The 91,853-nt window shown below is 69.7% G+C and carries 77 protein-coding genes and 1 pseudogene; 40 read left to right on the top strand and 38 right to left on the bottom strand.

Annotation, left to right across the window (positions count from 1 at the left end):
- Positions 1 to 530: 530 nt before the first annotated feature.
- The 3 genes from EUC46_RS05090 to EUC46_RS05100 form a co-directional block, all read right to left on the bottom strand.
- Positions 531 to 1,826 carry an SPFH domain-containing protein gene (locus tag EUC46_RS05090; protein ID WP_128773178.1) on the bottom strand — a complete coding sequence of 432 codons (1,296 nt, stop codon included), beginning with the start codon at positions 1,824 to 1,826 and terminating at the stop codon, positions 531 to 533.
- Between the two features lie 78 nt (positions 1,827 to 1,904).
- A complete protein-coding gene (locus EUC46_RS05095) occupies positions 1,905 to 2,342 on the bottom strand; it encodes an NfeD family protein (protein ID WP_128773114.1) in 438 nt (145 codons plus the stop codon).
- A gap of 60 nt (positions 2,343 to 2,402) precedes the next feature.
- Entirely contained in the window at positions 2,403 to 3,212 is an 810-nt protein-coding gene (locus tag EUC46_RS05100; protein WP_128773115.1) for an ABC transporter ATP-binding protein, read from the bottom strand.
- Between the two features lie 160 nt (positions 3,213 to 3,372).
- Between EUC46_RS05100 and EUC46_RS05105 the strand changes: the two genes are divergently transcribed.
- Positions 3,373 to 4,092 carry a hypothetical protein gene (locus EUC46_RS05105; RefSeq protein ID WP_128773179.1) on the top strand — a complete coding sequence of 240 codons (720 nt, stop codon included), beginning with the start codon at positions 3,373 to 3,375 and terminating at the stop codon, positions 4,090 to 4,092.
- 181 nt (positions 4,093 to 4,273) lie between these two features.
- Here the strand turns inward: EUC46_RS05105 and glgA are convergent, their stop codons facing one another.
- On the bottom strand, positions 4,274 to 5,491 hold the full coding sequence (gene glgA, locus EUC46_RS05110) for a glycogen synthase (protein ID WP_128773116.1): 1,218 nt from the start codon (positions 5,489 to 5,491) through the stop codon (positions 4,274 to 4,276).
- Here glgA and EUC46_RS13275 point away from each other — a divergent pair.
- Both EUC46_RS13275 and glgC read left to right on the top strand, forming a co-directional pair.
- Positions 5,490 to 5,624 (top strand): hypothetical protein, encoded by a 135-nt coding sequence (locus EUC46_RS13275; protein WP_277750476.1) that lies wholly within the window; start codon positions 5,490 to 5,492, stop codon positions 5,622 to 5,624. The genes glgA and EUC46_RS13275 overlap by 2 nt on opposite strands.
- Before the next feature lie 115 nt (positions 5,625 to 5,739).
- Entirely contained in the window at positions 5,740 to 6,984 is a 1,245-nt protein-coding gene (gene glgC / locus EUC46_RS05115; RefSeq protein WP_128773117.1) for a glucose-1-phosphate adenylyltransferase, read from the top strand.
- A 44-nt stretch (positions 6,985 to 7,028) separates the two neighbouring features.
- On the opposite strand, the gene EUC46_RS13280 is transcribed toward glgC, so the two are convergent.
- Positions 7,029 to 7,154, bottom strand: coding sequence for a hypothetical protein (locus EUC46_RS13280; RefSeq protein ID WP_277750477.1), 126 nt, complete (start codon positions 7,152 to 7,154; stop codon positions 7,029 to 7,031).
- Here EUC46_RS13280 and serB point away from each other — a divergent pair.
- Positions 7,153 to 7,842 carry a phosphoserine phosphatase SerB gene (serB, locus tag EUC46_RS05120; protein ID WP_128773118.1) on the top strand — a complete coding sequence of 230 codons (690 nt, stop codon included), beginning with the start codon at positions 7,153 to 7,155 and terminating at the stop codon, positions 7,840 to 7,842. The genes EUC46_RS13280 and serB overlap by 2 nt on opposite strands.
- Positions 7,843 to 7,887: 45 nt before the next feature.
- Here serB and EUC46_RS05125 read toward each other — a convergent pair whose 3' ends face one another.
- Entirely contained in the window at positions 7,888 to 8,403 is a 516-nt protein-coding gene (locus EUC46_RS05125) for a SixA phosphatase family protein (RefSeq protein WP_128773119.1), read from the bottom strand.
- Between the two features lie 55 nt (positions 8,404 to 8,458).
- Positions 8,459 to 9,400, bottom strand: a complete 942-nt coding sequence (locus tag EUC46_RS05130) for an SDR family oxidoreductase (RefSeq protein ID WP_241655411.1) — start codon at positions 9,398 to 9,400, stop codon at positions 8,459 to 8,461.
- Positions 9,401 to 9,612: 212 nt separating this feature from the next.
- Between EUC46_RS05130 and dusB the strand changes: the two genes are divergently transcribed.
- On the top strand, positions 9,613 to 10,932 hold the full coding sequence (gene dusB / locus EUC46_RS05135) for a tRNA dihydrouridine synthase DusB (protein ID WP_421701342.1): 1,320 nt from the start codon (positions 9,613 to 9,615) through the stop codon (positions 10,930 to 10,932).
- 175 nt (positions 10,933 to 11,107) lie between these two features.
- Here the strand turns inward: dusB and EUC46_RS05140 are convergent, their stop codons facing one another.
- Together EUC46_RS05140 and EUC46_RS05145 are read right to left on the bottom strand one after the other, a co-directional pair.
- On the bottom strand, positions 11,108 to 12,337 hold the full coding sequence (locus EUC46_RS05140) for a YibE/F family protein (RefSeq protein WP_241655418.1): 1,230 nt from the start codon (positions 12,335 to 12,337) through the stop codon (positions 11,108 to 11,110).
- 290 nt (positions 12,338 to 12,627) lie between these two features.
- Positions 12,628 to 14,019, bottom strand: a complete 1,392-nt coding sequence (locus EUC46_RS05145; RefSeq protein ID WP_128773121.1) for a glycine--tRNA ligase — start codon at positions 14,017 to 14,019, stop codon at positions 12,628 to 12,630.
- 110 nt (positions 14,020 to 14,129) lie between these two features.
- On the opposite strand from EUC46_RS05145, the gene EUC46_RS05150 reads away from it, so the two are divergent.
- The 6 genes from EUC46_RS05150 (at position 14,130) to EUC46_RS05175 (ending at position 19,675) form a co-directional block, all read left to right on the top strand.
- The gene (locus EUC46_RS05150; protein WP_128773182.1) at positions 14,130 to 15,161 is read left to right on the top strand and encodes a metal ABC transporter substrate-binding protein; all 1,032 of its coding nucleotides are present in this window, start codon (positions 14,130 to 14,132) and stop codon (positions 15,159 to 15,161) included.
- Between the two features lie 24 nt (positions 15,162 to 15,185).
- Positions 15,186 to 16,085 (top strand): metal ABC transporter ATP-binding protein, encoded by a 900-nt coding sequence (locus EUC46_RS05155; protein ID WP_128773122.1) that lies wholly within the window; start codon positions 15,186 to 15,188, stop codon positions 16,083 to 16,085.
- Positions 16,082 to 16,966 (top strand): metal ABC transporter permease, encoded by an 885-nt coding sequence (locus EUC46_RS05160; RefSeq protein WP_206645903.1) that lies wholly within the window; start codon positions 16,082 to 16,084, stop codon positions 16,964 to 16,966. The genes EUC46_RS05155 and EUC46_RS05160 overlap by 4 nt, the downstream gene beginning before the upstream one ends.
- Positions 16,963 to 17,397 (top strand): Fur family transcriptional regulator, encoded by a 435-nt coding sequence (locus EUC46_RS05165; protein ID WP_128773123.1) that lies wholly within the window; start codon positions 16,963 to 16,965, stop codon positions 17,395 to 17,397. The genes EUC46_RS05160 and EUC46_RS05165 overlap by 4 nt, the downstream gene beginning before the upstream one ends.
- 266 nt (positions 17,398 to 17,663) lie before the next feature.
- Positions 17,664 to 18,485, top strand: coding sequence for a glutamine amidotransferase-related protein (locus tag EUC46_RS05170; protein WP_241655413.1), 822 nt, complete (start codon positions 17,664 to 17,666; stop codon positions 18,483 to 18,485).
- A gap of 2 nt (positions 18,486 to 18,487) precedes the next feature.
- Complete coding sequence (locus EUC46_RS05175) at positions 18,488 to 19,675, top strand: glutamate--cysteine ligase (protein WP_128773124.1); 1,188 nt, start codon at positions 18,488 to 18,490, stop codon at positions 19,673 to 19,675.
- Between the two features lie 43 nt (positions 19,676 to 19,718).
- Here EUC46_RS05175 and uppS read toward each other — a convergent pair whose 3' ends face one another.
- The 3 genes from uppS to leuA form a co-directional block, all read right to left on the bottom strand.
- Entirely contained in the window at positions 19,719 to 20,528 is an 810-nt protein-coding gene (uppS, locus tag EUC46_RS05180; RefSeq protein WP_128773125.1) for a polyprenyl diphosphate synthase, read from the bottom strand.
- A 1-nt stretch (position 20,529) separates the two neighbouring features.
- Positions 20,530 to 21,279: a DNA repair protein RecO gene (gene recO / locus EUC46_RS05185; RefSeq protein ID WP_128773126.1), complete on the bottom strand. Its 750-nt coding sequence runs from the start codon at positions 21,277 to 21,279 to the stop codon at positions 20,530 to 20,532.
- Positions 21,280 to 21,385: 106 nt separating this feature from the next.
- Positions 21,386 to 23,164 carry a 2-isopropylmalate synthase gene (leuA, locus tag EUC46_RS05190; RefSeq protein WP_128773127.1) on the bottom strand — a complete coding sequence of 593 codons (1,779 nt, stop codon included), beginning with the start codon at positions 23,162 to 23,164 and terminating at the stop codon, positions 21,386 to 21,388.
- 351 nt (positions 23,165 to 23,515) lie between these two features.
- Between leuA and EUC46_RS05195 the strand changes: the two genes are divergently transcribed.
- From EUC46_RS05195 to EUC46_RS05205, 3 genes are read left to right on the top strand one after another with little or no spacing between them, the layout of a single operon-like run.
- Positions 23,516 to 24,367: an ABC transporter ATP-binding protein gene (locus tag EUC46_RS05195; RefSeq protein WP_128773185.1), complete on the top strand. Its 852-nt coding sequence runs from the start codon at positions 23,516 to 23,518 to the stop codon at positions 24,365 to 24,367.
- The gene (locus tag EUC46_RS05200) at positions 24,364 to 25,203 is read left to right on the top strand and encodes an ABC transporter permease (RefSeq protein ID WP_128773128.1); all 840 of its coding nucleotides are present in this window, start codon (positions 24,364 to 24,366) and stop codon (positions 25,201 to 25,203) included. Before EUC46_RS05195 ends, EUC46_RS05200 begins: the two co-directional genes overlap by 4 nt.
- A gap of 1 nt (position 25,204) precedes the next feature.
- Entirely contained in the window at positions 25,205 to 25,429 is a 225-nt protein-coding gene (locus tag EUC46_RS05205) for a helix-turn-helix transcriptional regulator (RefSeq protein WP_128773129.1), read from the top strand.
- Here EUC46_RS05205 and EUC46_RS05210 read toward each other — a convergent pair.
- Complete coding sequence (locus tag EUC46_RS05210; protein ID WP_128773130.1) at positions 25,369 to 26,592, bottom strand: acyltransferase family protein; 1,224 nt, start codon at positions 26,590 to 26,592, stop codon at positions 25,369 to 25,371. The two genes, EUC46_RS05205 and EUC46_RS05210, sit on opposite strands and share 61 nt — an antisense overlap.
- A 482-nt stretch (positions 26,593 to 27,074) precedes the next feature.
- Here EUC46_RS05210 and EUC46_RS05215 point away from each other — a divergent pair, with 482 nt between their 5' ends.
- The gene (locus tag EUC46_RS05215) at positions 27,075 to 28,532 is read left to right on the top strand and encodes a sugar porter family MFS transporter (RefSeq protein WP_128773131.1); all 1,458 of its coding nucleotides are present in this window, start codon (positions 27,075 to 27,077) and stop codon (positions 28,530 to 28,532) included.
- Positions 28,533 to 28,619: 87 nt separating this feature from the next.
- Here the strand turns inward: EUC46_RS05215 and EUC46_RS05220 are convergent, their stop codons facing one another.
- From EUC46_RS05220 to EUC46_RS05275, 11 genes are all read right to left on the bottom strand, one after another.
- Positions 28,620 to 32,201 (bottom strand): proline dehydrogenase family protein, encoded by a 3,582-nt coding sequence (locus tag EUC46_RS05220; protein ID WP_128773132.1) that lies wholly within the window; start codon positions 32,199 to 32,201, stop codon positions 28,620 to 28,622.
- Between the two features lie 1,959 nt (positions 32,202 to 34,160).
- The gene (gene era, locus EUC46_RS05230) at positions 34,161 to 35,234 is read right to left on the bottom strand and encodes a GTPase Era (RefSeq protein WP_128773133.1); all 1,074 of its coding nucleotides are present in this window, start codon (positions 35,232 to 35,234) and stop codon (positions 34,161 to 34,163) included.
- On the bottom strand, positions 35,231 to 36,520 hold the full coding sequence (locus EUC46_RS05235) for a hemolysin family protein (protein ID WP_128773134.1): 1,290 nt from the start codon (positions 36,518 to 36,520) through the stop codon (positions 35,231 to 35,233). The genes era and EUC46_RS05235 overlap by 4 nt, the downstream gene beginning before the upstream one ends.
- Positions 36,517 to 36,975 carry an rRNA maturation RNase YbeY gene (gene ybeY / locus EUC46_RS05240; RefSeq protein ID WP_128773135.1) on the bottom strand — a complete coding sequence of 153 codons (459 nt, stop codon included), beginning with the start codon at positions 36,973 to 36,975 and terminating at the stop codon, positions 36,517 to 36,519. Before ybeY ends, EUC46_RS05235 begins: the two co-directional genes overlap by 4 nt.
- A complete protein-coding gene (locus tag EUC46_RS05245) occupies positions 36,972 to 38,120 on the bottom strand; it encodes a PhoH family protein (protein WP_128773136.1) in 1,149 nt (382 codons plus the stop codon). Before EUC46_RS05245 ends, ybeY begins: the two co-directional genes overlap by 4 nt.
- Before the next feature lie 146 nt (positions 38,121 to 38,266).
- On the bottom strand, positions 38,267 to 39,136 hold the full coding sequence (locus EUC46_RS05250) for an EamA family transporter (RefSeq protein WP_128773137.1): 870 nt from the start codon (positions 39,134 to 39,136) through the stop codon (positions 38,267 to 38,269).
- Between the two features lie 150 nt (positions 39,137 to 39,286).
- Positions 39,287 to 40,033 carry an ABC transporter permease gene (locus tag EUC46_RS05255; RefSeq protein ID WP_128773186.1) on the bottom strand — a complete coding sequence of 249 codons (747 nt, stop codon included), beginning with the start codon at positions 40,031 to 40,033 and terminating at the stop codon, positions 39,287 to 39,289.
- Between the two features lie 41 nt (positions 40,034 to 40,074).
- Positions 40,075 to 40,818, bottom strand: a complete 744-nt coding sequence (locus EUC46_RS05260) for an ABC transporter ATP-binding protein (protein WP_206645904.1) — start codon at positions 40,816 to 40,818, stop codon at positions 40,075 to 40,077.
- Positions 40,819 to 41,028: 210 nt separating this feature from the next.
- On the bottom strand, positions 41,029 to 41,664 hold the full coding sequence (locus tag EUC46_RS05265) for a TetR/AcrR family transcriptional regulator (RefSeq protein ID WP_128773138.1): 636 nt from the start codon (positions 41,662 to 41,664) through the stop codon (positions 41,029 to 41,031).
- A gap of 246 nt (positions 41,665 to 41,910) precedes the next feature.
- Positions 41,911 to 42,657: a DUF4241 domain-containing protein gene (locus EUC46_RS05270; protein ID WP_164918755.1), complete on the bottom strand. Its 747-nt coding sequence runs from the start codon at positions 42,655 to 42,657 to the stop codon at positions 41,911 to 41,913.
- A 199-nt stretch (positions 42,658 to 42,856) separates the two neighbouring features.
- Positions 42,857 to 43,663, bottom strand: coding sequence for a 16S rRNA (uracil(1498)-N(3))-methyltransferase (locus EUC46_RS05275; protein ID WP_128773140.1), 807 nt, complete (start codon positions 43,661 to 43,663; stop codon positions 42,857 to 42,859).
- A 59-nt stretch (positions 43,664 to 43,722) separates the two neighbouring features.
- Between EUC46_RS05275 and EUC46_RS05280 the strand changes: the two genes are divergently transcribed.
- Positions 43,723 to 44,541 carry a YggS family pyridoxal phosphate-dependent enzyme gene (locus EUC46_RS05280; protein ID WP_206645905.1) on the top strand — a complete coding sequence of 273 codons (819 nt, stop codon included), beginning with the start codon at positions 43,723 to 43,725 and terminating at the stop codon, positions 44,539 to 44,541.
- A gap of 145 nt (positions 44,542 to 44,686) precedes the next feature.
- Here the strand turns inward: EUC46_RS05280 and EUC46_RS05285 are convergent, their stop codons facing one another.
- The 3 genes from EUC46_RS05285 to hrcA all read right to left on the bottom strand — a co-directional run bounded on the left by EUC46_RS05285 (position 44,687) and on the right by hrcA (position 49,199).
- The gene (locus tag EUC46_RS05285) at positions 44,687 to 46,063 is read right to left on the bottom strand and encodes a hypothetical protein (RefSeq protein WP_128773142.1); all 1,377 of its coding nucleotides are present in this window, start codon (positions 46,061 to 46,063) and stop codon (positions 44,687 to 44,689) included.
- An 872-nt stretch (positions 46,064 to 46,935) separates the two neighbouring features.
- Positions 46,936 to 48,051, bottom strand: a complete 1,116-nt coding sequence (gene dnaJ / locus EUC46_RS05290; RefSeq protein ID WP_128773143.1) for a molecular chaperone DnaJ — start codon at positions 48,049 to 48,051, stop codon at positions 46,936 to 46,938.
- A gap of 56 nt (positions 48,052 to 48,107) precedes the next feature.
- Positions 48,108 to 49,199: a heat-inducible transcriptional repressor HrcA gene (gene hrcA / locus EUC46_RS05295; RefSeq protein ID WP_128773144.1), complete on the bottom strand. Its 1,092-nt coding sequence runs from the start codon at positions 49,197 to 49,199 to the stop codon at positions 48,108 to 48,110.
- Positions 49,200 to 49,334: 135 nt separating this feature from the next.
- Between hrcA and EUC46_RS05300 the strand changes: the two genes are divergently transcribed.
- Positions 49,335 to 50,393, top strand: coding sequence for a DUF3097 domain-containing protein (locus EUC46_RS05300; protein WP_128773145.1), 1,059 nt, complete (start codon positions 49,335 to 49,337; stop codon positions 50,391 to 50,393).
- 16 nt (positions 50,394 to 50,409) lie between these two features.
- On the opposite strand, the gene EUC46_RS05305 is transcribed toward EUC46_RS05300, so the two are convergent.
- Positions 50,410 to 51,813, bottom strand: a complete 1,404-nt coding sequence (locus EUC46_RS05305) for a sodium:proton antiporter (RefSeq protein ID WP_128773146.1) — start codon at positions 51,811 to 51,813, stop codon at positions 50,410 to 50,412.
- A 338-nt stretch (positions 51,814 to 52,151) separates the two neighbouring features.
- Here EUC46_RS05305 and lpdA point away from each other — a divergent pair, with 338 nt between their 5' ends.
- Both lpdA and sucB read left to right on the top strand, forming a co-directional pair.
- Complete coding sequence (gene lpdA / locus EUC46_RS05310; RefSeq protein ID WP_128773147.1) at positions 52,152 to 53,525, top strand: dihydrolipoyl dehydrogenase; 1,374 nt, start codon at positions 52,152 to 52,154, stop codon at positions 53,523 to 53,525.
- Positions 53,526 to 53,555: 30 nt separating this feature from the next.
- Complete coding sequence (gene sucB / locus EUC46_RS05315) at positions 53,556 to 55,307, top strand: 2-oxoglutarate dehydrogenase, E2 component, dihydrolipoamide succinyltransferase (RefSeq protein WP_128773148.1); 1,752 nt, start codon at positions 53,556 to 53,558, stop codon at positions 55,305 to 55,307.
- A gap of 232 nt (positions 55,308 to 55,539) precedes the next feature.
- Here sucB and EUC46_RS13285 read toward each other — a convergent pair whose 3' ends face one another.
- Positions 55,540 to 57,159: a protein kinase domain-containing protein gene (locus EUC46_RS13285; protein ID WP_164918756.1), complete on the bottom strand. Its 1,620-nt coding sequence runs from the start codon at positions 57,157 to 57,159 to the stop codon at positions 55,540 to 55,542.
- Positions 57,160 to 57,334: 175 nt separating this feature from the next.
- Here EUC46_RS13285 and lipB point away from each other — a divergent pair, with 175 nt between their 5' ends.
- From lipB to EUC46_RS05335, 3 genes are read left to right on the top strand one after another with little or no spacing between them, the layout of a single operon-like run.
- Positions 57,335 to 58,081, top strand: a complete 747-nt coding sequence (gene lipB, locus EUC46_RS05325) for a lipoyl(octanoyl) transferase LipB (RefSeq protein WP_128773149.1) — start codon at positions 57,335 to 57,337, stop codon at positions 58,079 to 58,081.
- Between the two features lie 40 nt (positions 58,082 to 58,121).
- Positions 58,122 to 59,150, top strand: a complete 1,029-nt coding sequence (lipA, locus tag EUC46_RS05330; RefSeq protein ID WP_241655415.1) for a lipoyl synthase — start codon at positions 58,122 to 58,124, stop codon at positions 59,148 to 59,150.
- Positions 59,151 to 59,196: 46 nt separating this feature from the next.
- Positions 59,197 to 59,925, top strand: a complete 729-nt coding sequence (locus EUC46_RS05335) for a DUF4191 domain-containing protein (protein WP_206645906.1) — start codon at positions 59,197 to 59,199, stop codon at positions 59,923 to 59,925.
- A gap of 26 nt (positions 59,926 to 59,951) precedes the next feature.
- Here EUC46_RS05335 and hemH read toward each other — a convergent pair whose 3' ends face one another.
- Positions 59,952 to 60,920, bottom strand: a complete 969-nt coding sequence (hemH, locus tag EUC46_RS05340; protein ID WP_128773152.1) for a ferrochelatase — start codon at positions 60,918 to 60,920, stop codon at positions 59,952 to 59,954.
- 252 nt (positions 60,921 to 61,172) lie between these two features.
- Between hemH and EUC46_RS05345 the strand changes: the two genes are divergently transcribed.
- A complete protein-coding gene (locus EUC46_RS05345; protein WP_128773153.1) occupies positions 61,173 to 61,901 on the top strand; it encodes a YwaF family protein in 729 nt (242 codons plus the stop codon).
- 36 nt (positions 61,902 to 61,937) lie between these two features.
- Here EUC46_RS05345 and hemW read toward each other — a convergent pair whose 3' ends face one another.
- Genes hemW through lepA form a run of 3 tightly spaced genes read right to left on the bottom strand, consistent with a single transcriptional unit; the run spans position 61,938 to position 66,194 of the window.
- Entirely contained in the window at positions 61,938 to 63,293 is a 1,356-nt protein-coding gene (gene hemW / locus EUC46_RS05350) for a radical SAM family heme chaperone HemW (RefSeq protein ID WP_128773154.1), read from the bottom strand.
- Complete coding sequence (gene trmB / locus EUC46_RS05355) at positions 63,290 to 64,261, bottom strand: tRNA (guanosine(46)-N7)-methyltransferase TrmB (protein ID WP_421701329.1); 972 nt, start codon at positions 64,259 to 64,261, stop codon at positions 63,290 to 63,292. The genes hemW and trmB overlap by 4 nt, the downstream gene beginning before the upstream one ends.
- A gap of 55 nt (positions 64,262 to 64,316) precedes the next feature.
- Positions 64,317 to 66,194 carry a translation elongation factor 4 gene (gene lepA, locus EUC46_RS05360; protein WP_128773156.1) on the bottom strand — a complete coding sequence of 626 codons (1,878 nt, stop codon included), beginning with the start codon at positions 66,192 to 66,194 and terminating at the stop codon, positions 64,317 to 64,319.
- 388 nt (positions 66,195 to 66,582) lie between these two features.
- Between lepA and EUC46_RS05365 the strand changes: the two genes are divergently transcribed.
- From EUC46_RS05365 to EUC46_RS05430, 14 genes and pseudogenes are all read left to right on the top strand, one after another.
- On the top strand, positions 66,583 to 67,359 hold the full coding sequence (locus EUC46_RS05365; protein WP_128773157.1) for a hypothetical protein: 777 nt from the start codon (positions 66,583 to 66,585) through the stop codon (positions 67,357 to 67,359).
- 328 nt (positions 67,360 to 67,687) lie between these two features.
- Positions 67,688 to 68,863, top strand: a pseudogene (trpB, locus tag EUC46_RS05370) (tryptophan synthase subunit beta); the annotation flags it as partial.
- Positions 68,864 to 68,981: 118 nt separating this feature from the next.
- Positions 68,982 to 69,473, top strand: coding sequence for a DedA family protein (locus EUC46_RS05375; protein ID WP_128773159.1), 492 nt, complete (start codon positions 68,982 to 68,984; stop codon positions 69,471 to 69,473).
- A 329-nt stretch (positions 69,474 to 69,802) separates the two neighbouring features.
- A complete protein-coding gene (locus EUC46_RS05380; protein WP_128773160.1) occupies positions 69,803 to 71,635 on the top strand; it encodes an anthranilate synthase component 1 in 1,833 nt (610 codons plus the stop codon).
- A gap of 1 nt (position 71,636) precedes the next feature.
- On the top strand, positions 71,637 to 72,290 hold the full coding sequence (locus EUC46_RS05385) for an anthranilate synthase component II (RefSeq protein ID WP_128773161.1): 654 nt from the start codon (positions 71,637 to 71,639) through the stop codon (positions 72,288 to 72,290).
- Between the two features lie 150 nt (positions 72,291 to 72,440).
- Entirely contained in the window at positions 72,441 to 73,505 is a 1,065-nt protein-coding gene (gene trpD, locus EUC46_RS05390; protein WP_421701345.1) for an anthranilate phosphoribosyltransferase, read from the top strand.
- A complete protein-coding gene (gene trpB / locus EUC46_RS05395; RefSeq protein ID WP_128773163.1) occupies positions 73,502 to 75,799 on the top strand; it encodes a tryptophan synthase subunit beta in 2,298 nt (765 codons plus the stop codon). The genes trpD and trpB (EUC46_RS05395) overlap by 4 nt, the downstream gene beginning before the upstream one ends.
- Position 75,800: 1 nt before the next feature.
- Positions 75,801 to 76,649 (top strand): tryptophan synthase subunit alpha, encoded by an 849-nt coding sequence (gene trpA / locus EUC46_RS05400; protein ID WP_128773164.1) that lies wholly within the window; start codon positions 75,801 to 75,803, stop codon positions 76,647 to 76,649.
- A gap of 160 nt (positions 76,650 to 76,809) precedes the next feature.
- Positions 76,810 to 77,847, top strand: coding sequence for an ABC transporter ATP-binding protein (locus EUC46_RS05405; protein WP_128773165.1), 1,038 nt, complete (start codon positions 76,810 to 76,812; stop codon positions 77,845 to 77,847).
- Entirely contained in the window at positions 77,847 to 78,614 is a 768-nt protein-coding gene (locus tag EUC46_RS05410) for an ABC transporter permease (RefSeq protein ID WP_128773166.1), read from the top strand. The genes EUC46_RS05405 and EUC46_RS05410 overlap by 1 nt, the downstream gene beginning before the upstream one ends.
- Before the next feature lie 5 nt (positions 78,615 to 78,619).
- Entirely contained in the window at positions 78,620 to 79,438 is an 819-nt protein-coding gene (locus tag EUC46_RS05415; RefSeq protein ID WP_128773167.1) for an ABC transporter permease, read from the top strand.
- Positions 79,439 to 79,481: 43 nt separating this feature from the next.
- On the top strand, positions 79,482 to 80,141 hold the full coding sequence (locus EUC46_RS05420) for a type II toxin-antitoxin system PemK/MazF family toxin (protein ID WP_128773168.1): 660 nt from the start codon (positions 79,482 to 79,484) through the stop codon (positions 80,139 to 80,141).
- A 381-nt stretch (positions 80,142 to 80,522) separates the two neighbouring features.
- The gene (gene rpsT / locus EUC46_RS05425; RefSeq protein ID WP_128773169.1) at positions 80,523 to 80,783 is read left to right on the top strand and encodes a 30S ribosomal protein S20; all 261 of its coding nucleotides are present in this window, start codon (positions 80,523 to 80,525) and stop codon (positions 80,781 to 80,783) included.
- A gap of 190 nt (positions 80,784 to 80,973) precedes the next feature.
- A complete protein-coding gene (locus EUC46_RS05430; RefSeq protein ID WP_128773170.1) occupies positions 80,974 to 82,461 on the top strand; it encodes a DUF1846 domain-containing protein in 1,488 nt (495 codons plus the stop codon).
- A gap of 146 nt (positions 82,462 to 82,607) precedes the next feature.
- Here EUC46_RS05430 and holA read toward each other — a convergent pair whose 3' ends face one another.
- From holA to EUC46_RS05455, 5 genes are all read right to left on the bottom strand, one after another.
- Positions 82,608 to 83,648 carry a DNA polymerase III subunit delta gene (holA, locus tag EUC46_RS05435; protein ID WP_128773171.1) on the bottom strand — a complete coding sequence of 347 codons (1,041 nt, stop codon included), beginning with the start codon at positions 83,646 to 83,648 and terminating at the stop codon, positions 82,608 to 82,610.
- A gap of 29 nt (positions 83,649 to 83,677) precedes the next feature.
- Entirely contained in the window at positions 83,678 to 85,321 is a 1,644-nt protein-coding gene (locus EUC46_RS05440) for a ComEC/Rec2 family competence protein (RefSeq protein WP_128773172.1), read from the bottom strand.
- On the bottom strand, positions 85,318 to 86,085 hold the full coding sequence (locus tag EUC46_RS05445; RefSeq protein ID WP_241655416.1) for a ComEA family DNA-binding protein: 768 nt from the start codon (positions 86,083 to 86,085) through the stop codon (positions 85,318 to 85,320). The genes EUC46_RS05440 and EUC46_RS05445 overlap by 4 nt, the downstream gene beginning before the upstream one ends.
- Positions 86,086 to 86,282: 197 nt before the next feature.
- On the bottom strand, positions 86,283 to 87,116 hold the full coding sequence (locus tag EUC46_RS05450; RefSeq protein ID WP_128773173.1) for a DegV family protein: 834 nt from the start codon (positions 87,114 to 87,116) through the stop codon (positions 86,283 to 86,285).
- Positions 87,117 to 87,161: 45 nt separating this feature from the next.
- The gene (locus EUC46_RS05455; protein ID WP_421701338.1) at positions 87,162 to 88,451 is read right to left on the bottom strand and encodes a glycosyltransferase; all 1,290 of its coding nucleotides are present in this window, start codon (positions 88,449 to 88,451) and stop codon (positions 87,162 to 87,164) included.
- A gap of 164 nt (positions 88,452 to 88,615) precedes the next feature.
- Here EUC46_RS05455 and EUC46_RS05460 point away from each other — a divergent pair, with 164 nt between their 5' ends.
- The 3 genes from EUC46_RS05460 to EUC46_RS05470 all read left to right on the top strand — a co-directional run bounded on the left by EUC46_RS05460 (position 88,616) and on the right by EUC46_RS05470 (position 91,769).
- The gene (locus EUC46_RS05460; protein ID WP_128773175.1) at positions 88,616 to 90,589 is read left to right on the top strand and encodes a helicase HerA-like domain-containing protein; all 1,974 of its coding nucleotides are present in this window, start codon (positions 88,616 to 88,618) and stop codon (positions 90,587 to 90,589) included.
- Between the two features lie 130 nt (positions 90,590 to 90,719).
- Complete coding sequence (locus EUC46_RS05465) at positions 90,720 to 91,133, top strand: DUF5663 domain-containing protein (protein ID WP_128773176.1); 414 nt, start codon at positions 90,720 to 90,722, stop codon at positions 91,131 to 91,133.
- A 51-nt stretch (positions 91,134 to 91,184) separates the two neighbouring features.
- A complete protein-coding gene (locus EUC46_RS05470) occupies positions 91,185 to 91,769 on the top strand; it encodes a P-loop NTPase fold protein (RefSeq protein WP_128773177.1) in 585 nt (194 codons plus the stop codon).
- Positions 91,770 to 91,853 lie beyond the last annotated feature (84 nt).

A 91,853-nucleotide genomic window follows, 5' to 3' on the forward strand; every position in this document is an offset into this window, starting at 1 on the left:
ATCGCCAATATCAAGACTTGGAGAATCCTCCACAACGACTACCGAAGACCCCTGAACACATTCAACACAACAATCACCGCAGTACTAGCCCTCATATTCACCTACAACACCCCATGAATAACCCTCAACGACTACCGAAGACCCCTGAACACATTCAACACAACAATCACCGCAGTACTAGCCCTCATATTCACCTACAACACCCCATGAATAACCCTCCATGTCCCTGAGCATCGGATCCACCTCTACTGCTGTCAAACCGATCGGTGATTTTACCCTACCACCCCAGCGGGGCCATCTGTTTCACCTGCATCACCTGCATCACCTGCGCCGCCCCGCCCTGCCGGGGCGCCCCAACTCGACCAGGAGCGGGTCACGCTCGACGGCCGGCCCCTCGCCGCCGACGGGCCCGGAGAACCGGCTCTGGTAGGGCTCGCAAAAGGCGCGGGAATATGCACGCCGCAGGCGCGGCGGGCATATTCCCGCTAAGAGAAACAAGCGGAACAAGCACGATCAGCGAGCCGGCGGGCTCACATCGGGCGGTCGCCCCGCGAGGGGAAACTCTCGGTGGGGGCCCCACCGGGCCGGTATCCGCCGGATCCACGACCGGGAGTAGGAGACGGCGGGTAGCCCATCATCGGCGCCGTCGTGGGCGGGATGGTGGGCGGCTCTGGAACCGTGGGCGGAACCCCAGCGGACTCCGGGACGGTGGGGGACTCCGGGCTCACGGACGGGACGGCGGGCGCCGGGGCCGCCCTTGTCGAGCGCTCGTCCTGGGCCGCCTGGGAGGCGGCGGAGGCGGCCTCGCTGCGGGCCTCGGCCAGGGCCTCCTCGGGAGCTTGCAAGTTGGTGCCGGCCAGGTCCGAGGCAATATCCAGACCCGATTCCATGCCCGACAGATCCACCTGCACCTTCTCAGAAGACGCCCCGAAGGGGTCCGAGCCCGGGTCGGGGCTCTTGCCGCCCAGGGCGCCGGCAATACCGTCGAGGGCCGCGGTGAACTCGGTGGGAACGATCCACATCTTCGAGCTGGTGCCATTGGCGATCTTGGGCAGGGTCTGCAAGTACTGGTAAGCCAACAGCTTGGGATCCGCATTGCCGCGGTGGATGGCATCGAAGACCTGGAGGATGGCGCGGGACTCCCCCTGAGCCTTGAGGATCGCGGACTGGGCCTGCCCCTCGGCGCGCAGGATCGCCGACTGCTTGTCGCCCTCGGCGGTAAGAATCTGGGACTCCTTGACGCCCTCGGCGGTCAGGATGGCGGCGCGGCGGTCGCGCTCGGCGCGCATCTGCTGCTCCATGGCGCCCTGAATGGAGACCGGCGGGTCAATGGACTTCAGCTCCACATTGCTCACGCGGATGCCCCAGCGACCGGTGGCCTGGTCCAGGACCCCGCGCAGCTGGCCATTGATCTGGTCTCGGCTGGTCAGAGTCTGCTCCAGGTCCATGGAGCCGATGACGTTTCGCAGCGTCGTGACAGTCAGCTGCTCAATGGCCTGGAGGTAGTTGGCGATCTCGTAGGTGGCGTCCCTGGGATTAGTCACCTGGTAGTAGATGACCGAGTCAATACTCACCACGAGGTTGTCAGAGGTAATAACCGGCTGCGGGGGGAAGGAGACGACCTGCTCGCGCAGATCGACCGTGGTGCGCACCCGGTCGATGAAGGGCATGAGGAAGTGCATTCCGGCGCCGTACTCGGCCTGGAACTTCCCCAAGCGCTCCACAATGATCGCGTAGGACTGAGGAACAATCCGCACGGCCTTAGCGATGGCAACAACAAAGAAAATGAAGATCAGTAGGCCGACGGTCAATGCCGCGGCACTCAAGCCCGCACCGGACACGGGGTCTCCTTCCCGGAGTTAATGGACAATGCAGTTGGTGATCAGTTGACGATTGGCTGGCGATCAGTTGACAGGGGCCACGACGGCAATGGCGCCGTCGATCTTGATCACGCGCACGGTGCCCCCGGGCTCAATACGCGCCGAGGCGTCGACCTCGCTCAGGCGAGCACTCCACTCATGGCCCCTGAGGTTAATCCTGCCACCGCGTATGTCCACAGCGGTCAGGGCAGTCGCTTCACGCCCCAGGAGCCCATCGACGTTCGTGCGCGTCTCCGGAGTGGAAGCGGTCAGGAGCCCCTTGGCCCACGGGCGCACCGCCACCAGCAGGAGGGTGGAGACCACGCCGAAGACTACGACCTGGATCCAGAAAGGAACCCCCAGGGCGGCCGCCCCCGCCCCGGCGAGCGCCCCACCGGCGAGCATCATGAAGGTCAGGTCCGCGGTGAGCATCTCGACCACACCCAGAATGAGGCTTGCTCCGATCCACCACAGCCAACCCATAATGTCCTCCCTGTCTGTTCGTCTGCTCGTCTGTGCGCCGTATGCCGTGCGCGGGGAGCCTCAGGCCACGTGCCCGCCGATGGTGATTCTCCTGCCGCGGGCCGTGTAGCGTCCGCGGTCCTTGGCTATTTCCAGCGGCAAGGCGAAGGTGGCGCTCATGACCTGATTGGTGAGGACCTCGTCCAGGGGGCCGGCACCAATCACCCGCCCCCCGCGCAGGGCCAGGGCGTGGGTGAAACCAACCGGAATCTCCTCCAGGTGGTGGGTCACCAGGATCATGGTGGGCGCCCCGGGGGCGGTAATGATCTCAGTCAGGGCGGCCAAGAGCTGTTCGCGCCCGGCCACGTCCAGGCCCGAGGCGGGCTCGTCGAGGATGAGGAGTTCAGGGTCGGGCATGAGGGCGCGGGCGATCTCGACGCGCTTGCGCTCACCCGAGGAGAGCTGCGCCCAATGCCGCTGGGCCAGCGCGCCGGCGCCGAGCGCGGCCAAGATGGCGTGGGCGCGCTCAATGTCGAAGTCGTCGTACTGTTCCCGCCACACCCCAATGCGGCCGTAGGAGGCGGACAGGACCACGCCCAGAACGGTTTCGCCGCCCAGGACGCTAGCGGCCAGCGCCGAGGAGCACAGGCCAATACGCGGATGGAGCTCGGAGACGTCAATACGCCCCATGCGCTCCTCCAGGACGTCGACCGTGCCAGAAGAAGGGAAAAGCCGGGCCGAGGCGATCCGCGCGATTGTCGTCTTGCCCGCGCCATTGGGCCCCAGCATGACCCAGTGCTGCCCCTCGTCAACCGCCCAGGTCACAGAGTCGAGGATCTGGGTGGTCCCACGGTGGAGGGAGACGTCATTGAGACGCAGAACTGCGGTCATGGCCCCAACCCTATCTTGCGCTCGTAACGACAACCGCCTCTGGCAGCAGGTTCCGCAGCAGGTTCCGCTGCCCGCCGAGTCCGGCGCTCCCCGCCGAGCCCACTCCCCATCCGAACCCGAAGATCCCGCGGCGATCTCGAAGGTAAGGTGCCGTCCCGTGATGACCCCTCTCGACCCGCCGGTGAGCGTCCTGCTGGCCCTGTGGGCGCCCGTGCCCTCCTCTTACGGCCTCACAGTGGTGCAGGGGCGCGGCGGCCCCCACGCCGTCGGCGACGCCGCCTCCCCCGCCGGCACCGGGCCCGTGCCGCTGGGGGCCTGGCTCACCGCGCTGGGGCGGCTACAGCGCTGCTTGGCGGTTCTGGTCTCACCGGCCGACCCCCTGCCCGGTCTGGCCGCCGCCCTTGACGCCGGCCAAGGCGTGCTCCTGGAGACCGCCGGCAACGCGCCCGGCCCCCGGCGGGTACTCCTGGTGCCCGAGGAGAACGGCGCCTCCACACTGTGGCACGCCCACGAACTCGCCTCCCCGGCGCCTCCCCTGGACGCCGGCCACGCCCGTCGAGAGATCCACGCCGCCACCCAGGAGGCCATTGAGGCGCTCACCGAACTCGATCTGGCCCGCGGGCGCCCCGAGCTGGCTGATGAACTCACCGATCTCATAACGGCGAACCTGGACCCTCGGCTGCTGCCGCCGTCCCTGGAGCCGCGCCATCGGACCCTGCTGGAGCGCTCGCTGCGGTTGGGGGCCATCTGCGATCTGGCGCTGTCGGATGACGGCGCCGCGGCCAGCGCCGCCCAGGCCGCCAACCGCGCGCGGGTGCTGCGGCCCTTGGCCGCAGTGGCCCGCCGCGGTGTTGCCGCCGCTACACAATGGTGGGCCTGAGCCGACGCCGGCCGCGCCGGCCGGCCCCCACGCCCGAACCGCACTGGGAGCGCCGCCGCCCGGGCCCGCTACCGGGCCGTGCCGTCGGGTCACTGAGCAGCCGGACACGCCGGGGCCCGGCGGCCGGGGTGAGTCCCCCGCCGTCGGGCCCCGGTGCGGGCGTGCGCCCGGGATTGCGGTGTCAGCCCTGGGCCAGCACCCAGTCGTAGACCTTCATGGTGCGCTCGGCAATGGCGGACCAGGCGAAGTGGTCCTCGACGCGCTTGCGCGCGGCGATCCCCATCTCCTTGGCGCGGGACTCGTCCATGACCAGGGTGGTCAGGCGCTCGGCCAGGTCCGCCTCGAAGCGGTCCGGGTCCTTCGGGGTGCCGGTGCCGTCCTGGACCTGGTCGATGGGGACGAGGAAGCCCGTTTCACCGTCGACAATGACGTCGGGGATGCCGCCGGTGGCGGAGCCGACGACGGGCAGGTCGACGGCCATGGCCTCGAGGTTGACGATGCCCAGGGGCTCGTAGACCGAGGGGCACACGAAGACGTTGGAAACCGACAGAACAGCAATGAGCTGGGGGCGGGGCAGCATCTCCTCGACCCACACCACGCCGGTGCGCTTCTCGCGCAGGCGGGCCACCAGTCCCTCGACCTCGGCCTTAATCTCCGGGGTGTCGGGGGCGCCGGCGCACAGGATCACCTGGACCTCGGCGGGCAGCTGCTCACAGGCGCGCAGCAGGTAGGGCAGGCCCTTCTGGCGGGTGATACGGCCCACGAAGACAACGGTGGGACGGTCGGGGTCAATGCCCAGGCGCTTAATGGTCTCCTCGGCCAGGGCGTCGGCCTCAGCGCCCGTGGGGCGCTGCCAGGCGGCCAGGTCGATGCCATTGTGGACGACCTTGACGCGCTCGGGGTCCACCGCCGGGTAGGAGCGCAGGATGTCGGCGCGCATGCCGTTGGATACCGCAATAATGCCGGCGGCCGCCTCGTAGGCGGTCTTCTCCGCCCAGGACGATAGGGCGTAGCCGCCGCCGAGCTGCTCGGCCTTCCAGGGGCGCAGGGGCTCCAGGGAGTGGGCGGACAGGACGTGGGGGGCGCCGTGGAGCAGGGAGGCCAGGTGCCCGCCGAGGTTGGCGTACCAGGTGTGGGAGTGAACGATGTCCGCCCCCTCACATCCGGCAGCCATCTCCAGGTCCACGCCGAAGGTCTGCAGCGCGGCGTTGGCCTCGGCCAGCTCTGCGACGTCGGGGTAGCCCGTCACACCGGGCTCCGCGTTCTCGCGCGGGCCGCCGAAGGCGTGCACGCGCACATCCGCCAGGGGGCGCAGTACCTTGGCGAGCTCGTTGACGTGGACTCCAGCTCCACCGTAGATGTAAGGGGGGTACTCCTTGGTCAGCAGGTCGACCCTCATGGATCTCGTCTCCTCGTTCATGCGTCAGCGCACAGTCGGCAACGGTCGTTATCGGGGCGGCCGGATTGTGGGGGCGGCCACCACATCCGACGGTAACCGCAAGCACGCCGCGGCGGGGGCTTTTGGCGGCTGAGGATCGCCTGAAACGGGCTGCGACCGGGCCGTCTGCCAACCGTCAGTCACATTGGCCGGGAAGATGTCCCCCAAATCGGCCACGAAGGTGGCTCGGGTCACCGTAAGGTGGGTCCATGGCTTCTCCTCGTGTCCTCGCAATCATCCTCGCCGGCGGCGAAGGCAAGCGCCTCATGCCGCTGACGGTCGACCGTGCCAAGCCCGCCGTTCCGTTCGGCGGCATCTACCGCCTCATCGACTTCTCGCTGTCGAATATGATCAACTCGGGTTTCCTCCGAGTCGTCGTGCTCACGCAGTACAAGTCGCACTCCTTGGACCGGCACATTGCCAAGACCTGGCGCCTGTCCTCCATGCTCGGCAACTACGTCGCCCCGGTCCCCGCCCAGCAGCGCGTGGGCAAGCACTGGTTCTTGGGCAGCGCCGACGCCATCTACCAGTCCCTCAACCTGCTCGACGACGAGCGCCCCGACTACGTGGTCATTACCGGTGCGGACAATATCTACCGCATGGACTTCTCCCAGATGCTCGACCACCACATTGCTTCGGGACTGCCCTGCACGGTGGCCGGAATCCGTCAGCCGCGCTCCTTGGCCGACCAGTTCGGCGTCATTGAGGCGGACCCGGAGGACCGGGGCCGCATCAAGGCATTCGTTGAGAAGCCCAAGGACACTCCCGGCCTGCCGGACTCCCCCGACGAGGTCCTGGCCTCAATGGGCAACTACATTATTAGTGCCGACGCCCTTTTGGAGGCCGTCACCAAGGACGCCGACGACGAGAACTCCAAGCACGACATGGGCGGCAACATTGTGCCCTGGTTCGTGGCCCAGGGCGCCGCCGGCGTCTACGACTTCAAGGACAATGACGTGCCCGGGGCCACCGAGCGCGACCGCGACTACTGGCGCGACGTGGGCACCGTGGACGCCTTCTACGAGGCCCACCAGGACCTCATTAGCGTCACCCCGGTGTTCAACCTCTACAACGAGCAGTGGCCGGTCTTCGCCGGCAGCCAGAACGCCGTGCCCCCGGCCAAGTTCGTTTACGGCCACCACGAGCGCCTGGGCCACGCGGTTGACTCGATCGTCTCCCCCGGTGTCATTGTCTCCGGCGGTGAAGTCATCTCCTCGGTGCTCTCCCCGGGCGTGCGCGTGAACTCCTGGTCCTCGGTGCGCGAGTCCGTGCTCATGGACGGTGTTTCAGTGGCCCGCAATGCCGTGGTCGCCCGCGCAATCCTCGACAAGCACGTGGTTGTTGAGGAGGGCGCCATGGTTGGCATTGATGCCGACCACGACCGTGAGCGCGGCTTCACGGTGACCGAATCCGGCATTACGGTCGTCGCCAAGGGGCAGACCGTCTCCCGCTGAGTCGATCGCGCTGGACTGGAGAACCCCAGTCGCCCTGGGCGCCGCTACTGAGCCTTGTGCTCGACGGCGGCGCCCAGTCGCGCGTTCGCGCCCACCCGGTTGAGTTCAACGGACGGGTCCGGGCCGCAGCGGCCGGCCAGGCCGGTGGCGCCCAGATAGCATGCGGTCATGACGCATACGATGGGCCGCGTCAGCGGCGCCCTCACCAGCGGCCCCCTGCTCGAGGACGGTCCGGGCCTGCTGGTCATGGACGTCGACTCCACGCTCATCGAGCAGGAAGTCATTGAACTCTTGGCCGAACGGGCGGGTATTCGTGAGCGGGTCGCTGCGGTCACGGCGCGGGCAATGCGTGGTGAGTTGGACTTCGCCGCCTCCCTGCGCGAGCGGGTCGCCACCCTCGCCGGCGTGCCGGTGTCAGTCTTCGCCGAGGTGCTGGCCGAGATCCGGTTGACCCCCGGGGCCGTGGAGCTCATTGACGCCCTGCACGGCCGCGGCTGCCGGGTGGGCGTGGTCTCAGGGGGGTTTGAGGAGGTTGTGGTGCCCTTGGCCGAGCGCCTGGGCATTGACCACATCGCCGCCAACCGCCTGGAGTGCTCCCATGGCGCGCTCACCGGAAAAGTCCGGGGACGGATCGTGGACCGTCAGGTCAAGGAGCGCTGTCTGCGCGCCTGGGCCCGGGCCAACGGCGTGCCCATGAATCGCACTATTGCCGTGGGGGACGGCGCCAACGACCTGGACATGATTGGCGCCGCGGGCCTGGGGGTGGCTTTCTGCGCCAAGCCCCTGGTCACCGCCCGCGCCCCGGCCGCGGTCCACGTCCGCGACCTGAGGGCAGTCCTGGAGCTGATAGGGGGTTGATGCGGCCGGCCCTGGGTGCGTCCGCGTTGGCGCGCCGCGGGCCGTCTAGCGCGGGGCGGTGACAATGTCCACCAGATGCGCCTGGTTGGGACCCAGGGCCGCCCAGGCGCCGGGCACCTCCATAATGAGGGCGGTGGCGGTGGGCACACCGAAAGAGACCTGGCTGGCCAGATCGTCGTCGGCGTCATGGAGCATGTGGGCCAGAATCGACATGGTGGGCTCATGCCCGACGACCATCACGGTGCGCGAGGCCTCCTCCACCTCCTCCAGGAGGTGGAGGATCCCCATGGGGCCGCGGTGGTAGATCTCCGGCTCAACACGGATGTCCCCAGGGTCTAGGCGGTGCTGCATGGGCCGCGCCGTCTGACGGGCGCGGGCCGCCGGGGAGACCAGAAGCAGATCGACACGGCTGAGGCGCCCGCTCATCTGCCGGGCGAGCTTGTCGGCCAGGGTGCGCCCCTTGGAGGTCAGGGGGCGCTCGAGATCAGTAGGGGCTTGGTGAGAGGCCTTGGAGTGGCGAACAAGCACCAGCGTGCGGGCCCCAGAGGTCAGTGTCGTCACACCGCCACTTTACGGCACCAGCAGGCTCCATCCGCACCCGGGCCGAGCCCGGCGCCTACCCGTCCAACAGGCCGGCGCCACCGTCAGCGCGAATCACCTGCCCGGTGGTGGCCGGCAGCCAATTGGAGAGCAGGACGACGGCGCTGCGGGCGACAGCCTCGGCGTCGTCAGGATCCCAACCGAGCGGAGCCCGGCGTACCCACTTGTTGGCCAGGAGCTCGAAGTCGGGGATGGCGCTGGCGGCGGGGGTGCGCAGCGGCCCGGTGGACAGGGCGTTGACGCGTATGCCGCTGGGGCCCAGTTCAACTGCCAGGGAGCGGACACTGGCCTCCAAGGCCGCCTTGAGGGGACCCATCCAGCCGTAGCCGGGGTGGATGCGGCTGGTGTCGAAGCTGAGCGCCACAACACTCGCGTCCCGGGATAGGAGTGGGAGTAGGGCGCCGACCAGCGCGGGCAGCGAGGCGGTCGAGGTGGTGAAGGCGCGCTCCAGGTCGCGGGCCCGCTCTAAGCCGCCCTGGCCCTCGGGCGCTCCGGGTTCCCTCCCCGCCCGGATCGCCTCAGCGGTTTGAGCCAAAAGACGCGGCTCTTCCCCAGCCCCCAATGCGAGCCCCGTGGCATCCGTGGGCCGAGCCGGGGGCCGGGTGGCGCCGGGGAGGATTCTCCCCAGGAGTTCGGGGCCGGCGTGGGCAATGGCGTGGACAATGCCATCCAGGTCAACCACCCCCAGTCCCGCCAGCCGTCCCGGCAGGGCGGCCAGACCGGAGGGGTCGGTCACGTCCAGGGGGACGGGCGGATCGGGCAGGCCCAGGCGACCCGCCACCGAGCCGGTCAGTGCCAGGGTGCGCGGCACGGCGGTGAGGATCACGCGGGCGCCCTGGTCGTGGGCGGCGGCGGCAATGGACGCGGCAATGGAGGAGGGCCGCAGAACGCCGGTGAGAAGGACCGTCCGCCCTGCAAGGAGGCCGGAGGCGGCCTGCACGCTGTGCTGGGTGCTCACCGGCCCAGCCTATGACCAGGGGCGGAAGGGGGGCCGGGGCCGCTGAAGCGGTGATGCGCGCCGTCTACGGCCAGGGGCGGGGCCGGGCCCCCGGTCGCGAGCTATGCCAGCATGGTGCGGTGACCTCCACCGCTGACCGCACCGCCGCCGGGAGCCCCGAGCGCCCTGAGAGCCCTGCGCGCTCTGTGAGCCCTGACAATGCCCCGGACCCGCTGCCGTCCTCTCACCCTCGGGGGTCCGGCCCCGCCGGCGCTCCGGCCGCTCCCGCCGGCGGCCCGCCCCCAGGGGTGACGGCGCTGCGCCTCGGCCCGTTGGAGATAGCCACGCCGGTCGAGCTCGCTCCAATGGCCGGGGTGACCAATGCGTCCTTCAGGCGCCTGTGCCGGCTCTTCGCCGAGGGGACGCTGCCCGAGGACCTGCACCCGAGCAGCCCCGGACCGGTAGTTGCCGGCGGCGCCCTGGTCGCACCCGCGGGCCTGTATGTCACCGAGATGGTCACTACTCGCGCCCTGGTGGAGCGCAACGCCAAGACCCTGGCGATGGTGCGCACCGACCCGACCGAGCGGGTGCGCTCCATCCAGCTCTACGGCGTGGACCCGGACACGGTGGCGGCCGCGGTGCGGATCCTGGTGGAGGAGGACCTGGCCGACCACATTGACCTCAACTTCGGCTGCCCCGTGCCCAAGGTGACCCGCAAGGGCGGAGGCGCGGCGCTGCCCTGGAAGCGGGACCTGCTGGCGGCGATCATGCGCGCCGCGGTGCGGTCCTCGCAGCAGGCGGCGCACTCTGGGCGGCGCGAGCGCGAGGTCCCGGTGACGATCAAGATGCGCCTGGGGATTGATGAGGAGCACGAGACCTTCCTGGACGCGGCCAGGGCGGCCGCCGACGCCGGTATTGCGGCGCTGGCCCTGCACGCCCGCACCGCCCGCCAGCACTACTCGGGACAGGCCCGTTGGGACCAGATCGCCCGGCTCAAGGAGGCCACCGCCCTGCCCGTGCTGGGCAATGGGGACGTGTGGAGCGGAGACGACGCGGTGGAGATAATGCGCACCACCGGCTGCGACGGGGTCGTCGTGGGGCGCGGCTGCCAGGGGCGGCCGTGGCTGTTCGCGGACATTGTGGCGGCCCTGCACGGCCGCAGCGAGCGCATCCGGCCCGACCTGGACAGGGTGATCGCGGTGATCCGCGAGCACGGCCGAATGCTGGCCGAGGAGATGGGTGAGGACCGGGGCGTGCGGGATCTGCGCAAGCACGTGGGCTGGTACCTCCGGGGCTACCCGGTGGGCGGAGCCGCCCGCGCCTCGCTCATGCAGGTGCGGAGTCTGGCGGAACTCGACGCGGCCCTGACGGCCATGCGCTCCCGTCTGCCGTCAAGGGTCCCCTTCCCGGGCGAGGCGGCCGAGGGGCCCCGTGGACGGGCGGGCAGCCCCCGGACTCCCCGCCTCCCCGACGGCTGGCTGGACTCCCCCTACCTCAACGAGTCGGACCGGGGAGTGCTCGCCGAGGCCGAAGTGGATGTCTCCGGCGGCTGACCACCCCCTCCCCCCTCGCCTCCCCTCCCCCAACGAAATCCTCACAGCACAACGTCCCGGGGTGGTGTGCTGTGAGGATTTCGTTGGAGGGGAGGGCGGCCAGGCGCGCGAGGAGAGCGCGAGGGGCGGGACCGGGCGGCCGGGCGCGCAGGCGGCCGGGCGGGCGCGAGTGGGCTCAGGCCTCCTCAGGCACTGCGGTGGTGCGGCACAGGGCGGCGGCAATGGCGGTGGTCGCCGGGATGGAGAGCACCAGGCCGATGGACGACACCAGCGTGCGCACTATCTCCTCGGCAATCTCACCGCTGAGCACAGTGTCCATCACCGCCCGGTCGATCAGCGCCGCGGAGAGGATGAGCGGCAGGGCCGTGCCCGCGTAGGCGAAGGCCAGGGTGTAGACGGTTGAAGCGATATGGTCGCGCCCAATCCTCATGCCGCCAATGAAAAGCCGACGGCGCGCCAGGGCGGGGTTGGCGGCGTGCAGTTCCCAGACGGCCGAGGCCTGGGTAATGGTGACGTCGTTGAGGACGCCGAGACCGGCCACCACCATGCCGCAGGTCAGCAGCGCTTGCAGGTCAATGCCCTCCACCAGGGAGGCCAGAGTCATGGCGGTCTCATCGACGGCGCCAGTGAGGTTGGCGGCCCCGGTGCCCCACAAAGACAGCACGACGGTAATGCCCACGCCGACAACCGTGCCCAGCAGCGCGGTCGTGGTGCGCACCGAGACACCGTGGGCGACGTAGACGGCCAGCAGCATCATCGCCGAGGAGCCCACAAGGGTGACCAGCATGGGTGAGGCCCCGCCCAGCAGTGCCGGGATCATGAAGGCCACCAGCACGCCGGTGGCCAGGAGCAGGCCTAGAACGCTCAACGCCCCTTTGCGGCCCGCCACCGCCACCACCAGCACGAGGTAGACCACCGCCAGGGCCGCAATGGGCAGATCGCGGGTGTAGTCGACGAAGACGTAGGGAGTGCCCCCGGCCAGGGCCTGGGGGGTGTACATGACCTTGAGGCCGTCACCCACGCCGGCGGCGGGCCGGGACTCCGCGGGGATGTGGACCGGGAGGATCAGGCCCGCACCGGCACCGGAGGTGATCTTGGCGCACACGGCGTCCTTGAGCAGGGACCCGTCGGAGACCCCGCCGAGGGCGGCGCTGGCCTCCTGGCACTGCGCTACATCCAGGGAGGTAATGGTGGCGGTCTCCAGGCTCGCCTCCTGGGAGGTGAAGGGCTGGGAGCCCACCAGTGTGGAGTGCTTGGGCCACAGCACGACCAGGCCCACGAGCGTGACAAGCACCAGGGGCACCACAATGGCCGCCAGGACCAGCCGCACCCGCTTGGCCTCCAGGGCGCTGAGATTAAGCGGCCCGGAGTGGGAGTGGGTGTGGCCGGGGGCGTCGGGCCCCAGAGCCTGGTGGCCGCCCCGGGAGCGGTCCCCCGCGCTGTCTTCGGCTGCCGGGACGGGCCCCGAGCCTGTTTCGGCGCGGTGCTGAGGGCGCCTCCGGCGGGGCCTCTGGTCGGGCTCCCGGGAGTCTGAGTTCCTGTGGCTGGTCACACGACCCATGATGCCCTGGGCGCCGGCTACGCCCGGGAGGCGCGGCGGGCCGGGCCCGTCGCGCCTCCCGGCGCCCCCGCGGCTCAGCAGCCCCCACGATGTGGCCCGCGCCCTGGGCGCCGGGCTCCCGGCGCCCCCGCAGCTCAGCAGCCGATAAGGCGCTCGGCCAGGTAGCGCTCCACGTTCTGGAGCGGGATGCGCTCCTGGACCATGGTGTCACGTTCGCGCACCGTCACGGCCCCGTCCTGCGGCGACTCGAAGTCGTAGGTGATGCAGAAGGGGGTGCCGATCTCGTCCTGGCGGCGGTAGCGGCGCCCCACCGCCCCGGCGGCGTCGTAGTCGACGTTCCAGATCCGGCGCAGGCGGGCGGCCAGCTCGCGGGCGGGGCCGGTGAGCTCCTCCTTGCGGCTCAGGGGCAGCACGGCCGCTTTGACGGGGGCCAGGCGCGGATCCAGTTTGAGCAGCACGCGCGTGTCCACCCCGCCCTTGGTGTTGGGGGCCTCATCCTCGCTGTAGGCCTCCACCAGGAAGGCCATGAGCGAGCGGGTCAGGCCGGCGGAGGGCTCGATGACATAGGGCACCCAGCGTTCGCCGCGGGCCTGGTCGAAGTAGGACAGGTCCTTGCCGGAGTGCTCGGCGTGGGTGGACAGGTCGAAGTCGGTGCGGTTGGCGATGCCCTCCAGTTCGCCCCACTCGCCGCCGGCGAAACCGAAGCGGTACTCCAGGTCCACGGTGCGCTTGGAGTAATGGGAGAGCTTCTCGGCCGGGTGCTCGTAGAGGCGCAGATTGTCTTTGCTAATGCCCAGGTCGGTGTACCAGGCCTTGCGGTAGTCGATCCAATACTGATGCCACTGCTCATCGGTTCCCGGCTCGCAGAAGAACTCCAGTTCCATCTGCTCGAACTCGCGGGTGCGGAAGATGAAGTTGCCCGGGGTGATCTCGTTGCGGAAGGACTTGCCCACCTGCCCAATGCCGAAGGGCGGCTTCTTGCGGGCCGCGCTCATGACGGCCGCAAAGTTGACGAAGATGCCCTGGGCGGTCTCGGGGCGCAGGTAGTGCAGGCCGGCCTCGTCGTCGACCGGGCCCAGGTAGGTCTTGAGCAGGCCGGAGAACTCGCGGGGCTCGGTCCAGGAGCCGCTCTGGCCGGTGACCGGGTCGGGGACGTCGGAGAGCTGGACGGTGGCGGGGTCCAGGCCCTTGCGCTCGGCGTACTCCTCAATGAGCTGGTCGGCGCGGTAGCGCTTGTGGGTGTGCAGGGACTCGACCAGCGGGTCGGTGAAGGCGCTGACGTGGCCGGAGGCGACCCATACCTCGCGCGGCAGAATGACTGAGGAGTCCAGGCCGACGACGTCGTCGCGGGAGCGGACCATGGACTGCCACCACTGGCGCTTAATGTTCTCCTTGAGCTCGACGCCCAGCGGCCCGTAGTCCCAGGCGGAGCGGGTACCGCCGTAGATCTCGCCGCAAGGGAAGACGAAGCCGCGGCGCTTGGCCAGGTTGATGACGCGATCGAGCGCGGAGGGGGTCTGTGCCACCGGGTATCTCCTGATTTCGTCGTGGTCCGCACCTGGTTGGTGGGAACGAGTGGGCACAGTCTACGGGCGCCCTGGAGTGCGATTTGACGCAACCACCCGAAAAAGTGAGAATGTTTCTCATGAGCATTCTCAAATTCCCCACCCGCCGCGCCCTCGTGCGCGCCGCGGCCGCCACGGCAGCCCTGGCCCTCGGCGCCTCGCTGACCGCCTGCTCAGGCCAAACCTCCGGCGGCGCCAAGAACGCCGACGGCACCCTGCCCGTCTCGGTGTCCTTCTACCCCATCCAGTACCTCGTCGAGGCCATTGGCGGCGACCATGTCACTGTCACCTCAGTGACGCCCACCAATGTTGAGCCGCACGACTACGAGCTCTCCCCCAAGGACGTCACCGGCCTGTCGTCGGCCGCGATCATCGCCTATGTCTCAGGATTCCAGCCCTCGCTGGACGACGCCGTGGCCCAGGTCGACGGCCCCACGGTGGTGGACCTGGCCGGTTCGGTCTCCCTGGAGCATCACGACGGGGTCTCCGAGGAGCACGACCACGACGGTGAGGAGGCCGGCGACCATTCCAGCGCCGAGGCCCATGAGTCCGAGACCGCCCACGACCATGAGCACGAGGGGGACGGCGCCGCCCTCGACCCGCACTTCTGGCTCGATCCTCAGCGCATGGTCTCCGCCGCGAACGCCATTGAGGCGGCCCTGTCCAAGGCCGACCCCGACAACGCCGCCGACTACAAGGCCAACCTGGCGACCCTGACCACCACCCTGGAGGACCTCGACACCTCCTACAGCACCGGCCTGGCCCAGTGCCAGCGCACCACCTTCGTGACCTCCCACGCCGCCTTCGGCTACATGGCCGAGCGCTACGGCCTGACCCAGACCTCCATCTCCGGCATTGACCCCGACTCCGAGCCCAGTCCGGCCGACCTCGCCGCCGTCAAGCAGGTTGTTCAGGACACCGGCACCACCACGATCTTCACCGAGGAGCTCGTCTCCCCGGAGACCGCTGAGGCCCTGGCCTCCGAGACCGGCGCGAGCACCGCGGTCCTCAACCCCATTGAGTCGGCCCCCGAGGGCAGCGACTACGCTGGGGCGATGACCACCAACCTGCAGGAACTGCGCACGGCGCTGAGCTGCCAGTAATCCAGAGCATCCAGAGCAAATGGCATGACCCCTTCTCCACCGTCGACGGCGCCGTCCGGACCCTCCCGGACGGCGTCGTCCGCCGTCCCCATCGAAACCCGCGACCTGTCAGTAGTGCTGGGCACCAGTCTCATCCTGGACTCCATCAGCCTGACGATCAGTCGCGACCAGTCGGTAGCGCTTCTGGGCGCCAACGGGTCGGGCAAGTCGACCCTGGTCAAGACGATCCTGGGCTTGAACCCGGTGGCCTCCGGCACTGCGCGTCTTTTCGGCCGTGACGTCACCCACCGCAGCGAAGTCGACTGGGACCGCGTCGGCTACGTCCCCCAGCGCGTGGGCGCGGCCTCCGGCGTCCCGGCCACCGCCCTGGAGGTGGTGCGCTCGGGCCTGCTGGGCCCGCGCCGCCCCTGGGCCGACAGGGGGCGCCGCTCCCGCGAGCGCGCCATGGAGGCCCTTGACGCCGTGGGACTGGCCTCCCGCGCCAAGGACCATGTCCAGGTCTTCTCCGGGGGCCAGTCCCAGCGCGTCCTCATCGCCCGGGCCCTGGTGCGCCGCCCCGACCTGCTGCTCCTGGACGAGCCCTTGGCCGGCATTGACCGCGCCAGCCGCGAAACCTTGGCGCAGATCCTCATCCAGTTGCGCTCTCAGAGGCTGACCCTGCTCACCGTCCTGCACGAGATGGGCGAGCTGACGGAGGTGGTGGAGCGCGCCGTCGTCCTGGACGAGGGCCGCATTGTCGCCGACGCCCCGGCCGCCGCCATGTCCCCCGAGCACCACGACCACAGTGCGCACGACGTGCTCGGACATGACCGCCCCGGCGACTGCGAGCACGAGCACCTCCATGGGGACTCCCGGCCGCGCGTCCACCACGCCCCGGTGCTGAGCACCTCGACCCGTCCCGGCATGAGCGGAGGCCGCGCGTGATCGCGACCCTGTCCGAGATGCTTGCCAGCCCTCTCATGCAGCGGGCCCTCATTGTCGCCGTCCTGGTGGGGGTGGCGGCCCCCGTGGTGGGCACCTACCTGGTTCAGCGGGGCCTGGCGCTCCTGGGGGACGGCATTGGGCACATCTCCCTGACCGGTGTGGCCCTGGGCTGGATCGTGGGAACCGCCGCCAATGTGACTCCCCGCGACGCCTGGGCGGTTCCCGGGGCGATCGTGGCCTCGGTGCTGGGCGCGGTGCTCATTGAAGTGATCCGCGCCCGGGGCCGTACCCGCGGAGACGTGGCGCTGGCCATTCTCTTCTACGGCGGCATTGCCGGCGGAGTCATTCTCATTAAGCTGGCCGGGGGGACGACGACGAACCTCACCAGTTACCTTTTCGGCTCCATTGCCACGGTTTCGGTCAGCGACACCCGGTTCACGGTGGTGCTTGCCGCCGCCGTCCTGCTGGTGGGCCTGGGGCTGCGTGGTCCTTTGTTCTCCCTGTGCCACGACGAGGAGTTCGCCCGGTCCATTGGCCTGCCCACCGGGGCCCTCAATATTCTCATTGCGGTGGTCGCGGCGCTGACGGTGTCAGTGTCCATGCGGGTGGTTGGCGCCCTGCTGGTCTCAGCAGTCATGATCGTACCGGTGGCCATCGCCCAGCTCGTCTCGCACTCCTTCTCCCGCACCATGCACCTGGCCATGGCCATCGGCGTGATCGCCTGCGTCAGCGGGTTGACCATCACCTACGTCGTCGCGGCCTCTCCAGGTGCCATGATTGTGGTGCTCCTTGTGGCCGCCTACGCGGTCACAGCCGTGGGGAGCGGAGTACGACGGATGGTGGTGCGCGGGCGCCGCCAGGAGGAGGCGACAACTCGATGAGCGCGGGCTCAACAACGCGAAGCACACTGGGCTCAACCTCGCCGCGGCCGCGGGCCACTCGGCAGCGGGCCGCCGTCGCCGACCTCCTGGCCCGCACGGAGGAGTTCCGTTCCGCCCAGCAGATCCACGCCGCCCTGGAGGCCGAGGGCACCAAGATCGGCCTGGCCACTGTGTACCGCAACCTCACGGCCATGGCGGAGGCCGGCGAGGTGGACCAGGTGCGCAGCGCCGAGGGGGAGAACCTTTACCGGGCCTGCGAGCACCACGAGCACCACCACCACCTGGTGTGCCGCCGCTGCGGGCGCACCGTGGAGATCCACGGCAAGCCCCTGGAGGCGTGGATCGCCCGGATCAGCGCCGAGCACGGCTTCACCGATATTAGCCACACCGCCGAACTGTTCGGCCTGTGCCAGGAGTGCTCGCGGACCTGAGGGGACGGCCTCGTGCCCGGCACGGTAGGTCCGGCACGGTAGGTGCTGTGCCGGGGGTACCCGCAGGCCTAAGACCGGGGCCGGCGGCGCGGGGCGGCGCCGGTGCCCGGGGCCGGCATGTCCCTCCCCCCTGGAGATCCGCCGGCCGCTGTGGCGCCACAACAGTGGCGCCACAGGAGTGCTGCCAGCGGCTGCCGGGCGGGGCTCGGGGCCCGGATAGCGGGCGCCATATCGGCTCATTGGCGGGCAGGGGCTAGGCTGCCAGGGTGAGCGAGACACTGACGACCTTGGCCCCTGCGGGCACTTTGTCGCCCGCGTTCTCCACCTGCATGACCGCCCCCTTCCTCATGGCCGTGTGCCGCCCCCCTGGGACAATCGCGGCCGATGAGCAGGCCATGATCTCCCAGTGGGGCGCCCTGCATCCGCTCCACGACCTGACCCTGGTCTCACTGCTGGACGCCGGGGCCCCCGACCCGGCCGACCTGGATCTGGCGCGGGACTACTCGGGGGTCATTATCACCGGCTCTCCCTTCGGGTTCGGGCACCACCACCAGGACCCCGCCCCCGAGCAGCGGCGCCTGACCGAGCGGGTGCTGCGCCTGGCGGCGCGCCTGGTCGCCGAAGACGTGCCCACCCTCGGACTGTGCTTCGGGCTGCAGGCCATTGTCCTGGCCTTGGGCGGCACCTTGCGCGACGACGTCGGCGAGGACCTTCAGGCGCCCACCATGACCGTCACTGAGGCCGGCCGCCGGGATCCATTGACCCGCAACCTGACCAGTACTTTCCGCGCCTACGTCGGCCACTCCCAGTCCGTGGGCGAGTTGCCGGGCGACGGCGTCGTCTTGGCCACTGGCCGACGCTGCCCCATCCAGATGGTGCGTTGGGGGCGTCATGTCTACGGCACCCAGTTCCACCCGGAGATCACCACCGCGGGGATGCGGGTGCGCATTGAGGCCTACGGGGATACCTACTACCCGGCCGCGGAGCGCGCCGCCGTCCTGGAACGCTGCGACTCCGCTGACGTCACCGCCGCCAACCGGCTGGTGACCGATTTCGTGGAGCGTTATCGCCGCCCGGTCGGGAACTGACTATGGCCCTGGACTTCGCCCGCTCCCAACGTTCCACCATTGGAGTGGAGTGGGAGCTCCAAATCCTGGACCCCGCCGGGGACCTGTCCCCCGTGGCCCCGCAGCTTCTCCAGGAGGTGGAGCATCGAGCGCCGGGAAACGGCCTCATCCACCAGGAGATGTTGCGCAACACCATTGAGTTGGTCTCACGCAAGCGCACCACCGTGGCCGGCTGTGCGCAGGATCTTCAGGAGGCCCTCGACCTTCTGGCCCCGGTCCTGGCTGAACACGGGGTGGAACTGGCCGGCGCCGGCTCCCACCCCTTCGCCGAGCCCGGCGCCCAGGCCGTCTCCGAGACTGAGCGCTATAGCGAGCTCGTCGAGCGCACCCAGTACTGGGGCCGCCAGATGCTCATCTTCGGCACCCACGTGCACGTGGGGGTGGAGGACCGGGCCAAGGTTGTGCCGATCATGCGGCACCTGGCCACCTATCTGGGGCATATCCAGTCCCTGTCCGCCTCCTCCCCCTTCTGGGACGGTCTGGACACCGGTTTTGCCGACAACCGGGCCATGATGTTCCAGCAGTTGCCCAATGCGGGCCTGCCTGAGCCCTTCACCAACCTGGCCGAGTTGGAGGAGCTGGTGGCGGGCCTGACCCGCGTGGGCGCTATTGGCGACATTAGTGAGCTGCGCTGGGATCTGCGGCCCGCCCCGCGCCTGGGCACGGTGGAGGTCCGCGTCTGTGACGCGGCCTCCAATATGCTCGAGTTGCGGGCGGTGGCGGCCCTCATCCACTGCCTGGTCGAAGACGCCTCCCGGGCCCTGGACGCCGGCGACCTCCCGAAGGTGCTCCCCCACCATTTCGTGACCGCCAACAAGTGGCGTTCGGCGCGCTACGGCATGGACGCCGTTCTCATCGAGGACGCTCGCGGGCGTCAGGAGCCGGTGCGCCTGCGCCTGCCGGCGCTCGTGGCTCGCCTGGAGCCGGTGGCCGCCGACCTGGGGTGCGCCGGCGACCTGGACGCCATTGTCGGGATCCTCGCCGGGGGCGTGGGCTACGAGCGTCAGCGGGCGGTCGCCCAGCGCACCGGCAGCCTGGACGCCGTCGTGGCCCACCTGCGCTCCGAGATGGGTGCCGGTCGTCCCCTGGACCCGGGGGGAACCCCGCGCCTGGATGCGGTTCACGCGCCGGTGTCGGGCAATCGCGGCTGAGGGCGGCGCTCCCCCCGGGCGCCGGCGTTGAGCGTGGAGGCGGTCACCGGGTGCCGGTGACCGCGTCCACGGCGTTCCCGAAACGGCGCTCACGCCCGGCATAGGCCTGGCAGGCGCGCCACAGCTCGCAGCGGTCGAAATCGGGCCAGGCCAGGTCGGAGAAGTAGAGTTCGGCGTAGGCCGAGGACCACATGAGGAAATTGGAGGTGCGCTGCTCCCCCCCGGTGCGGATGAACAGGTCGACCTCACGCATCCGCGGGGAGTACAGGTAACGACTAATGGTCTTCTCGGTAATGGAGGAGGGCTTGAGCCGTCCTGCGGCGACGTCCTCGGCCATGGCGCGGGCGGCGTCGGCGATCTCCGCACGCCCCCCGTAGTTCAAGCACATATTGAGCACGGTGCCGGTGTTGCCCGCGGTAATGCGCTCGGCCCGGCGGACCTCGGAGAGCACCGACTTCCACAGGCGCGGCTCGCGACCCACCCAGCGCACCTGGACGCCCCAGCGGTGCAGGTCGTCGGTCTGGGCGCGCAGGACGGTGCGGGTGAAGCCCATGAGGAAGCGGACCTCCGCCGGTGAGCGCTTCCAGTTCTCAGTGGAGAAGGCGTAGACGCTCAACTCGGGGATGGCCAGTTCCACGGCCCCGGCAATGACGTCCATCATGGTGGACTCCCCCACCCGGTGGCCCTCGGTGCGCGGCAGGCCCCGCTGGTTGGCCCAGCGGCCGTTGCCGTCCATAACAATGGCGACATGTGCCGGGCGCGCCCCGGCGTCCAGCACCGGCGGGGTCAGGCCTTCGCGGTGCAGGGGGACCGGTGCGGGCGCCTGACCGGGATCGGGCGGGAGTGGTGTCATGTCAGGCCCTTTCGACGAGCGAGAGCGAGCGAAGGCGGCGCTCCAGGTGCCAGGTGAGGTAGGCCGAGACGAGCCCGGAGGCTTGGGCGCGCTCACGCCCGGTTGAGACGCGCGCCACGGACCAGTCGCCGGAGAGCAGGGCGCCGAGCAGGACCATAGCGCCCTGATCCGCCTCCACCGCGCCGGCCGGCCGGCAGGTGGCGCACACGGCGCCACCGGCCTGGATGTGGAAGGCCGCGTGGGGCCCGGGCGCTCCACAGCGGGCGCAGTCGTAGCACGACGGCGCCCACCCGGCCAGGGCCAGGGCGCGCAGCAGGTAGGAGTCCAGAATGAGACCGGGCGCGTAGCGGCGCCGGGCCAGGGCGGCCAGGGCGCCGGCCAGCAGCAGGTACTGCTGGGGGGAGCCCTCGGTGCCCAGGTCGCCGTCGTCTTCGGTGAGGCGCTCAGCGGTCTCCACCATGGTCGAGGCGCAGGTGAAGGCCGAGTAATCGGCGCAGATGGCCCCGCCGAAGGGGTCAATGGTCTCCACCTGGGTGACGGTGTCCAGGCTGCGCCCGGCGTGGAGTTGGACGTCAATCATGGAGAAGGGCTCCAGGCGGGCTCCGAAGCGCGAGGAGGTGCGCCGCACCCCCTTGGCCACGGCGCGCACCTGCCCGTGGGCCCGGGTGAGCAGCACAATGATCCGGTCCGCCTCACCGAGCCGGTAGGTGCGCAGGACTACGGCCTCGTCACGGTAGAGCCTGCTGGTCACGTCGCCGATTGTGACATGCCCGGGGGCAACTGGCACGTCGCCGCCCCCGGCATTGGTTGACGCCCGCCTGCCCGCCCGGTGACGGCGGCGGAGCAGGAGGGGCGCCTCACCTCAGGGCGCGGTTGACCGCTGAGATCACGGCCTTGAAGGAGGCCGTGGCAATGGAGGGGTCAATGCCCACGCCCCACAGGACCTGGCCGCCCATCTCGCACTCCACGTAGGAGGCGGCGCGGGCGTCACGGCCCTCGCTCAGGGCGTGCTCGGCATAGTCCAGGATGCGCACATTGACGCCGGTGTCCTCCAGGGCGGCCACGAAGGCGTCCAGGGGGCCATTGCCGGCGGCGGTCAGGAGCTTCTTCTCGCCATTGTCCAGGAGGGTGACGGTGAGCACGGAGTCCTCACCATGAGTGCTGGTCAGGGTGGCCGCCTGGAGCTCGAAGCGACCCCAGGGGGCGATCTCGGCCTCGGGGACGGAGGCGGCGGGCAGGTACTCGTCGGAGAAGATCGACCACAGGCGGGCGCCGTCGACCTCACCGCCATAGGTGTCGGTGTGGCGCTGGACAATGCGGGAGAACTCGATCTGGAGGCGGCGCGGCAGGTCGAGGTTGCGCATGGTCTTGAGCAGATAAGCCACCCCGCCCTTGCCGGACTGGGAGTTGACGCGCACCACGGCCTCGTAGGAGCGGCCCACGTCGTGGGGGTCAATGGGGAGGTAGGGCATGGACCAGGGCACGGCCAGTTCAGCGGCCTCCGAATCCAGGCCCTCGGCCTTCTTGGCCTCAACTTCGGCGGCCCGGGCGGTGAAGCCCTTCTTAATGGCGTCCTGGTGGGACCCGGAGAACGAGGTGTAGACGAGTTCGCCCACGTAGGGGGTGCGCGGGGGGACGTCCATCTGAGTGGAGCGCTCGACAATGCGGCGCACCTGGTCGATGTCGGAGATATTGAGCATGGGGTCCACGCCCTGGCTGAAAAGGTTGAGCGCCAGGGTGACCAGGTCGACGTTGCCGGTGCGCTCGCCGTGGCCGAACAGGCAGCCCTCGACGCGCTCGCCCCCGGCCAGCAGGCCGAGTTCGGCAGCGGCGACGCCGGAGCCGCGGTCGTTGTGGTTGTGCAGGGACAGGCACACGTGCTCGCGGTGGGGCAGATTGCGGCTCATCCACTCGATCTGGTCGGCGTAAACGTTGGGGGTGGCCCGCTCCACGGTGGCGGGCAGGTTGAGGATGATCTCGCGGTCCTCGTCGGGCTGCCACACGCCCATGACGGCCCGGCAAACCTCCAGGGAGTACTCGCGCTCGGTATCCACGAAGATCTCCGGGGAGTACTCGAAGCCGAAGATGGTGTCCTCGGTGAGAACCTTTTCGGCCCGGGCCATGATCATGCGGGTGCCGTCCACCGCCAGCTCACGAATGTCGTCCTTGCCCATGCGGAAGACAATGTCGCGGAACAGGGGGGCCAGGGCGTTGTAGAGGTGGACGGTGGCCCGGGGCATGCCCACCACCGCGTCCAGGGTGCGGTCAATGAGCTCGGAGCGGGACTGGGTGAGCACGGAGATGGTGACGTCCTCGGGGATGGCGTCGTCATCGACCAGGGAGCGCACGAAGTCGTAGTCGGTCTGGGAGGCGGCTGGAAAGCCGACCTCAATCTCCTTGAAGCCCATGGATACCAGCAGATCGAAGATGGCGCGCTTGGCAGTCGGGTCCATGGGCTCGATCAGGGACTGGTTGCCGTCGCGCAGGTCGGTGGACAGCCAGCGGGGCGCCTGAGTGATCCGCTTGGAGGGCCAGGTGCGGTCTGGAAGATCTGTGGCGACGGTGTCAATGAAGGGGACGTATTTGCCGAAGGGCATGCCGGAGGGCTGCTGGGGGGCGGGGCGGGCGGTGCGCATGGTTTCTCCTGGGTGATGGTGGTCGCTCGGGCCCGGCGGGGCGCTCATCGCCGCGCTCAGTGCCCGGTGGCTGGCAACGCGAATGAGCCGCGGTCGGGGTGCCGGCCTGGTCAGGCCCCGCCGCGGCGGCTAAGCAGGAGGCTCGCCTCTGGGCGCGTGGTCGCTCGCACGTGCGTGACGTTACCGCACAACGCCCCGCGCGTCAGATCGTGCCGCTGTGCGGACCCCGCGCCGGCGAGGACAGGGGTCGCCCCGTTCCCCGCCCCGACACGCGGCAGAAGTAGCGAACAACCCTGACAACATGTAGCATATCTACTACATTCAATGGCAGAACCACTAAGGAGGTTCCTGTTGCCCCCGATCATTACCACCGAGAACCTTGAGTTCTCCTACGGGGTGGCGCCGGTCCTGCGCGACCTCAGCCTGTCGATCGAGGCGGGTGAGATCGTCTGCCTGCTGGGACCCAATGGGGTGGGCAAGACGACCCTCGTGGAGAACCTGCTCGGCTCGCTCACACCCGCCTCCGGACGGGTCCGGGTCCTGGGCACCGACCCGCGCAACGCCCCGGCCGCCTTCTGGGCGCGCGTGGGACTGGTTCAGCAGAATTGGACCGACCACGCCAAGTGGCGCGTCATTGATCAGCTGGAGTGGATCCGCGCCATACAGCTCACCGCCGCCCCCAGCGCCCTCACCGTCGCCGAAGTCCTCGACGCCGTCGGACTGGCCGACAAGGCGACTTCGCGCCTCTCCCGGCTCTCGGGCGGCCAGCGGCGCGCCATTGACTTCGCCGCCGCCCTCATCGCCCGCCCCGAGATCCTCATCCTCGACGAGCCGACCACGGGTCTGGACCCCGTTTCCAAGGCCCGCCTGCACGACCTCATCCTTGAGCGCGTCGATGAGGAGGCGACTGTTCTCATGACCACCCACGACCTGGCCGAGGCCGAGCAGATCGCCTCCCGGGTGCTCATTATGAGCCAGGGGCGTATTGTCGCCGACGGCACCGTCACCGAGCTGCGGGAGAGACTGACCCACGACGCCGAGGTCACCTGGACCCAGGACGGCGAGCGCCATGTCCACTCCACCCCCGCCCCGGAGCGCTTCCTCCTCCAACTCGACCTGGGGTCCATCACGAACCTCACGGTCACCCGGCCGACCCTGGAGGAGACCTACCTCGCCCTGGTCAAGAAGGAGCAGCAGCCATGAGCCCCCGCATCGTACTCGCCATCCTACGGGCGGCCCTGCGCCAGGCCGCTGCCGACCTGCGCCCCATCATTGCCGGCGCCGGCGCCTTCTCCGTCCTCGCCTGCGTCGCGGGCTTCGTCGCCGTGGGCCGGTTCTACCAGGGCGTGGTCGGGGCGAGCACGGCCTTCGGCGCCATGCTCGCCGCCAGCGCCGTGGGCGCAATGGGCTCCTTCATCGTCCTGCAGATCGCCAGCGAGGCCTATACCGACCGCATTGGCGGCGCCCTGCTGCGGGTGCGGATCCTCCCCCACGGCCCGCTGACCTGGATGCTGGGCAAGCTCCTGTCCTCGGTGGCTCACAGCATCCTCATCCAAGGGTCCATCCTCGTCGGCGCCGCCCTCCTTATCGATTCGCTGCCGCTGTCCGCCGCCCAGGCCCTCGCCTGCCTGCCCCTCATCGTCTTAACGGCCGTCGCCTCCGCTCCCCTGGGGTTCCTGGCCGGGGCCGCCTCCCGGGGCATGTACTCGGCACTATGCTCCTACCTCGTCATCCTGGTCGTGGTGGGCACTTCCGGATTCCTCTACCCGCTGCCGGCCATGCCCGGCTGGGTGCAGGCCATCCACCAGGTTCTGCCCGCCTACTGGTCGGGGCATCTGAGCCGGTGGGCGCTGGTCGGCGATCCCTCCTGGGAGGTCGGCGGCGCCTTCCACCCGGTGCTGGCCATCGGGGTGCTGCTGGCGTGGATTATCGGCGGCCTGGCCTGCGCGCCTCTCATTGTGCGCCACTCCTTCCGCCGGGAGACCATTGGCAGCCTGGCCCGCGTCCAGTCCGTGATCCGATCCCAGACCGGTCTGTGACATGGCCGAGGAGAGCGTCCACAATCGGATCGCCGTCCTGCGCGCCGACCGCAGGGTCTCCCGCCGCGAGCTGGCCGAGGCCCTGGGCGTGCACTACCAGACCATCGGCTACCTGGAGCGCGGCGAGTACGCCCCCTCCCTCCACCTGGCCCTGCGCATCGCCCGCTACTTCGAGGTGCCCGTGGAGTCGGTGTTCTCCTTGGAGGAGTTCCCGCGCCTGACCTGACCGGCTCGCCCGGCCCCCCGGATTCGCCCCGGTCCGGGCAGGTCGGCGGGACCGGCCCGCCGACCTGCCCGGACCGGGGCCTGGGCCAGGTGCGCGTTGCCCCAGTGGCGCAGACGCCGTTCAATGGGGTGCTCAATGAAGCGGTAGAGGGTCCAGGCGGTGGCCAGGGCGAGGGCGAAGACCGGCGGGTACCACAGGAGATTGCCGACGGCCTCAGGCTGAAGCCCGATGGCGCCGCGCACCGTGTACATGACGGTGGCGTGCACAAGGTAGAAGGCGAAAGACCACGTCCCCAGAGTCACCAGAACTCGGTGGCGCAGCCAGGAGGGCCTTTGGGCAAGGTCGTTATTGGCGACCCCCAGAATGGTCAGCGCCGACAGGAGGGCCAGGACCTGCAGCTCCAGGTACTTGACCCACGTGGACCACGGATCGGTCCACCCGTAGTGGCGGGAGAGCACGGACCAGGTAATAAAGGCGGCAATGGTGAGGTACCCCATCCAGGGACGGACCCACCTGCCGACACCGAGTTGGACCAGGCGGGCCACCACCATGCCCAGGGCGAACTCCCCGAGGCGGGCCACGGGGCTGGGCAGGGCGGCCAGGGGACTTGAGGCGTCATGGATGACGACAATGCGCTGGGCCAGAACGACGGCGATCACGGCCCCCAGGGCGAGCAGCGCCCCGCGTCGCATAATCCGCCCCAGGACACGGTTCAGCCACGGATGAAGGGCGTAGAAGAAGGCCTCCACGCCCAGGGTCCAGGCGGCCGGGTTGCCGGAGAGCAGGATGGTCGGAGTAGTGGACCAGCTCTGAAGCAGCACCGCGGACAACAGCAGTGGCGCCAGGGCCAAGGGCTTGACCCAAGGATGGTTGGGGTCCGGTGCCGTGGAGTAGAACACGGGGATCGCCAGGAGCAGAGCGGCAATGTGGGCCGGGTAGATGCGGGCGAAGCGCCGCCAGTAGAAGTTGGCGACCGTTGTGCCCGAAACGCCGGCGGACCAGGTGAGCACGAAACCGGAGAGCACGAAGAAGAAGGCGACGCCGTGGTTGCCCAAGCGCGCCACGTCCTTCAGGCCGGGTACCGGCGCGAAGACCTTCATGTGGTAGCAGAAGACGGCGAAGGCGGCCCACCAGCGCAGGCCCGTCAACGAGTCTAGGCGCATAGCGTCCAGCTAACGGGAGACGCTGTGGCAGGCACCGCGGCGAAACAAGTGGGGAGACGTGCGGGGGGAACAGTCACTCTTCACAGATTACAGCCCGGCGCGGGGACGCCCGACCGCGCTGCCGGCGCCCCGGGAGACGTGGTCGGCACAGCCGTGGCACACCACACCTTGACATGTGCCATGCGCCACATTTAGCGTGAGTCACTGTCGTCCCTGTCCACAAGACGGCGTCGACCCCTGCATCGGCCCGTGCATCCCACCCGCCGAGCACCCCGGTGCGGCCCACCGAGCCGGCACCTGCGCCCAACACCGCTGCGACAACCCCTACCGGTCGCCGAAGCGGCATTGACGGCCGATTCGGCCGCACCGCGAGTCCCCATGGCCGCACGCGGCACTGCACGGCACCGCGGTGCCCACCATGAGTCCTATTGGGCCTCTACCGCTGACAGCCCGCCCCTCCACCGCCCTCCCCACCACTTGGCATGCTCCGCAACGGCGCGAGCACGCCGCTTACTCCACCGCAGGAAGTACCCACCATGAACCCACTTGTTCTACGCTCATCAATAGTCGCTGCGGTCGGAGGGTTAATCTTCGGCTTCGATACGGCCGTGATCTCCGGGGCCCACGACGGCATTACGAAAACATTCGGTATCACCGAGTTCCAGTATGGCTTCGTGGTCGCCACGGCTCTCATTGGGACTATCGTCGGCGCCGCGATTGCGGGGCGGCCGGCCGACCGCTACGGGCGCAAACGCGTCCTGCTGTGGATTGGTCTTCTCTTCCTCTCCGGGTCCCTGCTGACCGCCATTGCACCCAACCTGTGGCTCCTCATGGCCTTCCGCGTCCTGGGCGGTGTGGGCGTGGGTATGGCCAGTGTCCTGTCCCCCATCTACACCGCGGAGATCGCCCCGCCGTCCTTTCGCGGACGCCTGGTGGGCCTGGTGCAGTTGTCCATTGTCGTCGGCATCCTAACGGCCTACCTGTCCAACTACGGAATACTTAAGCTCATCCCTATCGAGTACGCTGACGGGTCCCCGAGTCCCGCCTGGCGCTACATGCTCGCCGCCATGGCGGTACCCACCGTGATCTTCCTGATCCTATTGCCGACCATTTGCGAGACCCCGCGCTGGCTGATCGGCCAGGGCCGCATTGATGAGGGCGAGGCCATTACCCGCCGCCTCACCAGCAGTGAGGAGGAGGCCTCCTCCATGGTCGCCGAGATCAGGGAGCAGATCGAGCAGGATCGGGCGCTCAACGCGACCAAGGCGCCCTTCTTCGTGAGGCAGAACCGGAAGGTCATTCTTCTGGCCATTGCCATCGCCGCCTTCAACCAGCTCTCGGGTATTAACGCCGTCCTGTACTACGCCCCGGAGATCTTCAAGCTCGCCGGTTTCGGCACTGAGGCCTCCTTCCTGCAATCAGCCGGCATTGGCCTGGTCAACCTCATCGCCACAGTGACGGCGGTCTCCGTTATCGACAAGCTCGGGCGCCGCAAGCTCATGCTCGTTGGGACCATCGGCTACCTCATCTCCCTGGGGGCGCTCACGGGCCTGTTCCTCATTATTAAGGACGAGGGCTCGGGCGGCGCGGCCCCCAACCTCGTGCTGGCCGCCCTGGCCCTGTTCATCGCCTCCCACGCCTTCGGCGAGGGCTCAGTCATCTGGGTCTTCATCTCTGAGATCTTCCCCTCGCGCATTCGCGCCCGCGGCCAGTCGCTGGGCTCGCTGACCCACTGGACCATGGCGGCCGTGGTGACCTGGGCCTTCCCCGGGCTCGTGGCCGCCACCGGGCCGGCGGTCGGCTTCGGCTTCTTCTTCGTGTGCATGGTGGGACTGCTGCTGTGGGTCATCTTCGTCATGCCCGAGACCAAGGGCATCGCCCTGGAGGACATGGACGAACACCTGGGCCTGACGGAGCCGGCTGCGGCCGGCGCGAAATAACCCCGGTCGATCCAACCGATCAGCAACAACGGGCACGGGGGTGGTGGCCAATGCGCAGGCCACCACCCCCGGTCGCTCCCCCTCGTCCTAGTGCAGCAGCCCCTTGGCCAGATCCAGGGGCGTGCCGAAGCGGTGGCTGGTTATGGCCACAGCCTGCTCCCGCAGGAAGGTCAGCAGTTCGGTGTGCGGGCAGGTGGTGACCGGCCCGGTGTAGAGGGCCACATCGGGGCTGCCACCGGTGAGGGCACTGGCCTGCTGCCACAGTTCCTCACTGGGAACCCTCCTGTCCCCCACAATGCGCACGCGCACGCCCAGGGCGCCTGAGGAGGCCATGTCGGACAGACGGGCCTCCCACACGGCGCCGCGCTCGACAGCCACCTCCACGCCGGCCCCCAGCAGGGCCGCGCGCAGCGCCTGGGGCAGTGGCTCGGCCACCGACAGGCTCACCAGCCCCCCGGCGCGAATGCCGGCGGCCATGACCCGGGCCAGGTCCGATTGGTGGGTGCCGGCCTGGGCGCGCACCACCACCGTAGTGGGTCGGTAGCGCAGGATATTGCGCTCGCACGCCAGGGCGGTGACGTCCTGGTTCTGACCGTAGACGCGCTCCCAGGCCTGGGCGTCGGCAACGAGCGCACGGCGCAGGGCGGCGACCTCCTGGTGGTCCAGATCCGTGCGCACGGCGTCGTAGACGGCGGCGACCCGGGGGTCGAGTGTGGAGTCCAGGGTCTGGTGCCCGCGCTCGACGGCGTCGTGGTGCTCGCCGCCATCCCCGGGGACGACCTCACCCAGTCCCAGCAGGTAGCTGGGACCGCCGGCCTTGGTGGTCGAGCCGATCGCGGAGCGCTTCCAGCCGCCAAAGGGCTGGCGGCGCACAATGGCGCCGGTAATGCCCCGGTTGACGTAGAGGTTGCCCGCCTCCACGGCCTCCAACCACTGGCCGAGCTCCGCAGAATCGAGGGTCTGCAGCCCGGAGGTGAGTCCGTAATCGACGGCGTTGACGGCGTCAATGGCCTCCTGGAGCGTGTCTACGCGCATAACCCCCAGGACCGGTGCGAAGTACTCGGTGAGGTGGAATTCACTACCGGGCTCTACACCCATCCGAATGCCGGGACGCCACAGTCCCCCGCCGAGGTCCTGGGGCTCAAGCACCCAGTGCTCGCCGGCCCCGAGGGTGGTCAGGCCCCGCAGGGCCTTGGCGTCGTCGGGGACCACGACCGGGCCCACCTGGGAATCGAGGTGCTCGGGCAGGCGCACCCGCAGGGAGGACGTCGCATCGACGAGCTGGCGGGCAATGCGCGCCGAGCGGCCCGCCGAGCCGACCAAGATGAGCAGGGAGGCCGCCGAGCACTTCTGGCCGGCGTGGGCGAAGGCGGAGGAGACGACGTCGCGCACCGCCAGGTCGGGATCGGCCGACGGGGTGACGATAATGGCGTTCTTGCCGCTGGTCTCCCCCAGCAGGTGCATGTCGGGCCGCCAGGAGCGGAATAGGCGCGCAGTGTCGTAGGAGCCGGTGAGGATAACGCGCTCAACACTCGGGTGAGTCACCAGGTGCTGGGAGACCTCCCCGTCCTCGACGGGGGCCAGGACCAGAACCTCCTTGGGCACGCCGGCGTCGTGCAGGGCCCGTACCAGCTCGGCGGCGCAACGGCGTGCCGGGGGCGCCGGCTTGAGGATGACGCCGCTGCCGGTGGCCAAGGCGGCCACGACCCCGCCCACGGGGATGGCCACCGGGAAGTTCCAGGGGGAGGCGACAACCGTCACGGCCACGGGCTGGAAGCGCGCCCCGGCCATGTGCTCGGGGTCCTCCAGCTCCAGGGCGGCCGAGGCGTAGTGATGGCAGAAATCGATGGCCTCTGAGACCTCGGGGTCGGCCTGGTCAATGGTCTTGCCGGCCTCGGAGGCGGCAACCTCAATGAGTTCGCCGCGGCGGGCGGCTAGAACATCCCCGGCGTGGTGGATGACGGCGGCCCGCTCCTGGGCGCCGCGCGCGGCCCAATCGGCGGCCGCCGCGGAGACGGCGGCAATGTTGGCGTCCGCGTCCGCGGTGGTGGCCCAGGCCTTCTCACCGTCCTTGACGGCCTTGACGCCGCGGGTGGAGCCGGGAACGGCGGCGGCAATGTCGCGGGCCCACTGGCGGTTGGCGGCCAGGGCCGGGTCGGAGTCGGGGGTGGAGGCGAAGGGGCGGCGGGCCTGCTCGGCGGTGGTTCCCGCCGGCTCGGATACGCCGCCAGCGGCTTCGGTGAGCCGGTCCTGGGTGCGCCGGGGCACCGGCACGGGCGCGTCGGGGTCCAGCTCGGCCAAAGCGTCCAGGAAGCGGAGGCGCTCACGATTGAAGACGTCCTCATCGGCGGCAATGTCGAAAACCCCGGACATGAAGTTGGCGGGGGCGGCGTTCTCCTCCAGTCGGCGCACCAGGTAGGAGATGGCGACGTCGAACTCCTCGGGGTGGACCACGGGAACGTAGAGGAGCAGGTGGCCGACATCTCGCCGCACGACCTCGGCCAGATCGGTGGCCATGCCGGAGAGCATCTCGAACTCGACGGCGTCCTCCACGCCGCGGGCGGCGCGCAGTTCGTAGGCGAAAGCGATGTCGAAGAGGTTCTGGCCGGCCACGCCCAGGCGGATGCCGGCAGTGCGCTCGGGGGTCATGGCCCAGGCGAGCATGCGCTTGTAGTTGGTGTCAGTGGCCTGCTTGGTGGGCCACGTGGTCAGCTCCCAGCCGTGGATCTCGGCGTCGACCGTCTCCATGGACAGGTTGGCGCCCTTGACCACGCGCACCTTAATGCGGCTGCCGCCCTCGGCCACGCGCCTGGCGGCCCACTGCTGGAGGCGTTCGAGGGCGGCCAGGGAGTCCGGCAGGTAGGCCTGCAGGACAATGCCCGCCTCATAGCCGCGCATGTCCTCCTGGTCGAGGATCCTGGTGAAGACCGCCAGGGTCAGGTCGAGGTCCTTGTAGTCCTCCATGTCGAGGTTGAGGAAGGTGTCCTTGTCCCGGGCCAGGCGGTACAGGGGGCTGAGGGCCTCCACCCCGTGGGCGACGACCTCCTCGAAGCCCCAAGGGTTGTGGGGGCCGGTGACGGCTGAAACCTTAATGGAGACGTAGTCGACATCATCGCGCTCCACCAGGCGGGAGACCTCGGCCAGGCGGCGGGCGGCCTCCTTCTCGCCCAGGACGGCCTCGCCCAGCAGGTTGACGTTGAGGCGGTTGCCGCTGGCGCGCAACTTGGCCAGGGCCGGTCCCAGGCCGCGGTCGGTGGCATCGACCACGAGGTCGCCGACGAGCTCGCGGAAGGTGCGCCGGGCGATGGTGGCCGCGGTCCTGGGGGCCACGCGGGAGGCGACTCCGCCCAGGCCCATGGCGGCGGCCAGCGGGGCCGGCAGGAAGTCGGTGCGCCCCGCGGCGAGCCTGGCCAGCGCCGCCCCGGCGACGTCGAGGTCGGCGGGGCGCACAACGTCATCGACGAAGCGGGTGGTGAAGGTCAAGCCCTCGGGGTCGGCGAGGATGGAGGACAAGAGCTTAGCGGCGCGCGGCGTGGGCTCGTGGACGGACTCCTCGACCCAGCGCCGGGCGCGCTCCACGGCTTTGAGACCGAGGTCCCAGAGGTCGTCTGGGCAGGGGCGCTCCGGGCTGTGGTCGGGGCGGATCGGTGCGGGCACGGGAACGCTCATGGTGGCTGCCTCTCGCTGGACGCGCTTCAACCCGCACATTCTGCGCCATGATTGTGGTTTTCGCACCTATTGCCGGCTTCTCCACAAGGTGTCTTCGCCCACCGCAACCACTTCGGGGCCGGGGGGCCGAGCGCCGGCGGGGGCGCCGGGCGCCAACCCGGTCAGTCCCGGTCAATAGAGCATGGGGAACAGCCCCCAGTAGGCCAACTCCAGAAGGAGGACTATGGTCCCTATTAGGGCGCTGGCCAGGACCCCGGCGGCAGGCCGGGTCAGGAACCGGGGCCCCCCGGTGGTGCGGCGGGTCCGGCACATGCGCCAGGCCCGCTGCACCACCTTGACCAAGATGACCAGGGTCAGGAGCGCTGAGACCTGGGCGGCGAGCCAGCCGCCATAGGAGATCCAGGCGTTGGTCTCCTGGTCCAGGGCCAGGCGAATAACAGCGCCGATGTAGACCAGGTAGAGCGCCCAGGTGCCCAAGACCGACAGGCACAGGCTGACTGTCCATCTCCCAATGGGCGCCGGCAGGCGCAGGCCTGCGCGGCCGCCGAGGCAGGGAAGCTGGCCCAGCCCCCATCCGGCGCCCGCGGCCGCCACCAGGCCCAGGCCGGCGACAATACCGGCGAGCATGAGGTCGCCCGAGGCGTACCAGCGGGTGGCACCGGGCCGGCTCGCCCGGTGCTCCTGGGTGGGGGTGGCCCCGGCCACGCGGGGGGGCGGCGTCCGCGGTGGCGGGCAGCCCCGTCACCCACCGGGCCAGGTCGCGGGCCACCCCCGGGGCCAGGGGCCCGTCGGTGTCGCCGCCGAGTTTGAGGCCGTGGTTGGCATCGGCGTAGTAGCGGACCGTGAGCTGGTGGTTGCCGTTGACCTGAATGGAGTCCCACACCCGCAGCGGCCCCTGAACCACCGGCATGGAGCGGTCGGCGGTGCCGTAGAGCATGAGAATGGGCTGGGTGAGGCGCTGTTCGTAGGCGGCCGGGTCGACATCGGCGTACTCAAAGCCGCCGGGCACCTGGGACGCCCCCAGGACCCGCGGAATAATGCGCATTAACGGCTCTGGCACGCCCACGTCGCGCAGGTAGGAGTCGGCGGCGAAGGCCGCTTGCTCGCGCAGGGAGACGATCGGTGCGGAGGCCAGCACCAGGAAGGCGACCCGGGGGTCCTCGGCGGCCAGGATTACCCCGGGGATGGCCCCCTCGGACTCCGCGTACAGGCCCACGTGCCCGGGGTCGACGCCGGGCAGGGAGCGCAGGTAGTCCACCGAGGCGCGGTAGTCGTTGGCCATGGAGATGTAGTCGCGCTCGGTAAGCGAATAGTCCTCCATGGGTTTGGAGGGCACGAGCGTGGTCGCCCCGGCGGAGGCCAGGGCCTGCGCCTGCTCGGCGAAGCCGTCAATGCTCTGGGTGCCGGCGCCGTGAAGGAAGACGACGCCGGGGGTGCTCGTCTTGACCCCCAGGGGGCGGCGCAATAGGGCGGGAAGCTGCTCGCCGTCGGCCTGGGTAATGGTCACGGTGGTGGTCTCAACCTGGTAGGTGCCCACGGGGGCGGTGACCGCATTGCCGCCTATGGCGGTGCTGGTGGAGGCGGGCAGCAGCGGGTTGGGGACCGGCTCGGGGCGCCAACGCGGACCGGCGAGAGTCCCGATCAAGCTCAGCCCCAGGACCACGACCACCACCGCCCCCATGGTGCGGTGGTCCTCCGAGACTGCTAGCACCAGGGCCGCTAGGCCCAGGGTGCAGATAATCTCCCAGATCTCGTCGCCGCCGGTGCCCAGGAGCGCCAGGGTCAGGGCGACGGCTCCAGTGGCGACCAGCACCAGCAATGTGGTGGCGCGAGAGCTGCGCCACAAGTGCGCCACCAGGCGCCACCCCCTTGTGGGGAGGGCGGCCAGGAATCTCCAGCCCGAGCGGATTTCCGCGCGGGTGGGGTGGACGGGCTCCCCCCGGGGCCGGCGCCGGATCATTAGAACCCGAGCTTGGCCAGGGCCTTGGGGTCGGACTGCCAGTCCTTGGCGGTGCGCACGTGCAGGTCGAGGTAGACCTTGCGGCCCAGCAGTTCCTCAATGCCGGCTCGCGCCCGCACGCCGACCTCCTTGAGCCGTGCCCCGCCGCGGCCAATAATGATGGCCTTCTGGGAATCGCGCTCCACCACGAGGCTGACGCGCACCTGGAGGCGCTGGCCGGCCCCCTTGATGTAGGCGCCGCGTTCGCGGGCTGAACGCGGGTCGACAATCTCATCGACGACGACGGCCAGGGAGTGGGGCAGCTCGTCGTGCACGCCCTCCAGGGCGGCCTCGCGCACGAGCTCGGCGACCATGACCTGCTGGGGCTCGTCGGTAATCTCCCCAGTGGGGTACAGGGGCGCCGAGAGCGGCAGGTGGCCCATGAGGACGTCCTCCAGCACGGTGACCTGCTCACCGGTCTTCGCGGAGACCGGGACAATGTCGGCCCAGTCGCCGAGCCGGTCAACGGCCAGGAGCTGGGCGGCCAGCCCCTGGCGCGAGACGGTGTCCGCCTTGGTGACGACGGCGACCACGGGAGTGCGCAATTCGGCGAGATCCCGGGCGATAAAACGGTCGCCGGGGCCGATCTTCTCGTTGGCGGGCACGCAGAAGGCGATGACGTCGACCTCGGTGAGGGTTTCGCGCACCAGGTTGTTCAGGCGCTTGCCCAGTAATGTCTTGGGGCGGTGCAGGCCGGGGGTGTCGACCAGGACGAGCTGGGCGTGGCGGCGGTGGACGACGCCGCGCACATTGTGGCGGGTGGTCTGGGGCCGCCCGGAGGTAATGGCGACCTTGGCGCCCACCAGAGCGTTGGTCAGGGTGGATTTGCCCGCGTTGGGGCGCCCAATGAGGCAGGCGAAGCCGGCATGGAAATCCTCGGGAATCGTGGGGATCACGATCCGGGCGGGGGCGCCCGGGTCCTCCTGGTCCCCTGGGCCCTCCAGGGCATTGGGGCCGCCCATGAGTTCGGTGTCAGTGGGGAAGCGGACGGGCTGGGTGTCGCTGGTCCTGGGGCTGTCCGGCTTGTCGCTCATTGCTCTCGCTGTTCGTCGTCGTCTGGTTCGGGGGCGCGCGAGGCCAGGAGACTGGCGACCTGGCGGCGCCTCCCGCTGGCCTCCTCGGCCACCAGGCGCACGCCCTGGGCGTCCCCGGTGGCCCCGGGCAAGGGGACCCGGCCAATGGCCTTGGTGAGTAGGCCGCCGGCGGTATCGACGTCGTCGTCGTCGATCTCCAGATCGAACAACTCGCCGAGCTCGTCCAGGCCCAGGCGCGCCGGGACCCGGAAGGTGCCGTTCCCGAGGTCTTCAACCTCGGGCTCGGCGCGGTCGTGTTCGTCGGTGAGCTCTCCGACGACCTCCTCCAGAAGATCCTCCATCGTGACCAGCCCGGCGATGCCCCCGTACTCGTCGACGGCCAGGACCATGTGGATGTGCCTGGTCTGCATCTCGCGCAGCAGGTCGTCGGCCAGTTTGGTCTCGGGGATGTAGACGGCTTCGCGCACGAAGGCGGACACGGGCAGGTCCTCGTGATCCGGGTGGGCGGCCAGGCGCCGCAGCAGGTCCTTGAGGTAGAGGGTGCCGCGGATGTCGTCGGCGTCCTCCCCAATGACTGGTACACGGGAGTAGCCCGAGAGGGTGAACAGGCGCATGGCGGCGCGCGCGGGTTTGGTGGAGTCAATGGTGACCATGTCGGGGCGGGGCACCATGACTTCGCGCACGAGGGTCTGGCCGAGTTCGACCACCGAGCGCATCATCTGGCGGTCCTCGTCCTCAATGGTGTCGCTCTCACCGATCTCGTCGATCATCTCGCGCAGGTCCTGGCTGACGGCCTCACGGGCCTCGGCCTGAGTGAGGGTGGCCGAGCGCCCGAAGCGCGACTCCAGCCACCGCCAAGGGCCCCCCAGGGTGTCAACGCGCGCCAACAGGCCCCCGAGGGCCAGGAGGGTGGCGTCGGGGTTGCGGCGCCCCACTGAGCGCGGTGAGATGCCGGCCACCAGGCCCAGGAGTACGGCGTTGACGACCACGGAGACGGCCAGGACCTCCCACCAGACCTCCAGGACCCCGGCGACGGCGAGGGTGAGCAGGATGGCGGCGAGCATGTCGACGGCGACGCGCACCGAGGCCACCACGCCCAGCACCTGGGCCCGGCGCTGAGCCAGGTCGACCACGCGTGCGGCGCCGCGACGGCCGTCCTCGAGAAGGTCCTCGGCGGCGGCCCGGGTCATGCGGGTCAGGGCCGCCTCGCCCGCCGATAGCAGGGCGCCCAGTGCCAGGATGAGGACGGCCCCGGTGGTCAGGAGGGCGACCGGTGTGCCGTTCACGCTCCGCGCTCCGCGAGGAAGGTGAGCAGGAGGGTGCGCTGAAGCTCGAACATCTCCCGCTCATCCTGCTCCTGGGCGTGGTCGAAGCCCAGGAGATGGAGAATGCCGTGGGTGGCCAGCAGCAGCATTTCCTCGGCGGCCGAGTGGCCGGCGGCAATGGCCTGCTTGGCGGCGACCTGGGGGCAAATGACGACGTCGCCGAGCGTCCCGGCGGGGGTCGGCGCGCCGGGGGCGCCGGGGCGCAGTTCGTCCATGGGGAAGCTCATGACATCGGTGGGGCCGGGCAGGTCCAGCCAGCGCTGGTGGAGCTCGGCCATGGGCTCAGGGTCAACGAAGATAATGGCGAGTTCCGCCAGGGGGTTGACGTGCAGGGCGCTGAGGACGTGGTCGGCCAAGGCCGCGAACTCGGCTTCGTCGAGCACGACCTCGGTCTCATTGTTGACCTCGGTGGTCATGGGCGGCTCCTCTCGCGAGTGGTGGGCCCGGTGGCGCCCTCACGGCCGCCTGTGGTGGTGCGGTCCCGGGGGCGGTGGGCTTGGCCGGCGGCCCGCTCGGCGTCGTAGCGGGAGTAGGCGTCAATAATGCGGCCCACGAGCCGGTGGCGCACCACGTCCCGGCTGGTGAGCTCGCAGAAGGCGATGCCGTCGACGTCGGACAGAATGCGGCGCACCACCACCAGCCCCGAGGGGCGTGAGCCGGGCAGGTCTACTTGGGAGGTGTCCCCGGTGACCACCATCGTGGAACCGAAGCCCAAACGGGTGAGGAACATTTTCATCTGCTCGGGGCTGGTGTTCTGGGCCTCGTCGAGGATGACGAAGGCGTCGTTAAGAGTGCGCCCCCGCATGTAGGCCAGCGGCGCGACCTCTATGGTGCCCGCGGCCAGCAACTTGGACAGGGCCTCGGGGGCGAGCATGTCGTGGAGAGCGTCGTAGAGGGGCCGCAGGTAGGGGTCGATTTTGTCGCTCAGGGTTCCGGGCAGGAAACCGAGGCTCTCCCCGGCCTCGACGGCGGGGCGGGTGAGGATAATGCGGGAGACCTGTTTGCGGGCCAGGGCATCGACGGCCTTGGCCATGGCCAGATAGGTCTTGCCGGTGCCGGCCGGGCCGATGCCGAAAGTGATGGTGGTTTCCTTCATGGCGTCCACGTAGGCCTTCTGTCCCAGGGTTTTGGGGCGAATGGTGCGGCCGTGGGCGGTCAGGACGTCCTCGGTGAGAACGTCGGCGGGGCGGGCGGCCGTCTCCAGCAGGCCAATGGCGCGCTCGACGGCGTCCGTGGTCAGGGGGGTGCCGGTGCGGGCTATGTCAATGAGCTCGGCCAGCAGCAGGACGACGATGTTGACGCGCTCGGCCTCGCCGGTGACAGTGACCGTGGTGCCGCGCACGTGGATGTTGACGTCGGGGAAGCCCTCCTCTATGGCCCGCAGAACCTCGTCGCGGGCCCCCAGGAGGGTGACGGGGGCCAGGTCGTCGGGCAGAACCAGAGAACGGGTGTCAGGGGCTGAATCCGGGCGTGCGGACGCGAGGGCCAATGGGTCGCCGGCTTGGGTGGGCTGAAGGTTGTCGGTGCCCGCCGGTAGGGCGGCTGTCGGGCTGTGGGTCATCGTGGCCTGATCGTACTGTGCGGGCCGGAGTGCGGTACCGCCATACGCCTCCGGGGCGGGACCGGGACCGGTCGGCGCGGGCGGCCCCGCAGCGGCGAACCGGGGCCGAGACTCGCCTCAGGGCATTCCCGCGCCATGAGCTCGGCTCACACCACCATGGCCAAGGTGCCGACCACCAGGAGGAGCAGGCCGGTCAGGTAGCGCGCGCTCATGGTCTCGTGCAGCGCCAGGCCGGAGAAGGCGACGGTCACCAGGACGCTGAGCTTGTCAAGGGGAACCACCACGGACACCGGGCCGTCCTGGAGGGCGCGGTAGAAGCACAGCCAGGAGGCGCAGGTCGCCAGCCCGGAGGCCAGGATGAAGCACATCTCCTTGCGCGATACGCCCCGCACCTGGCTCCTCTTGCCAGTGACCGCCACCATGGCCCAGGCCATGACCAGAACCACCGCGGTGCGCACCGCGGTGCCGAGGTTGGATTCCACGCCCACAATGCCGGCCTTCCCCAGGATCGCCGTCAGTGCGGCGAACAGCGCCGAGCCCAGGGCGTAGGCGAGCCAGCTGCGCCCGTCTCGCAGCCCCCGTGGCAGGGCGGTGAGGTCATTGCGGTCGATCATGAGCATGGTGCCGGCCGTCATGAGCACCACGCCGAGAGCGCCCGCGGCGCTGAGCCGTTCCCCCAGGAGCACAAGGGCCAGGAGCACTGTCAGGACCGTGCTGAGCTTGTCAATGGGCACGACCTTGCTCACCGACCCCAACTGGAGGGCCTTGAAGTAGCACAGCCAGGACGCTCCGGTCGCCAGGCCGGAGGACACCAGCAGGACCAGGCTGCGCCCGGGCACCTGGGTGATGGAGTCGTGGGAGCCCACCAGCAGAACCATGAGGCAGGCCCCGGCCAGGACCACGGGGGTGCGCAGCGCCGTGGCCACGGTGGAGTCGGTGGTGCGCACCCCCGCCTTGGCGAGCACAGCGGTCAGCCCTGCGAAGAGGGCCGAGCCGCACGCGAAAACCAGCCACATGCCGTCAGCCTATCGGCTTGCCGGGGCGCCTCCATAGGGCCGGCGCCTCCATAGGGGCGGGCGGCATCTGAGGCGGGCGGCGCCGGAGGCCGGCCCCGTAGAGGCGGGCGCGCTGAAGGCGGGCGCTGGAGGCCGGCGGCGCCCGCCGCCTCAGCGGCTCCGGCGGGGCATGGTCACCGGCCCCAGGGCCAGGCACCCCAGGGCAATGGCCACCAGGATCACCAGGTCGCGGACGAGCTCGCCGGAGACCTCGGCACTGGAGCGCACCTGCCCCACTGCGTCGACCGCCCAGCTCATGGGCAGCACATTGCTCAGCCAGCGCAACGCGGTAGGAAGCTCGCCGCGCTCGACCAGCAGCCCGCACAGGAAGATCTGGGGGCCCACCACGATCGGCATGAACTGGACGGCTTGAAACTCGGTGCGCGCAAAGGTGGAGGCCAGCAGCCCCAGGGACACCCCCACCACGGCGTCGAGGGCGGCAATGAGCACGATCCACGCCGGGCTGCCCTGCGTGGTCACCCCCAGCGCCCAGTAGGTGACGGCGCACAGCACCAGCGCCTGCCCGACGGCGGTGACGGCGAATGCCGTCGCATAGCCGAAGAGGACGTCCGCCCGGTGCGCCGGCGTGGTCCACAGGCGCTCCAGGGTGCCGGTGGCGCGCTCGCGCAGCATGGCCACACTGGTGACCAGGAACATCACCGCCATTGGCAGGATGCCGATCATGTCGACGGCGATCCGGTCGAAAAGGACCGGACCCATGGGGGTGTCGCGGTAGATGAAGTAGAGCAGCACCAGCAGCACTGTGGGCACGGCCAGAATGAGGCCGACGGTGCGACGGTCGGCGCGCAGTTGGGCGAGGATGCGTACCGTGGTGGCGCGGTAGGTGCGCAGACTCAGGCGCCGCAGGCCCTCCGGGGAGGTGGATCGTGTTCTTGGGCTCATCGGGCATCTCCGGTGACAATGGCGAGGAAGGCGGCATCGAGGTTGGGGGCGCCGGTGCGCTCCAAGAGGGCGCCGGCGGTGTCGTGGGCCAGGAAGTGGCCCCCGCGCATGAGCAGGACGGAGTCGCATCTGGTCGCCTCGTCCATGACGTGACTGGAGACCAGGAGGGTGGTGCCGCGCGTGGCCAGCTCACGGAAGGTCACCCACAGGTCCTCGCGGGTCAAGGGGTCCAGGCCCACGGTCGGCTCGTCCAGGACGAGGAGTTCGGGGGCGCCAACCAGGGCGCAGGCCAGGGAGACGCGGTTGGTCTCCCCGCCGGAGTAGGTGGACACGGGCCGGTCGGCGAGCTCGGTCAAGTGAACCCTCTCCAGGGCCTCATCGACGCTGGTGGCCCGCTCCCCGGCCAGGCGGGCGAAGTAGGTGACGTTCTGGCGCGCGGTGAGGTCGGTGTAGATGCTCGCGCCCTGGGTCATATAGCCAACGCGGTCGCGCAGCGGGCGCGCCCCGGGTGCGTGGCCGAGGACCCTAACGCTCCCGGTGTAGCGCTGGACACCGACGAGGGTGCGCATGAGCGTGGTTTTGCCGCAGCCCGAGGGGCCGAGCAGGCCGGTAACGGTGCCCACGGGCAACTCCAGGTTGAGCCGGTGAAGGATCTCATTGCCGTTGCGAGTCACCACGAGCCCGTCAATGCTCACAGCCGACCGGGTGGCCCCATTAGAACCCGAACCACTTTTCATCATGTGATGAATATAGGACGACGGCGCCCCCGCGGCAAGACCCGGCCGGGATGCGATGCAGGCGCGCCCGAGAAGATCGCCTCGCTGCGATCCCGTCCGCCCTTGCCCGGGGCACGATGCGGGGCCCGCTGGCGACCGCGTCGGACCCACCAGTGCCGGCCCACCCCGTCGGCCCACCGTGTCAGCGTCCCGGGTGTCAGCGTCCCGGGTCCGCTATCCGCCCTGTCGCCCACCGGCGGCCCCGCCGGGGAGGTCCCCGGTGATGTAGCGCTGAATAGTGGGGCCCACGAGCGCGGCCACCTCTCCGGCGCCCAGCGGCGCAATGTCGCTCATCCGCGCCACCCAGCGGGACAACCCCAACCCAATGAGCTGGCCGGAGACCAGCTGGGCCCGCAGCATGGGCCTGTCGGGTGACAGGCGCCTAGTCAAGGGCTCCAGAATGCCGGTGGTGACGAAGTCGCGCACCGGATTAATGCTGGAGTCGTTCTCTATGGCGGCGCGGAAGACCGCGGTGAAGCGCTCGGCGCCCATCTGGTCCCATAAGGAGACGAAGGACCGCACTATCTCCGCCCCCACGTTCTCAGCGCCCAGGTCCCTAATGGCGGCGGCGCGCTTGGCGAGGTCAAGCTCGCTCCCGGATCCGGCCCCGGCGGCGATCACGGCCTGGACGAAGAGTTCAGTGCGGTCGGCGAAGTAGTGGTGGACCAAGGCCGGGTCGACGCCGGCCCGGCGGGCGATGCCGCGCAACGAGGCCCGGTAGCCCTCTTGGGCGAAGGCCAGGCGGGCAGCCGCCAGAATCGCCTCGCGGGCGTCTGGACTGCCGGCGGGTCGGCGTCCGCGCGGGGTCATGGCGCCACGCCGAGCCGCATGTGCGCCCCCAGGGGGCTACAGGGGCCAACAATGCCGGCCATAGGAGCCGCCCTCCGGTTTCTTTGACGGCCGTGGGGCGCGAAGCAGGCGGGCGCACTGGGGCGGGGGGCCGGCCGTCCCCCCTCGTGGCGCCGGCAAGACACAGGAAAACCCGACATGGGCGTATTGTCGCGCGTTTTAGGCCCACCGCGTCGAGGGTGCGCGGTTGCCGCCATCGCGCCCGGTTCAGTCCTCGTCGTTCTCGTCGTTCTCGTCGACGGCGAACGTCCCCACCACGCCAAGGTCAATGTGCAGGCCCACCGGAAGGCCGTCGGCGTCGCGGGTCAACACCACCGGGTAGACACCGTCCCCCCAGCCGGAGTGCGACAGGGCAACATTCTCCCCGGCTTCGGCCAGGGGCATGACAATGTTGGCCATCCCGGCCCGGTAGTGCTCGGAGGAGTCCATGAGGTTGAACCAGGAGTCGGCCTCTCCGGAGTCGAAGAGATCGCTGTACCAGTCGGCGCCGTCCTCCACCGCGGGCATAGCTGTGGCGACGGCCTCATGATCGACCAGGGCGACCGCGCCCGCGTCCACGGCCACGCCCCAGTCCGGGCCCGACACCTCCACCGCCTCTTCCACGGTGACCGGCTTGCCGTCGCCCAGCACAAGGGACAGGTAGGCCTCACGCTCATGGGACCCGTCCTGCTCCTTGGAGACGTCGGCGACCGTGACCCTGACCGGATAGTCGCCGGGCTTAACGTCGAAGACCGGGCCGTCACCCAGGCAGCAGAAGGGATCACAGGCTTCCACGCGCCCCGAGGGCGCGCGCAATACACCCAGGTCAACAACGGTCAGGTTCACCGTGTCCTGGGGGAAGAACTCCGAGTCCTTCTCAAAGGGGCTGGGGACCGGACCGTCATCGAGGGCGAAGAAGCTGCAGCCGTCGGTGTCATCAATATTGCTGGCATCATCGGTACTGGCATCGCTCATAGGTGCCATGCTAGACAAACACGACCCCGAGGCGAAATGGTCAGGTCTCCGACTCCCGGTGGCGCGCGCCGTCGCCGTGGGAGGTTATATAATGCCGCGCTCGACTCTGCCGCCTTCATTAAGGAATTGTTTCCCGGCGAGAACTTTCGAGAACTTTGCCGAGGACCGGGGAGCCTCGGGACCACGGCGGCGGCCGTTCTCAACCCCACAGGCCGGCGCGCTGCGCCAGGATCGCGAGTGCAATCGGCCCGGCCGAGGCGGTGCGCATGACATGGGGCCCCAGTCGCACCGCCTGGGCTCCCGCCTCTTCCAATAGCGCCGTCTCCTCAGCGGAGATACCGCCCTCGGGGCCGACGATGACGGCCACCACCGGGGAGGTTCCGCCTTCTCCCGGCTCCGGCAGGGCCGCCCCGGCAATGGGGGCGGTGGCCTCTTCGTGCAAGACCAGTACCGCTCCCCCGCCCCGGACAGCCTCCCGGGTCCAGGCGGCCAGGGCCGTGGTGTCCCGGGGCCCGGCGACCTGGGGCACGCGGGCGCGGCGGGACTGCTTGGCGGCCTCACGGGCGGCAGCGCGCCAGCGGGCGCGGCCCCTGGTGGCCTTCGGACCGTTCCACACCGAGACGCAGCGGTCGGCCTGCCAGGGCAGCACCTCCTCAACACCGACCTCGGTGGCGGTCTCCACGGCCCGCTCATCTCGCCCGCCCTTGGCCAGGGCCTGAACAAGAGTCAAGCGCAGCGGTGCGGCCGGTTCCTCGCAGCGCTCGACGACGCGCACCCCTAGGCGGTCCTTAACACCCCCGGCCCCGGGCTCAGTGACCTCGCAAATCAGGCGCAGCCCGGCCCCGTCAACCAGATCGACGCGCTCGGCGACCCGCAGGCGCCGCACCACAACAGCGTGGCGGGCCTCGGAGCCGGTGAGAACCAGTGGGGTCCCGGTGCTGGCGCTGGCAGCGGCGCCACTGGGCTCAAGAGTCTGGTCGGAGAGAATGAAGACGGGGGCGGTCACAGGGCCAGCCTACGGGCAGGGCCGCGGGCCCCATGCGCCCCGGTGCTAGCGTCGGCGCCATGAACGAGCCCGCTGCCCGCGCCAACGCCTCCTCCACTGCCTGCGCTCAGGGCACGGCCGGCGCGGCCCCGGAGGCTGTGATCGCACCGGCTGTAACAGTCGCGGATTTCCGGCGCAACCTGGCGGTCGTGCGCGCCCGAATTAATGCGGCCGCCGGGCGCGCCGGCCGCGACGTAGGCGAGATCCGGCTGCTGCCGGTCTCCAAGACGGTCCCCGAGGAGCGGCTCAGGGCGGCTTTTGCCGCCGGTATGACCCAGATGGGTGAGAACAAGGTGCAGGAGGGTGCTCGCAAGGCCGGGAACCTGGCGGACCTCGGTATTCACTGGGCCTTGATCGGCCACCTCCAGACCAATAAGGTCAAGCAGGCGGTGGCGTTCGCCGCGGAGTTCCAGGCCCTGGATTCCTTGCGGCTGGCCGAGGCCCTTGATCGCCGCCTTCAGGAGGCCGGACGCGCCCTGGATGTGTACGTGCAGGTCAACTCCTCGGGTGAGCCCAGTAAGTTCGGGTTGGAGCCCGAGGAGGTCGCCGGATTTCTCGCCCGGCTGCCCCACTACTCCTCGCTGCGGGTGCGCGGACTCATGACCCTGGCCGCACGCACCACCGATGAGGCCCGGGTGCGCGCGTGCTTCCATCTCATGCGTGAGCTGCGTGATGCCGGGCTCCAGGCGGGCACAGTCGGTGAAGGCGAACTGTCCATGGGCATGAGCGGGGACTTTGAACTCGCCATCGAATCGGGCAGCACCTGTGTGCGCGTGGGCCAGGCGATCTTCGGCGCCCGCCCCGACCCCACGCACCCCAGTGGCAACGCCACTCCGTGAGCGCCATGAGGGCGCCATGAACTCCGCGCCCCAGGGGCCCGCCGGCGGCGGAGCAGTGAAGATCAAGGAGTGGTAGCCCTTGGGCGACCAGCCCCTGGGAACCCCTGGGAATCCGTCCGACCCTTGTTCACATGTTCACATGGGTTCACATGCCCGTGACAACAGCGAGAACGACGGCGAGGAACGTGACGAAGATGAGCATTCCGGTCAGCGCCCCAAGAAGCCAACCCTTAAGGAAGGCGTAGTTATAGCTATTGGTGACCACCCCCAGCGAGCGGGCTGTTCTGTTGGCCAGGAGCATAGGGATTAATCCGAACAGGCCGAAGAAGAAGCTCACCCAGAAGGTTATTGACGCGGGTGGCAGTGCTGCCGGCGCGCTGGCCACAGGCGCGCCCCCTCCCCGCGCAGCCAGTTGGCCGGTCGGTACCAAGGTATAGGTCTGACCATCGGCACCGACCACCGTCAGCCCACCGAGACCCGTACCAGCCCCGGGAACCGGGGCCGCCGGCGCCCCCGGACCGGCACTTGGGGCGCCGGCCTGCGCAACCGCCCCAATACCGCCCGCCGCGCTCGGAGCGCCCACAGGAGGGGAATTAAGGCCCGCAGCATTATATGGTGCGGCACCGCCGGGAACAGGAATCGCCCTGGACAACTGCGCTCCAGCGGCCCACGAACGGGCCGAGCGCGACATGGCCGCCAGTGAGAGCACCAAGATCAATGCGAGCACGATTATGTCGCCGGCGGTATTGAACCACGCGAAATCCTCCCATACGTCCCGCCCGTATGCATCATAGTCCCGCACGAAAAAGGATCTTATAGACTCCATCGCGTCATATGCGTCATACCCACCATAATTAATGTAGCCGTCCTTACCTCTATAGATGAGGCGGAACACCGTATAGATGAATAAGGACGTCCAGGCGGCTGCCGCAGCCCCGACCATGCCCCCCGGACGGCGACTCACGTGAGCAACCAAACCGGCGACCCCGAACACCAAATACGCTGCGGCCGCCAATGCGGCCGCTAGGAAGTCCGGCCAGAAATACGAAAACCAATACAGCTGGAACGATATATCGATCGACAAAAAAAGCGTCAGATCGACCAAGAACAGCACCGCCAGCACCACAAAATACAGGCACACCCCGTGAGTCAAGCCGACCGACAGCGGCTGCGGCCGCCGCCATTGCGCGGTGGCGCTCCTTCCGCTGGCCGCCAACAGGCCGACGAGGCAGAGCACAAAAATCGCCAGAACGCTTATAGCATTTACGATAATATTAGTCGCGCCATAGCCGAAAAGCTCCACAGTCATTACCATAATTGCACAAACAGCCGCATGGACGCTTGTGATCATCAGGGCCACGAGCCCCGTGGGGAAGCGCCTTCGAACCAGCTGAACCAACGCAATAACGGCCGCAATCAGGGAGACGAAGGCGCCCTGCCTCCCCATCTCGAGCCCGCCTACTGCTCTGAACCACCCGCCGAGAATCACAATGATCCTCACGAGCGTAAGGACAATCGTCATAACGGTGACAATGATTGGTACCGCCAGGACGCCGGCTGCGGGGGCCGCTGCCACTGACTCCCGCCCGACAAGCCCGGGCTGCCCGGGCTGCACGGACTGCATGGGCTGCACGGACTGCATGGGCTGCACGGGCTGCATGGACGGTGAAGGCGCAGGGGGCGACATTCCCGCCGAGGGTGCCGGACCGCCAAGGGAGGCCGGAGGCGGCGGCGGGGACCCCAATGAAGCAGGCGCGGAGCTAGCCGCACCCGGGGAGACAGGGGAAGCGGAAGGGGGAGGGGGAGGAGAAGAAGGGGACGTTGACTCGCTCACAGCCCACATTATCCACGGCCCGCGCTCGCGGGCCGCGCCGGCACCAAGGACAAGTTATAGTCCTTTCCCGCTTTCCGTGGCCGGGTGCCGGCTCATCCCGGCGGACAACAGTCGGGTTGAGCGCGATGTGATCGCCAGCACTCCACCCGATGAGAGAACCTCGTTGCACATTCTTTCTTCCCTCAAGGAGTGGCGGGGCGCGGAATCCTGCGGATCTGCTCGGAATCCGGGGGCCCGGGAAGGGGATGAATGTGCGAACGGGGACGCCATTGCACATTCATCCTTGCCGAACCGATCCCCTGCGACGGGGGATCGTTGAAATACCAACGATCCCCCACAGGCCGGCGCAAGAAGAATGTGCAACACCGCCACGAGCGGCGTCATTGGGGTCTTCTCATCGGGGCGTGGTGGTTCTGCGTCTGGTGCTGGGGTGGAGGATGCTCGGGGCGGTAATGGTTTCGGTGGTGGCGGCTTTGCCCAAGGGCGCCGCGAACAGGTCAGGATCCTCCCCCGCCGGCGACCAGGTATCGGGGTATACGGAGTATCAGGGCGCCCGGCCCTCAGCGGCCCGAGAACTTGCCCTTCAGGCGGCCCATAACCGAATCGTCCTTGGCGAGGGAGAAGCCGTCTTCGCCGCGCGCCATGGCGAGTTCGCGCAACAGCTCCTTTTGCCGCTCGTCTAGGCGCGTAGGGGTCTCCACCACAATGCTCACATGGAGGTCGCCGCGGCCTTGTCGGCGCAGGCGGCCCACCCCCAGCCCGTCAAGAACAACCTCATCGCCCGGCTGGGTGCCGGGGCGCACGGAAACCTGGCGCGGGCCGTCAAGGGTCTGCAGCGAGAAGGTGGCGCCCAGGGCCGCAGCCGTCATGGGCACGCGCAACTCGGTGAAAAGATCGTCATCGCGGCGCTCGAGGAACTCGTGGCGCTTCTCGTGGATCTCCAGGTACAGGTCGCCGGCGGGCCCCCCGGCGGGCCCGGCCTCGCCGCGCCCGGACAGGCGGATACGCGTGCCGGTGGACACCCCCGCGGGGATGGTGACCTCGATGTTCTTGCGGACGCGCGTACGCCCCTCCCCCGCGCACTCCTGGCAGGGCGTGGCAATAATGGTGCCGAACCCGCGGCAGGCCGTGCACGGCGAGCTGGTCATGACGCTGCCCAGGAAGGAACGGGTCATGTGCTGCACCGAGCCCATGCCGTTGCACGCCGAGCAGGTCACCGGTTCAGTGCCCGGAGCGCAGCAGCTCCCACCGCAGGTGGTGCATGTGGCATAGGTGTCCACGGGCACCGTGCGGGTGGCCCCGAAGGTCACCTCGGCCAGCTCGACGTCGACCGCCACCAGGGAGTCCTGGCCGCGGCGCATGCGCGAGACCGGTCTACGGGCGCCGGTGGCGCCCCCGAAGAATGATGTGAAGATGTCGGCGAAGCCACCGAAGTCCGCCCCGGTGAAACTCGATCCGGCCCCGCGCAGGGCGTCCTCGCCGCCCATGTCGTACGTCTGGCGCTTGTCGGGGTCGGAGAGGACCTCGTAGGCCACCGAGACGGCCTTGAACTCCTCCTCGTGGCCGGGCCCGGCCACATCGGGGTGAAGCTGACGGGCCTTCTTGCGGTAGGCCTTCTTGATCTCCTCGGCAGTGGCCTGACGGCTCACGCCCAGCAGCTCGTAATAGTCGCTCACTAGGTTCCTTCGTACTTGCTACTTGCTCTTGGCGGTCTGATGGTGCGCTGGTCCGCTCATGCCTCGGGCCCTGACAGGAACCGGGAGAGGTAGCGGGCCACGGCGCGAACCGCGGCCATGGTGGCCGGGTAGTCCATGCGGGTAGGTCCAATAACGCCCAGGTGGGCGACGGCATCGCCCTGCCCCGGACCGTAGGAGGCGGTGACAACGCTGGCCTCCGCCAGGGCGTCGTCGCGGTTCTCGCTGCCGATGCTCACCCTCATGGCGGTGGCGTCGTCCCCATTGCCGGCCGGCCGGCCCAGCCGGGTCTCGGAGGCGAAGAGCCGCAGCAGCACCACCTGCTCCTCAATGGCGTCCAGCAGCGGCTCAATCGCCGAGAAGTCGGGGGTGGAGCGGGCCAGGTTCGCGGTGCCCGCCACCACCAGCCGCTCCTCGGCGTCAGGCCGCAGGGCCGCCAGGAGCTCGCCGGTAACGGCGGCCAGTAGGACGCGCTCGTCGTCGGGGGCGTGCTGGGCCAGGCGGGTCAGAATGGGCACGACCTCAGCGGCACGACGCCCCACCAGGGCGGCGTTGAGCCGCACGCGCAGGCGCTCCAGGGCCACGGGGTCAATGACCTCGCTCAGGGAGGGGGTGGCGGGCCGCCCCCCGGGGCCGGTAAAGGTCACAGTGCGCTGCTCCACGCGCCCGGTGTCGGTAATGATGACCAGCAGGAGCCGAGAGGGACCCAGGGCGACCAGCTCAAGGTGACGCAGGGCCGTGCGCCGCAGACTGGGGTACTCCACGACTGCGAGTTGACCGGTGAGCTGGGCCAGGACCCTCACGGTGCGGGCGACTACCTGCTCCAGGTCGACAGCGCCTGACAGCAGAGCGGTTATGGCCTCGCGCTCGGGGGCGGACAGGGGCTTAATGCGGGCCACTTCATCAACGAAGAGCCGATAGCCCTTCTCGGTGGGCACGCGCCCGGCGCTGGTGTGGGGCTGGTGAATGTAGCCCTCGTCCTCCAGGATGGCCATGTCATTGCGGATCGTGGCCGGGGAGACCCCCAGCTGATAGCGCTCGGCCAGCGAGCGGGACCCGACCGGTTCGCGGGTGCGCACGTAGTCGGTGACAATAGCGGACAGGACCTTGAGTCGTCGGTCATTGCCCATGGTCCCTCCTCGTAGCGCGCTGGTGCGGGTGCGGTTTCGGTGGCGCCCCGGCGGTTAGCACTCGCCGGGTACGAGTGCCATCCTACGCCGCGGTCCGGCGGGTCATCTCCTCCCAGGGCGTGACCTTCCCCTAGCGTGCCCAGGGTGAACACGCCCCCCTACCACTCCTCGCCCGTCCCCGGCTCGACGGCGGCCCGCCGGGCCGCCCTGCGCGCCCAGGCCGATCGCTCAGGTGCAGCCCCGGCGCACGGCCATCCCGCCTCCTCGCGCCGCCCCGGCGCCGAGCCGGCCGGTCCGCGCCTGGCGGACCGCTATGGCGCCGATGTGCTGGCCGCCGACCCGCACCGGGTGGGCCCTCGCGCCGTGCGCCCGCAGTCGGCGCGCATGCCGGTGCACCAGGGGCTGGTGGTCGAGGACCGGCAGACTGGTTTCGTGGGTGCGGTGGTCGCGGTGGAGAAATCCGGGGGCAGGCGCGTGGTGGTCCTGGAGGACCGTGCCGGGCGGCGCCGGGGCTTCCCCTTGGGGCCCGGCTTCTGGGTCGAGGGCCGCCCAGTGGTCCTCGACCCGCCGACTCCGCGCCCGCGCCCGGCCACCGGCCCGCTCAGTGCCGCCGGACGGCGGCTGACGGCCTCGGGCTCCTACGCGGTGGCTGACGGCCGGGCCCGCGTGGCGCGGGCCTCGCGCATTTGGGTGGAGGGAAGGCACGACGCCGAGCTGGTGGAGAAAGTGTGGGGCGACGACCTGCGCCATGAGGGCGTCGTCGTCCTCATGCTCGACGGCGTCGACAACCTTCCTGAGGTCATGGCCGAATTCGGCCCCTCGCCCACGCGGCGCGCCGGGGTCCTCGTGGACCATCTCGTGGCCGGCTCCAAGGAATCGCGCATTGCCCAGCAGGTGGCTTCCATGCCCGGGGGCCGCAACGTGCTCGTCCTGGGGCACCCTTATGTCGACGTGTGGCAGGCGGTCAAACCCGAGCGGGTAGGGCTGCGCGCCTGGCCGGCGGTGCCCCGCGGCACGGACATTAAGCGCGGCACCCTGGAGGCCCTGGGCTGGCCGCACGCCGACCAGGCCGACATCGCCCGCGGTTGGCAGCGAATCCTGGCCACCGTGCGCAGCTACAAGGACCTGGAGCCGAGCCTGCTGGGGCGCATGGAAGAGCTCATTGACTTCGTTACCGCGCCGGGCACCCGCTAACCGCCCCGGGCACGGCTCAGGAGTCGACCAGGGCCAGGCGCCGGGCGCCGCGGACCAGGCGGGCGTTGTTGGCGAGCAGGGCCAGGGCCAGGCACGCCCCGAGCGCCTTGGCCCATAGGGCACCGGTAATGAAAAGGAGGACCATGGCCACCAAAATGGGCACCAAGTGGATGAAGGAACGCAGTACATAGCCGCCAAAGCTCGGCATCTCCACGCCGTCGGACTCCGCAACCGACTTGACCATGAAGTTGGGCCCATTGCCAATGTAGGTAATCGCCCCGCACAGGACGGCGCCCAGAGAGATCGAGACGAGGAAGACCTCTGGGACCCCGGCCACCACCGGGCCACCAGGGCCACCCACCCGTGAGGCGACCTCGAAGAAGGTGGCGTAGGTGGGGGCGTTGTCGAGCACGGAGGACAGCGAGCCGGTGAAGGCGAAGAAGGTGACCTCGTTCATGGGCAGCCCCGGGGCGATCTCGTCCAGGTAGTGCAGCGCCGGAATCATGGTCAAGAAGATGCCGATGAACAAGACGGCGACCTCGGTGATGGGGCCCCACTCGAACTGGTTGTCCTCGAAGCGGGCGCGCCGGTCCCCCAGGAAGTAGGAGGCCGCGGCAGCGGCCAGCATAATGATCTCGCGCCACGGCACCCAGTCGGCCGCCGTGGCGTGCCCGGACTCAATGGCCTCGGCGTTAATGGAGGGCGCGAAGGCGACCGCGGCAATAATGACGGCGAACCACACCAGGTTGGTGGCGCCGCGCAGCCCCAGGGGGACGATCTCGGAGCGGTCGGCGGCCACCGCGGAGGCCGGCTCGGAGGCGTGGTAGTAGGAGTCCAGCGCGTAGTAGCCGGCCAGGAGCATGGCGTTAACAAAGAGCCACTGCGGCAGCAGGTTAAAGGTCCAGGTGAAGGGCACTCCGCGCAGGAAGCCCAAGAAGAGGGGCGGGTCGCCCAGAGGGGTGAGCAGCCCCCCGCAGTTGGCGACGATAAAAATCGCGAAGAGGACCGTGTGAGTGCGATACCTGCGCTCGCGGTTCGTGGCCAGCAGCGGGCGGATGAGCAGCATGGAGGCGCCGGTGGTGCCAATGAAGGAGGCCAGCACGCCGCCCACCGCCAAGAAGAGCGTGTTGTTGCGGGCGGTGGCCTCAATGTCGCCCTTGAGGAAGATGCCTCCGGAGACCACGAAGAGCGCCAGCAGCAGGGTAATGAACTGGGCGTACTCCACGGCGGTGGCGAAGACGGTCTGCCAGCCCCCGGCGATCCACATCCACACCGCCACCGGCACGCCCAGGGCCAGGGCAATGGCGAGCTGACTGGTGCGCTTCTCCCACCAGTGCTGGGTGGCGGGCACCAGGGGCAGGATTGCAATGCAGGCGAGCATGGCCACAAAAGGAAGCGTCGACCACCACTGCAGGTGCATGAGGTTCTCCTCAGGTTCGAAGCGGCTTAGCGCCCAATCCTATGCTGGAGCCCCTGACCGCCCCTGGCCGGTCCAAGTCTCCAGGTGAGAGTCGGGGGCACGCCAGTGCACGAAGAACGCGCCGGTCGCAGCGGGCCGGGCCCGCACCAACAGGACCGGGCGACTCCCTGCCCCCTCACATATCCCCCGCCCCACACGTGTGCGTTCTCACACCTCGAGCGGGACCCTAGTCCCGCTACGCGGGCATTTTCACCCCGATGCACCTTTCCGCAGATGGAACAATGGCGGGCGTGCCGAGGCGCCCTGGGGGCGCGGGACCAATGGTGAGGAGTTTTTTCGTGACAGACACCGTCTACGACATGGTCATCCTGGGCGCCGGCTCAGGTGGCTACGCCGCCGCCCTGCGCGGAGCCCAACTGGGCCTCACAGTCGCCCTGGTCGAGGCGGACAAGGTCGGCGGCACCTGCCTGCACCGCGGCTGCGTCCCCACCAAGGCCGTCCTCCACGCCGCCGAGACCGCTGACGCCGTGCGCGAGGCCTCCGCCCTGGGCATTAGTGCCACCTTCGAAGGCGTGGACATGGCCCGCCTACAGCGGTACAAAAATGGCATTGTCACACGCATGTACAAGGGCCTCCAGGGTCTGGTCTCCTCCCGCGGTATTGAGTTCGTCCAGGGCTGGGGCCGCCTGGTCTCCACAGACACCATTGAGGTCGAGGGCCGCCGACTGATCGGGCGCAATGTGGTCCTGGCCTCGGGCTCCTACTCCAAGACCATTGGTCAGGAGGTCTCCGGGCCGGTCATGACCAGCGAGCAGGCCCTGGAACTCGACCGCGTTCCCGCCTCGGCCGTCATCCTGGGCGGCGGCGTGATCGGCGTCGAGTTCGCCTCCGCCTGGGCCTCCCTGGGCTCAACGGTCACCATTATCGAGGCCCTGCCCCGCCTCGTCCCCAACGAGGACGAGGCCATCTCCAGGCAGCTTGAGCGCGCCTTCCGCAAACGCCGCATCGTCTACCGGACCTCCACCATGTTTGAGCGCGTCGAGCGCCATGACGGCGGGGTGAGCGTCCACACCGCTGACGGCAAGACCTACGACGCCGAGGTGCTTCTCATTGCGGTGGGCCGTGGCCCGGCCACCGCGAACCTGGGCTACGAGGAAGTCGGGGTGGCCATGGACCGGGGCTTTGTCCTGGCCGACGCCTACGGGCGCACCAATGTGCCGGGCGTGTGGGCGGTGGGCGATATTGTCCCCGGTGTCCAGCTCGCCCACCGCGGCTTCGCGCAGGGCATTGTTGTCGCCGAGAAGATCGCGGGCCTGGACCCCCGGCCCGTCGACGACGTCACGGTCCCCAAGGTCACCTTCTGCTCTCCGGAGATCGCTTCAGTGGGGCTGAGCGAGTCCCGCGCCAAGGAGATCCACGGCGCCGAGAACATTGAGACCGCGGAGTTCAATGTTGCCGGGAACGCCAAGAGCCAGATCCTGGGCACACAGGGCTTCGTCAAAATGGTTTCGGTCAAGGACGGGCCGATTGTCGGCTTCCACGCCATTGGCGCCCGCATGGGCGAGCAGGTGGGTGAGGGCCAGCTCATTGTCTCCTGGGAGGCCGACGCCGCAGATGTCGCCTCCCTCATCCACGCCCACCCGACCCAGAACGAAACCATTGGCGAAGCCGCCATGGCCCTGGCCGGCAAGCCACTGCACAACCACGGCTGACACGACAGTTACGGAGAAGAGAGTTCAACCATGCCCGAGTCCGTGAAGATGCCCGCTCTGGGCGAGTCCGTCACCGAGGGAACCGTCTCAACCTGGCTCAAGGCCGTCGGGGAGCGCGTCGAAGCCGACGAGCCCCTACTGGAGGTCGCCACTGACAAGGTCGACACCGAGGTCCCCTCCCCCGCCTCCGGGGTGCTGCTGGAAATCCGCGTGCCCGAGGACGAAACCGTCGACGTCGGCACCGTCCTGGCCATTATTGGCGACCCGTCCGAGGCGCCCGCGCCCGCCGAAGCGGGGCCCGCACCGGCCCCCGCCACCGAGGCCCCCGCAGCGCCTGCCGCCGCGGAGCCCGCCCCCGCAGCACCCGCCGCCCCGGCCACAGCCGCCTCCGGACCGGTTGAGGGCACTGAGGTGACCATGCCCGCTCTGGGCGAGTCCGTCACCGAGGGAACCGTCTCAACCTGGCTCAAGGCCGTCGGGGAGCGCGTCGAAGCCGACGAGCCCCTACTGGAGGTCGCCACTGACAAGGTCGACACCGAGGTCCCCTCCCCCGCCTCCGGGGTGCTGCTGGAAATCCGCGTGCCCGAGGACGAAACCGTCGACGTCGGCACCGTCCTGGCCATTATTGGCGACCCGTCCGAGGCGCCCGCGCCCGCCGAAGCGGGGCCCGCACCGGCCGTGGCCGCCGCTCAGCGCGCCGCGACGCCCGCGCCATCGGCCCCGGCCGCCCCGGCTCCTGCGCCCCGGCCCGCCGCCGTGCAGCCGGCCCCCTCCCCGGCCTACGTCACCCCCATTGTGCGCAAGCTTGCGCGCGACAAGGGCGTGGATCTGGCCACGGTCGTGGGCACCGGCATTGGGGGGCGCATCCGCAAGCAGGACGTTGAGGCCGCCGCCAGAGCCGCCGAGGAGGCTCGCAAGGCCGCCGAGGCCGCCAAGGAGGCCGCCGCACGGCCGGAGCAGGCCCGGCTGGAGCGGGCCAAGGAGGCCGGCGAGGCCGCTGCCCGGCCGGAGCGGGCCCCGGCCGCTACCGCGCGCCCCGCCACCAAGCCGGTCGCGGACTCCACGCTGCGCGGCACCACCGAGAAGATGAGCCGTCTGCGCCAGGTCATCTCCGAACGCATGCTGGCTTCGCTGCAGACCTCCGCCCAGCTGACCACCGTGGTGGAGGTGGATGTCACTCGGATCGCGGCACTGCGCGCCCGGGCCAAGGCGGACTTCCAGGCCCGTAACGGCACCAAGCTCACCTTCCTGCCCTTCTTCATCCAGGCGGCGACCGAGGCGCTTAAGGCCCACCCCAAGCTCAATGCCACGATTGACGGCAAGCAGGTGACCTACCACGATGTGGAGCACATCGGCATTGCCGTGGACACTCCTCGCGGCCTGCTCGTGCCGGTGGTCAAAAACGCCGGCGACCTCAATATCCCGGGCATTGCCAAGCGGGTGAACGATCTGGCCGCCCGCACCCGGGCCAATAAGGTCAACCCCGATGAGTTAAGCGGCTCAACCTTCACCATTACCAACACCGGCAGCGGCGGCGCGTTGATCGACACCCCGATCATTAACCAGCCCGAGGTCGCCATCCTGGGGCTGGGCGCCATCCAGCGCCAGCCGCGCGTGGTCCAGGACCCTGACGGCAACGAGTCGATCGCCATCCGCTCGGTGTGCTTCCTGTCCCTGTCCTACGACCATCGCCTGGTCGACGGCGCTGATGCCGCCCGCTATCTCATGACCGTCAAGAAGCGGCTTGAAGACGGCGACTTCGCCGGCGAATTGGGCCTGTAATCCTCATTAATCCTCATTGCCGCCCTATCGGGCGGCCTGGGGCGATGGCAGGCCAGGATTCCGCGGGGCCCGCACCGGTCGTTCGGTGCGGGCCCCACCGCGCGACCGCCCTGACCCGGTGGGGCGGGGCCGATGCGAAGCACCGCACGCTCGCTGCGGCCGCATGCTCATGGGTGAGGATGGAGCGCTCCACAGCGGCCCGGTGCGCCGATATCGCTATATCTCTATGTCTCTATGGCTGGCGGACCTCGGCCACGCGCCAGGGATCGGGTACCACAATGAGGACCACCTGCCGGGCGGCTTGGGCGGGCACGGAGCGCGACCCTTGCGGGCCGGTGCGCGTTGAGGGCCCCTGGGTGAGAGTGACCTGCACAGCCCTGGCGTCGGGCCATGCCGCGGCCGCGTCGGCAGGCGTCTCCACCTCGAGCACCTGGCTCACCGAGGTGTCCAGCCCGGAGATCGTCTCCCCGGCGCCTGTCAGCGACTCCACCAGCTCGGAATCGGCGAGCGCGGCGGGCGAGCCCGGCACGGTGGTCGCCGCCAGCGCCTGCGCATCCAGGGCCTCCAGGGCCTGGTCACGGGCCGAGGCCAGGCCGACCACCACGGACACCAGGTCTTCCGGGGCCCCGCCGCCCTGGGCCGGGGCCCCCGCCACTGCCTCCGCAGCACCCGGCGGCGTGGCGGCGGCGCCCTCACCGGTAGCCGGCCCGACCGCCGACAGGAGGCGGGAAGGGCCACCGGACCCCCAGATCAGCCCCGCCGCCAGCACGACGGCGGCCGCGGCCACCAGTGGGGCGAGCCGCCGTCGATCGCGCCGCCCGCGGCGCCCCCGGCCCGCGCGCCGGGTGGGGGCGTCCTTGATCTGTGCACGGCGCGTCTTCTTCTCCGCCCCGACCTCCTGCGCCTCCAACTCCTCCTGCTCCTTCTGGCGGCCCCTGGGACGCGGCCGCCAGGCGCCCGGGCGGCCTCGACGCGTGCGCCGGCGCACCACGCGCGTAGGCGTGGCCGCTGCGGCCTTGAGCGCCCCCGCCGCCAAGCGGGCGCCGTCGGGCAGCGCCACAGGAGAGGTCGACCCCACCTCCGGTGCGCGCGCAGCCAGCTCCCGGGCCGTCGGACGCCGCTGGGGATCGGAGTCCAGGGCATCGGCGAGTACGCCGTCGATCCGTCGGCGCAGTGCAGTTGAGCCTTGAGCACATTGGTGCAGGAGGGCGGCCAGCGCGTACACGTCTGAGGCCGGAGTCGCCGGGCCCCCGGCGAGTCGCTCGGGCGCCGCACACGATTCGGTGCCCGTCTCCAGGACTCCGCCGAGTAAGTCAATGAGGACCGGGGCCCCTCCGAGAGTGATCATGACGTTCCCCGGCGAGACGTCCCCATGGATAGCGCCGTGCTCATGCAGGTGGGCCAATGCGGATCCCACGACGTCCAGGACCATGGCGCTCTCGCCGCGGGTCAGGCCACCGCGCGCCCCCAGTACCACGGCGAGGTCGGCTCCGGCAATGAGCTCAGTGATCACGGCGGCCCGGGAGCCGGGGAGGGCGATCACGTCGCGCACGGGCACCAGTCCACAATGGCGCAGGGCGCGCAGCTCGGCCAGGCGACGCAGGGTGCGGGCCCCCGAGCTGTCCTCCGGCAGGTCGACGACGCGCACCACCACGTGGTGGTCGTCGCCGTCCAGGGCCCGGCGGGGCGGGTGGCGCCCCTCCTGGGCCCGTCCCATCGGGGCCCCCAGGGTCAGGCCCGCGATGGCCAGCACCTCCAGGGCGTCCTCATCCAGGGCGGCGGGGTCCTGGTCGCCCCATTCATCGCGCAGGCGGCCGGTGTCAGGTCCTCGGAGGGTCAGGGATGTCCTCATGCCCTCATGGTCCCCGCTGGAGGGTGAGCGGCGCCACTACCAAAAACCGGCCTGTGGATAACTCCCCGCGGCGGGGCCGCCGGGCGGCCCCGCGGGCGGACTTGGTGGCCCGCTGTGGAAGGCCCATGCGGGCCGCACCAGTGGCCTTCGCCCACGCAGGCCCTAGGGTGGGTTCGTGCAGCGCATTGATCTTGACCTTGGCAGGCGCCTCATCCCTTACCAGGAGGGCTGGGATCTTCAGCGCGCCATTCACGCCGAGGTCGTCTCCCGCGCCCGCCCCTCGACTCTGCTGCTGCTGGAGCACGAGAGCGTCTACACAGTGGGGCGGCGCGCCCACTCCTGGGAACGGCCCCGGGGCCCGTTCGTAGAGCCCGGGCACGTCCCGGTGATTGATGTTGATCGGGGCGGCAAGGCCACCTGGCACGGGCCGGGCCAATTGACGGTCTACCCGATCGTGCGCCTGGCCGCCCCCATTGACGTCATCCGCTATGTGCGCGCCCTGGAGGCGTCCGCCATGGAGGTTTGCGCCGGCCTGGGCGTGCAGGCACTGCGCCTGGAGGGCCGCTCGGGGGTGTGGGTTCCCCCCGAGCCCGCCTGCCCGCAGACCCACCGCCGGCGAGCGCGGAAGATCTGCGCCCTGGGGGTGCGGGTGGCTCGTGGAGTCACCATGCACGGTATTGGCTTCAATGTGAACCCCGACCTGGAGGTCTTCTCCCTCGACCGCATCCTGCCCTGCGGTTTCTCGGACACCGGCGTGACCTCCCTGGCCGCCGAGACCGGTGTCCCCGCGCGCGCCGTGGATCTCGCCGACCCTCTCGCACAGGCCCTGGAGCGTCACCTGGCGCCACTGGTGTCCGATGCCACGGCGCCACGACCCGCGGACCTGGGCCTCAAGTCCCAGATCGGGGGGCACCGGGCATAAACTCGTGCTCGGCTGTGGCCGCCGTGAAGGAGGAGAGCACGTGGCAGACAAGGCAGACAAGGTTGCCCCCGAAGGACGCCGCCTGCTGCGGGTTGAGGCCCGCAACGCCCGGACCCCCATTGAGCACAAGCCCGCGTGGCTGCGCACCAGGGCCGTGGTCTCCCCCACCTACCAGGAGGTGCGCGGCCTGGTGCGGGAGAAGAAGCTGCACACGGTGTGCGCCGAGGCCAACTGCCCCAATATCTACGAATGCTGGAACGACCGCGAGGCCACCTTCCTCATTGGCGGGGAGATCTGCACGCGCCGCTGCGACTTCTGTGACATCGCCACCGGTAGGCCCACAGAACTCGACGTCGACGAGCCGCGCCGCGTGGCCGTCTCCATTAAGGAGATGGAGCTGCGCTACGCCACCGTCACCGGGGTGGCCCGCGACGACCTTCCCGACGGCGGCGCCTGGCTCTACGCCGAGACCGCCCGTCAGATTCACGAGCTCTCACCGGGTACTGGCGTCGAACTCCTGGTCCCCGACTTCAAGGGCGGGCGGGCCCCCCTTGAGGAGGTCTTCTCCTCGCGCCCCGAGGTCTTCGGCCACAATCTGGAGACGGTGCCGCGCATCTTCAAGCGCATCCGCCCGGCCTTCTCCTACGAGCAGTCCCTGGAGGTGCTGCAGGCGGCCTCTGAGGCCGGCCTGGTCACCAAGTCGAACCTCATCCTGGGCATGGGCGAGACCCGGGCCGAGGTCGAGGAGTCAATGGCCGCCCTGGTCCAGGCGCGCTGCGACATCCTCACCATTACCCAGTACATGCGCCCCTCCAGGCTCCACCACCCCATTAGCCGGTGGGTCAAGCCCCAGGAGTTCATCGAGTTGTCTGCTCTGGCTCAGAAGATGGGTTTCGCCGCGGTCATGAGCGGGCCCATGGTGCGCTCCTCCTACCGGGCCGGCATGCTCTGGGGGCGGGCCATGGTCGAGCGCGGATGGCCGATACCCGCGCACCTGGCCTCACTGGCCGAGCCGACCACCGCTCGCCAGGAGGCTACGGCGCTGGTCTCCGCGGGGCTGGCCGGTTGACCCCAGCCCCGCCGTACGACGGTGTCTGCGTCGTCGTCTATCCTTAATGCCTGTGAGCAAAGCCCCAAGCCCCAAGCCGACACGGCGACGCCGTCTGGCGCAGTACCTCCAGAACATTAAGGACTCCTACACGATCTCGCGCAGGACCTACCCGTGGGTCGGGTGGGCGCTCCTGGGGGCCCCGGCCGTGGTCGTCGCCCTGGCTGTGGCCATCTCGGTGGGCCTGAGTCAGCCGCTGTGGTATTGGCTGATTATGGCGGTCATGGTCAGCCTCATAGTGGACATGTTCGTCTTGTCCTGGACGGTGCGCCGCGCCTCCTACACGCAGATTGAGGGAATACCCGGAGCGGCCAAGGCGGTGCTCGACCAGGTCGGTAAGGGCTGGTACGTGGAGTCCGAGCCGGCGGCCATCTCCCCCAAGACCCAAGACGTGGTATGGCGGCTCGTGGGCCGTCCTGGCATTGTCCTGGTTGTGGAGGGGCCCACGGGCCGCACCCAGCGGCTGGTCAGTGATGAGAGGAAGAAGATCAAGCGCATCTTGTCCACGGTGCCGATCCACGTCATCCACGTGGGCACCGCCGAGGGCCAGGTGCCACTGATCGAGTTGCAGAAGACCCTGCGTCAACTGCCCACCAAGCCCACGCGCCTGACCGACTCCGAGATCTCTCAGGTCTCCAAGCGCCTGAGCTCCCTGAGTTCTAAGGGCCTGCCGATCCCCAAGGGCATTGACCCCACGAAGGTGCGCCCCGACCGCCGCGCCCTGCGCGGGCGCTGAGGCCCCTATAGGTCCGTCCCTAAAGCTTAAAGGTAGGGCCTGAGCACCTCGGCGAGGGCGGCTGCGTGCTCGGCCGAGGCGTTAAGGGCAGGGATGTAGTAGAAGTCCCCTCCCCCGTGCTCTTTGTAGTGCCGGGCGGCCTCGCGCCCGATCTCGTCAACGGTTTCCAGGCAGTCCACGGCGAAACCGGGACAGACCACGTCCACCCGGCTCAGCCCTTGGGGCGCCAGCCGGGCCAGGACGTCAACGGTGTAGGGGGTCAGCCACTGGGCGGGGCCGAAGCGCGACTGGAAGGACAAAGTCCACTCCTGCGGGGTCAGGTCGAGCCCAGCGGCAATCAGGGCCGCGGTGTCGGCGCAACGGTCACGGTAGGTGTCACCGGCGTCGGCGTAAGACTGGGGGATGCCGTGGAAGGACAGGATCAGGTGCTCGGGGCGGCCGCGCCGCTCCCAGGAGGAGCGAATCCGCCCCACCAGGGCGGCCAGGTGGGCCTCGTGGTCGTGGTAGTCGCTAATGAAGGTGATGGTGGGCGGGTTGCGCAGCGCCATGGTGGCGGCATTGACGGCGTCGGCAATGGACGCCGTCGTGGCCCCGCAGGACTGGGGGAAGAGGGGGAGCACGACAATGGGGCCGCAGCCCTCATGGCGCAGCTCGTGGAGGGCATCGCTAATGGAGCCCGAGCCGTAGCGCATGGCCGGGCGCACCAGGACCTCGTGGCCCTCGGCGATGAGCCGGTCCTCAAGCGCCCGGGCGAGGTTCACCGTGTGGTAGCGCAGCGGCGAGCCCTGCTCCTGCCAGGTGCGGGCGTACAAGGCGGCCGAGCGACGGGGCCTGACGCGCAGAATGACGCCGTGGAGGACCGGCCACCACAGCCACCGGGAGGTCTCGATAATGCGGGGGTCGGAAAGGAACTCGGCCAGGTAGCGGCGCACTGCCGCCGGGGTGGGGGCGTCTGGGGTGCCCGTGTTCGCCAGCAGTATCCCGGTCCGCGTCACGTGCGCCTCCTTGCGTCTCGCATTGCTCGATCGCACGGAGTCTACGTAATAAGACGAGCCTAACCTTGCGACGTCGTGTCAGCATCGGTGGATCTGCCGCCCGGTTCGACGGCAGCGCCGCAATGGCTTGCGCAGGCACGCGGTTCGCCGCGCCGGCCGCATCCGCCCACAGTGGCGGGTGCGGCCGGCGCGGCGGCCGGTGCCGGGCGAAGAATTCGCCGCCCTCGGCCCAATGCCCCTACAGTGCGCCAGGTGGAGCACTTCTTGGACCCCTACGCCGGCCCCATAGCCATCGGTGGCGTGGATCACGTGATTGACGTTCTCATCCTGCTCGTTTTCGCCGTGGCCCTCATTGGCGGGCGGCATTGGGTGCGCGAGCACGCATACGTCGTCCGCCGCAGCGTCCTGATCGTCTCCGTCGTCCAGCAGACTGTCAGCTACATCGGCTACGCCGCCACCTCCAACTTCTGGGCGGACGGTCTGCCGCTGCACATCTCCCGGGTCTCGGCAATCCTGTGCGCCGTCTACCTGGCCACCGGGTCGAGGCGGGTCATGGACGTGCTCGGCTACTTCAGCGCATGGGCGTGGTTGAGCTTCCTCTACCCCTCGGGAGTGCAACCGCTCGACAACCTCTTCGGCTGGACCTTCTTGATCAACCATGTCATCACGCTGCTCATCCCGGCCCTGGCGTGGATAACCAGCGACTGGCGCCCCACCCGGCCCGCTATTTGGCGCGCCTTCGCCTGGATGGTCGTGTATTCGCTCCTGGCCGTGGGCTCGAACGCGCTCACGGGCGGCAACTACTTCTACCAGCGGGAGATGCCAGTGGCGTCCTTCCTGGGCCAGCCCTGGTACTACTTGAGTTCACTGGCCCTGGGGCTCGCTTTCTTCTGGATCACCTACGGCGTCTCCCGGCTCATTCCCGACGACGGCCCGGCCCTGTCGCTGCAGGGCACCGGCCTTCTCCGGCTTCGTACCTGACGGATACGAGGCCGCCACGGGTCTCAATCGGACGGCTCAGCCGTCCACCAGTGCCCGGGTCACGGTGTCGGCCATGAGGCGACCACGCAAGGTCAGCACCGCCCGACCCCGCAAAGCCGCGGCACCGTCCAAGAGGCCATCGGCTACGAGCCGGCCCACCACGGGCACCAGGTGGGCCAGCGTGCGCCCCCCGGGCGCCATCGAACCAGCTGAACCAGTGCTTGCAGCGCCGCCGGCGCCCCCGCCCTGCGGGAGGCGGACGGGCGCCCCCGCGGGCCCCTGCTCCCCGGGCCGGCGCCCCAGGCCTGCCAGGTCCAGCCCTTCACGCAAGCGAATGCCCAGCATGACCGTCTCCAGTTGGCGGGACTCAGCACTAATGACCTCGTGCCCGGCCACGGGCAGTCGACCATCGCGCACCCGCCCCGCCCAGGCCAGGGGGTGCTTGATGTTCCAGGCCCGCACGTCCCCCAGGTGCGAATGCGCTCCCGGGCCGGCGCCCCACCAGTCCCAGTCGAGCCAGTAGGCGCGGTTGTGCCGGCACTCGGCCCCGGGGCGGGCCCAGTTGGAGATCTCGTACCACTGGTATCCGGCGTCCGCCAGCACGGCGTCGGCCAGTTCGTACTTGGCGGCCTCGTCGTCGTCCACCGGCATGGGCAGTTCGCCGCGGCGCACCCGGGCCCACATGCGCGTGCCCTCCTCAATGACCAGCGCGTAGGCGCTCAGGTGGTCCGGCCCCATGTCCACGGCGGCGTCCAGGGATCGTCGCCAGTCCTCCATGGACTCCCCCGGGGTGCCGTACATGAGGTCGAGGGAGGTCACCAGGCCCGCCCGACGCGCCCATGACACCACCCGGGGAACCCGCTCGGGCCGGTGGGCGCGGTCCAAAGTGGCCAGCACGCCGGGCACCACCGACTGCATGCCGAAGGACACGCGCGTAAAACCACCCTGGGCCAGGGCCTCCAGTACCGCCTGGTCGACGCTCTCCGGGTTGGCCTCAGTACTCACCTCCGCGCCTGCCGCCAGGCCGAAGTACTCCCCGACCAGGGCGACCATGGCCACCAGGTCGCCGGCGGGCAGCACGGTGGGGGTCCCTCCGCCCACGAACACGGTGCTCGCCGGACGCGGCTCCAGGCCCGCCCGGTCCATGGCCTCCCGCGCACCCCGCAGCTCCATGGCGAGCGTGCTCACATAGTCCGACGCCGAGGCGCCCGCTCCCATGAACAGGTTGGTGTAGGTGTTGAAATCGCAGTAACCGCAGCGCACCCGGCAGTAGGGGACGTGCAGGTACACGGAGAACGGGCGCCGGCCGCCGCCGGCGCCCGGGGCGGCGACTCCACGGGGCAGCTCCCCGTCGCCCGGCAGGGGCGCGCCCTGGGGCTGGGCGGGGCTCACGCCCTGCGCCCCCGCCCGGGCTCCCCCTCGCCCTCATGCGCCCCCTGGTCTGGGCGCTCCCAGATGAGCCTGGGGGCCGGACGCATGGCCGCACCCCGCTCCAGGCGACTCAGGGCGGTCTCGGCCCGGGCGGGCTCCCAGGGGTGCTCAGTGCGCACGACTCTCAGGTCCCGGATGGTGCGACCCGCGTCAATGCCGCGCTGCTCGAAGCGGGTCATGACCCGCCCCGCAAAGCGCTCCGACCAGCCGCCGCGCACCCCGGCCGGCGAACCCGGGTCCGGTCCGTTGCCCAGACTCCCCTCCACGGCGGTGTCCGCCCCCAGGTCGGGGCGGGCCCCGGCGTCGTCGTAGCGGAAGTAGGGGGCCGTCATGTCGGGCTCCAGCCCCTCGGGCAGCGCCGAAACCGCCTCCAGGACGTCGCGCATCTGCCAGGCGTAGTCGGACCAGTCGGTGGCCAGGCGCCACACGCCACCGGGGCGCAGCACGCGGGCCACCGAGTCGGCGAAAGCGGGAGTCACCAGGCGGCGCTTGCGATGGCGCGGCTTACGCCAGGGGTCGGGGAAGAACACCCACACCTCGCTGACACTGCCCACTGGCAGGGCCGTGGCCAGGAGCTGGGAGGCGTCGGCGGGCGCCACCCGCAGGTTCCTGACGCCCTGGTGCCCAGCGGCCGCCACAATCCGGGCGATCGCCTTCTGCCACACCTCCACCGCCAGACAGTCCACCCCGGGGTTGGCCTTGGCGTAGGCGATCAGCGCCTCCCCGCTGCCGGAGCCCACCTCCACCACCAACGGCCGCGACTGTCCCGAATGCCCGAAGGCCGCCGCCGGGTCGAGGCGGAAACCGGCCGAGACGGTGCGCACGGCGTCAGCCCGCGGCACCCTCACCAGGTAGCGGGGAGACAACTCCTCCAAGGTGCGCGCCTGCCCGGGGCGCAGCCGACCGCCGGCGCGCGAGAAGGAGCGCACGCGGGAGTGGATGGCGTGGGACCGCGGTGGGTGCTGCTGGGGGCCCACTGGGAGCTCACTTGTCCCGTCCGGTGGGAGTGTCAGCCCCGAGAGCCGCAATAAAGGCCTCCTGGGGGACGTCGACGCTGCCAATGGCCTTCATGCGCTTCTTCCCCTCCTTCTGCTTCTCCAGCAGCTTGCGCTTGCGGGTGATGTCGCCCCCGTAGCACTTGGCGAGCATGTCCTTGCGCAGGGCCCGGATGGTCTCCCGGGCAATAATCCGCGACCCGATCGCCGCCTGGACGGGCACCTCGAACTGCTGGCGGGGAATGAGCTCCTTGAGGCGCTTGGTCAGCCTCATGCCGTAGGAGTAGGCGGCGTCCCTGTGGACAATGGCGCTGAAGGCGTCAACCTTGTCCCCATTGAGGAGAATGTCGACCTTGACCAGGTCGGCGGACTGTTCGCCCTCCATCTCGTAGTCCAAGGAGGCGTAACCGCGAGTGCGCGACTTCAGCGCGTCAAAGAAATCGAAGACGATCTCCGCCAGCGGCAGAACGTAGTGCATCTCCACGCGGGTCTCGGAGAGGTAGTCCATGCCCTGCATGGTGCCCCGCCGCGACTGGCACAGCTCCATGACCGTGCCCACGAACTCACTGGGGGTCAGGATGGTGGCCCGCACCACCGGCTCATGAACGTCCACGATCTTGCCCTCCGGGTACTCCGAGGGGTTGGTGACGGTGTGAACTGCCCGATCCTCGGTGGTCACCCGGTAGACCACGGAGGGGGCGGTGGAGATTATGTCCAGGTTGAACTCGCGCTCCAGGCGCTCGCGAATAATCTCCAGATGAAGCAGGCCCAGGTAGCCGCAGCGGAAGCCGAACCCCAGAGCCACAGAGGTCTCCGGCTCGTAGGTCAGGGCGGCGTCATTGAGCTTGAGCTTGTCCAGGGCGTCGCGCAGGGCCGGGAAGTCCGAGCCGTCCACCGGGAACAGGCCGGAGAAGACCATGGGCTTGGGCTCCTGGTAGCCGGCCAGGGGCTCGGTGGCGGGGGCGGCCGCGGAGGTGACCGTGTCGCCGACCTTGGATTGGCGCACATCCTTGACCCCGGTAATGAGATACCCGACCTCACCCGCCCCCAGGCCCGGCGAGGGCTTGGGCTCAGGACTAATAACGCCAATCTCCAGCAGGTCGTGGACGGCACCGGTGGAAAGCATCTCAATGCGCTCGCGGGGCTTAAGCGCCCCGTCAACGACACGTACATAGGTGACCACGCCCCGGTAGGTGTCATACACGGAGTCGAAGATCATGGCCCGGGCGGCCCCCCTGGGATCGCCCACCGGGGCCGGGACTGTGTGAACGATCCGGTCCAGGAGCTCGGGCACGCCCGCCCCGGTCTTGCCCGAGACATGGAGAATGTCGTCGGGCTCACAACCAATGAGGGAGGCGATCTCCTCGGCGTGCCGCTCCGGTTCGGCGGCCGGCAGGTCGATCTTGTTCAGCACCGGGATAATGGTCAGGTCGCCCTCAATGGCCAGGTAAAGGTTGGCCAGGGTTTGAGCCTGGATGCCCTGGGCGGCGTCGACCAGCAGCACGGCGCCCTCGCAGGCGGCCAGTGACCGGTTGACCTCGTAGGAGAAGTCGACGTGCCCGGGAGTGTCGATCATATTCAGGGCGTAGGTGCGCAGGACCCCTCGGGCATCAGTGGCGGCCCAGGGCATGCGCACAGCTTGAGACTTGATCGTAATGCCGCGTTCGCGCTCAATATCCATACGGTCCAGGTACTGGGCGCGCATATCCCGGGGGGCGACGACGCCGGTGGCTTGGAGCATGCGATCGGCCAGAGTGGACTTGCCGTGGTCGATGTGCGCAATGATCGAGAAGTTGCGCAGCAGTTCGGGGGCCGTGTCCGCGGGGGTGACGCTGGCGGCCTGCTCGGGCGTGGGGATCGGTGACACGTGGGCTCTTCCGAGGGTCTCGAAGTTCATGGGCCGCCCCGGGCGGGGCAACCGGCCCTGGAGCGGGCGATCTGACTACGAACCAGTCTCCCACGCCCAGTGGCCCGGCAATGACGGCCCGGGCCGCCCGGAGCCCAGCAGTGGCTCACACTCCTGGCCAGTGGACGGCTTGAACGCCACGCCGCCGGGCCGGCATTCCCAGGCGCCTCCAGGCGGTGGCGCGGAGTCGACGACGCCGCCCCTGCCCGGCGCTGGGCGCAGGCGCCCTGGTCTCCGCTGGTCTTCGGGAGGGGACATGACAGCCGGGAGTGGTCGGAGGTAGCCTCACCGGCGTCCCTGCCGGGGCCCACGCCCCGGCCGCCGTCCAGTACTTCCCCGAAAGTCTGATATGTCCGAAGCACTGCTCGCCAAATTCGTTGTCGTGGCCCTGGCCGGCCTTCTCGGCACAGCCGTCTCTCGCCTCTACCAGCGGCGCAGGCGACTGGAGTCCGGCCGCCTGACCTCCTCCGCCCCCGGGGCCGCCCCCATGGTTACCGAGGTGGCGCGCCAGCGGCCCGCCGGGTTCCTCAAGGGCCTGGCCTGGTTCTTCATTGTCATCGGGCTGGTCGCCATCCCTGCGGGGGCATTCATTCCGGACATTATCGGCGTCATTGCGGTGGCCGCTTTGGGCCTGCTCATCGCCGGCATTGGGTGGTACATACTCCGGTCCTACCAGAACTGCTCCCTGGTGGACGGCCCTGATGCCGCCATTATGACCGATTGGCGGGGGCGCACCACCACGCTGCGCCACGACGAGGTCGCCTCCTACTACCGCGCGTACCGCTCCCAGAACGTCATCCTCAAGGACGTGCGCGGAAAGAAGTACTCCCTGAACCTGTCCTGGTTCTCGGCGCCCCTATTCGCCCTGAATATGGCGCGCCTGGAGGCGGAGGGGCGCATTGTCCCCAAGTTCATTGGGAATCCCAAGAAGACGGCCAACCGCATCGAAGGAGTCGAGTACGCCTTCGGCGTGCGCCTTCCCGAGAGGTTCAAGGCCGTGCTGGAGATGGGGCCGGGCGCCAATCCGGGCGTGTTCCAGCGCGACCCCGCCGCTCCTGCGGGCCAGGGCTGGGCCGGCGAGAACTACCAGCACTGGCTCACCAATCTGAACGCGGCACTCGCCTAGGCCTGACATGCTCCGGCCCAGGGTCCCTCCGGCCCAGGGGCTGAGAGCCCCGGGGCCGGAGGGCCCTGAAGGCTCTGAGAAGGTCCGCGGGGCACTCGTGCGCCTCACCGGCGCCCCGGTGCCCCGCGCCGGGGCACTATCCGCCTGGTATCCACCTGGTGCCGCACATTTGCGCTTTGCCCCGTGCTTCCCTAGGGTCCGCACAGTGACGACCAGCACTCTTCCAGGCTCCGCCCCCACCGCCAACCGCGTCCCCACCGGCCCCTTGGGCCCGGACGCCCCCGGTTACACCGCGCCCGCAGCGGGTGACGATGTGCCACGTGAGACGATCCTGCCCGCGTTCTTCGGGCGTTTCGGCGGCCAGGAGGTGCCCGAGTTCCTTCTGCCGGCCCTCGATGAACTCGAAGCCGCCTTCACCCGAGCCGTCGCCGACCCCGCCTTCCTCGCCGAGTTGGACGAGCTGCGCTCCACCTACCTGGGCCGGCCCACCCCCCTCTACGAGTGCCGCAACCTGCCCCTGGAGGGCCGGGCCCGGATCGTGCTCAAGCGCGAGGACCTGGTTCATGGCGGCGCCCACAAGGGCAATAACGCCCTGGGCCAGGCGCTGCTGGCCAGGCGCATGGGCAAGAAGCGCCTCATTGCGGAAACCGGGGCGGGCCAGCACGGGACGGCCACCGCCATGGTGGCGGCCCTCATGGGCCTGGAGTGCACCATCTATATGGGCGCTCACGACGTGGCCCGCCAGCGCCCCAACGTGGAGCGCATGGAACTCATGGGCGCCACTGTTGTGCCGGTGACCCAAGGCGGCGCCGGCCTCAAGGACGCGGTGGATGTGGCCCTGGGCCAGTGGTGCGAGCAACTGGAGGACACCTTCTACGTCCTGGGCTCGGCCACCGGGCCGCACCCCTTCCCCACGATCGTGCGCTACTTCCAGGCCGTCATCTCCGCGGAGTCCCAGCGGCAGGTCATGGAGCGCTACTGCCGTCTGCCCGACGCCGTCGTCGCCTGCGTGGGCGGGGGCTCCAACGCCATTGGCGCCTTCGCCTCCTACATTGACGACCCCGAGGTGGCACTGGTGGGTGTCGAACCGGCCGGCAAGGGCCTGGACACGCCCTTCCACGGCGCCCCCATCTGCGCAGGGCGCACCGGCATCCTGCACGGGACCCGCTCCTACGTCATGCTCTCCGACGACGGCGAGGTCCTGCCCTCCCACTCGGTCTCAGCCGGCCTGGACTACCCCTCGGTAGGCCCCGAGCACGCTCACCTGGCGGACACGGGCCGGGCCACCTATGTGGGGATCACCGACGAGGAGGCGGTCGAGGCCTTCGGCCTGCTGTCCCGCCACGAGGGCATTATCCCGGCCATGGAGTCCTCCCACGCCATCGCCCAGGCCCTGAAGATGGCGCGCGAGCACACTGAATCCGGCCCCGACGGCGAGCTCCTGCTCCTGGTCAACCTCTCAGGCCGGGGGGACAAGGACATGGACGAGGTTCGCGAGCACTTGAGCTAGATGCCCGCCGGCGGGAAGCATCGGGAAGCATCCCGGGCTCCTGTTCGACCACCGAGTGCGGCGCTCGCCGTGAGACTATCCCAAGCGCCCCACTAAGGTTAGCCTGGCCTGCATGATCGATCGTCTTCTGGAGCTCCCCCTGGGCTGGGGCCTGCTCGCATTCTGGTGCATTGCCATGCTGCGCGCCAACGGCTCGTACTGGCTTGGGCGGGGCATCGCCGCGGGCACCTCCCTGTCGCGCTTCTCCCACCTGCTGGACTCCCCGCTGTACCGACGAGCCCAGGTCATGGCGGAGCGCTGGGGCGTGCTGGCAGTCCCACTGAGCTTTCTGACCGTAGGCGTGCAGACCTTCGTCCAGATCTCCGCCGGCGTAGCGCGCATGCCGCTGCGCCGCTACCTGCCCGCCGTTGCCGTGGGGTGCGCGATCTGGGCGCTGATCTACGCCACCATTGGTATGGCGGTGATCCTGGCCTGGTTGAAGTCCGGCGGCCACTGGCTGGTTCCCGTCCTGCTCCTGGCCGCGATCGTGACCCTCATGGTGCGCCGCCGGGCCTCCTCCGCCTCGCGACGTCAGGAGCCCGCGGTCTCCGGCACCGCCCCCTGAGGGCCGCCCCGGCACGGGAGGGCCGCCCATCCAGACCGATGCCGGCCCGAATGCGGCGCAGCGGGCGAGCACCAGCGCCAGAGGTGCGGCCCTTCCAGGATGAGGTGCGGTCCTTCCAGGATCCGGACATGTTGTCTTCAACCACACCGGCTCACTAAAGTGTCGCCCATGACAGTGCGACGCGCCCCTTGGTGGTGGCTCCCCACGCGGCGAGCCATACTCATGTCGCGCTGAGACGCGCACGGCTCGCCCACCGGGCGGGTCAGTATTAGGAGTTACGCGTACACGGCCCGCCTGACGTCACCGACGCTATTCAGGAAAGAGGCCCTATGAACCACAGCCCCAGCCAGCCGCCCACGGTGCTGACGCGCTCGGTGCCCTATGTGGCCGACAGCGGCACCCTGCTGGAGGAGCTTGCCCGCGCCGGCCTGGTCGCCACCACCGGCCGGGGGCGCCCCCGACCAGTGGATTCGGTGCTCCTGGAGTCGGTGGACATCGCCACGAAGGCGTCGCGCACAACCATCGCGGTCCTGGAGAGCTCGACGCGCCTGACCTGCCAGGGGCAGAGCGTCATCGTTGAGCCCCTCCCCCAGGCCATGGCCGACGGCCGGGCCGCCCTGGCCCACCTGCGCACCGCCCTGGAGGAGCACGTTGTGCTCGATGCGCCCGGACGCCTTGAGATCACCATCGCCTCCGCCCCCGACGACAGCGCCCTGGAGGAACGTGCGCGCCTGACCGCCCGCTCCACAATAGAGCCCCTGCGCGTCCTGGCGGCCAGGCAGGTGGACCACCCGCACCTGCCGCTCGTGGCCGGCGTTGTCGCCTTCGACTACCTGGCGACCTTCGAGGCCCTGCCGGAGGTGACTATGGGGGCCAACACCTGTCCCGATTACCTCTTCTATGACGCACGCGTCATCCTGGTCGTCGACCACCCCACGCGTGAGGCCACCCTGGTCGGAGCGAGCGTGGATGCCGCCGACCTGGCCGAGCGCATTGAGGCCTTGGCCGTCGGAATCACGGCGGCCTGCGCGCGCAGCGGGGCCGGGGACTCGCCCAGTGGGGCCGGCGGGACCGGGGACGCGCGCCGCCCGGCCGCCCAGGGTGCAGCCGCCCAAGCGCCGCAGGCCCGGGCGCCGCAGCCCGCGGGAGTGCAGCCGTCCCCGGAGATGAGCCGGGATCGCCCGGTCCTCCACGCGGTGCCCACCCAGTCGGACACCGACTTCGCGGCCGTGGTGGAGACAATGAAAGAGGCGATCGACGCCGGGGACGTCTACCAGGTGGTGCCCTCGCGCGGATTCACCCTGCCCTGCCCCGACGCCCTGGCCGCCTACCACCAGCTGCGCAAGACCAACCCGAGCCCGTACATGTTCTACGTGGCCGCCCCGGATTTCGAGTTGCTGGGCGCCTCCCCGGAATCGGCCCTGCTGCACTCGGCGCGCACCGGCCGGGTCTCGATCCGCCCCATCGCCGGAACCCGCCCCCGCGGCCTGGCCCCCGACGGGAGCGTGGACCACGAGCGCGACACGCGCCTGGAACTGGAGCTGCGCACTGACGCCAAGGAGGTCGCCGAGCACGTCATGCTCGTGGACCTGGCCCGCAACGATGTGGCCCGGGTGAGCGTGCCGGGCACTCGGCGAGTGCACGATCTACTGCGCGTGGACCGCTACTCCCGGGTCATGCACCTGGTATCCGAGGTCAGTGGCCGGCTCGCTCCGGACCTGGACGCCCTGGACGCCTTCCGCGCCTCCATGACCATGGGCACCCTCACCGGAGCCCCCAAGCTGCGCGCCGCCGAGCTCATCCGCGCCGCCGAGGGGGTGCGCCGCGGCTCCTACGGGGGCTCGGTGGGCTACCTGCGCGGGGACGGGGAACTGGACACCTGCATCGTCATTCGCGCCGCCTTCGTGCGCGACTCCTCGGCCCTGGTGCAGGCCGGCGCCGGGGTGGTGGCCGACTCGGTGCCGGTCATGGAGGCCGCCGAGACCGTCCACAAGGCCAGTGCCGTCCTGGCCGCGATCGCCGCCGCCCAGGGCGCCGACCTGGTCATTGACACCGGGAGCACCGGGGCGCCCACGGAGCCCCCCGGCCCCTGGCCCGAACCGCCCGCCGATGCCCCCGGCCCCTGGCCGGTGGCGCCCGCCGACATGGTGAAGGAGGCGTGAGATGCGCGTCATCCTGCTCGACAACCGTGACTCCTTCGTCTACAACCTGGTCGACCAGTTCGCCGTCCTCGGCGCCAGTATCGAGGTCTACCGCAACACTGTGGAGGCCTCCACGATCCTGTCCGCGCTGGAGCCCACCGGGGCCGAAGCCGCCGGCAGCGGGCGCCCCATGCTGTGCCTGTCGCCCGGTCCGGGCCACCCCCGGACCTCGGGCTGCCTCATGGAGCTTGTTCACGCCGCCCTGGAGCGCACCATCCCCACCTTGGGCATCTGCCTGGGCTTCCAGGCAATCGTTGAGGCGGCCGGCGGGCGCGTGGAGCGGGTCGGCCCGGTCCACGGCCGCTCGGTGCGCGCGGCACTGACCGGTGCCGGGCGCACTGACGCCGCCTTCGCCGCCTTGGGCCAGGCGGGCCTGGATGTAGCCCGCTACCACTCCCTGGGCACGCGCGAACTGCCCGGGGACCTGGTCTGCCTGGCGCGCACTGTGCAGGAGGACAAGCCGGGCGTTGTCGGCATTGTCATGGCCGCCCGGCACCGCCGTGCTCCCATGGTGGGGCTCCAGTTCCACCCCGAGTCGCTGCTGACCCCGCAGGGCCCCGGCATCCTGCGGGCCCTCACCACCGACCTGACCATGACGGCGCGCCCGGCCTCATGACGGCGCGGCCCGCCGCAGACCCCGAACCGGCCGCCGTAGCCGCCCCCTTGTCTTGACTGTCTTGACCGCAGTCTTGACCACACCCACCTTTCTAGTTCTTCTAGGAGACGCACTATGACCGACAACCAGGCCCCCGCTGAGAACAACGCCATGAGTACCACGGTCGCCGACGCCAGGCCCGTGCCCGACGCCGAGGACGCTCACCGCCTGCTGCGCAGCGTCATCCAGGGCAAGCGCCTCACCCAGGAGGAGACCGGCGTCGTCTTCGCCGCTCTGGGCGCCGGCGACCTGTCCGAGACCGAAACCGCGGCCCTCCTGGCGGCCCTCCACGCCCGCGGCGAGACCGCTGAGGAGGTGGCCGGCGCCGCCGGCGCCTTCCGCGAGGCCGCCCGCCCCTTCCCCGAGGTGACCTTCCCACTGGTTGATGTGGTGGGCACCGGCGGTGACGGCATGGGCACCATCAATATCTCCACCGGCGCCGGCATTGTTGCCGCCTCCATGGGCATCTCCGTGGCCAAGCACGGCAACCGCGCTGTCTCTTCGAAGACCGGCGCCGCCGACGTCGTGGCCACCCTGGGCCTGCCCCTGGACCTCGACCCGACCCGGGCCGTGGAGATCCTCGCCCGCGATCACTTCGCCTTCTTGTTCGCCCAGGCCTACCACCCGGCCATGCGGCATGTGGCCCCCATTCGCAAGGCACTGGCCACCCCCACGATCTTCAACGTCCTCGGCCCCCTGCTCAACCCCGCCCACCTGACCTACCAGCTCATGGGCGTGGCCGATCCCGCCCTGTTGGACATGATCGCCGAGTCCATGGTCCGCCTGGGCCGCAAGCGCGCTCTGGTGGTCCACGGCGCGGGCACCGACGAAATCGCTGTTCACGGCACCACCATGGTGCGCGAGGCCACCCCCCGCGGGGTGAAGGCCTACGAGGTGACCCCCACCGATCTGGGCGTACCCACCTATTCACTGGGGGACATTGTGGGCGGCGCCCCCCAGGAGAACGCCCGACTCCTGCGCGAGGTCTTCGAGGGCCGGGGGGCTCCCGCCCACCGCGACGCCCTCGCCGTCAACGCCGGCGCCCTCCTTTACCTGGCCGGCCCGGCCGACAATCTGGCCGACGGCACCGCCATGGCCCTCCAGCAGATCGCCTCGGGGCGGGTCGCCACCCACCTGGACTCCATGACCAGGGCCACCGGTCAGGAGCTCCGATGAGCCGAGGCGACTCCCTCCAGTCTCCCGGGGCCGGCGGGCCGACGCCGCGTCCCCGGCTCCGGCCGGTCGATGAGCGGCTCATGGCCACCGGCACCGTCCTGGACTCCATTGTGGCCTCGCGCCGCAGGCGCCTGCCCGAGCTGCGCCAGACCTTCGGGCACCTACGGGCCAATGATCTGCCCCGCTCCCAGCGCTCCTTCCGCGCCGCCCTGCGCACCCGCAGCGGCGCCGGCGCGACGGCGCCGCCCGCGCTCATTATGGAGTGCAAGGCGGCCTCCCCCTCCCGGGGCACGATCCGCGCCGGTTACGACCCGGCCGGTCTGGCGGCCCAGTACGCCCCGCACGCCGCCGCCATCTCGGTGCTCACCGAACCCGACCATTTCAATGGCTCCTTCGCCGACCTGGCCGCGGTGCGGGCGGTGGTGGACGTGCCGGTGCTGTGCAAGGACTTCATTGTCGACCAGGTCCAGGTGCTGGCCGCCCGGTCGCTGGGCGCCGACGCCGTTCTGCTCATGCTCTCGGTCGTGCCCGACGACGTCTACCGCGAGCTGGCGGACCTGGCCGGCGGCCTCGGCATGGGGGTGCTCACGGAGGTCTCCACCCCGGAGGAGATGCACCGGGCGGCCGCCCTGGGCGCGCAGGTCATTGGCATTAACAATCGGGACCTGCGCACCCTGGCCACCGACATTGCCCGCACCGAAGAGCTCGCCCCCCTGGCTCCGGCGGGCACGGTGCTGGTCGGCGAGTCGGGCGTGAGCACCCCTGTGGACGTGCGGCGCCTGGCCGGTCTGGTCGATGCCCTGCTCGTGGGCTCGGCCCTATCCGGCGCCCCCGATCCCAGGACCGCGGCCGCCGCCCTGGCCGCCGCCGTGCCGGTGGCGGCACGGCGGGCCCCGAGCGCCGTCGCACCGGCCCAATCGGGTGCGCCCGCCCCGCCCGGGGCGGGCGGGACGTCATCCCCCGGCCCGGCACCGTCGTCGTCCGGCGCCAGAAGCAGCGGAGAGCGGGCCGCCACCCACCCGCGCCTGCCCGCGTTCTTCGGCCCCTACGGGGGCCAGTTCGTCCCCGAACTGCTCATCCCGGCCCTGGACCAGCTGGAGGACGCCTTTATCGAGGCTCAGGCGGACCCCTCCTTCGCCGCCGAACTGGATACGCTCATGACCCGTTTCCTGGGGCGCCCCACCCCGGTGACCGAGTTGCGCAACCTGCCGGTCGAGGGCCGTGCCCGCATTCTGCTCAAGCGCGAGGACCTGGTTCATGGCGGGGCGCATAAGGGCAACCAGGTGCTGGGCCAGGCGCTCTTGGCCAAACGCATGGGCAAGCGGCGCATTATTGCCGAGACCGGGGCCGGCCAGCATGGGACCGCCACCGCCATGATCTGCGCCCTGCTGGGACTGGAGTGCACCGTCTACATGGGCGCCACCGATGTGGTGCGCCAAGCCGCCAATGTGGAGCGCATGGAGCTCATGGGCGCCACAGTGGTGCCGGTGGCCAGCGGCGCGGGAACACTCAAGGACGCGGTCAATGAGGCGCTACGGGATTGGACGGCCTCCTTCCATGACACCCACTACCTCCTGGGGACTGCGGCCGGCCCCCATCCCTTCCCCACGATCGTGCGCGAGTACCACCGGGTCATCTCCCGGGAGGCGCGCGCTCAAGTGCTGGCCCTGACCGGCCGTCTGCCCCACGAGGTCATTGCCTGCGTGGGCGGCGGCTCCAACGCCATTGGCATGTTCGCCGAGTTCATTGACGACCAGGATGTGGTCCTCACCGGCGTGGAGCCCGCGGGTCAGGGCCTGGACACGGCTCACCACGGGGCGCCGATCAACAAGGGGCTGGTGGGCATCCTGCACGGGGCGCGCAGCTACCTCATGCGCACCGCCGACGGGCAGGTTGAGGAGTCCTTCTCGGTCTCGGCGGGCCTGGACTACCCGGGGGTGGGGCCGGAGCACGCCTGGCTGTCGGACTCCGGGCGGGCCCGCTACGTCGGGGTCGACGACGAGGGGGCCATTGCGGCCTTCCGGTTGCTGAGCCGCTACGAGGGGATCATCCCGGCGGTGGAGTCCGCCCACGCCCTGGCCCACGCCCTGCGGGTGGCGCGCAACGTTCCCGCCGGGGACGAGCCCCCGATCCTGCTGGTGTGCCTGTCCGGGCGCGGGGACAAGGACCTGGAACAGGTGCGCATGCGCCTGGGCGGCTCCTTCAGCGCCGATGGCGCCGTGGCACGGGCCGCCCGAATGGTCGAGGAGATGGGCAAACGCCGCGAGTACATGTCCTTGGCGAAGGAGTCCTGAGATGAGCCGCTACTCCGAGATGTTCGCCGCCCTCCGGGCGCGCGCCGAGGGGGCCTTCGTGCCCTTCGTCATGGTGGGCGACCCTACTCCGGCTCTCAGCGAGGAGGTGATTGAGGCCCTGGTCGCCGGCGGGGCCGACGCCCTGGAACTGGGCGTCCCCTTCTCCGACCCGGTGGCGGACGGGCCCACGATTCAGCGCGCGCACCTGCGGGCGCTGGCCGCGGGCGCCGGGTTCGACGCCTGCCTGGAGGTGGTGGCCGGGGTGCGCCTGCGCCACCCGGGGCTGCCCATTGGCATGCTCATCTACGGCAATGTGCCCTTCGCGCGAGGCCTGGAGCCCTTCTACGCCGACTGCGCCCGGGCGGGCATTGACTCGGTGCTGCTGCCCGACGTGCCGGTGCGCGAGTCCGCCCCCTTCTCCGCCGCCGCCCGGGCTGCGGGCGTCGACGCGGTCTACATCGCCCCGCCCTCGGCGGCCGAGGAGACCCTGGACGCGGTGGCTGCGGCCAGCCGCGGCTACGTCTACGCGGTCTCGCGCGTGGGGGTCACTGGCGCTGAGCACGCCTCCTCCACCGTGGGCCTGGCCCAGTCCGTGGCGAGGCTGCGGGCCGACGCCGCCGCCCCGGTCATGCTGGGCTTCGGCATCTCCCGGCCCGAGCAGGTGGCGGAGGCCATTGCGGCGGGGGCCGACGGGGCGATCAGCGGCTCGGCGACGGTGGCCATTGTGGAGGAGCATGCGCCCGCGCTACTCACCGCCCCTGACGGCCCCGAGCGGGAAAGCGAGTTAGCGGCCCTGCGCAGCGAGCTGGTCGATTTCGTGCGCGCCATGAAGGGGGCCACGCGGCGCTGACTTACATGCCCCACCGGGCCGGCTCTCCGGAGGCGGACCGGGACTGTGCGCCGGCGGGCCAGCGCGTCATACCCGGGCATGAGGGGGGCGCCCACCGCGGCGGCCGCGATCCGGCCGTAGTCTGACGACCCTGCGGCCCGCCTCGGCCAGAGTTGAGGTCATGGACACAACCCCACCACCGACTGCTCTGACGCCATTGCGCCCCGACCCGGCGGCACCCGCGGGGGGACGGGCCCTCTCCCAAGGGCTCGCCTCCGATCCGGCCATTGCCACCCGCGGCCTGACCAAGACCTTCGGCACCGGGCGCAAGGCGCGCACGGTCGTCGCCGACCTTGACCTGGCCGTCCCGCGGGGCGTCGTCTACGGCTTCCTCGGACCCAATGGGTCCGGGAAGTCCACTACCATGAAAATGCTCCTGGGGCTGCTCGCCCCCACCCGCGGGGAGGTGGCCCTGTTGGGAACCTCGCTGGACCGGCGCAGCCGTGGCCCCCTCATGGCCCGCACCGGCTCCATGATCGAGCGGCCGCCGGGCTACACCCATCTGACCGGTGCTGAGAACATGCGGATCATCCAGCGGATGCTGGGCCTGACTGATCGGCAGGTTGAGCGGGCACTGGACCTCGTGCGCCTCAACGAGCACAAGGACCGGCTCGTGCGCGCCTATTCCCTGGGGATGAAGCAGCGTTTGGGGATCGCCATGGCGCTGGCCCGCGAGCCTGAGCTGCTGGTCCTGGACGAGCCCACCAATGGCCTGGACCCGGCCGGCATTGAGGAGGTGCGCCACCTGCTCATCGACCTGGCCGGGCAGGGCGTGAGCGTCATGGTCTCCTCCCATCTGCTCGACGAGATCGACCGCATGGCCTCGGTGCTGGGGATCCTATCGGCCGGGCGGCTGGTCTTCCAGGGCACCCGCTCCGACCTCATGCGCCGCTCGGTTCCCGACCTGCACCTGGTCTCCCCCTCGGCGGACGCCGTCGGCCCGGCGCTGCTGACGGGGCTTGTCCCCTCGGGGGCTGAGGCCCGATCACTGCGACGGGTTCCCGACGGCCTGCAGATCACGGGGCTGTCCGCCGACGCCGCCGCCGAGTTGGCGCGACGACTGGTGGCGGCCGGGGTGCCGATTCACGAGCTGCGCCGCCAGACCCAGAACCTGGAGGACGTGTTCAGGGACCTCACTGGCGGGACGGGGGTGCTCTAATGCGCTATCTCACCGCGATACGCCTGGAGCTGGTCAAGATGCGGCGGTTGTGGACCGTGCCGGTGGCCGCCGCCCTCGTCGTGAGCACGGTGGCCCTATCCAGCATCAACCTTTTCATGGAGTCCTCGCGCCCGGGTTTCACCGACCCGGACCAGCGCCTGTGGGAACAGCTGCTCCTGGGGTACTCGCTCATGTCCGCCATCACTGGTCCGATCCTCACGTCGGTGCTCGCCAGCCGGCAGGCCGACATTGAGCACTCCGGGGCGGGGTGGACGCTCTTGGCCACCGCAGGCCTGACCCCCGGGTCGCTGTGCCGGGTCAAGGTCGCGGCTCTCAGCCTGGTTGTTATTCCCGCGGTCACAATCCAGACCTTGCTGCTGATCGGCCTGGCGCGCCTGCGAGGCGTCCTCGTCCCGCTCGAGGCCGGCCCCTGGGCCCTGTACACGGTAGAGCTGATCTGCGTCGACCTGGTCTTCTGCGCCTTCCACGTGTGGCTCGCCTCCATCCGCGAGAACCAGCTGGTCGGCGTGGGCGTGGGGCTCGTGGGCTCCTTCATTGGCATCTACACAATGCTCCTGCCCCTATGGGTGGCCCGGCTCGTCCCCTGGGGCTACTACGCCGTCATCTCCTGCGCCACCCAATACGCGACGAGTGCGACGACCATCCGCTATACAACCCCTCCCCTGGGGTGGGTCGCCGCCTTCCTGGCCCTCGCCGCCCTTCTTTTCACCGCCGCCACCAGGCGACTGGACCAGATCGAGAGGTGATCCCCATGACCGCGCTGCCCTCCTCGTCCTCACCCGGCCTCGCCCCCTGCGGCCCGGCGCCCACCAGGCCCCGGGTAATCGCTCTTCTGGCGGCGGAGGCCATAAAACTGCGCCGCTCCTCGGTGTGGATCGTGTCCCTTCTCCTGCCGGTGCTCGCAGTCGTGGCCGGAGGAGTCAACTACGTCCTCAATGTCGGGGTGCTCACTCCGGGCTGGGCGAGCTACTCCTCGCAGGTGCTTCTCTTCTACGCCCTGTTCTTCTGCTCCCTGGGCGTGGCGCTGCTGGCGTCCTCGGCGTGGAGGCCCGAGCACCGCACGACCAGCTGGGACATCGCCGTGACCAGCCCGGCGGGACCGGTCGCTCTCGCCCTCGCTAAAACAGTTGTCCTCACGGTGCCGCTGGCGGCCATGCAGGGGCTCCTTCTCGTGCTCACGTGGATGGTCGGAACCGGTCTCGGTCTGGGGATGCTGCCGCCGGCCGCTCCCGTTGGGGGCTGCCTCATCGTCCTGATCTCAGCGCAGCCGCTCATTGCCGTCCAGTCGACGCTGAGCATGCGAATGCGCTCCTTCGCAGCACCTGTGGCCGTGTGCTTCGTCGCCATCGTCGTGAGCCTGTCCCTGGTCATGCAGGACAGTCCCCTGGCCAACCTATGGCCCCCATCGCTGGTCACCCAGACCTTGACCCTGGGATCGTCGGCGACGCTCTCCAACGCCGGGTCTCTGGACGCCGCCTCCCTTATCCCCGTGCTGCTCGGCTCGCTCGGCTCGGGGGCCGTCTGCTGGATCCTGCTGGCCCTGGCGGCGCGCCGCGGTATGCCGGGCTGAGGTCGCCACGGGGCTCGGCCCGACAGGACGGTAGGCTCCGCACATGGTCTCACTGCTCAACCAGATCCTGTCCCTGGTGGGGCGCGCCGCCAGGGACGCGGCCGCCGACGCGGTCCACGGTGAGCGGTCCGGGCGTGCGGGCGCCCAGGTCGCCTCCCCACCAGAGGCAATCGCGTCCTGCGACCCGCCGCGCCCGCAGGGCCGGCCCGTGCGCCGGGGCCCGGCCGCCTCCGCGGCCGGGTCCCGCCCGCCGTCGTCGGCCGGGCCGGCCCGCGGTTCCGCTGCCGGCCGCACGGGCGTCTACGACGTTGAGGCCCGCGGCCTACCCGCTTTCGCCTACGCCCCGGACCCCGACGGGGACGCCGACCCCGGCGAGGTGGTGTGGACCTGGGTGCCCTACGAGGAGGACGCCGCCCGCGGTAAGGACCGGCCGGTGCTGGTGCTGGCGCGCTCAACCGACGGCCTCGTTGTGGCCCAGATGACCAGCAAGGACCATGACCGCGACGCCGCCCAGGAGGCCCGCTGGGGCCGCTACTGGCACGACGTCGGCTCCGGGGCCTGGGACCGGCAGGGCCGCCCCAGTCGGGTGCGCCTGGACCGGCTGCTGGTGGTGGACCCCGCAGCGGTGCGCCGCGAGGGCGCCACCATGGAGCGAAGGACCTTTGATGGTGTGGTCGCCGCACTGCGCGCCCACCATCACTGACATCACTGACATCACTGACATCACTGGCATCACTGGCACTGCCGACGCTGCTGACACTGCTGCCATTTGCCGCCATGACGGGCACTGCCGCCCGGGTCGCCCCGTTTCGCCACCGGCGGATGCCGCATTGCGTCCTTGTGCACCAGTGACGCAGCGCATAGGCGCACACGGGCCCCGGGGCGACGCACCTCACGCCGTCATACCTTGCCAGGCCCGGGAAGCTGCGGATAACGGGTGCTAAAGTCCTCTTCTGGACCTCTGGCCTGGCCGACTGCGGGGTCCGGCGACCGGGTGAGCCAGGTGCCCCACCGTGTACCAGCCCGTGGCGCGAACCCTCTTTCCGGCCATCGACCGCATTCGACCCAGAAAGCATCACTGACAGTGGCGAACATCAAGTCCCAGATCAAGCGCATTAAGACCAATGAGAAGGCCCGCCTGCGCAATCAGTCCGTTAAGTCCGAGCTCAAGACCTACGTGCGCCGGGTGCGTGAGGCCGTCGAGGCCGGCGACAAGGCCGCCGCCGAGGAGCACCTGCGCAAGGCCTCCCGCAAGCTCGACAAGGCCGTCTCCAAGGGCGTCATCCACAAGAATCAGGCGGCGAACCGCAAGTCCAAGCTCGCCAAGCGCGTCGGCTCCCTGTGAGGCCGGTCCCCTTGAGCACCGTTGAAGGGCGTCTCCCAACCGGGAGACGCCCTTCAATATCCTTGAGCGATCCCCGGGCGACCCTTGAGCGCGGCCGGACATCCCTCCGGCGCGCATGCGGCTACCATCGCCCCTGGCCGCGCCGTCACCGGCACCCCGAACCGTCCCATCCCGAACACAAGGAGAGCGCATGCGCATTGGATTCGACCGCGACACCTACCTGCGGACGCAGTCCAGGCACATTGCGCAGCGCCGCGCTCAGTTCGGCGGCAAGCTCTACCTGGAGTTCGGCGGCAAGCTCATTGACGACATGCACGCCTCGCGCGTCCTGCCCGGTTTCACCCCGGACAACAAGATCGTCATGCTCGCCGAGCTCGCCGATGAGGTGGAGATCGTGATGGCGGTCAATGCCCGCGACCTGGCCCGCAATAAAGTTCGCGCGGACCTGGGCATCCCCTACGAGGACGACCTGCTGCGCCACCTCGACGCCTTCCGCGACTACGGACTGTACGTGGGCAGCGTGGTGATCACCCAGTGGACGGATGACAACCGACAGGCCAAGGCTTTTAAACGCAAGCTCGAGCGGCTGGGCATCACCGTCTACCGCCACTACCCCATTGCCGGCTATCCCAACGATGTGGCCCGCATCGTCTCGGACCGCGGCTACGGGCGCAACGAGTACATTGAGACCTCCCGCGACCTGGTGGTGGTCACCGCCCCCGGTCCGGGCAGCGGCAAAATGGCTACCTGCCTGTCGCAGATCTACCACGATCACCGCCGCGGCATCTCCTCGGGGTACGCCAAATTCGAAACCTTCCCCATCTGGAACCTGCCCCTGGATCACCCGGTCAATATCGCCTACGAGGCGGCCACCGCGGATCTGGATGACATCAATATGATCGACCCCTTCCACCTGGCCGCCCACGGGGTCCAAACAGTCAACTACAACCGGGACGTCGAGATCTTCCCGGTCCTGACCCGCCTATTCGAACAGATCTTGGGGGCCTGCCCCTACGCCTCCCCCACTGACATGGGCGTGAACATGGCCGGCCGCTGCATTAGCGACGACGAGGCCTGCCGCCAGGCCGCCAAGCAGGAGATTATCCGCCGCTACTACAAGGCCCTGGTCGATGAGAAGCGCGACGGCGTCGACCCGGTGGTCTCCGGGCGCATAGCCCTGCTCATGAGCAAGGTGGGCGTCGGCAAGGAGGACCGCCCCGTGGTAGTCCCCACCTTGCGCCTAGCGGCATCCACGCGGGCCCCGGCGGCCGCTATTGCGCTACCTGACGGGCGAATTGTGACCGGTAAAACCAGTGCACTGCTGGGCTGCTGCTCAGCCATGCTGCTCAACGCCCTCAAGGTCCTGGCCGGGATTGATGACAAGGTGGAACTGCTGGCCCCCGAATCGATCGAGCCGATCCAGACCCTCAAGACCCGCCACCTGGGCTCTCACAATCCGCGCCTGCACACCGACGAGGTGCTCATTGCCCTGGCGGTCTCCGCCAACCGGGACGACAATGCCCGCCGCGCCCTGGATCAGTTGGAGAGCCTGCGCGGCTGCGACGTGCACACCTCCACCATTCTGGGCCCAGTGGACGAGGGCATCTTCCGCTCCCTGGGCGTTCAGGTCACCAATGAGCCGGTTTACGCCACTAAATCCCTGTACCGGAAACGGTGACCGGCCCGGCCCGATCGAAGGCTCCTCCTTGAGCCGCCCAGGCGGCGTCATCGCGGCCGACGGCAATGGGCGCGCAGGCGGTGGTTACGGCGGCCAATAGTGACGCGCCGGCTCAGTAACCTCAATGACCTCAATAACTCAGTGACTCAATGACGCTGCCGGGCCCCGGCCCGCCGGGCGCTGCACACGGCCAGGACGGCGCGCTCGGCGGCATGGACCGGGTCCCGGCTGCCTCCTTTGATCTCCGCGTCCGCCTGGGCGATGGCAATGATCGCGGCGGCCAGGGCGTCATCACTCCAGCCGGCGAGGTCCTCACGGGCCCGTTTGACCTGCCAGGGGCTCATGCCGATGTCACTGGGATTCATGTCCCGCCGTCCGCCAATGGCCGCCAGTCGCGCCAGCTGACGGATCTTGGCGGCCAGGGCCCCCACGATCGGCACCGGGTCGGTGCCCGTGGCCACCGCGTGACGCAGGGCGGTAATAGCCCGGCCGACATTGCCCACCACGGCGGCGTCGGCGACCGTGAACCCAGTGGCTTCAAAGCGACCCGCATAGTAGGTGTTGACCTGGGCCAGGGTAATGGTGCCCCGGGTGTCCGCTATGAGCTGGTCGACGGCGGCGCACAGCTCGCGCAGGTCCGAGCCGAGGGCGTCCACCAGGGCCCCCACGGCTGCCGGCTCTATGCGGCGCCGGGCGCGCCGCACGTCAGCGCTCACCAGGGCGGCCTTGTCCTTGGCGTACTTAACGGCCTGGCAGGTGACCACCGGGTAGGGCGAGGCGGCAATGGCCTCCAGGAGCCTCTTGCCGCGCTGCCCCCCGTTATGGCGTAGCAGTAGGACGACATCGGGGTCCGCCCGGGGGACGTAGGCGAGTAGGTCGGTGAGCAGAGCGTCGTTCATCTGCTCCAGGGCGGGCACCAGGACGAGCTTGGGCTCCCCGAACAGGGAGGGCGAGACGAGGGTGTCGAGCTGGTGGGGCTCATAGGTGGCGGCCTCAATCCTGCTGATCTCCGTGCTCGGGTCCTTCTGGCGGGCCAGGGCCAGGAGGCGGTTGACGGCGCGCTCGGCAAGAAGCTCCTCACCGGCGCGCACCAGCACCACCGGTGCGAGCTCGACCTCCTCCCAGGAGGGCCCGATGGGGGTGCTGCGTGAACCCCGCCGAGAGCGGGAGGGCCGAGGAGGTGCCATGGTCCAAGCCTGCCACGCCCCCAGGACGCCTATGCGCCCGCCGGGCCCGCCCGCGACCTCCATCGGCCCCACCCCGCCACCAGTGCCGCCGCGGCCGCCTCGCAGCCGGCCAGGAGGGCGGCGCCGCCGATCCCACTGGGCCAGGGGAGGGCTGCTCCCGGCAGGGAGGCGAAGAGGCACGCCACCTGGACCAGCCAGGCGCAGGCGGCCAGGGCCGGCCAGGCCACCAGCCTGGCCCCGCCCTCCCAGACCGGTGCCAGCAGGGCGGCCAGCAGGCCGCACACGGTGGCCACCGGGACGGCCGGGGCGGCCAGCATATTGGCCGGCAGCGCCCACAGTCCCACGGTCGGTTGGAGCAGCACCAGCAGGGGCGCGCAGGCGGCCTGAGCGGCCACCGGCAAGGCCAGGGCGGCGGCCAGCCACCGGGGCAGGCGGCGGGAGAGCCACACCTCCAGGGGGCGGGCGGCCAGAAGGATTCCGGCAGTGGCGGCCACGGAGAGCGCGAAACCGTAATCGTGGGCCTGCCAGGGGTCGACCAGCAGCAGGAGGAGCACGCTCGCGCCCAGGGCCGGCAGGGACGCCGAGCGCCGCCCGAGAGCCACGCCGGTGAGCATGACCCCGCCCATGGCCGCCGCTCGCAGCACCGACCCTCCGGGGCGCACCAGCGCCACCAGAGCCATGAGGACGAGCGCCCCGGCCAGGGCCCGCCATCGTCTGGGCACGGGGCCGAGCACGGTCAGGGCCAGGCCCAGGACAATGACGACGTGCTGGCCGGAGACGGCCGTCAAGTGCGTCATGGATACGGCACGCATGTCGGTGCGGACCCGGGTGGGCAGGGCGTGGTCGTCCCCCAGTGCGACCCCGGGCACCAGGGCCCGGCTGCCCGGGGGCCAGGGCGCCCCGGAATGGCCGGCTCCCACTTCGGGCCCGACGGCCTCGACGAGCCCCCGACGCAGGGTCGTCACCACCCCCAGAACGCCCGTGGGCCCCTCCAGGACCCGCACGGCCGCCGATCGCGGGATGATGGCGCCCGCCCGCTCCCCCGGCTCGGTGGCCTCCAGGCGGGCGCGCACCTGGACGCGTGAACCCATGGGCGCCTCCAGCCACTCCTGGCCGCCCAGAACGATGGCACTCAATGCCGAGGGCTCTGTCTCCACACTGTCCACGGCGATCTCGGTGAGGATCAGGGTGCTGCCGGGCCCCGCCACCACCCGCGGCTCCCGGGTCACCGCCCCCGTCAGGGTGACGGTGCGCTCCTGGACGACGGCCGCTGTAAGCGGGTCCCGGCTGCGCGCCCAGGACTGTGCCGCACTGACGACCAGCACGGCGCTCGCGGCCAGGGCGCAGACCATGACGGTGGCGCTGAGCGACCCGATGGCGCCCCCGCCGGGGACCTGGGCGCCCGGTCGCGGGTCGCGGCGGTGACGAGGCGGGTTGAAGCGCCTGGTAGAGGGCACGAGGGCGATCGCGAGCAGGACAAGGGCGCCGCCGGCGCTCAGGGCCCGGGGCCAGGCTCCCGCCGTGGGCAGGGCGCTCGCCCAGTAGGCGGCGGCCCAGCCGCATAGGGCGGGGGCCGCCAGGCGCAGGTCCACCGGGTCGGGGGCGCGCGAGGAGACGGCGTGGCCGGCGCCCGGCGCGCTCTGGTCCGCAGCGGCCCCGCCGGGCGTGCTCACACGCTCGCCTCCTCGCGCAGGGCCTCGAGCTTGGCCTGCCCGATCCCGGGCACCTCAATGAGGTCTTCGACGCTGGTGAAGGGGCCGTGAGTGCCCCGGTAGTCGACAATGCGCTGGGCCAGGGCCGGGCCGATCCCCGTCAGCGCCTCCAGTTCGGCGGCGGTGGCGGTGTTGATATTGACCCGCCCGCCGGGGCCGGTATGGGGCGTGGTCGATGAGGGCGGCGCCGGGCCGGCCGGGGTGTCCCAGGTTGAGGCGTCTTCGCCTTGGTGCGGTACGCGCACCTGCTCGCCGTCGGCCAGGGGGCGGGCCAGGTTGAGCTGGTCGGGGTCGGCGTCGACAGTGGCCCCGCCGGCTGCGGTAATGGCATCCACAACCCGTGATCCGGCGGGGAGCGTGACCACGCCGGGCGCGCTCACCGCCCCGGCGACATGGACCATGAGCTCCCCCGTGGCGCCCGGGGAGGCCAGGGGGTCCGGTGGCGCCAGCGCCTGGGCGGGATCGGTGCCGGCCGCGGGAGTTGAGGGCGCCGCCGGTGACGGCGTCGCCGGCGCGCCGGTGGGGTTCGCCGGCGCACCCAGGACGGCCCGCCCGGCTAGGAGGAGCGCCAGGGCGATGAGGAGGGCGCCCGCGCCCATGGCCGCCTTGGGCGCCAGGGCGGCGCGGCGGGGCCGGCGCTCGCTCTCCTTGGGATCGGTGGAGCAGGCCAGGCGCACGAACTCCTCCAGGGGCCGGGTCCTGGGTGGGGTGCGACGCCTGCTCATGGCTCTGACGGTAAGCGGGGTTGGCCCGGCGGCGCCGGCCGCCTGTGAAGGCTCCCGGGCCGGGGGCCCGGGAGCGGCCCTGTGGTTCCCGGCCTCGCGGGCGGCTCAGCGGATGCCTGCGCCTCCGCCTCGTCAATATGACCGACATTATCGACATGATCAACATCGGCACGGGTGCCGGAGCCGGCAGGTGCGGCTCAGGGGTGAGCCTCCAGGGTGGGGGCGACGACGACGGCCAGGGCACCAGGGCCCACGTGGACGCGGGTGGCCGCGTCCACCGGGGAGCGCATAATGCTGGAGACCTGGGCCCCGGCCTCCACCATGGCGGCGGCCAGGTCCTCCTCCAGGGCGCGGCCCGCGGCCGGGTCGTCGCAGTAGTGCAGGGCCAGGCGCACCGGTTCCATTGGCGGGCGCGGACCGGACAGGGCCGCTCCGCCGGCGGCGCGCACGGCGCGGTCTATGAGGTGGCGGCGGGCCCTGGCGGCGCCGCGAACCGTTTCCGCCACCACTATGCCCCCGCTGGTGACCTCCAGGATGGGGCGTACGCCCAGGGCGCCGCCGAGGAGCGCCGTGGTGCGATCAATGCGCCCGCCACGACGCAGGTGGGTGAGGTCGTCGACGAGGAAGAACAGGCGGGAGCGCGATGCGCTCTCCCGCGCCAGGGCCGCTGCGCGCCTGGCGTCCGGCGCCCGGCTGGCGGCCATGGCCGCCAGGGCCAGGGCCCCTCCCGAGGTGCCCGAGTCCACGACCGTCACCGGCCCCGCACCGGAGTCATTGACCTCGGCGGCCGCCTGGCGGGCGTTGTCAATGGTGCCCGACAGGGCGGCGGTGAGGTGGAGGGCCAGGACCTCATCGGCGCGCTGTGCGGCCCGGCGGTAGGCGCCGGCGAGCTCGGCCACGGAGGGGCGCGACGTCGCCGCCCAGGCCCCCCCGGTGTCGGTGGTGTGCAGTTCGACAACCCCGATCCCGTGAGCCCGGGCGAGCGAGGGCGGCAGGCAGGCCCCGGAGTCGGTGACGACGGCAACAGACATGCCTGCCACCCTATCCCCGCCCGCCAGGGCGGCGCGCCTGCGCCATTAGGCGTTGAGGGCCAGGCGCTCAGTCAGCGGCAGCCCCACAATGAGCCGGTGGTAGAGGTTCTCCAGCCGGGCGGTCATGGCCGCCGAATCGAAGTCCTGGGCGGCTTGCCGGGCGCCGTCGGACAGGGCCCGCATCCGTTGGGGATCGTCGAGGAGGGAGGCAATGGTGCGGGCGAAATCCGGGCCATTAATGCCATCGGTGAGCACCGCATTGCGCTCCGAGAGGCACTCGGTGAGCCGCTCGTCGCAGTACACGGTCGGCAGACCAGCGGCGGAGGCCTCCAGGATGACCATCGGCTGGTTGTCGAAATGGTAGGAGGCCAAGGCGAACAGATCCGCCTGGGCGAGCAGAGCGGCGACCTCCTCGGGGGTGCGCATGCCGAGGATGACCACTTTGTCGGCCACCCCCAGCTCCTGGGCGCGCATGCGCAACTCCTCCTCATAGGGGCCGCCGCCCACGAGCACGAGCTTGACCTTGCGGTCGCGCAGGTGCGCTATGGCATCGACCAGGACCATCTGCCGCTTCTCGGGGCTCAGGCGCGCCACGCAGACGATCAGCTGCTCACCGGGGGCCTTGGCCACTGGGGAGTCCTCGGGGCGGGCCCGCCGGTAACGGCTGGTGTCCAGTCCATTGGGCAGGACAATGCACGGTGAGGACAGGCCGCCGCCCCGCAAGAGGCTGAGCGCCAGGTGTTGGGACGGTGAAATGCAAGCGTCGCACTTGTTGGCGAAGGCCGCGGTCAGACGCAGGCCGTGCTGCCACAAGGTGCCCTTAATGGCCTCCTTGGGGCGGACCCGGGTCAGCCGCCCCCCGCCCTCGGACTTGGGCATCTTGAGCATGACTGGAGGCGTGCGCAGAGCGATGGGGTAGGCCACCGAGACGGCGAGCAGCCCCGCGGTCACCGCGAAGGGGTAGTCGTCAAGCAGTTCGGTGTAAAGGGTGTGGATGGTGGTCACGTGCGGAATGCCCTGGCGTATCGCGATATTGCGAGCCAGCACCCCCAGGAAGAACTGCGTCTGGCTGTGGACGACGTCGAAGTGGTACTGGTCGAACTTGCGCCTGAGGCCGGGCAGGATCTTGGCCAGGTCCCTCTCCTCGAAGACCTTCGACTTCGAGGACGGCACGCGGATAATGTGGTCATCGGTCTCAATGTGGCCCTCGACCTGGGGGGCGACAACGAACACCTCATGCCCCCTCTTCTCCAGGCCGGCGCGGAAGGCCGCGGTGGAGGTCGCTACCCCGTGCACCGAGGGCAGGTAGTCGTCAATGAAGAAGCCAATTCTCATGTCAGGGATTGGTCCAGTGTCGGGGGAACGGGTGGGCGCAATCGGACCATGCTCACGTCCTACTCAGTCGTCTGGATCTTCGGGGGCGCCGTCGTTGACGCCCTTGTTGATGGTAACGGTTCTACGGGCGCCGCTGCGCCCCCCTGGCATCCTACGATGAGGTCATGACCGACTCCGCTGAGATCGCCCGCCTCAGAGCCGTCGCCGCCCAGGCGGCCGCCGACGCCGCGGCCGCCCGAGCCGCGGCAGCCCAGGCGGCCCTTGACGCGGCCCTGGCCGCCCGGCGCACGGGCGACGAGGCGAGTGCCGGCCCACCGGCAGCCTCTCCGGACTGCGCACCCGCCGGCCCTGCGCCCCCCGCTGTCGAGCCCGTGGTCGAGACGACGGCGGGCGCCGATGCCCCTGCCGTACCGCCGTCGCAGGACCCGTCATCGACTACAGAGCCGACTACAGAGCCACCGCCCGCAGCGCCGTCGGCCCGGCCCGAACTCAGCGGGTACGCCGCCGAGGTGCGCGCGGGCTACTCCTTCTCCTCCTCGGCCCTGCCGGTGGGCACCTACCTGGAGGCCACCGGCCCCCAGCCCGCCCCCGTCCCCGGCGTGCGCGTGGGCATCCCCCTGGGGTTGCTCAACCGCCACGCCCTCGTGGCCGGGGCCACCGGGACCGGTAAGACCCGCACCCTTCAACTCCTCGCCGAGGGGCTGAGCGCCGCCGGCGTACCGGTCTTCCTGTCCGATATCAAAGGGGATCTCACCGGCCTGGCCGAACCGGGTCGACGTAGTGACAAGCTCGCGGCGCGCACCGCGGCCACCGGGCAGCAGTGGGCGCCCCAGTCCTTCCCCCTGGAACTGTTCACCCTGGGCGGCCCCGGCAAGGAGGTGGCGGGTAAGGGAACGCCGATCCGCACCACCATCACCGAGTTCGGGCCGATCCTGCTCTCCCGCGTCCTGGGCCTCAACGACACTCAGGCCTCGGCCCTCCAGCTGGTCTTCCACTGGGCCGACGCCCAGGGGCTGGCCCTGCTGGACCTGAAGGACCTGCGTGCCGTCGTCGACTACCTGACAGGCACGGATGCCGGCAAGGAGGAGCTGAAGACCATCGGCGGGGTGTCGGCGGCCACGGCCGGGGTCATCCTGCGCCAGATCGCGGCCCTGGAGTACGGCGGCGGGAACCGTTTCTTCGGTGAACCGGCCCTTGACATTGCCGACCTCATGCGCGTCGCCCCTGATGGGCGCGGCGTCATCTGCGCCCTGGAGCTGGAGGACATCCAGTCCCAGGGGACCGTCTTCTCCACCTTCCTCATGTGGCTGCTGGCCGAGCTCTTCGAGGAGCTGCCGGAGGTGGGGGATGTGGAGCGGCCCCGGATCGTATTCTTCTTCGACGAGGCGCACCTGCTGTTCAATGGCGCCACGAAGGCCTTCCTGGAGGCGGTGACCCGCACGGTGCGGCTCATCCGCTCCAAGGGGGTGGGGATCGTCTTCATCACCCAGTCGCCCACCGATGTGCCCGACGCCGTCTTGGCCCAGTTGGGCAGTCGGGTGCAGCACGCCCTGCGCGCCCACACCCCGGCCGACGCCGCCAAGCTCAAGAAGGCCGTCTCAACTTTCCCGACCGGCCCGGTGGACTTGGCGCATGTGCTCACCTCGCTGGGCACCGGCCAGGCCGTGGTCTCGGTGCTCGACGACAAGGGCCGCCCCGCCCCGGTGGCCCCAACGGTCGTGGACGCCCCGGCGTCGGTCATGGGCCCGGCCCGGGAAGCCACGGTGGCCGGGCTGCTGGCCTCTTCACCGCTGGCCCCCCGGTACTCCACGGCCGTGGACAATGAGTCGGCCTACGAGATGCTGGCCGCCCGCGTCGAGGCCGATGCCAGGGCCGCCGAGGCCGCCCGCGCCGCGGAAGCGGCCGCCAAGGAGCAGGCCAAGGCGGAGGCGGCTGCGCACAAGGAGGCCGCCAGGCGCCGCAAAGAGGCGGAGAGGCTGGAGCGGGAGGCCATTAAGGAGGCTGAGCGCCGCCGGCGCGAGGCCGAGCGGGCCGCGCAGCGGCGCCAGCGCGAGATTGAGAAGACCGTCGGCTCGGTGGGCCGCCAGATCACTCGCGAGCTCACCCGCTCCGTCTTCGGCACCCTCAAGAGGCGTTGAACTCCCCGCCATCGGGACCTCTCCTGATACCATCATCTTGCTGGGTGTAATACCTTGGCACATCCCCCACAAGTCAAGGTGTTCCGAAAGATACTTCCAGCATCACCCATACACGGAACTGGAACACGCCATGAATCCCGTCCCCTACTCAAACACACGCTTAACCAGCGAAGAATTAGATGCGCTCGGTTACTCCGATCTCACTGAAGAACAAAAGTTCGCGATTATTGTCGCCGCACATCACGCCCTAGAAATACGCGTAGGAGAGGAACTGTCAGCCAACCTGAGCAAGCAACAAATGACTGAATTCGAGAGAATCTTAACTCAACCCGATGCCGACCAAAATAGCTTGCATTGGCTTATTCAAAATATGCCTGCTTATCGACAAGTAGTCAGTCGACAACAACGTCAACTCAGAGAAGAGCTCGCTAAGATCACAAGCGATTTCCATACCCATTTTTCGCCTGAACACGAGCCTCTACGCGACTCATCGCGGAACTCATCAAGCCTCGACGATCACCATAAGACCGTCGCCGACACCTAGACCTCAAAATCCGCATTCCATCGAAAGCCAACGAGAACCTCGTCTACTCTCATGACCAACTCATACCTGCACCAAGAACTAGCCGATGACGTCTGCAAGTTGCTCTCCGAATTCCAGTCATCAGATTCGGAATCTCACGGAAATAAATCCGACCGTCTCAATACGTCTCTGACCCGAATCTCGCGAGAATCCTCCGTCATCTCCATCTGGGGCGAACGCGGATCCGGGAAATCCACGCTCCTCAGCCATTGTCTTCAAAAATTCAGTGAAGATTCAACCTATATTGTCCTGCCACCGATTTCGCCCGAACTATTCGGACCACATGACACACTCCTAAACGTCGCACTCGCCGCATTACATGATCATATTGAAAGAAACCTCTCAATCGATCAAAACGATAGATTGAGACTCATAAAAGCCGTCCAACGCGCCCGGCGCAACGCAGCACTCAACGCCGTACCTCTCGATCATCTTCTCACGGCATCCACTTCAGCCATCAGTTTCGCAAGGGAACTTCAAGAAGTTGCCGGAAGCACCGAGAGCCTCTACTTCGATCTCCAACAACTCATAAGCGAGGTCACTACATTATGTAATGAGGGTTATTCATGGGGTGTTGTAGGTGAATATGAGGGCTAGTACTGCGGTGATTGTTGTGTTGAATGTGTTCAGGGGTCTTCGGTAGTCGTTGTGGAGGATTCTCCAAGTCTTGATATTGGCGAT

It is taken from the genome of Actinomyces oricola (genome assembly GCF_004104015.1).
GTDB lineage: Bacteria > Actinomycetota > Actinomycetes > Actinomycetales > Actinomycetaceae > Actinomyces > Actinomyces oricola.

Bases quoted from the DNA above. Each gene is read 5' to 3' on its own strand.
- EUC46_RS05245 (WP_128773136.1), bottom strand. From the start codon at position 38,120: ATGACCCACAGCCCGACAGCCGCCCTACCGGCGGGCACCGACAACCTT.
- EUC46_RS05450 (WP_128773173.1), bottom strand. From the start codon at position 87,116: ATGTCTGTTGCCGTCGTCACCGACTCCGGGGCCTGCCTGCCGCCCTCG.
- EUC46_RS13275 (WP_277750476.1), top strand. From the start codon at position 5,490: ATGGATCTCGTCTCCTCGTTCATGCGTCAGCGCACAGTCGGCAACGGT.
- uppS (WP_128773125.1), bottom strand. From the start codon at position 20,528: ATGACACCACTCCCGCCCGATCCCGGTCAGGCGCCCGCACCGGTCCCC.
- EUC46_RS05420 (WP_128773168.1), top strand. From the start codon at position 79,482: ATGGTCTCACTGCTCAACCAGATCCTGTCCCTGGTGGGGCGCGCCGCC.
- EUC46_RS05380 (WP_128773160.1), top strand. From the start codon at position 69,803: ATGAACCACAGCCCCAGCCAGCCGCCCACGGTGCTGACGCGCTCGGTG.
- EUC46_RS05460 (WP_128773175.1), top strand. From the start codon at position 88,616: ATGACCGACTCCGCTGAGATCGCCCGCCTCAGAGCCGTCGCCGCCCAG.
- EUC46_RS13280 (WP_277750477.1), bottom strand. From the start codon at position 7,154: ATGACCGCATGCTATCTGGGCGCCACCGGCCTGGCCGGCCGCTGCGGC.
- EUC46_RS05260 (WP_206645904.1), bottom strand. From the start codon at position 40,818: ATGATGAAAAGTGGTTCGGGTTCTAATGGGGCCACCCGGTCGGCTGTG.
- trpB (WP_128773163.1), top strand. From the start codon at position 73,502: ATGAGCCGAGGCGACTCCCTCCAGTCTCCCGGGGCCGGCGGGCCGACG.
- EUC46_RS05385 (WP_128773161.1), top strand. From the start codon at position 71,637: ATGCGCGTCATCCTGCTCGACAACCGTGACTCCTTCGTCTACAACCTG.
- EUC46_RS05150 (WP_128773182.1), top strand. From the start codon at position 14,130: ATGTTTCTCATGAGCATTCTCAAATTCCCCACCCGCCGCGCCCTCGTG.
- EUC46_RS13285 (WP_164918756.1), bottom strand. From the start codon at position 57,159: ATGAGGACATCCCTGACCCTCCGAGGACCTGACACCGGCCGCCTGCGC.
- EUC46_RS05465 (WP_128773176.1), top strand. From the start codon at position 90,720: ATGAATCCCGTCCCCTACTCAAACACACGCTTAACCAGCGAAGAATTA.
- EUC46_RS05410 (WP_128773166.1), top strand. From the start codon at position 77,847: ATGCGCTATCTCACCGCGATACGCCTGGAGCTGGTCAAGATGCGGCGG.
- EUC46_RS05455 (WP_421701338.1), bottom strand. From the start codon at position 88,451: ATGAGAATTGGCTTCTTCATTGACGACTACCTGCCCTCGGTGCACGGG.
- EUC46_RS05210 (WP_128773130.1), bottom strand. From the start codon at position 26,592: ATGCGCCTAGACTCGTTGACGGGCCTGCGCTGGTGGGCCGCCTTCGCC.
- EUC46_RS05165 (WP_128773123.1), top strand. From the start codon at position 16,963: ATGAGCGCGGGCTCAACAACGCGAAGCACACTGGGCTCAACCTCGCCG.
- EUC46_RS05200 (WP_128773128.1), top strand. From the start codon at position 24,364: ATGAGCCCCCGCATCGTACTCGCCATCCTACGGGCGGCCCTGCGCCAG.
- EUC46_RS05250 (WP_128773137.1), bottom strand. From the start codon at position 39,136: ATGTGGCTGGTTTTCGCGTGCGGCTCGGCCCTCTTCGCAGGGCTGACC.
- EUC46_RS05175 (WP_128773124.1), top strand. From the start codon at position 18,488: ATGGCCCTGGACTTCGCCCGCTCCCAACGTTCCACCATTGGAGTGGAG.
- EUC46_RS05265 (WP_128773138.1), bottom strand. From the start codon at position 41,664: ATGACCCCGCGCGGACGCCGACCCGCCGGCAGTCCAGACGCCCGCGAG.
- era (WP_128773133.1), bottom strand. From the start codon at position 35,234: ATGAGCGACAAGCCGGACAGCCCCAGGACCAGCGACACCCAGCCCGTC.
- EUC46_RS05285 (WP_128773142.1), bottom strand. From the start codon at position 46,063: ATGACGATTGTCCTTACGCTCGTGAGGATCATTGTGATTCTCGGCGGG.
- EUC46_RS05100 (WP_128773115.1), bottom strand. From the start codon at position 3,212: ATGACCGCAGTTCTGCGTCTCAATGACGTCTCCCTCCACCGTGGGACC.
- serB (WP_128773118.1), top strand. From the start codon at position 7,153: ATGACGCATACGATGGGCCGCGTCAGCGGCGCCCTCACCAGCGGCCCC.
- EUC46_RS05205 (WP_128773129.1), top strand. From the start codon at position 25,205: ATGGCCGAGGAGAGCGTCCACAATCGGATCGCCGTCCTGCGCGCCGAC.
- EUC46_RS05470 (WP_128773177.1), top strand. From the start codon at position 91,185: ATGACCAACTCATACCTGCACCAAGAACTAGCCGATGACGTCTGCAAG.
- EUC46_RS05365 (WP_128773157.1), top strand. From the start codon at position 66,583: ATGTCCGAAGCACTGCTCGCCAAATTCGTTGTCGTGGCCCTGGCCGGC.
- EUC46_RS05405 (WP_128773165.1), top strand. From the start codon at position 76,810: ATGGACACAACCCCACCACCGACTGCTCTGACGCCATTGCGCCCCGAC.
- EUC46_RS05095 (WP_128773114.1), bottom strand. From the start codon at position 2,342: ATGGGTTGGCTGTGGTGGATCGGAGCAAGCCTCATTCTGGGTGTGGTC.
- EUC46_RS05105 (WP_128773179.1), top strand. From the start codon at position 3,373: ATGACCCCTCTCGACCCGCCGGTGAGCGTCCTGCTGGCCCTGTGGGCG.
- ybeY (WP_128773135.1), bottom strand. From the start codon at position 36,975: ATGACCACCGAGGTCAACAATGAGACCGAGGTCGTGCTCGACGAAGCC.
- holA (WP_128773171.1), bottom strand. From the start codon at position 83,648: ATGGCACCTCCTCGGCCCTCCCGCTCTCGGCGGGGTTCACGCAGCACC.
- EUC46_RS05280 (WP_206645905.1), top strand. From the start codon at position 43,723: ATGAACGAGCCCGCTGCCCGCGCCAACGCCTCCTCCACTGCCTGCGCT.
- hrcA (WP_128773144.1), bottom strand. From the start codon at position 49,199: ATGGGCAATGACCGACGACTCAAGGTCCTGTCCGCTATTGTCACCGAC.
- EUC46_RS05415 (WP_128773167.1), top strand. From the start codon at position 78,620: ATGACCGCGCTGCCCTCCTCGTCCTCACCCGGCCTCGCCCCCTGCGGC.
- glgA (WP_128773116.1), bottom strand. From the start codon at position 5,491: ATGAGGGTCGACCTGCTGACCAAGGAGTACCCCCCTTACATCTACGGT.
- EUC46_RS05335 (WP_206645906.1), top strand. From the start codon at position 59,197: ATGCCTGTGAGCAAAGCCCCAAGCCCCAAGCCGACACGGCGACGCCGT.
- glgC (WP_128773117.1), top strand. From the start codon at position 5,740: ATGGCTTCTCCTCGTGTCCTCGCAATCATCCTCGCCGGCGGCGAAGGC.
- sucB (WP_128773148.1), top strand. From the start codon at position 53,556: ATGCCCGAGTCCGTGAAGATGCCCGCTCTGGGCGAGTCCGTCACCGAG.
- EUC46_RS05445 (WP_241655416.1), bottom strand. From the start codon at position 86,085: ATGAGCAGGCGTCGCACCCCACCCAGGACCCGGCCCCTGGAGGAGTTC.
- trpA (WP_128773164.1), top strand. From the start codon at position 75,801: ATGAGCCGCTACTCCGAGATGTTCGCCGCCCTCCGGGCGCGCGCCGAG.
- EUC46_RS05430 (WP_128773170.1), top strand. From the start codon at position 80,974: ATGCGCATTGGATTCGACCGCGACACCTACCTGCGGACGCAGTCCAGG.
- leuA (WP_128773127.1), bottom strand. From the start codon at position 23,164: ATGCGCACCGCCCGCCCCGCCCCCCAGCAGCCCTCCGGCATGCCCTTC.
- EUC46_RS05220 (WP_128773132.1), bottom strand. From the start codon at position 32,201: ATGAGCGTTCCCGTGCCCGCACCGATCCGCCCCGACCACAGCCCGGAG.
- trpD (WP_421701345.1), top strand. From the start codon at position 72,441: ATGAGTACCACGGTCGCCGACGCCAGGCCCGTGCCCGACGCCGAGGAC.
- EUC46_RS05305 (WP_128773146.1), bottom strand. From the start codon at position 51,813: ATGCACCTGCAGTGGTGGTCGACGCTTCCTTTTGTGGCCATGCTCGCC.
- EUC46_RS05155 (WP_128773122.1), top strand. From the start codon at position 15,186: ATGACCCCTTCTCCACCGTCGACGGCGCCGTCCGGACCCTCCCGGACG.
- EUC46_RS05215 (WP_128773131.1), top strand. From the start codon at position 27,075: ATGCTCCGCAACGGCGCGAGCACGCCGCTTACTCCACCGCAGGAAGTA.
- EUC46_RS05375 (WP_128773159.1), top strand. From the start codon at position 68,982: ATGATCGATCGTCTTCTGGAGCTCCCCCTGGGCTGGGGCCTGCTCGCA.
- EUC46_RS05270 (WP_164918755.1), bottom strand. From the start codon at position 42,657: ATGAGCGATGCCAGTACCGATGATGCCAGCAATATTGATGACACCGAC.